Origin of the sequence: Aurantimicrobium minutum, assembly GCF_029892845.1 — a bacterium.
Classification (GTDB): Bacteria; Actinomycetota; Actinomycetes; order Actinomycetales; family Microbacteriaceae; genus Aurantimicrobium; species Aurantimicrobium minutum_B.
Map to the genome: position 1 here is coordinate 1 of NZ_JARXVT010000004.1, position 115,343 is coordinate 115,343.

The window sequence follows — 115,343 nt, forward strand, 5'->3', positions numbered from 1 at the left end:
GGTTTCGAGTGAATGTTTGACCCTGAGATCCATAAACTTTCTTCCCTTCAAGTAGAGACTCTTAATTACGAGTCCCACTTTTGGGGTTCAGTTCAGTGAGCAGGGGCTTTCTTGTTGTGGCTTAGTTGTAGCTGCGGAAAGCAACCACGGCGTTGTGTCCACCGAAGCCGAAAGAGTTGCTGATGGCGAGAATGTCACCGGCAGGAAGCTCACGTGGGCTGGTGACAACATCAAGCTTGATCTCAGGGTCCTGATCATCAAGGTTGATGGTGGGGGGAGCAAGACGGTTGTGGAGTGCCAGAACGGTGAACATGGCCTCAATAGCACCGGCACCACCAAGAAGGTGGCCGGTGGAAGCCTTAGTTGCTGATACAGCGATGTTGTCCAGGTGGTCTCCGAACACGCGGCGCAGAGCGTTATATTCAGCTATGTCACCCACGGGTGTTGAGGTGGCGTGAGCATTGATGTGGACAACGTCCTCAATGGTTGCGCCTGCCTGCTCGAGAGCTTGAAGCATGGCACGTGCTGCTGCAGAACCCTCTGGGTCTGGTGCAGTGATGTGATACGCGTCAGAGGTGACAGCGCCACCGGCAACCTCTGCATAAATCTTTGCGCCACGAGCGAGAGCGTGCTCTTCGGTTTCAAGAACCAGAGCAGCAGCACCTTCACCCAGGACGAAACCGTCACGGTTCACGTCATAGGGGCGAGAAGCGGCCTGTGGGTCATCATTGCGCTTAGACAGTGCCTGCATGGCAGCAAACGACGCAATAGGAAGTGGGTGGATTGCGGCTTCAGAACCACCCGCGATGATGACATCTGCCAGACCAGCCTGAAGGTGCTCATATGCGTTCGCGATAGCTTCGGTGCTGGAAGCACAAGCAGAAACGACGGTGCGCACACCTGCACGTGCGTGGAGGTCCATACCAATAGCTGCTCCGGGGCCGTTAGGCATGAGCATGGGAACGGTCATGGGGAGAACACGACGTGGACCCTTTTCGCGCAGGGTGTCCCACGCGTCGAGGAGAGTCCAGACTCCACCAATACCGGTGGACCAGTCAACGGCGAGGCGACCGGGGTCAACCTCGGGGCTGCCTGCATCTGCCCATGCTTCGCGGCCTGCGATGAGTGCGAACTGAGAAGAAGGGTCGAGACGCTTGGTCTCCACACGCTCAAGAACGTCGACTGCGGGAACCGCTGCCTGAGCAGCAAACTTGATGGGGATTTCCCACTTCTCAACCCACTCTTGTTCGAGTGCGCGAGCACCAGACTTACCAGCGAGGAGTGCAGCCCAGGTCTCGGGGGCATTTCCTGCGAGAGGAGACGTGGTACCGATACCGGTGACGACAATCTTCTTGCTCATGAGTTGAGTCTTTCTGGTGGGGATGTGAGGGAAAGCTGGGGGATTGTAAACAAGGGCCGGAACTGGTGTTACCGGCCCTCGCTTACGAAATCCTTAGGATGCAGAAACGATGAAGTTAACTGCGTCGCCAACGGTCTTGAGGTTCTTTACTTCCTCGTCGGGGATCTTTACGTCGAACTTCTCTTCAGCGTTCACGACGATGGTCATCATCGAGATCGAGTCAATGTCGAGGTCGTCGGTGAAAGACTTGTCCAGCTGTACCGTGTCGGTTGCAATGCCGGTTTCGTCGTTTACGAGCTCAGCCAGACCTGCAAGTACTTCTTCGGTGGACAGTGCCATTGTTATCTCCTTGTTGGGGGTTCGTTTGACTGGTTTAGTTTACCGGCCAAGTGAGGCTTTTCTAGGGAAGGACGACGACCTGAGCGCCATAGACGAGACCGGCACCAAAGCCGATTTCGAGGGCGAGGCCACCGCTGAGCTCGGGGTGTTCTTCGAGCAGTCTGTGGGTTGCGAGAGGGATTGAGGCAGCGGAGGTGTTCCCGGTGGTCTCAATGTCCTTCGCAATGACAACGGATTCGGGCAGTTTGAGCTGCTTTGCGAATTCGTCAATGATGCGCATGTTTGCCTGGTGGGGGATGAAGGCTGCGAGCTGATCGCTGGTGATGCCTGCTTCTTCAAGAGCCTTCTGAGCGACCTTAGCCATCTCCCAGACAGCCCAACGGAAAACAGTCTGGCCTTCTTGACGCAGAGTTGGCCAGGCTACGTCGCCGTGGCCATCGCGGTATTCAGCCAAAGTGTGGTTCATGCCGACGGCATCCCACTTCGAGCCGTCTGATCCCCAGACGCTCTTAGAGATGCCAGGGAAGTCACTGGGACCAACAACGGCAGCACCAGCGCCGTCACCGAGGAGGAAGCTAATGGTTCGGTCAGTCGGCTCGATGATCTCGCTGAGCTTTTCTGCGCCAATGACGAGTACATACTTGGCCAGACCTGAGCGGACAAACGAATCTGCCTGAGCAATTCCGTAGGTGTAACCAGCACACGCAGCAGAGATGTCATAGGCGGCCGCAGGGTTAGCGCCGACGCGGTCGGCTACCAGTGCTGCCATGGACGGGGTCTGCACCGTGTTGCTGATGGTGGAGATGAGGACGACATCAATCTCTTCAGGCTTGATGCCTGCCTTCGCAATCGCTTCCTTGGCCGCTTCTGTTGCTAGGTCAGCAGCAGTGATGCCCTTGGAGGCGCGCTTGCGTGTGATCACACCGGTGCGCTGGCGAATCCATTCATCGCTGGATTCGATCGGACCTGCGATGTCATCGTTGGTAACGGTGAGGTCACCACGAGCAGCACCCATGGCGTAAATGCGAGCGTACTTGGCGCCTTCAGACTGCTTGAGATTCACGTGAGTCATGATGAGTTCTTTCTCGTCCGGCCGCTTAGGCGACAGAGTCAATCAGTTCGCGGGCAGCTACAAGGTCTTCGGGAGTCTTCACAGCGACGGTAGGAACGCCCTTGAGGCCACGCTTAGCCAGGCCCACAAGTGCGCCGGCGGGAGCTAACTCGATAATGCCAGTGACCCCAGCAGTGGCGAAGCCCTCCATGCACTTATCCCAGCGCACAGGTGACGACACCTGACCAACCAGAAGATCGCGGAATTCCTGACCCTTGGTCACAATGGAGCCGTCTTTGTTGGTCCAGAGTGCCTTGACTGCATCAGCAGTGTTTACGGTCTCTGCAGCTTCGCGCAGAGTCTCCACAGCATCCAGCATGTAGCTGGTGTGGAATGCACCTGCAACCTGGAGAGGAATGACGCGAGTACCTGCAGGAGGCTCTTCAGCGAGCTTGGCTAGTGCGGGAAGTTCTCCGGCAACGACGAGCTGTCCGCCACCGTTGTAGTTGGCGGGGAAAAGGCCAAGCTCGGAGAGCTTGGCAAGAATCTCTGATTCTTCACCACCGATAACAGCGCTCATACCGGTAGGGATAATCGCTGCAGCATCTGCCATGGCGCGACCGCGGATACCCACCAGGCGCACGGCGTCTGTGGCGTCCAAGACACCAGCACCAGCAGCTGCGGTGAATTCTCCAACCGAGTGGCCGGCAATGCCAGCAGTCTTGGAAAGGTGATCTGTTTCTGCCAATGCATCCAGAGTGAGGATGCCAGCTGCCACGATGAGAGGCTGTGCAATCGAGGTGTCACGAATCGTGTCAGCGTCGCTGACAGTTCCGTGCTTGACCAGGTCAACACCTGCAGCGTCAGAAAGTGTTTCGAGAAGAGCTTTGGCTCCCGAATCAGCTATCCATGGTTCGAGGAATCCGGGGGTCTGTGAGCCCTGTCCAGGGCAGACAACAACAATCACGTGTTTAGTCTTCCAATCAATGGCGGTGAGCGCTGTGCACTCATCGACACACTATCGCGAGAATCGTTGTGGAGTCTCTACATTTTCCGCATGTTACCGGCGGAAAATCCCTATTCTGCAGTGGTGGGACGAAGTGGTTTGCGCGGCTTCTTGATGGGTTCCTTGATGGAACCCAAAATCAATGCACACTGCAAGATCATGGCTTCACGTGGACCAGTGGCATCCCAGCCAATGACATCAGTCACGCGCTTGAGGCGGTAACGCACCGTGTTGGGGTGAACAAACAGGTCCCGAGCCGTAGCTTCCAGGCTGCGGCCGTTGTCCAAATAACTCTGCAGAGTAGTAAGGAGCTCTGAAGACTGATCACTGAGTGGAACGTAAATGCGCTCAATCAGTGTGGCGCGAGCTAATGGGTCACCCGCAAGAGCTCGTTCAGGGAGCAAGTCGTCAGCGGCAATGGGCCTTGTAGCACCGCGCCACGCGCTGGCAACAGAGTAGCCAGCCAGTGCAGCACGAGCACTGGAGACAGCATCAACGAGGGAGGGAACCTCAGGTCCCACGACCAAGTGTCCTTCGCCGAAGTCTTCTTCGATCTTCTTGGTGATGTCCATGAAGCTCATGGTGGAGTTCTCCACCTCTTCTTCGAGAGGCTCAGCACGACCGATAACAACAACCAGACGGTTTCCCTGTACACCAATCAAAATGTCGGCGTGCAAATGACGTGCAGTTCGGCGCAGGCGGTCCACTTCTAACTGGCGTGGTGCGCGGCCAACAACGACACAGACCTCGCCACGGCCTTGCCAGCCCAAAGCAGCAATACGGCTGGGGAGCTCGTCATCGTATTCGCCAGAGAGGATGCTGTCGACTACGAGTGCCTCGAGACGTGCATCCCAGAGGCCGCGGGCCTCTGCTGCACGTGCATAGACATCAGCTGCTGCGAAAGCAATCTCACGCGAGTAAAGCAGGATCGCTTCGCGGAGCTCTTCACCGTGACCCTTGATGCGTTCTTCTACAACTTCTACCGTGCAGCGAATGAGCTGCAAGGTTTGCTGCAGGGTGACGGAGCGCAGAAGTTCACGAGGGGCTCCACCAAACACATCCGAGGCAATCCACGGAGTTGTTTTGGGGTCGTCAAACCAGGCAATGAACGAGGTAATTCCCGCCTGGGCTACTAGTCCCACAGCAGAGCGACGCCCAGGGGGCATATCGCGATACCAGGGAAGCGTGTCCTCTAGGCGTTTAACGGTCAGCGTGGAGAGCTCACCAGAAATGGTGCGCAACCAGGCAAGCGTTTCCGCTTTAGTTCGTTCAGCGGCCATCCGCGGTGGTTAGCTTTCGCCGCCGGCAGATCCGGTTGTTCCTGCAGTGACGTCGTAGAGGCGGTACTTCTCGATTGCCTGGCGAATCAGTCCACGATCAACCTTGCCCTGCTTAGCCAGCTGCTCGAGTGTGCGCACCACGACGGAAGGACCGTCGATGGTGAAGAAGCGACGAGCTGCTGCACGGGTGTCACTGAAACCAAAACCGTCAGCGCCCAAGGTGGCATAGTCACCAGGAACGTAGGGGCGAATCAGGTCAGGAACCATGTGGTTGTAGTCGGTCACAGCAACGAATGGACCTTCAGCACCAGAGAGCTTCTCGGTGACATAAGGAACCTGTGCAGGTGCCTCGGGGTTCATCATGTTGAAGTGGTCAGCTGCAATACCGTCGCGGCGCAGTTCACCCCATGAAGTGACAGACCAGACATCGGCAGAAACGCCCCAGTCTTCAGCGAGAAGTTTCTGTGCTTCCAAAGCCCAGGGAACAGCAACACCAGAAGCCAAGATCTGAGACTTGACGCCAGGCATGTCGTTTTCCTGGAGCTTGTAAATTCCGCGTAGAACGCCATCGACATCGAGGTTCTCAGGTTCAGCGGGCTGCTGAATGGGCTCGTTGTAGACGGTGATGTAGTACATCACGTTGGGGTCAGGGTGAGTTCCGCCATACATACGCTGCAGACCATCACGCATGATGTGTCCGATTTCGTAGGTGTAGGCAGGGTCATAGGTCACGACCGCAGGGTTAGTTGCAGCGAGGATAGGCGAGTGGCCGTCCGCGTGCTGGAGACCTTCACCGGTCAGTGTGGTGCGACCAGCTGTTGCACCAATGACGAATCCACGGACCATCTGGTCACCGGCGAGCCACAGGGCGTCACCGGTGCGCTGGAATCCGAACATCGAGTAGAAGACATAAATCGGGATAAGGATTTCACCCTGGGTGGAATAGGAGCTACCCACTGCGGTAAATGCTGCGAGTGCACCCGCCTCATTGATACCCACGTGCAGGATGGTTCCGGTGGGGTCTTCTTTGTAAGCAAGGAGAAGATCGCGGTCCACGGACATGTAGTGCTGTCCGTTGGGGTTGTAGATCTTCGCGTTGGGGAAGAAGGTGTCCATACCGAAGGTACGAGCCTCGTCAGGAATGATCGGCACAATACGTGGACCGAATTCCTTGTCTCGAATCATGTCCTTCAGCAGACGTACGAAGCCCATGGTGGTGGCGACTTCTTGAACACCAGAACCCTTGGCAGCGATGTCGTAAGTCTTCTTTTCGGGAAGAGCAAGCTCGGTGTACTTCGAGCGACGCTGAGGGACATATCCGCCTAGTTCACGGCGACGTTCGTGCATGTACTGCAGGCGAGGATCGTTTTCCTCAGGCTTGTAGTACGGAGGCATGTAGGGGTTTTCTTCCAGAACCGCATCAGTGATGGGGATCTTGAGGAAGTCACGCATGAGCTTGAGGTCATCAAGCTTCATCTTCTTCATCTGGTGGGTCGCGTTGCGGCCCTCGAAGTGCTTACCCAGTCCGTAACCCTTGATGGTGTGAGCCAGGATGACAGTGGGCTGACCCTTGTGCTCGGAAGCTGCCTTGAACGCGGCGAAGACCTTGTTGTAGTCGTGGCCACCGCGCTTGAGCTTCCAGACATCGTCATCGCTCATGTGCTCAACGAGCTTGAGCGCACGTGGGTCACGTGCGAAGAAGTTCTCACGCACAAAGGCGCCGTCTTCGGTCTTGTAGGTCTGGAAGTCACCATCGGGGGTGACGTTCATGAGGGTTCGGAGTGCACCGTCGTGGTCGTTCTCCAGCAGTGAATCCCATTCACGACCCCAGATGACCTTGATGACATTCCAGCCAGCTCCGCGGAAGAAGCTCTCGAGTTCCTGGATGATCTTTCCGTTACCGCGAACAGGACCGTCAAGGCGCTGCAGGTTGCAGTTGATCACGAAGTTGAGGTTGTCAAGGCCTTCGTTGGCAGCTACCTGGAGCTGTCCACGCGATTCGACCTCATCCATTTCGCCGTCTCCGAGGAATGCCCAGACCTGCTGGTCGGATGCATCCTTGATGCCACGGTTGGTGAGGTAACGGTTGAGCTGTGCCTGGTAGATCGCGTTGATGGGGCCGAGACCCATGGACACGGTGGGGAACTGCCAGAAGTCAGGCATCAAACGTGGGTGTGGGTAAGAAGAGAGTCCGCCACCGGCGTGAGACTTTTCCTGGCGGAAGCCATCGAGCTGGCTTTCGTTCAGGCGTCCCTCAAGGAATGCACGTGCGTAGACACCAGGAGAGGCGTGACCCTGCACGAAGATCTGATCGCCGCCACCAGGGTGGTCCTGGCCGCGGAAGAAGTGGTTGAAACCCACTTCGTAGAGAGAAGAAGAAGAAGCGTAAGACGAAATGTGTCCACCCACGCCAATGCCGGGGCGCTGTGCGCGGTGCACGAGCATCGCAGCGTTCCAGCGGATCCATGCACGGTAGCGACGTTCAGTCTCTTCGTCGCCAGGGAACGCGGGCTCGTTCTCTGGAGCAATGGTGTTGAGGTAGTCGGTTGTGGGAACCATGGGCACGCCCAGGTGAAGTTCCTTGGAGCGACGAAGGAGGGAGAGCATGATGTCTCGACCGCGTTCGTGACCCTGTGACGCAACGACGCCATCAAGTGATTCGTTCCATTCCGCTGACTCTTGCGGATCGGCGTCGTAGTTACTGACCGAGTAGGGATCCTGGTCGTTAACCGTCACAACAACCTCTTTCTTACAAGCAGATCGTGCTTGTACATGCTGGGGGAGGGAAGATCCAGCTGGGTTACAGCGTGGACACTAGGTAACACTCTACAGACGAGAAGATGCCCAACAGTAATTAGATATGGATATGTAAACCATCAACGCATCTAGGATTGTTCTGTCGTCATCCCACAAAACAAGGAGAAGCTCAAATGAGCCTAACTATTGGTGCTCCAGCCCCGGAATTCACTTTGAAGAACCAGTTCGGTGAAGAAGTATCTTTGTCGCAGTTCCGTGGGGTGAAACCAGTTGTCCTCGTGTTCTACCCACTCGCATTTACTGGCATCTGCACGGGTGAGCTCTGTGAACTGCGTGACAACATCTCTGTCTTCAAGACCAACGGTGTTGAACTACTTGCTATCTCGGTTGATTCCAGCCCCACTCTTCGTGTTTTTGCAGAAAAAGAAAACTATGATTTCTCCCTTCTCTCTGACATGTGGCCTCATGGTGAAGTTGCGATGAAGTACGGCGTATTCCTTGAAGACAAGGGCTTCGCGAACCGTGGCACCTTCGTGATCGACAAGGACGGAAACCTCGCAGGGCAGTTTGTCACCGCCCCTGGACAGGCTCGTGATTTCGCTTCGTACAAAGAGCTCGTAGAAAACCTGTAATATATTTCGAGCACGGGCCTTTAGCTCAGTTGGTAGAGCGCCACGTTTACACCGTGGATGTCATCGGTTCGAGCCCGGTAGGGCCCACTCGTGTGAAAGAGCGTCGCAGAAATGCGGCGCTCTTTCTTTTTTGTCTGGGCGACACCCGCCCTGAACTTTTGGGTTAACGTTTGGTGTTCAAGTAGTGTGCTCTGAGGGGATTTCCCCTACATCGTGCAAAGGAGGCGTGAACAATGACTGACAACTCAGAATCAACATTCCAGCCTCACTCTGATGAAGAGCTGGCACGTCTGTTGGAAGAACAGATGCGCGCAATGCGTTCTGCTCAGCCCATCACAGCCCCACAGCCTGTTGCTGCTTTCACTTCCGAACCCGTAGCACCTGCTGCGGGAGAAGAATTGGGCATCGACGATCTTTTCGGTGCGCTTCTCGAAGACACCACCGACATCCCTGTTGTTCAGGAGATTGTCGTCGAAGAAATCTTTGTTCCTTCAGTGGATGAGAGCACTCTCGAGCACACTCAGCCCATCACCTATGTCCACGAGGATGTTGTTGAGGCAGCAGTCGTGGAAGACCACATCATTGTTGAAGAAACAGTTGTTGAGGCAGTTATCGAAGATGCGCACGTCATTGCCGAGCGGGTTCTCTCTGAAATCAGCATCGATGGTGAAATTGTTGCCACCACGATTTCTGAAACCGCTGGATCTGATCCAATTCCCCAGATGTTTGGCGAAGCAGTGGTCAGCGAACCTGTTGCTGCTCCCGTGTTTGCCGCTTCGATGAGTTACACCCCTGAACCCGCCATCTTCGATGAGGTGCGTGTTGAAGATGAGGTCGTAGAAGACGTCATTGTTGAAGAAGTTGTCGTTGAAGAGTTTGAAGCTCCCCAGCTTCGTTCAACAAACCCCATCAATCACATCAACTCGTTCGCACCTCGCCCGAGCTTTGATGAGCTCGTTTTCGGAGTTAAGTCAGACGACTAGGCTCGAATCGTGACTAATCTTCGCGATGTTGTTGAGTATGCCCACTCTCTGTGGCCTCTTTCTGGAGCAGAAAGCTGGGATGCCCCAGGTCTCGTTTCAGGCTCTCTAGATAGCCCCGTTCAGCGCATCCTGCTCGCTGTGGATGCTGTTTCTTCGACGGTTGAACAAGCCGTTGAGGTCAAGGCAGATCTGTTGATCACTCATCACCCTTTACTCATGCGGGGTGTGACGAGTGTCAACGAAGAGCTGTATAAAGGCAGCCTCATTGCTCAGCTCATTCGAGGAAACGTGGCTCTCCTTGCTGCTCACACCAACGCTGATGTTGTGGAGAACGGCGTATCTGATGTCATTGCTCAATCATTAGGGCTCGTGAACACGTCACCTATCGAACCTGGTGCGCTTGCGGGAACGGGAATTGGCCGCGTGGGGAACCTTCCAGAAATGACCACTCTGGGAACTCTTGCTCGTGTTCTTGCTGATCTGCTTCCCAACACTGCTGGGGGAGTCAAAGTCTCAGGTGACTTCAATGCAGCTATTTCTCGCGTCGCACTCTGTGGAGGCGCAGGTGATTCATTGTTGGCTACTGAAGCTGTGCGGGGTTCTGATGTCTACATCACCTCTGATTTGCGTCACCATCCAGCTCAGGAAGCTCGAGAACAGGCACTGGTTTCTGGTGGTCCAGCTCTCATCGATGTCTCACACTGGGCATCTGAGTGGCTCTGGCTTGACACTGCTGCCTCTCAGCTGAAGAAGCAATTCCCTGATATCGATGTCGAGGTTTCGGATCTGCGAACAGATCCTTGGGACTTCCTCGTCGTACAGTAGAGATACAAGTTCCACCCATAATTCAACGAGAGAAGTGACGTGAAAGCACGCCCAGAGGATCAGCTCGCTCTGCTCACCCTGCAAGAACGTGATAACCACATCACTCAGTTGACCCACGCGCGGAAGAACATTGCCGAACAGACAGAGCTAGCGGAAGTGACGGCATCACTTCGTGAATTCTCTCAATCACTCATTGCAGCTCAGGGTGTTCTCGAAGACGCCAAGATTGAGCTTTCCCGCATCGAAGATGACGTGCGAGTAGTTGATGAGCGCATTGCTAAAGACAAGGAACGCGAATCTGGCGCCGCTTCGGCTAAGGATCTCCAGGCTCTCGAAGCAGAGCTGACGTCCCTTGCCACTCGCAAGAGCAACCTCGAAGACATTGAACTCGTGGTCATGCAAAGCATCGAAGATGCAGAAGTTGCTGTGGCAGACGTTGTTGTTGAGCGTGACGCTGTGGAAGCGCGTCGCGCCGCACTTGCGGCTGCCATCTCTTCACGCGAATCAGAAATTGATGCAGAATTAGCCACGGAGCAGGCAGCCCGCACCGAGCTTTCTGCCAGCCTTCCAGCGGACCTTGTCGAACTGTATGAGCGTCAGCGAGCACGCTATGGCATCGGTGCCGCTTTGCTGACTCGTCGAGTCACTGGCGGTAGCGGCGTAGAGCTCACCTCGACAGACCTCGATGCAGTTCGCGCTGCAGCACCAGATGACGTCGTCATCTGCCCAGACAGCTCCTGCATCTTGGTGCGCACGAACGAATCTGGGCTCTAATGCCACGTCAGCTCATCATTGAAGCCGATGGTGGCTCTCGAGGTAACCCCGGCATTGCTGCCGGCGGTGCAGTGGTTATTGATGGTGAATCGCAGCAAGTTCTTTCTTCTGTCGGAGTGTATGTGGGTATCGCCACGAACAACGTTGCCGAATACAACGGCCTCCTAGCTGGTCTGATCAAGGCCTACGAGATCGACCCTGGTGCACTTGTGCACGTCCGCATGGATTCCAAGCTTGTTGTTGAACAGATGTCAGGTCGTTGGAAGATCAAGCACCCTGATATGGCAGTACTTGCCGCCAAGGCAAAAAACGTTATTGGCAACCGTGCAGTGACCTATGAATGGGTGCCTCGTCTACAGAACGCGCTTGCTGATGCCGCTGCGAATAAGTCCATGGACCTCCGCGAATCCTTCGACGCGTAGGCACTTTCTCACTCCCGCTCTAGACTTAATCTGAATGGGTCGGCAAGACGGTCGCGTTAGTGGGGTTTACTCCGCTACCGAGGAACGTCCGGGCTCCACAGAGTAGGGCGGTGGGTAATTCCCACCCGGGGTAACCCGCGAGAACAGTGCAACAGAAAGTAAACCGCCTCCGGTTCGCCGGCGGTAAGGATGAAACGGTGGTGTAAGAGACCACCAGCAGTCTGGGTGACCAGATTGGCTAGGTAAACCTCGCCCGGAGCAAGGTCAGACAGAGAACGTTGAGGCTACTCGCTGAGTTCTCGGGTAGACCGCTAGAGAATTGCGGCAACGTAATTCCGAGATAGATGGCCGTCACGCGCAAGCGGACAGAACCCGGCGTAATAGCCGGCCCATTCACTTACTCCAGATCGAACGCTAAACGCGCGGCACCCATGATGCCAGCCTTGTTAAACAGCTTTGCGGGAACGATGGGGGTTCGAAGCGTGAGCAGGGGCAAGAACTTCTCGTGGCTCTTGGAGACCCCGCCGCCGACAATGAAGAGTTCGGGGGAGAAGAGCATCTCAACGTGGCTGTAATAGCGCTGCAGGCGCTCAGCCCACTCTGGGTAGCTCAGACCTTCACGCTCGCGCACAACGCCCGAGGCGCGCTTCTCAGCGTCGAATCCGTCAATTTCGAGGTGGCCCAGTTCGGCATTCGGAATAAGGACACCGTCATAGATCATGGCAGCACCAATACCCGTCCCGAGAGTGGTCATAATGACCAGTCCCTTCTGGTCACGTGCTGCGCCATAGATAACTTCGGCATACCCAGCTGCGTCAGCGTCGTTCACAAAGTGGATATTGCGACCAAGCTCCTTCTCAAAAAACTTCTCTGCTTCGAAGCCAATCCACCGCTGGGAGATGTTGGCTGCGAGCATCGTCACTCCGTGACGAATGGAGCTGGGAAAGCAAATTCCCACAGGAACGTTTTCGGGAGCATCGAGCTGTTCGATAACCTCTCGAACTACACGAGCGATGTCTTCGGGCTCTCCGCCTTCAGGTGTTGCCACACGCACGCGGTCTCCGATCATTTCTCCGGAGAGAACATCCACCAGGCCACCCTTGATTCCGGTGCCACCAATGTCGATACCAATTGCTGTTGCGCGCATGAAAAACCTTTGAAAGTCGTTGAGTTAAGAGAGTGTCAGGATGTCGGCACCGGTTTCGGTAACAACGAGGGTGTGTTCAAACTGGGCTGTCCAGGACTTGTCTTTGGTGGTGACGGTCCAGTCATCTGACCACATGTCCCATTCGTGAGTGCCGAGGGTCAGCATGGGCTCAATCGTGAACACCATGCCCACCTCCATTACGTCGTTGTAAAGGGGGGCTGAGTCGTAATGAGGAATGATGAGCCCCGAATGGAAGCTTGTGCCCACACCGTGGCCCGTGAAGTCCCGCACAACGCCATAACCGAAGCGTTTGGCATAGGACTCGATCGTGCGGCCAATCACGTTGACCTCACGTCCCGGGGCTACTGCCTTGATGCCACGACGAAGTGCCTCTTCAGTGCGTTCAACGAGGTCACGTACTTCTGGGGTTCCTTCACCCACAATGAAGGTGCGGTTAGTGTCACCGTGCACACCATCGAGATAACTTGTGATGTCGACGTTGACCAGGTCACCCTCTTGTAGCACAGTGTCATCAGGAATGCCGTGGCAGATCACTTCATTCAGGCTTGTGCACAGAGACTTGGGGTAGCCGCGATATCCCAGAGTTGAGGGATAAGCGCCATGGTCCAGAACGTATTCATGGCCAATCCGGTCAATCTCGTCCGTCGTCATTCCTGGCTTAAGGAGAGTGCCAATCAGATCAAGCGCCTGGGAGGAAATTCTTCCAGCACGACGAATCTTCTCAATCGTCTCCGCGTCGTAGATATCTCCACCCTCATGTGCTGGAGGAGAGGCTTTGCCAACGTACGGAGGGCGAACAATCTCACCTGGAACCGAACGCTGTGGGCTCAAAACTCCGGGAATCAAAACCCCTGCGGCATCTCTAGGCATAAGGTTAAGTTTATGTCTGACAAGCCAAGTGAAATGTTCTGGTACAACCTGCACACCAAGGCAGTTGAAAAGGGATTCCTTTCGCCCTCATCTGAGCGCGTGGGCCCTTTCGAAACTGCACACGAAGCAGAGCACGCCATGGAAAAGTTGCGTGAAAACAGCGACCGTTGGGAAGCTGAAGAGCGTGCGGAGCGCGAAGGTAACTAGTTAGTTATCTTCGTAGCTGTGCTCAGGGCCTGGGTAGGCTCCTGATTCCACATCTGCTTTGAATGCCTGTGCGGCATCGCTCAAAATTGCACCCAGGTTGGCGTACTGCTTGACGAACTTGGGCACACGACCGGTGTTCATGCCGGCAAAGTCTGTCCAGACCAAGAGCTGGCCGTCTGTTTCTGCACCCGCACCCACGCTGATGGTGGGGATGCTCAATTCTGCTGTGACACGGGCAGCCAGTTCAGCTGGAATCATTTCGAGCACCACTGCAAAAGCTCCTGCGGTCTCAACAGCCTTGGCATCTGCCAGAACGGCGTCTGCAGCTTCGCCGCGGCCCTGAATCATGTGACCACCTAGACCGTGCTCGCTCTGAGGAGTGAAGCCTACGTGTCCCATCACGGGAATTCCTGATTCCACAATGCGTCGGATCTGGTCAGCGCTACGAACACCACCTTCAAGCTTGACGGCGTGAGCGTGTGTTTCTTTCATGAAGCGCATCGCCGTGCGCAGAGCGTGTTCAGGCCCCTCTTCATAGGAACCGAAGGGCATATCTGCAATTACGAATGCTCGCTTGGCAGATAGTGCTACAGCACGTGTCAGCGGAATGAGCTCATCCACCGTGACCGGAAGAGTTGAGTCGTAGCCCAGAACAGTATTTCCTGCAGAGTCGCCCACGAGAAGAAAGTCAATGCCGGCCTCGTCGAAAATCTGAGCAGTTAAGGTGTCGTAACTGGTCAAGCCCGTGATCTTGATGCCGTTTGCTTTTGCCTGGGCAAAGTGACGCGTGCGGACACGCTTGGTGACAGCATCTGAGGTGGGATCTGGGTGAACGCTCATGGAACCAGTCTAGTTACGCGTAAATGTGACCGGCAGTCGACGGTCACGCCCGAAAGCCATCTCAGAGATCTTGGGACCAATGGCACCTTGACGTCGTTTCCATTCAGCACGGTCGACGAGTGAAATGACACGGCCCACCATCTCAGAGCCGAAACCACGAGAAATAATCTCATCACGCCCTACACGCTCGGTAATGTAGGCATCCAGGATGGCATCCAGAACGTCATATTCGGGCAAGGTATCTTGATCGACCTGCCCTGGGCGAAGTTCTGCCGAGGGCGGTTTCGTGATGGAATTCTCTGGAATCGGGGGAGTGAGCCCCTTTTTTCGAGCATGCTGGTTGCGCCAACGAGCCAATTCCCACACCAATGTCTTGGGTACGTCCCGAATGGGGGCGAAGCCACCCACGCTGTCACCATAAATGGTGCTGTATCCCACCGCAATCTCGGTCTTGTTGCCGGTGGTGAGCACGAGGTGACCCTCAGCGTTGCTCAGCCCCATCAAAATGATGCCGCGAATTCGAGCCTGCAGGTTCTCCGCAGCAACGCCATCCAAATGAAGTTGAGTTTCCACTGGTTCAACCAGGGGAGCAATAGCTTCCGTGCGCATGTCTATTCCTAGACGTTCCGCCAAGTCATCTGCGTCAGAACGTGAGTGATCACTGGAATAGTTACTGGGCATCGAGACGCCAAAGACGCGATCGGGGCCGATTGCATCAACAGCAAGGGCTGCGCACACTGCGGAGTCAATACCGCCGGATAAGCCGAGAATCACGGAACGGAAGCCGTTCTTTTCGACGTAATCGCGCATTCCAAGAACCAATGCGTCCCAGATTTGCTCATTAATCTCGAGCTGAGGTGCGATGTCGTTGACAATCTTGGAACGGGTAGCCCGCTCGGGGTGTCCCTTGCCGGCTTCCACCACAACCACTCCAGGGCCCACCTGAGCGCCATGTGTTGTCGAATCCTTTACGTCGATATCCAGCATGAGGGTTTGTTCCACGAACTGGTGTGCACGGGCTAGGACTTTGCCGGAGGCGTTGGTCGCAAAGGTGCCACCGTCAAAGACCAAATCATCCTGACCGCCCACGAGGTTCACATAGACCGCTGGAGCATTGACCTGCTCTGCGCGTCGTTGGACGAGAGGCAGTCGCACTTCATCCTTTTCACGTTCAAAAGGTGAACCATTGAGAATCAACAGAAGGCTTGGCTTTACCTGCGCAATTGCTGCCACGGGTCCACCTTCGCGCCAAATATCTTCACAAATAGCAAGGGCAACATCTGCCCCTGCCACGTGAACGACGAGCGCATCCGTTCCAGAACGGAATATGCGGTATTCGTCGAAGACGGAGTAATTGGGAAGGTGATGTTTGTTATAAATCCCGATGATGCGGCCATCTTGTAATACCGCGGCTGAGTTATATGCAATTGCCGAAGGCGAATGTGTATTGGCGTGATGATCGTCTAGTGGTCCGTGCGGGAACCCCACAATTACGGGAATGGACCCGGCTCCAGCTGCCGAAATCTGAGTAGCAATCTCTTCTAAGTGAGTTCGTGTTTCGCGCAAGAAATCTGGACGATTAGCGAGGTCTTCGATGGGATACCCCGTCAAAGACATCTCAGCAAAAGCAACAAGATCGGCTCCCTGGCCGTAAGCCTCAACCGCTGTGTTAACAATCTGTAAAAAATTGCGAGAAAAATCCCCTAAACGCGGGTTTGTCTGGGCAAGCGCCAAGCGAAGTATGGGCATAACAAGTAGCCTAGTAGCGATAGGAAAGGGTTCTCATGGACAAGCAACAGGACTTCGTGCTGCGCACGATTGAAGAGCGCGGCGTAAAGTTTGTTCGCCTCTGGTTCACCGACGTTGTGGGAACTCTGAAATCAGTTGCTGTAGCACCTGCAGAGGTCGAAGGTGCCTTCGCTGAAGGTGTTGGTATCGATGGTTCTGCCATTGAGGGTCTGACCCGTGCCTATGAGGCAGATGTCCTCGCACACCCAGACCCCAGCACTTTCCAGATTCTTCCGTGGCGTGGTGAAGTAGACCCCACGGCTCGCATGTTCTGCGACATCAATACTCCTGACGGCCAGCCTGCTGTTTCTGACCCTCGCAACGTTCTCAAGCGCACGTTGGCTAAGGCTGCAGAACGTGGCTTCACTTTCTACACTCACCCTGAGATTGAGTTCTATCTCCTCAAGGACAGCGACTGGGCAAACGGTGGTGCACAACCCGTAGACACAGCTGGATACTTCGACAACGTTCCTGGCGGCACTGCACACGACTTCCGTCGTCGCTCCGTGCGCATGCTCGAAGACATCGGAATCTCTGTCGAATTCAGCCACCACGAAGCTGGCCCTGGTCAGAACGAGATTGACTTGCGCTATGCAGATGCGTTGACCACTGCGGACAACATCATGACCTTCCGCACGGTGATCAAGGAAGTAGCGATGGAGCAGGGCGTTTACGCCACCTTCATGCCGAAGCCTTTCGCGCAGCACCCCGGTTCGGGTATGCACACCCACATGTCCCTCTTTGAGGGTGACAACAACGCCTTCTATGAAGCCGGTGCAAAGCACCAACTCTCCAAGGTTGGTCGCCAGTTCATTGCTGGTCTGTTGCACTTCGCACCCGAGATCACGGCGATTACGAACCAGTACGTCAACTCTTATAAGCGTCTCTGGGGCGGTGGAGAGGCTCCTGCTTTTGCTAACTGGGGCCACAACAACCGTTCAGCACTCGTTCGCGTACCCGTCTACAAGTCTGGCAAGGGCCAAAGCGCTCGTATTGAATACCGTGCAATTGATTCTGCAGCGAACCCTTACCTTGCATACTCAGTCCTGCTTGCAGCCGGCCTGAAGGGTATTGAGGAAGGCATGGAACTTCCTGCAGAAGCTGAAGAGAACGCCTGGGAGCTCACTGACACTGAGCGCAAGGCTCTCGGTTACAAGCCATTGCCCTCCAGTCTTAACAATGCAATTCTGCTGATGGAAGAATCAGAATTGGTTGCCGAGACGCTCGGGTCAAAGGTCTTTGATTACGTCCTGCGTAACAAGCGCCAAGAGTGGGCTGACTACCGTAACCAGGTCACCAACTTCGAGTTGCGCTCTAACCTCGAGACGCTCTAACAGCTCCATTACTCGTGGCACTGTCGCGCACTCAGCTCGCTAAGGCCGGTTTTGCCGACCTCAGCGAAGCACTGATGCAGCTCGAAAGCGTCTGTGAACTCACGGGAAGCAATGCAGAACTCATTTTGAGTTCTATTCACAACAGTGCGGACCCTGACCGGGCGATTGCGTGGTTATTGCGTCTGAGCCAGTCGGCAGCTTCTATGAAGTCTGTGAAGAAACTCCTGTCAGAACAGGAATCTACAACCCGACTGCTGAGTATCTTGGGCGGCTCCAAAGGACTTGCTGAGTTCATTGAACGCCATCCCCACACACTTGCATTTTTCCAAGATGAACCTGGTCTGCCGGGGGACCAGGAGAAGATGCGGGCCTCGTTACTCAAAAGCGTGGGAGCTGTCAAAGGTTTCGCACAAACCGGCGGAGACACAGCCCGCGATGCATTACGTATTCATTACCGCGAGCTCTTACTCAAGATCGCTATTTGGGATCTAGGTCACGACAACCCATTGCACCAGATCGAGTGGGTGACGGGTTCTCTCTCCGATATTGCCGGTGGAGCACTCGAAGCGGGTCTCGCAATTGCGCGCACCGAGGTTGCAGAGAATTTCTCGCCCGAAGAGGTTGCACTCGTTGATCTAGCCATCATTGGTATGGGTAAGTGCGGAGCACGCGAGCTCAACTATCTCAGCGATGTGGATGTCATTTATGTGGGGGCTTCGCTCGACGAAGAGAAACTGCCTACAGACAAGGCACTCACCATTGCTACTCGTCTTGCCCAGCACACAGCACGCGCCATCTTTGAAGTATCCAAAGAACCTGGACTATGGGAAGTAGATGCCAACCTCCGCCCAGAAGGTAAAGATGGCGCACTTGTGCGCACTCTGGAATCCCACCTGGCTTACTACGACCGCTGGGCCAAAGACTGGGAGTTCCAAGCACTTCTCAAAGCTAGGCCGCTTGCAGGTAGCGCTGAGCTCGGCGAGAGATATGTCTCCTCAGTTGCACCCAAGATCTGGTCCAGTGCCAGCCGTTCCAACTTTGTTGAACAGGTTCAACGCATGCGAGAGCGCGTCACCGAAAACATTCCCGGTGATGACGTCGAGTTTCAGATCAAACTGGGGCCTGGCGGTTTGCGCGATATCGAATTCACTGTGCAGCTGTTGCAGCTTGTTCATGGTCTTGTTGATGACACTGTTCACACCAAGGGAACTCTTGAGTCATTAGCTCGCTTGTCGGAGGCCGGCTACGTTGGTCGGGATGAAGCACAGTCCTTTGCTGAGAATTATCGCTTCCTTCGTTTGCTTGAACATCGCATGCAGTTACGTGATCTCTCTCGCACACACCTGATGCCTCGTGACGAAGCGGGACAACGAGTTCTTGCTCGAGCCACTGGCTTATGGAATACAGCTGATGAAGTTGTTTCACACTGGCAACAGACCAAGCTCGATGTTCGTGAACTCCACGAGCGTCTGTTTTACAGACCCTTGCTTGCGGCAGTGGCAAAGCTTCCAGAAGAAACTCACCAACTCACCAGTGATCAGGCAGAGGCTCGTCTTGCGGCTATTGGTTTCCGTGACCCGCAGGGTTCCCTCAAGCACATTGCCGCACTGACCAACGGCGTCTCCCGCCGGGCAGCTATTCAGCGTGCGTTGCTTCCTGTCATGTTGCAGTGGCTTTCTGAAGGCGCGAACCCTGACCATGGGTTGCTGACGTTCCGTCTACTCAGCGAACAGCTGGGGGAGTCTCACTGGTTCTTACGCATGCTGAGAGACTCTGCGGGTGCTGCTCAACGACTTACCAAAGTGCTCAGTGGTTCGCGCTATGTATCCGACTTGATGGAACTCATCCCTGAGTCTGCTGCCTGGTTCGACGGGGATGAAGAGCTTGCTCCCACGCCTCAGGATGTCCTCGAAGCAGAAGTTCTCGCAATTCTGGCCCGCCATCACGGTGACGATGACACCGCGCGCAAGGCTGTTCGTTCCATGCGCCGACGTGAAGTGCTCCGTTTGGCTATTGGTGGCATTTTGAATGTGCTGACGATTGACCAGATCAGCCAGGGCCTCAGCGACGTCACAACCGCTTCCTTGAACGGATATCTCGGCATTGCTCTGCGAGAAGCGGAGCGCAATCCTGAATTCGCCGTGATTGCCATGGGGCGTTATGGCGGCCAAGAACTGGGATTCGACAGCGATGCTGATGTGATTTATGTCTACAGGCCCACAGCGGAGTGTGAAGGCGAGCAGGCCCAGAAGCGTGCGGAACGAATTGTCTTGCGCATCAAAGAGCTTGTCGAAGACCCACGACTTCCATTCGAAATCGACACTGATCTTCGTCCAGAAGGTAAGAACGGTGCCATTGCCCGTTCACTGGAGTCCTACGCCGCTTATTACGCGCGCTGGTCCCTGATGTGGGAAGCGCAGGCTTTGTTGCGTGCACGTGCCGTGTTAGGCCCTGAGAAGCTTCAAGAAGACATGATGAAGCTCATAGATAGTGTTCGATACCCTGATGGCATCAGCGTTGATGATGTGAGAGAAATCCGACGCATCAAGGCACGAGTTGAGGCTGAACGCCTGCCACAGGGTGCTGACCCATCTCGCCACGTGAAGTTGGGGCGAGGGTCACTCAGCGATGTCGAGTGGACTGTGCAGTTACTCCAACTTCAATTTGCTCATTCTCATCCAGCGTTGAAGACAACTTCCTCCGTGGGGGCACTGCGCGCAGCGGTTGACGCTGGACTCATCGAAGAAGTTGATGCGCAGAAACTGATTGAGGCATGGATATTTTCTTCTCGCGTGCGCTCAGGAATCACGATCTGGGCAGATAAAGCGACGGACGTTCTTCCACAGGACACTCGAGACCTTGAAGGTATTGCGCGTTTGTTGAACTACCCACCAGGTTCTGCAACTCGTCTAGAAGAGGACTACCTCTCCATCACTCGTCGATGCCGCCAAGTGGTTGAACGCGTATTCTTCGATTTCTAATTCACGTCTGAGTTAACGAAGAAAGCCACTGCCTTGCGGCAGTGGCTTTCTTTGAGTTTCCTCTATGACGATTAGACGCCGTAGTAGAGCTCGAACTCGAAGGGGTGGGGACGCAGCGAGAGAGGCTTGATTTCGTTGTCGCGCTTGTACGAAACCCAGGTCTCAATGAGGTCCTTGGTGAACACGTTGCCCTGCAGGAGGAATTCGTGGTCTGCTTCGAGAGCCTGGAGTGCGTGCTCCAGAGACTCAGGAACCTGAGGAATGTTCTTTGCTTCCTCGGGTGGCAGTTCGTAGAGGTCCTTGTCTACGGGCTCGTGTGGCTCGATACGATTCTTGATTCCGTCGAGACCAGCCATCATCTGTGCAGCGAATGCGAGGTAAGGGTTACCCGATGCATCAGGTGCACGGAACTCGATGCGCTTTGCCTTGGGGTTGTTACCAGTCAAGGGGATGCGGATCGCAGCGGAACGGTTACCAGCTGAGTAAACGAGGTTTACGGGAGCTTCGTAACCTGGAACCAGGCGGTGGTAGGAGTTCACGGTTGGGTTGGTGAATGCGAGCACAGCACCTGCGTGCTTGAGCAGACCACCGATGTACCAACGTGCGAGGTCAGAGAGACCACCGTAGCCGTTTTCGTCGTAGAACAGTGGCTTGCCATCGTTCCAGAGCGACTGGTGGGTGTGCATACCTGAACCGTTGTCACCGAAGAGAGGCTTAGGCATGAATGTGGCAGTCTTGCCCCACTCGTTTGCAGTGTTCTTGACGATGTACTTGAACTTCAGAATGTCATCTGCAGCCTTGACCATGGTGTCGAAGCGGTAGTTGATTTCACCCTGACCTGCGGTACCCACCTCGTGGTGGCTGCGCTCGAGGATGAGACCAGCGTTGATGAGCTTGAGGCAGATGTCGTCACGGAGATCAGCGTGCTGGTCCACGGGGGAGACGGGGAAGTAACCGCCCTTGTAGGGGGTGGTGTTGCCGAGGTTTCCGCCTTCAATCTTCTTGCCGGAGTTCCAGGGAGCCTCGGAAGAGTCAATCTTGTAGAAGGAAGTCTGCTGGTTTACTTCGTAACGTACGTCATCGAAGATGAAGAATTCTGCTTCGGGCGCGAAGAACGCAGTGTCAGCGATTCCAGTTGATGCAAGGTACTTTTCAGCCTTCTTTGCAACCTGACGGGGGTCACGGTGGTAGATCTCACCGGTACGTGGGTTGTAGATGTCGAAAAGCATGACGAGAGTGCGCTCGGTGCGGAACTCATCGACGTAGCAGGTGGTGGGGTCTGGGATGAGCTGCATGTCCGACTCGTGGATCGAGGCGAAGCCACGGATCGACGAACCATCGAACATCTGACCTACAGTGAAGAATTCTTCGTCAACTGTGGAGGCAGGGATGTTGAAGTGCTGCTGAACACCGGGGAGGTCGGTGAAGCGGATGTCAAGGAACTTTACGTCAGTGTCCTTGATGAACTTCAGAACCTCAGAGGAATCTTTGAACATGCTTAGATAGCTCCAAATTAGATGGAATAAAGCGGTTACGTGAGTGCAACCTTGATACCAATGTACGAGTCTGGCGTTGCGTAGCTGTATCGCAATTGTTTCCACCATGTTACAGGCTTCGAGGCGCGTAAACTCGGGGGTATGGCTTCCAACAACTCCGGCGCATCAAAACGACCAGATCTTCCCATTAGTCGCTACCCCGGGGAGCGTTTGGGTTTGCCAGAAAAAGGACCACGTTCGGTTGCTCGAGTGGGTCGTCGCATCATCGCTTTGGCGCTTGATTGGACTATGTCAGGGGTCCTCGTGTCGCTGCTGATGGGTGCTAACTATTTTGAATTAGTCGAACGTGCAACAGCTGCCTCAGAAAATCTGAGGAAGGGTTCCACCAGTGAGGCCCTTGCACAGATGCAATCTGCAAGCGATGCCCTCGTCGCACACCAAACGTATGTTGGCCTGATGTTTGTGGCACTACAGATTCTTGCGATCTGGTCTATCGGGGGAAGCATCGGGCATCGACTCATGGGTCTCTACCTCGTGAATTTCACTGGAGGGAGCCTCACCTGGTGGCGACCGATAGTGCGAAGCTTCATGCTCGTGCTGGTTATTCCAGCGTTGGTCTGGGATTCAGACCAACGTGGTTTCCACGACAAGATCGCTGGAACGCTGCTACTCAAGTCCAGATAGAGAAATCCGGCCCACTCGAGGAGTGGACCGGATAATCAGTTCTGTTAGCGTGCGCGCGAAGGGCGAACCTTGTAGGGGTCGATGCCCTTCGGGATTGGAATGTTTGTTCCAAGAGAAGCTAAACGGTTTGAGACAACACGTACTTCACTCTTGGTCAGAGCGTGCTTGATCTTGGTGAGCTGCCAGCCGAGCTTGTAAAGCTTGACGGACTGTTCGTCGGGGCCCACAGTAATCACGGTGATGGGAACGTTAGGAAGAATCTTGGCGGTCTTGCGCTTCTCGTCATCAACGAGACGCTGGGTACGGGCAATGGGGCCTTCGGCAATAAGTGCAACACCACCACGACCAACGGCGCGGTAAACGGCATCCTTGGTTTTCGCGTTGATGGCGACGGGCATTTCTTCTGCAATCCAGCTTCTCTTGAGTGCGGACTTGATCACAGCACCAACAGCACCAGGTTGACCCTCAATCTGAGAGTAGGCAGCACGCTCTGCGCGACGACCGAGCACGATGAGTCCAACAAGTAGACCCAACATCACGCCCACGATGATCCAAATCACCAGGGTGAAAACATTGCCGTCACTGAGCAGGAGACCTGCTGCAACACCAGCTCCGGAAGGGAGCAGGACGGAGAGCAAGAGCAGTCCAACAACGCTCTTGTCGTAGCGACGGGTCATCTGGAAGACCTGCCACATCTGAGCTAGACGTGAAGATCCCTTGGGTTTTTTCGTACGTGCCATGAAGAAAACAATACCTATCGTGGAGTGGTTTAGATGACCACCACGGGGGAGATCACCTCAAGAAGTGACTAAACGGCCTGGGAGAAGCCGAGCTCAGCATCAGCTAGGTGGCTGAGGCTTTCAGGGATTTCCCGTCCCTTGGCTCGCATGGACTGCGCGTAGAGGCGTCCTGCGCGGTAGGAAGAACGCACTAGCGGCCCAGAGAGGACCCCGAGATAACCAATTGCTTCTGCCTCATCCTTGAGCTCAACAAACTCTTCAGGGTGAACCCAGCGGTCCACAGGCATGTGACGTGCACTGGGACGCAGATACTGCGTGATGGTAATGATGTCGGTGCCAGCATCGTAGAGATCCTGCAACGCCTGGCTCACTTCTTCACGAGTCTCACCCATACCGAGAATGAGGTTTGATTTGGTGATCATTCCTGCATTGCGTCCCTGTGTCAGGACATCAAGTGAACGTTCATAGGTAAAGGCGGGGCGAACGCGCTTGAAGATGCGAGGCACTGTTTCCACGTTGTGGGCAAAGACCTCAGGAGCTGCATCAAAGACCTGCTTCAGGTGGTCTGGGTTTCCGGAGAAGTCAGGCACAAGAATTTCCACGCCAGTGTTGGCGTTTTGCTGGTGAATCTGTCGGATGGTCTCGGCATAGAGCCAGGCACCCTCGTCTTCAAGGTCGTCGCGAGCGACACCAGTGACAGTTGCGTAGCGTAGATTCATCTGGGCCACGGATTCGCCCACACGACGAGGCTCGTCGCGGTCAAAAGCATCAGGCTTACCGGTATCAATCTGGCAGAAGTCGCATCGACGGGTGCACTGTGAACCACCGATGAGGAAGGTTGCTTCACGGTCTTCCCAACATTCGTAAATGTTGGGGCAGCCAGCCTCTTGGCACACGGTGTGGAGGTCTTCGCTCTTCACCAATTTCTGGAGCGCCTGATATTCAGGCCCCATCTTTGCTTTGGTGCGAATCCATTCAGGCTTTTTCTCGATAGGAGTTTCGCTGTTACGAACTTCCAAGCGCAGAAGCTTGCGGCCATCAGCTGACATGAGCATCCTCAAAGTAGTGAGTGAAAAGACGAGTAACAACAGGGACAACGTCACTGGGGGTGATGTTTGTTCCCGAAACTTGAGAAAGTGTTGTGGCACCAGCATCACGGATTCCACACGCAACGATGTTCTCATATGCCTGGAGCGAGTTATTGCAGTTGATAGCGAAACCATGCATGGAAACGCCTTCGCTGATTCGAATGCCGATTGCTGCGACTTTGTCGTATCCCAGGCCACGGTTTACCCAGACGCCAGAGCGTCCGTCTACTCGTTCACCTGTCACGCCGAATTCAGCTGCTGCCTCTATCAGAAGGCCTTCAATGGTGCGGACATAGGCCACGACATCCATGGGTTCTTGAAGCTTGGTAATGGGATACCCCACGAGTTGCCCAGGTCCGTGCCAGGTGATCTTTCCGCCGCGGTCAACGTCAATGACTTCAGTTCCGTCCACAGGACGCTCGGAGTCTTCCGTTCTTTTGCCGGCTGTATAGACAGACTGGTGCTCGAGCAATAGAAGAGTGTTGGGGCGTTCTCCGGAAACCACTTGTTTGTGGATTTCACGCTGTTTTTCCCACGCTTCACGGTAGGGGACTGCGTCATCTCCGAGACCGAGAATGACCACATCCAACATGCTTCAAGTCTACCTGCCGTGTCGCTCTTGTTCTCCACAGGAGTATTTCCTCAGAGGCCTACACCTCAGGCAACTTGTGGGAACGGATGAGCTCTTGGTGCTGGCATATTCACACTTATGTCTACGCGGAATCACTCTCACATAATCGGCTATTTAGTTGAGCCTGACTCACACAACCATGGTGAATTCACAGGTACCGCCGAGATTAATGGACAGCCTATTCAGCATCTCCTCACTCCCTATGCTCAACCTGGTTTTCCCATAGATGTTGGCAGAAATGAGAATGGTGATCTTGTTTGGGTTTCTGAACGCGGCACTGGAAGACAAGTTATCCCCGCTTTGAGTGCTAATCCGTCTCTAGTCATGACCTTTGACCCGCCACGAAGTGAGCAAATAGAAGACAAGGAATTGCCAGAGATTGCTCGTAACCCTGTCCAGGTATTAGTTGGAGTTCTTTCACGACGTCGTATGCCTGTCATCGCTTCTGCTGTCTCGGGAGTTGTCCTCGTAGTTGTAGGTCTTGGACTGACGTCGACTCCAACGAATTCAACTGAAGCCATGTCGGATATTGCACCTTCACTGTTTTCGTCGCAACAACCAGATCCAGCTCACGTGATGGAACCCACTCAAGCCGCAATCGAATTTGTTCTTGCCGGACAGGTTCCTGGGTTCTCGCTACCTAGTGGTGTTTCTCGTGAATCTCTCACCGCAACAGTGGTGAGCACTAGTGGAGAAATTGTGTTGGTCGATGTTCACGCCGATCAAGCAGAAGGCTTAACGACATTCGCCACGCTGCTCCTGCAAAAATCAGGAACTGCGTGGCGAATTCGTGAGGTGTTTGATCCTCGTTAGAACTTAGATGCCGAGGTCAGCGTCAAATGCGCCTTCTTCGAGACGTTCCTTCATTGCTCCGAGGAAACGTGCAGCGTCAGCACCATCGATGATGCGGTGGTCATAGGACAGAGCAAGGTAGACCATCGAACGAACGGCGATAACTTCCTGTCCTTCAGCTTCAATCACGACGGGACGCTTGGTGACAACACCGGTACCGAGGATGGCGAGCTGGGGGAGGAAAACAACAGGGGTGTCGAAGAGCGCTCCACGAGAACCAGTGTTGGTCAAAGTGAAGGTTCCACCAGCAAGCTCGTCTGGCTGCAGCTTGTTGTCGCGGGTGCGAGCAGCTACGTCAGCGATAGCGATGGAGTACTGAGCAATGTTCAGCTCTCCTGCGTTCTTGACAACTGGGGTGAGCAGACCGCGCTCGGTGTCAACTGCAATCGACACGTTTTCGTAGCCGGGGTAAACAATGTTGTCACCGTCAACAGTTGCATTGATGATGGGGAATGCCTTGAGTGCCTCAGTTGCTGCAAGAGCAAAGAATGGCATGAAGCTGAGTTTTCCACCAGTTGCGGCAACGAACTGTCCCTGAACACGCTTGCGCAGTTCAGCGATGCGAGTGACGTCTACTTCTACAACGCTGGTGAGCTGAGCAGTGCTCTGCATCGAGATAACAGCACGCTCGGCAACAACCTTGCGCAGGCGCGTCATCGGAACAGTAGTTCCACGCAGAGGAGAAACGGTCAGTGGGGTGCGGGCCTTTGCAGGAGCTGCAGAAGAGCCTCCACGAGCTGAGAGAACGTCTTCCTTGCGGATGCGTCCACCGATACCAGTACCGACAACAGCGTTGAGATCTACACCGTTCTCGTTAGCAAACTTGCGAACGATAGGAGTGACGTAACCTGCACCACCTGAGTGAGCAGGAGCCGCAGCTGGTGCTGCAGGAGCTGCTACAGGCTGAGGTGCAACGACGGGAGGTGCTACGACTGGAGGAGCAACAACAGGTGCTGCAACCACGGGAGGTGCCACCACTGGGGCGGCAACAACAGGTGCTGCAACCACGGGAGCTGCAACGGGCTCTGGTGCGGCAACTGGTTCGGGAGCAGCAGGTGCTGCTGGAGCTTCGGCTGCAGGTGCTGCAGGAGCTGCTCCAGCGCCGGAACCATCACCAATGTGTGCAAGGACGGTGCCGACGGCAACGGTCTCATCCTCTTGGACCAGAATTGCTTCCACAATGCCCGAGATGGGCGAAGGGATCTCGGTGTCAACCTTGTCAGTTGATACTTCGAGTAAAGGCTCATCTACCTCTACGCGGTCACCGACGTTCTTGAGCCACCGGGTAACGGTGCCTTCGGTGACGCTTTCACCCAATGCGGGGAGGCTGACTGACTCGCTCATGGACTAAATCTCCTTGTTAGCTGCTGCGTTGTTTAGCTTACTAATGCTTGACCGGTCTCTACAGCGTGTGTAGAGGCTTGCCAGCGAGGTACAGGAATGCTTCACCCAGGGACTCGTTCTGAGTTGGGTGGGCGTGAAGCAATGGTGCGATGTCCTCTGGGTGTGCTTCCCAGTTGACGACGAGCTGAGCTTCACCGATGAGCTCACCCACGCGAGCACCAATCATGTGAACACCAACGACGGGGCCGTCGATAACGCGAACAACCTTGACGGAACCAGCGGTTCCGAGGATTTCGCTCTTACCGTTACCAGCGAGGTTGTAATCGTAGGCAGCAATCTTGTCTGCGCCATACTGCTCTGCAGCCTTTGCTTCGGTGAGGCCAACAGATGCGATTTCAGGCTCGCAGTATGTGACCTTGGGGATGTTGGTGTCGCTGATCACAACTGGGTTGAGGCCGGCAATTTCTTCGGCAACGAAGATGCCCTGCTGGTAACCGCGGTGAGCAAGCTGAAGGCCAGGAACGATGTCACCAACTGCATATACGCCAGGAATGTTGGTAGCAAGACGTTCGTTGGTGATGACGTAACCACGATCCATGGTGATGCCGACCTCTTCGAAGCCACACCCTGCAGTTGCAGCGCCACGTCCGACAGCAACGAGCATGAGGTCTGCTTCGACGGTCTCGCCGCTTTCGAGAGTGATGACAACACCAGAATCGCTCTGGGTCACGCCCTGGAAGCGAACACCAAGCTTGTAGTCAATTCCACGCTTGCGGTAAGCACGCTCAAGAGCCTTGGAGATGCTTTCTTCTTCGTTAGGAACGAGGTGGGGAAGACCCTCAATGATGACAACTTCAGCACCGAAGCTCTTCCAGACTGAAGCGAACTCCACACCGATAACGCCGCCACCAAGAATGGCGACCTTGTTGGGAACGTAGTTCATCTGAAGTGCGTGCTCGCTGGTGATGACACGGCCGCCGATTTCGAGACCGGGAAGTGAGCGAGAGTAAGAACCAGTAGCAAGAACAACGTTCTTGCCCACGATGGTGTCCGCGCCCACAGCAATAGTGTTGGGCGAAACGAGACGGCCTTCGCCTTCGATGACGGTGACGCCACGTGCCTTGATGAGGCCGCCGAGACCCTTGAACTTCTTGGCGATAATGTCTTCGCGGAATGCGTTGACACGATCCATGTCCACGCCGTTGAAAGTGGCGTTAATGCCGCATTCGTGAGCTTCACGAGCGTTGTCAGCAACCTCGGCTGCGTGCAACATCGCCTTGGTGGGGATACAACCCACGTGGAGGCAGGTGCCACCAAGCTTGTTCTTTTCGATGAGTGCGACGTTCATGCCAAGTTCGCTTGCGCGGATGGCAGCAGAGTAGCCACCACTTCCGCCGCCAAGTACGACGAGGTCAAAGTTGAGTTCAGCCACGTTTCTGCTCCTTTTGAGAGGGTGTTTGCGCCAGTTAGACGCAAAAATCTGCGTTACTTTCGGTGAAGTTAACCTTTATGAGACTACTACGCCGTGGCGTATGACTCTGCGAGGTTGATCAGTGTTCTCACTGCTACGCCGGTAGGGCCTGCGCTGGTAAAGCCATAAGCCCCTCCAGCGTTGTTCGCCGTGTTGGCGATATCCAAGTGAACCCAGGGAATCTGGGGAGCATCTGGCTTATCGGAGGTCTTTCCTACGAAATCTTTGAGGAAAGTAGCTCCCACAAGCATTCCACCAGCTGTGTTGCCAGGCTTGACGTTCGCAATATCTGCGACATCTGAGTTCAGATATGCACGCAATTCCTCGGGCAACGGCATGTGCCAGAAGTTTTCTCCGGTTGAATTTCCGAGTTCCACGAGGTGGGAAATAGTTTCGGCGTCACCCATCACTCCTGTGTAGCGAGTGCCCAGAGCGGTTGTTGCAGCGCCGGTGAGAGTAGCGATGTCAAAGATGACATCGGGGTATTCCTTACTTGCGGCAACTAGGCCATCGGCGAGAACCAAACGACCCTCGGCATCAGTGTTGAGCACTTCTACTGTTTTTCCACCGTGAATGGTGAGGACGTCATTTGGACGGGTAGCTGTGCTGGACGGCATATTTTCTGCAAGACATAGCCATGCAGTGATGTTGACATTGAGTTTGAGCTTGGCGGCAGCAGTGATGATGGCCAGGGTTGATGCCGCACCAGTCATGTCATATTTCATGCCGATCATGCCTGCACCGGACTTGAGAGAAAGCCCACCGGTGTCGAAGGTGATGCCCTTGCCGACGATGGCTATGTGTTTCTTTGCCTTGCGGGGGGAATACACAAGCTTGACGAGTCGAGGAGGGCGCGATGAACCTTGTCCGACTCCCACGATTCCGCCAAAACCGTCCTTGATGAGAGCCTTTTCGTCCCAGACGGTCGACTTGATTGGTAATCCCTTGATGGCGGCAAGTGTGTGGTCAACAAAGGTCGCTGGGTAAAGATCGTTAGGGGGAGTGTTCACTAGGTTCTTGACCAGGGTGAGTGCCGCTGCACTGACAGCTGGTTTTGAAAGGTCTACTGTCAGTTTCTTATCGGCAACAATTTCAATCGATGTCACCGCAGACTTTTTCTCCGGTGTCGATTTGTATTCGGTGTATGAATAAGAGCCAATTGCTGCGCCTTCAGCGAGCGCTTCGAGAGAAGCTGCTTCGACAGCACCAAAATCGAAGGCGACAGTTTCATTTCCCGCCAACTTCCTCACGGCAACCGCTGCTGCGTAACGGAAGCTGTTTGGGGTTAGAGGGCCAGAACCAAGTCCAACAATGGCAAGAACGGTGGCGGGGTGTGCTGGATCTATAGCCGTGGTGAAAGAATCTTGTGCCCCGGTGACGTCCAATGACGCTGCGAGTTTTTGCAGTTTGGTTGTGTCCCGAGAAGCAACAAGGCGAACCCCCTTCTTCTCTGCCACAGCACCGATCACAATCAGTGCGTGTGACGAAGGACGGGAGACCATAGATAGCGAAGGAATACTCACGACTTCACCCTAGGTTCCTGCGCACTATGCAGGCTTCTCCCACGCGTACAACGCAACAGAATTACGAACGTAGACTGAAGCTATGCCTGAACGCGAGAGCTTGCTCCACTTCGTGATGGACCCTGTTGAAGTTCCGCGAGGATTGCCGCTGGTCGCCGGTTTGACCGGGTTCGCAGACTCAGGTTCAGCGGTCACTGGATTCACCGACTACATCGTGGACACGATGGATTCGCAGATCATTGCCATCTTTGATGCAGACTCTCTGCTGGATTACCGTGCTCGTCGCCCCATCATCTATTTCGATCAGGATCACTTAACTGGTTTCGAACCTCCGATGTTGGCTTTCCATCTGGTCCGTGACGAAATGTCACGTCCTTTCATCTTGTTGACAGGGTATGAACCAGATTTCAAGTGGGAAGCGTTCAGTCGAGAAGTTCTTAACTTCGTTGAACGATTCGATATCGCCACAACAACTTGGGTTCATTCCATTCCAATGCCAGTGCCTCACACGCGTCCTATCGGCACCACGGTCAGTGGTAATCGCTCAGACCTCATCGAACAGTTCTCGGTCTGGCGTCCTCACACCCAGGTTCCAGCCAATGCCATGCACTTGGTCGAATATCGTCTTCAAGAAATCGAACACGAAATTGCGGGCTTTGTTCTCCTCGTTCCTCATTACTTGGCAGATACTGAATTCCCTCAGGCATCTCTGGTTGCGCTGGAAAGCATCAGCTCCGCAACTGGTCTCATCTTCCCAACGGATCGTTTGAGAGAAGAGGGCCGTGAATTCGTCGCCAAGATCGACGAACAGGTCGAGACCAATGAAGAGTTGAACAAGCTCGTCCACACCCTTGAACAGCGATACGACTCGTATATGAAAGACAACGCTCTTCGTTCGCCTCTGACTGACCTTGAAGGTGAACTTCCGACAGCAGATGAAATCGCTGCAGAACTTGAAGAATTTCTTGCGTACCGTCGTGGTACGGAAGAGTCTGGCGACATGCGATAATAGAAACCGGACCCAGTCTGTTCCCTTCCCGGGACTTGACAAGGGTCCTAGTTATGCCCCCGAACAGGAGAAATCTGCTCATGGCAACAGAGAAGGCACCATCTAAGCCCAAAGGTCGCATTGCGTCGTTCTTTGGTGGAAAATCTAAGCCCTCTGCCGCCGAGCCTGCTCCGGAAAGTACTCCCTCTGTGAAGGCTCCTGCCGCCAAGACTCCTGCCCCAAAGACAACCAAGACGACTGAAAAGCCAGCGGCGAAAGCCCCAGCAAAAGCAGTTGCTAAGACTCCAGCCAAGGCAGAAAAGCCTGTTGTAAAGGCTCCTGCAAAGACAACGGCGGCGAAGGCTCCTGCTAAGGCCCCTGCCAAGGCAACTGCGCCCAAGGCCGCTCCCAAAGCTGCTGCGAAAGCCGAGCCAAAAGTTGCAACCAAAGCACCTGCTAAGGCACCTGCTAAGGCTGAAGCAAAGCCAGCTGTCAAAGCTCCTGTGAAAACAGTAGCGAAGGCACCTGCAAAGACAGCTGCCAAGGCTCCTGTAAAAGCTGTTGAAGCTGAAAAGCCAGCAGCTAAAGCGAAGAAGCCCACTAAAGCTGAGCTTGAGAAAATGGCTAACGCTCTTCTTACCGAAGAAGCAGCCCCAGCTGAGATCGCATCCAAGCGTGGCCGTGGTCGCGCGAAGGCAGTAGATCCTGATGCTGACGACGAAGAAGTCGATGTTGAAGAGCTCGTTGCTGATGTCGTTATTGAAGCCGTAGTCGTTGAGGTGTCAGATGAGGACGCACTCGACGAAGACGAAGACAAGCCTGCTCGTCCCGCTGTGACGGAAGAACCTCTTCCTACTGGCGCGATTGTTCTCTCCATGGCTGATGAAGATGATGACGTTCCTGTCTACTCAACTGCCATCACCGGTGCTACAGCAGACCCCGTCAAGGACTACCTCAAGCAGATCGGTAAAGTTCCACTTCTCAACGCTGTTGAAGAAGTTGAGCTCGCATTGCGCATCGAGGCTGGTCTTTTCGCTGAAGACAAGCTTGCAACCAAGAAGAGCATTCCTAAGCAGCTCGAACGTGAACTTCGTTGGGTAGCTCGCGATGGTCAGCGCGCAAAGAGCCACCTACTGGGTGCCAACCTTCGTCTGGTTGTGTCACTTGCGAAGCGCTATACCGGTCGTGGCATGCAGTTCCTGGATCTCATTCAGGAAGGTAACCTCGGCCTGATTCGTGCAGTTGAGAAATTCGACTACACCAAGGGCTTTAAGTTCTCGACATACGCAACGTGGTGGATCCGTCAGGCCATTACCCGCGCCATGGCTGACCAGGCTCGTACCATCCGTATTCCTGTTCACATGGTTGAAGTCATTAACAAGCTTGCACGTGTTCAGCGTCAGATGCTTCAAGACCTTGGTCGCGAACCAACTCCTGAAGAGCTCTCTCGTGAACTAGACATGACTCCTGAAAAGGTTGTCGAAGTTCAGAAGTATGGCCGTGAGCCGATCTCTCTCCACACACCCTTGGGTGAAGATGGCGACAGCGAATTTGGTGACCTCATCGAGGACACTGAGGCAGTTGTTCCTGCAGATGCAGTTGGTTTCACCATGTTGCAGAAGCAGTTGGAGTCTTTGTTGGATTCACTATCCGAGCGTGAAGCTGGCGTAATCCGCATGCGCTTTGGCTTGGGCGATGGAATCCCCAAGACACTCGATCAGATTGGTGACACGTTCGGTGTCACTCGTGAGCGTATTCGTCAGATTGAGTCGAAGACGATGGCGAAACTTCGACACCCTTCGCGTTCTCAGTCACTACGTGACTACCTCGAGTAAATCGAGAGACATGAAAGAAGCCCCGACGCATTCGCGCCGGGGCTTCTTCGTTAAGTCAGGTGTTAGATCGAGCGATCGTTAGCTGCGTGCAGCTTTGCCGTCTCATCATGCCATTCAGCTCCCAGGCCAGTGAGCTTTTCACGGTGCTTGGAGGCGTGGTGTGCACAGAAGAGAAGGACACCGCCTGCGGGCATGGTGGCACGAACATATGCCTGAGCACCGCAGCTGTCGCAGCGGTCAAGGCTGGTGAGCTCGGAGGCTACGTCGGTTGATGCTGTTTCAGTCATTGCTGTTGTCATCTCTCGCTCCTCTTCGTAATGAAGTCCTAAGCACATATAACCATGAAGAGCTGGTAAATGATGCCGGTTTAGCGGGCATTTCGCTGACCGCGTATCAGTATCCTGACGCGTGCCTCCGTGGAATCAGGGGTTCGACAAACTACTGTCAAAGAGCGCCACGAAGTAGTTGAGGAGTCGCGTGAGTTCTTCAGAGTATTCCGCTCGCCATCTTTCCGTTTTGGAAGGACTGGAAGCTGTCCGTAAGCGTCCCGGTATGTATATCGGTACGACCGACTCTCGTGGTCTCATGCACTGTCTCTGGGAAATCATTGACAACTCTGTCGATGAGGCGTTGGGCGGTCACGGCAACTGCATTGAGATTCAACTTCACAAGGACAACAGTGTTGAAGTCCGCGACAAGGCTCGTGGTATTCCTGTCGATGTTGAGCCCAAGACTGGTCTGACCGGCGTTGAGGTTGTCTTCACCAAGTTGCATGCTGGTGGAAAGTTTGGTTCAGGTTCTTACGCTGCATCAGGTGGACTTCACGGTGTTGGCGCTTCGGTAGTGAATGCACTTTCTGAACGTCTCGATGTCGAAGTTGACCGTGACGGCAACATCTGGGCGATGTCTTTCCGCCGCGGAGAGCCAGGCATCTTCGATGATAGTAAGGGAATAGCTCCCAACAACCCCTTCACTCCCTTTGAAGACGGCAGCTCTTTGAGCGTCAAGGGCAAAGTTGCCAAGGGTGTCACGGGTACTCGCGTCCGCTACTGGGCAGATCAGCAAATCTTCACTCCTGGTGCTTCTTTCCAGACCGAAGACCTCAACGATCGTGCTCGTCAGACTGCTTTCCTCGTTCCAGGTTTAGAGATGAAGATTTCAGATGAACGAGGATCTGAAGTTCTTGAGTCGAGCTTTAAGTTCAGTGGAGGTATCAGTGAATTTGCTGAATATCTCGCTCCTGATTCTGCTGTGACTGATATCTGGCGTTTGACGGGTGAAGGTCACTTCACAGAAACGGTGCCTGTACTTGGTTCAGATGGGAACATGGCTCTTTCTGAAGTTGAACGAAGCTGTGGTGTTGATATTGCGCTGCGGTGGGGAACTGGTTACGAAACGGAAATGCAAAGTTTCGTCAACATCATTTCCACCCCAAAGGGTGGAACTCACCAGCAAGGTTTTGAACAGGCACTCCTCAAAGTCATCCGAGCTCAGGTCGAAGCAAACTCTCGCAAGCTCAAAGCTGGCAATGACAAAGTCGAGAAAGACGATGTTCTAGCCGGTCTCACAGCAGTCGTGACTGTTCGAGTTCCAGAACCACAGTTTGAAGGCCAAACGAAGGAAGTTCTCGGAACTCCAGCGGTGAAGGCGATTGTTGCCTCAGTCGTTCAGAAGCAGCTTGCAGCACGCCTCACCTCAACCAAACGTGATGACAAGACGCAGTCCTCTCTGTTGTTAGAGAAAATTGTTTCTGAGATGAAGAGCCGTATTTCGGCCCGCACCCACAAAGAAACTCAGCGACGTAAGAATGCACTCGAAACGTCAAGCCTTCCTGCCAAGCTCGTAGATTGCCGCAGCAACGACGTTGAACAGTCTGAATTGTTCATTGTGGAGGGTGACTCAGCACTGGGCACGGCAAAGCTTGCTCGAAACAGTGAATACCAAGCTCTTCTTCCTATTCGAGGCAAGATACTTAATGTTCAAAAAGCTTCTGTTTCAGACATGCTCAACAACACGGAATGTGCATCAATCATCCAGGTGATTGGTGCTGGTTCAGGTCGTAGCTTCGATCTTGACGCCGCACGTTATGGCAAAGTCATCTTGATGTCTGATGCTGATGTGGATGGTGCACACATTCGCACGCTCCTGTTGACTCTGTTCTTCAGATACATGCGCCCACTCATTGAGGCCGGTCGCGTCTTTGCAGCCGTGCCACCACTGCACCGTGTTGTCGTTCTCAATCCAGGCACTAAGCCCAATGAAACGATTTACACGTATTCAGAAACTGAGCTGCAGTCTGTTTTGGCTGCATTAGCAAAGTCTGGCAAGCGCTATCAGGAGCCTATTCAGCGATACAAGGGTCTCGGTGAGATGGATGCTGATCAGCTAGCCACCACCACGATGGATCGCTCAGCTCGTACACTTCGCCGCGTTCGTGTTGAAGACGCTGCCATGGCAGACACCGTCTTTGAACTTCTTATGGGCAACGACGTGGGACCACGTCGTGACTTCATCATTGAAGGCTCTGCAGGTATGACGCGCGACAGAATTGACGTTTAGTTTTAGCTCACTGCATTACCCACGAATGCGACGTCGCCGTCCAGGAGTGTTCCTGAGGCATCACGCTTAGCCAGTTCTGTGGGGAGTTCTCGTGGCATGCCATCAAGTGCGCTGGCGCGAGGTGTGCCTTGACCTGCCCAAGCGAGAGCTAAGGCATCTTCGCCCTTGAGGAGAGTCTGTGCGCGCACGCCACCGGTGCCACGACCCTTAGCGGGGAATTCTGTCAGCAGTGACATCTTTGCGCGGCCGGCATCTGTTCCCAACAGAGTATTCATGCTGGTGGAGATAGTGACGACCTGTGCTTCAGCTTCGGGGCAGGCAGTGAAGTAGATGACTCGAGAGTTGTCTGAGACACGAATACCGGCCATGCCGCCGGCTGCAGCCCCCTGTGGGCGCACAGCGTCTGCACTGAAGTGAAGCAGCTGTGCATCTGAGGTGACGAAAATGAGTTCATCTGCATCTGTTGCAGGTGCAATTCCAACTACTTGGTCAGAATCCTTCATCGAGATGATGGCGTTTCCAGACTTCACGGGGAATGCATCTGCCTGAATGCGCTTCACAACGCCTTCAGTGGTTCCTAGCGCGTAGGTTGTGTCGCCACCGAGGGTAACTAGACCAATGACCTTTTCTCCGGATTCCAGCTCAATGTAGTCAGAGCTGTTCACGGCGGCTGCGAGAGAAACGCTGGACGCTGGAACTCCAGGAAGTGACACAGGAGAAAAGTGAACTAAACGTCCTTGGCTAGTAACCGCACCTATTAATCCACGACGTGTTGTTGTGACATCAGAGACCACTCCATCGTGAGCAGTGCGGTGGGTTCCCTGAGCTATCGGATCTTCCGCATTTTCTAGATCAACACGGGCCAAACGACCACTTGCTGAAAGGAGAACGCGACAAGGGGTGTCTTCGAGCTGCAGAGCCTCGGGCTGAGCAGACGCAGCACGAGCGGCTGTTGTGGCGGGTGCGACTGTTGACGTGGAGAGTACTGTTCGTCGAGGAGTACCCAGATTCTTAGATACTTCGGAGAGTTCTTTCACTACGACATCGATTAGCTTCTTATCGCTGGCGAGGATGGTTTCGAGCTCCCCAATTTCCTTACGAAGGGCATCTGCTTCGGCTTCGAGTTCAACTCGTGAGAACTTGGTCAGGCGGCGCAAACGAAGTTCTAGAATGTAGTCAGCTTGAGGGACGGAGAGTTCAAAGACGTCCATCAAGCGTGCGCGAGCTTGTTCGGTGTCATCGCTCTGTCGAATAAGTTGAATGACCTCATCGATATCCATGATGGCGACAAGCAGACCATCAACAAGGTGAAGTCGTTCTTGGCGCTTGGCCAAGCGGTGCTGAGAGCGGCGTTGAACAACCAGCTTGCGGTGTTCGACATAGACCGTGAGCATTTCTCGAAGACCCATGGTCTGTGGGCCGCCGTTGACGAGTGCCACATTGTTGATGCTGAAGGAATCTTCGAGGGGGGTGTAACGATACAACTGCTCAAGAACTGCTTCGGGATCGAACCCCGTTTTTATTTCAATCACGAGTTTCAAACCGTGATGGCGATCAGTCAGGTCAATAACGTTGGAGATGCCGTTGAGTTTCTTACTGGTAACGCCATCCTTGATTTTGTCGATGACTTTTTCAGGGCCAACAAGGTAAGGAAGCTCAGTGACAGTGATTCCCATCTTGCGTGGGGAAATGCTGCCGATGGTCACGCGGGCACGGGTCTTGAAGCTGCCACGACCCGTTTCGTATGCCTCACGGATACCGTCCAAGCCCATGATGACACCACCCGAAGGAAGATCGGGCCCGGGAACGAAAGCCATCAGGTCGTCCAGCGTTGCCTGGGGGTTACGGAGCAGGTGGATAGAAGCCTCAATGACCTCAATGAGGTTGTGAGGAGCCATATTGGTGGCCATACCGACGGCAATACCGCTGGCACCGTTGACAAGAAGGTTGGGATACGCAGAAGGTAGGACGTCTGGCTGTTGGAACTGGTTGTCGTAGTTCGGAACGAAGTCGACGACATCCTCATCCAGGTTTGCTGTCATTGCGAGTGCGGAAGCTGCCAGACGTGCTTCGGTGTAACGAGCAGCAGCGGGACCGTCGTCGAGAGAACCAAAGTTTCCGTGGCCATCGATGAGGGGGAGGCGGAGTGAGAAATCTTGGGCCAATCGCACAAGTGCGTCATAGATTGAAGCATCACCATGTGGGTGGAGCTTTCCCATCACTTCACCGACGACACGGGCAGACTTCACATGGCCCTTATCGGGACGTAAACCCATCTCACTCATCATGAAGAGAATGCGACGCTGAACAGGCTTCAAACCATCACGCGCATCAGGCAGTGCGCGTGAGTAGATCACGGAATAGGCATACTCCAGAAAGGAGTCCCGCATCTCTGTCGAGACATCGATGTCTTCGATGCGTTCGACAGCATCGTGAGCGGGGGAGGAGGGGGCCATATCTCTGATCTTTCGTTACGCATAAGACGTTGAACGCATACCAAGCAAACCGCTCAAATATGGCAGACTGACGTCGATGTCCATCATGTTACCGAGCCTGAATTCCGCGCAGTTGAGCCTTGCCGACGTGTTGCCAAGTTGCTTGGCAAGCCTCGGAATCGAGGATCAACCCAACGTGCTTGAGTTTCCTCAGGTGTCTTCTGCTGTTGTGGTCTTAGTTGATGGTTTAGGGTCACACAATCTCAATTCTGCAGCGGCTCACGCTCGCTTTTTGACTCAAAATTCTGCTCGGCCTGAATCTCTGACCACGGTCTTTCCCAGCACGACAGCAGCAGCGCTGGCTTCCCTCACAACGGGAACTAGACCGGGTGAACACGGAATGACGGGATACAGGGTCCGTGATCCGGACTCTGGTCATGTTGTGAATTTATTGACAGGGTTGGGTTCACTGTCAGATCCCTCAGAGTGGATGAGGGAAACCCCGCTCTATTCGAGCGCAACACAACATGGCGTTTCTGCCTCTGTCGTTGCCCACCCGCGGTTCGCTGAGACACCACTGACACAGGTTATTCATGAAGGTGCTGTTCAGGTCGGAGCCAAGAGTCTTGATGATCGGGTCCAGGCTGTTCTCAGCGTCTTAGCTCAGCCAGGTCAACATCTGGTTTTTTTGTATGTGTCAGAGCTCGATGAACTCGCTCACAATAAAGGCGTCTCAAGCCCTGAATGGGCAGCATCACTTGAATCTCTGGATGGAGCGCTCAAGGAACTCAACGAACAGCTCCCAGCAGGTGTGGGCATGTTCGTCACTGCTGATCATGGAGTTCTTGATGTTCCGTCATCTAAGCACTACCTCTATGGAACCGATTCTGAACATATGGAATTCATTGCCGCTGTGGGGGGAGAGCCCCGTTGCCTCCAGCTGTATTTTGATGAAGCTACGACACTTGAGCAGCGTTCAAATGCAATAACGGCCTGGCGCAGAGACTGGTCAGAGCTCGCGTGGGTTCTTACACAAGAAGAAGTTGTAGCGGCGGGGCTATACGGAACTGTTCACTCTTCGAACACTGCACGTTTAGGTGATGTGTTCATTCTTGCTAAGAAAGACGTGGCTTTTTATGACGAACGTGATCACTCGATGAAAGGCCGGAACATGATTGGCCAGCATGGTGGAACTTCTGCCATAGAAATGGCTATTCCTGCCATCAGACTTGGGGCTTACGCCTAGAAATTTAGCTTTGGTTAGGCTGGGTCGTCATCGGAACGAGTTCCAAAGACGATGTCGTCCCACGACGGCATTGATGGACGACCGTTCTTCCCAATTTGCTTGGAATCATTTTTCGATTCGGGCACGGTGGGTATTTCTTCAGAAACGCTCATATCGAAGGGTTCTGTGAAGTTGATAGTTGCATCAAATTCAACGGTTTCACCACTGATCACAGTGTCATCGCCCACGACATCAACAGAATCTGTGGCCGCGCTGACTTCATCCTTGAGCCACGCAGGAGTTGACTCTCGATCGTTACGACGCTTACGCAAGGCCTCTAATAAGTCTGCGGTAGGGCTATGTTCGCGGGTTTCTTCGGCTGCGGGGGTGACAGAAGATTCTGGAACTGCAGCGACGGGCTGTGGATGTGCAACCTGCACTGGTTCAACAATGACAGTGTCTGCAGAATCTGTGGCTACAGCACGAAGCTTGGGGATGAGGCCAGTACTAAGTTCTCCCTTTTGAGAAAGAGTAGAGGCATCACTGTTGGCTGGGGTGAGTGTGCGTTTGCGTGGTTCGAAAGACCACCGCGCATCGTGCTCAATACCGTTGGCAGTGAACTCTAGTTTCACAACCCACGAGCCCGTTTCTTCTTTCCAGGTAGCCCATCTCTCAGCAGAGGCGCTGAGGCTGTGGAGTCGTTGAGTTATCACCGTTCCGAAGGCCGTGCTGAGATTGCCAGTTTCCGTCTCCACTGTCGTCTGGGTAGGAACGGACAAAGCAGAGGTGATGATGAACTCACGCTCAGCGAGCACAGGAGTTTCGAAACGCTGAATCAGGTCGAGGCTTGCCCCGGTGAGGGCAGAAATTTCGTCATTGGATAATCCAGCACGAAGGTGGGATTGGATGTCTTTAGGGGAGACACGTGGTCCATCTTCTGCAGTGCGGCTGTGACGCAAACGGCGCAATGAAGTCTCGTCGACGGGGACGCGGAATTCATTTCCTTCATCGTCTGCAACAACAAGGGTCGCGCCATCGACATCGGTGACTTTGAGTTCGCGCATAACAGTGTGCTCCTTGGCCAAATTCTGCTGACTAGAGAATTCCACGGATTAGCAGTGTTACCCCGTAACGCATGCGCGTGCCGAGCTAATTCGCTCTCTCGCGCAACACGCCCAGTCAGGTTTTTGTGTTTCTGAGTTCTATGAGGCAAACTGTCGGCGCCGGAGCATTTCAACGCCGGCGACGTGACGAATTGGATCTTCAAGATGGCAACTGACTACGACGCACCTCGCAAAACAGACAACGACGACACTGAGTCGATCGAAGCGCTCAAGGAGCGTGTCCCCGACAAGCTCTCCGGAGCGGTCGATTCCGAAGATGCAGATAACCCCGGTGGCTTCGAGCTCGCTGGTGCAGATCTCTCTGATATGGAACTCGACGTTGTCGTGCTTCCTCCCCAAGATGACGAATTCACTTGTGTGAGTTGTTTCCTGGTCAAGCACCGTTCACAGGTGGATCACGAAGAGAAGCTTGGTCCTGTCTGCAAGGAATGCGCTTTCTAACTCTTAACAAAATATGGCCGGCACATTTGCCGGCCATATTTTTCTTTAAGCGGTTACTTCTGGTTTCTTCCAGCTCTCAATGCAGAAACAAGTTCTTCAGGTTTGCGCGTAGAGAAAAGCCAGTAGGGGGTTGGGTCATTAGGGTCCGTGATGTCAACGCGGACTACGGGGTTTACCCAGCCACGTAGGAAGATCCAGGCACGCGCATCGAGTTCGGGACCTCGAGCAGCTACTGCATAGTTTCCGGAATAAGCACTCACCGAACCTATGAATGCACGGTCAATGTGGGCTTTGCCTACACGAAGTTCTTTTTCGGTGAGAGTGATCGTCGGTGAAGTAGTGAACATGGGGATCACGATGAGGGCATAAACAACCAGTGACAGAATCACGCCCAGGAAGAAATTGATGGGCGCCATCACCAGGATTGTGGTGGGAATCATGAATCCCGCAATCAAATACATCCACCACGAGGGGCGTAAAACTTCACGAAACGTCGTCATACCTCTATTCGACCACTGTTTTTGGACTAACCTCGACACGTGGCCGAAACAGTTGAAGTTCTTATCACTGCTCAGAATGTTCCCAGTTACTCTCACCCCGGTGACGCGGGAGCAGATCTCTCCTCTTCTGAAGCACTTACTTTGGCGCCAGGAGAGCGTGCGACTGTGGGGACAGGAGTCTCCATCGCCCTCCCAGATGGCTTCGTTGCATTCGTCGTTCCTCGCTCAGGCCTTGCTGCAAAGCATGGAATTACAATCGTGAATTCTCCCGGCACAGTAGATGCCGGTTATCGAGGCGAGCTCAAAGTCACCCTTCTCAACACGGATTCCTCACAGCCTTTTGACATCGCCGTGGGCGACCGTATTGCTCAGATGATTGTGATGCCCGTTACTCAGGCTCGTTTCATCCCAGTAGAGAAACTTCCACTAAGTGAACGTGGCGAATCAGGTTTTGGTTCAACCGGACTCTCCGCACGAAAAGGAAACTAATTCATGTCAGGTCCCATCTCAGAAGCAAAAAGTGCTCCAGCAGATCGCGAAACAACTGGTCCTTTTGACGAATCAGAAGTAAGCGGAGTTCGCCCCTACGTTGATTTAGGTGCTCTCAAGCTTGTTCCTCGTGAGGGTCTCAACCTCCGCCTGGAAGTAGAAGAAGGCTCAGGCCGTGTCGTTGCCGTAGCAATGGAATATCAAGGATCAACGCTTCAGGTGCAGGCTTTTGCGTCAACACGTTCTCAAGGTTTGTGGCACGAGGTTCGCTCTCAACTCACCGAGCAGATTTCTACACAGGGTGGATCTGTCGAGGACACTCTTTCTGAAATAGGTCCTGAACTTCTGTGTAAGGTTCCGACACTTGTTGAGGGAAAGCAGGTTTTCCAGGAAGTTCGATTCATCGGTGTTGATGGTCCTCGTTGGTTCCTTCGTGGCGTTATTGCAGGTCCTGCTGCAACAAACCCAGAAATGGGTGCACGAATGATGGAACTGTTCAGAGACATTGTTGTTGTGCGTGGACAACAGCCCATGCCCCCTCGCGAATTGATGCCCTTGAAGGTCCCCGAGCAAGCCGCTGGTATTGCTCCAACCCAGCGATAGTCATGTCGGATAATAATGGCATTGCGGGACTTGCCTCCCAGCTTGGCGGCAGCTCCAACGGAAAGCACCCGTTATGGAATGCCATGGGTGGTGCTTTAGGGATCGTCGAGACCGTTCTGCCAGGTCTGTTGTTTGTAGCTGTATTTACGCTCACCTTGGATCCTTGGCTCGCAATCTGGATTTCGGTTGCCATTTCGGTCATGTTCACGCTGTATCGGCTGATTCGGAGACAAGCTGCCACGCAAGCCTTGGTTGGCTTGCTGGGAGTCGTTATTTCTGCCGTCTTGGCACTGATGTCTAACAAGCCTGAAGACAACTTTGTTGTGGGTATGGTGACCAACGGCGTGTATGGATTCGTTTTCCTCGTTTCCATCCTGGTTGGCTGGCCCCTAATCGGTGTGGTGATTGGGCTAGTGCGAAGCGAGGGTACTTCCTGGCGCCAGAATCGACACCACAAACGTGTCTATATGGGCGTGACAGCACTCTGGGTTGGAATGTTTACCCTTCGTCTTGCTATTGAGTTCCCCTTGTACCTTGCTGGAAACATCGCTGGTCTTGCGACGGCCAAGTTGGTGCTGGGGCTGCCTTTGTATGTTCCAGTGCTGGCTTTAACGTGGTTGATTGTTCGCTCTCTCTATCGAGAAAAATCCTCAAATTCGCAAAAATAACTGTCAAAAAGTTCAAGTAAGATATATCTTGATATCAAGAGACTTTTTGTTTTCTTGATACGCAACACTTTTTGACCTGCGTAGTACGCCCAATGGAGGAGCAGCACGTGTCGGCAGTAAACAGCTTTGGAGCTAAGAGCACACTCGAGGTATCGGGAAAGTCTTACGAGATTTTCCGCCTTGACTCAGTTCAGGGACACGACAAGTTGCCCTACAGCCTCAAGGTTCTCCTTGAGAACCTTCTTCGCACTGAGGATGGCGCAAACGTCACCGCTGAGCAGATCAAGGCCTTGGGTAGCTGGGTTCCTTCTGCTGAGCCCGACACTGAAATCCAGTTCACTCCTGCTCGTGTCATCATGCAGGACTTCACCGGTGTTCCCTGTGTAGTTGACCTTGCCACCATGCGTGAAGCAGTAACCGAACTCGGTGGTGACCCCACCAAGATCAACCCTCTCGCACCTGCAGAGCTCGTTATTGACCACTCTGTCATTGCAGACCTCTACGGTTCAGCTGATGCTCTCGAGCAGAACGTTGAAATCGAGTACGAGCGTAACGGCGAGCGTTACCAGTTCCTCCGCTGGGGCCAGACCGCATTCGACGACTTCAAGGTTGTTCCTCCAGGAACCGGTATCGTCCACCAGGTCAACATTGAATACTTGGCTCGCGTCACCATGGCTCGCGAGGTTGCTGGTGTTCTTCAGGCATACCCTGACACCTGCGTAGGTACCGACTCTCACACCACCATGGTCAACGGCCTCGGTGTTCTTGGTTGGGGCGTTGGCGGTATTGAGGCCGAGGCTGCAATGCTCGGTCAGCCCGTCTCCATGCTTATTCCTAAGGTTGTTGGTTTCAAGCTTTCTGGCTCAATCCCCACCGGCGTAACGGCTACTGACGTCGTTCTGACCATCACCCAAATGCTGCGTAAGCAGGGTGTTGTCGGCAAGTTCGTCGAGTTCTACGGTCCTGGTGTTTCTTCTGTTCCTCTGGCTAACCGTGCCACCATCGGAAACATGAGCCCAGAGTTCGGTTCAACTGCTGCAATGTTCCCTGTTGACAACGTGACTTTGGACTACCTGCGTCTGACCGGACGCTCGGCTGAGCAGGTTGCTCTCGTTGAGGCATACTCCAAGGCTCAGGGCCTGTGGTTTGACCCCAGCAACGAGCCCAACTTCTCTGAATACATGGAACTTGACCTCTCGACCGTTGTACCTTCCATCTCTGGTCCAAAGCGCCCTCAGGACCGTATTGAGCTTTCGAAGGCACAGAGTCAGTTCGCTGAAGACGTCAAGAACTACACCCACGGCGACTCGGTCAAGGTCAGTGTTGATGGGGGAGAAGAGTTCGAGCTCAAGAATGGTGCTGTCACCATTGCAGCCATCACTTCTTGCACCAACACCTCCAACCCTTCGGTCATGCTTGCAGCAGGTCTTCTTGCTCGTAACGCTGTGAAGAAGGGTCTCAAGTCCAAGCCTTGGGTAAAGACCACCCTGTCTCCTGGATCCAAGGTTGTTACCGACTACTACGAGAAGGCTGGCGTTACTCCTTACCTCGACGAGCTCGGTTTCTACCCCGTTGGTTACGGCTGCATGACCTGCATCGGTAACTCTGGTCCGCTCAAGGACGAGATTTCAGCTGCCATCAACCACAACGACCTCGCTGTGACTGCAGTTCTCTCGGGTAACCGTAACTTCGAAGGCCGTATTAGCCCCGACGTGAAGATGAACTATTTGGCAAGCCCACCCCTCGTCATCGCTTACGCACTGGCTGGTTCGATGGACTTTGATTTCGAAAAGGATGCTCTCGGAACTGGTTCCGACGGTAACCCTGTCTTCCTCAAGGACATCTGGCCTGACACTGCTGAGGTTGAGAAGGTCATTGGCGAGTCCATCGACACTGCCATGTTTGACCACGAGTACTCCTCCGTATTCAACGGTGATGAGCGCTGGCGCAACCTGCCCACTCCAACTGGTGCAACATTCGACTGGGATACCAAGTCCACCTACGTGCGCAAACCTCCATACTTCGACGGCATGAAGAAGGAAACCACTCCAGTTACCGATATTGCTGGTGCTCGCGTGCTGGCAACTCTGGGTGACTCAGTGACCACTGACCACATCTCACCTGCTGGAAACATCAAGGCTGGCACCCCTGCGGCTGTCTACCTTGACCAGCACGGAGTTGCTCGCGGTGACTACAACTCCTACGGATCTCGTCGTGGAAACCACGAAGTAATGATTCGCGGAACCTTCGCGAACATTCGTCTGAAGAACCAACTCTTGGATGGTGTTGAGGGTGGTTACACTCGCGACTTCACTCAGGCAGATGGCCCTCAGTCCTTCATCTATGACGCAAGCGCAAACTACCAGGCTGCTGGAACCCCACTCGTCATCTTCGGTGGCAAGGAATACGGATCCGGTTCATCACGTGACTGGGCAGCTAAGGGAACCGCTCTGCTGGGCGTGAAGGCCGTTATTACCGAGAGCTTCGAGCGTATTCACCGCTCTAACCTCATTGGTATGGGTGTTCTTCCTCTGCAGTTCCCTGCAGGTCAGAGCTGGGAGACCCTGGGTCTTGACGGCACTGAGGTTGTTTCGATCTCTGGTGTTGAAGAACTCAACAAGGGTGTTACTCCCAAGACCGTTCGTGTGACTGCTACTCCTTCGGAGAACTCTCCTGCAGGAAAGCAGACCATCGAGTTTGACGCAGTAGTACGCATCGACACCCCTGGTGAAGCTGACTACTACCGCAACGGTGGAATCCTCCAGTACGTGCTGCGTTCGCTTGTCGCTTAGTCGACGAATTCACAGCACAAACTGGTTCGTTTCCTCATAGACTCGACCCATGGCAATTCTTGAGACTGTTCACGGTCCACGCGACCTCGACAAGCTCACCAACGACCAACTGATTGAGCTCTCCGGAGAAATCCGTGAGTTCTTGGTGCGCGAGATTGCCCGCTCTGGCGGGCACCTCGGCCCCAATCTCGGTGTGGTCGAGATGACGATTGCCATCCACCGCGTCTTTGATTCACCGAAAGACTCAATTGTCTTTGACACGGGACACCAGTCCTATGTTCACAAGCTTTTGACTGGTCGACAGGATTTCTCCAAGCTGCGTGAAAAAGGTGGCCTTGCTGGCTATCCTCAACGCTCTGAATCTATTCACGACATTGTGGAGAGTTCTCACGCTTCCAGCTCGCTTTCTTGGGCCGATGGTATTTCCCGTGCCTATTCAATGTCTGGTCAGAAAGACCGTCATGTTGTAGCAGTGGTGGGTGATGGTGCTCTCACTGGCGGTATGACCTGGGAAGCTCTTAACAACATCAGTCATGACAATGCTCGTAATTTGATCATCATTGTCAATGACAATGGACGCAGCTACGCTCCAACCATTGGTGGCATGGCTCGATTCTTGGATAGCGTGCGTACTCGTAAGGGTTATCGCAACCTGCACTTCAGTAGCTCACGCTTTTTCGCCAAAATGGGTCCCTATGCCCGTGCCTTCTACCGAGGCATCCGCGGCGGTGTTCACGGCTTCTTGAGCCGCTTCACCAACAATCAAGACCTCTACGCCAACCTAGACATTAAATACCTTGGCCCTGTCAATGGCCATGATGTCAAAGCGATGGAGGCAGTTCTTCGTCAAGCGAAGAGCTACGGCGCCCCCGTCATCGTTCATGCCATTACTGAAAAGGGTAAGGGCTATGAACCCGCGCGCCAGGACATTGATGACCAGTTCCACGCTGTCGGCAAGATTGATCCAGCCACGGGTAAGGCTTTAAGTAGTTCTTCTTCGCTGGGGTGGACAGATGTCTTCGGTGATGAGCTCGTTGCTCAGGCTGAGCACAATGAGAAAATTGTGGCCATGACGGCGGCGATGTTGCGGCCTACCGGGCTTCACAAGATGCTCGAACGCTACCCCGAGCGCATCATTGACGTTGGTATTGCGGAACAGCACGCTGTGACTTCAGCTGCTGGTTTAGCTTTTGGTGGGATGCACCCCGTTGTTGCGATTTATGCGACGTTTGTGAATCGTGCTTTCGACCAGGTTTTGATGGACGTAGCACTACATAAAGCAGGTGTGACTTTCGTCCTAGATCGCTCTGGCGTGACAGGGCCTGATGGCCCCAGTCACCACGGTGTGTGGGACCTCGCATTGTTGCAGATGGTCCCTCATATTCGTCTTGCGGCCCCGCGCGACGCTACGCGTCTGCGTGAGGAGCTTGCAGAAGCTTTGGCGGTGCAAGATGCACCTACAGTTATTCGTTTCCCTAAGGGCTCTGTAGCGTCTGATATCGATGCAGTACGTCGCTGTGCAGACGGTGTTGATGTCCTTCTTGAAGCCGCTCACAAGGATGTTTTGATTGTGGCTATCGGTGCTTTCGCACAACTCGGTCTCGAGGTTGCTGCACGCCTAGCTCAACAGGGCATCGGCGCAACGGTTGTTGACCCCCGTTGGGTTGTTCCTGTTCCCACCAGCATCATCGACATGGCACGTGACCACCGTCTCGTCATCACCCTGGAAGACGGAATTCGTGTCGGTGGCATTGGCACACGTATCCGTCAAGATCTTCGCAGCGCAGGTGTAGACACTGCTGTGGATGAACTTGGTCTCCCCGACGAATTCATCGATCACGCAACACGTGAGGAAATCCTCGCTGAAGCAGGTCTCACTGCACAAGACATTGCTCGAGATGTCGTCGCGCAAGTTCTCGGCAGCAAGATTCCCGTGGCTAGGCCACTACCTGAAGAGTCAAATGTTTCTGACTCACTCCGAGCTGAATAGATCTACTTCGTCGTTCCCGCAATAACGGGAGTGTGGAATGTTCCGCCAAAGACTCGTTGGCTTGCACCAATGCGGTCAAGGAACGGTGTTGCTCCGCCCATTTGGAAAGGCCAACCCGCACCCATAATCATGCACAAGTCAATATCTTCAGCTGCAGAGACGACATTTTCTTCAAGCATGCGATGAATTTCATCAGCTAAACCATCTTCGATTCGGAGTCGAATCTGCTCAGCTGTCATAGGTGAAGTGCCACCCTTGACAATAGCTTCAGCTCCACGGTCGTATCCGGTAATCTTTCCCGTCCTACCTCGAACGATAATTGATCCGTGTTCTGCCAACTTGTGCAGGTTATCGCTGCGGAAAAAACGATCAGGGAATGCTGCATGGTGAGTATCTAGTACGTGTGCACCCACTTTGAGACCGACGAGGTCAAGAAGTTCAAACGGCGCCATGGGCATGCCGAACGAAGCGACAGACTCATCGACAGTCTTGAAAGGTGTCCCCGTATCAACGGCGTGCATTGCTTCGCCCAGCAGGCGCGCAAGCAGGCGGTTCACCACAAATCCTGGGGAGTCGGAGGTGATCACGGCTGTCTTTCCTAACTTTTTAGCCGTGTCCATCGCCGTCGCGAGAGCCGTGTCGTTGGCCTGCGGAGCGTTGACAACCTCTACCAGTGGCATGACAGCTACAGGATTGAAGAAATGGAAACCCACGAGGCGTTCAGGGTGTGACAGCTTGGCCCCGATGTCTTTGACCGACAGGCTCGATGTGTTGGTAGCAAGAATTGCGTCTTCTGCCACGTACTGTTCGATATTGGCAAAAACTTCCTGCTTCACGCTGAGTTCTTCGAAAACGGCTTCAATAACCCAATCGGCATCTGAAAATGCTGCAGGGTTCGTTGTGCCACTAACGAGGGCTTGGAGGCGCTGGTTCTCGTCTGAGGAGATGCGTCCCTTGTCATGCATGGATTGAATCTCTGCGTGGATGTAGGCAAGTGCTTCGTCGAGCTTCTCTTGGTTGATGTCTGTGAGGACAACTGGAACCTTGAGCTTGCGCACAAAAAGCAAAGCAAACTGTCGTGCCATCAACCCGGCGCCAATGACTCCCACCTTGCCGACAGGACGGGCGAGCTTGGGGTCCGGAGCGCCAGCTGGCTTCTTTGCTCGCTTTTGAACGAGGTCAAAGGCATACATGGAAGCCTGGAATTGATCTCCCACAATGAGTGAAGCAATTGCTTCATCCTCGCGAGCAAAGGCTGCTTCTTTGTCGACTTTCCTTGCTTGTTCGAGCAATTCAAGAGCAACATAGGGAGACTTCGCTACGGTTCCAAGCTTGTCCTCGACACTCTTTTTGGCAATGTTTACTGCCAAATTCCACTTCGCCAAGCGCTCAATCTTGCCAGGCTGGTTGGGGCGGTGTGGCTGGTGCCCGCCAAGAACAGAATCTGCCCAAGTGAGAGATTCTTCGAGGAAACGAGCTGAACCAAACAGGGCATCGGCAATTCCGAGGTCAAACGCAGCTGAAGCATTGAGCATGCGGTTGTTCTTGAGGGGGTTCTCAATGATGACTTTGAGTGCGTTCTCAATGCCGATCAGATTGGGTAGTAAGTAGGCGCCACCCCACCCGGGAATAAGCCCCAGGAATACTTCAGGTAATGCAATAGCGCTGACGTTGGCATCAACGGTGCGATAGTCAGCATTTAATGCGACTTCAAGACCGCCACCCAGGGCAAGTCCATTGATGAAGACGAAGGAGGGAACACCGAGTTCTCCAAGTCGTCCTAGAGATCGGTGACCAAGCTGAGCAAGCTTTACTGCCATCTCTTTACTAGGAACTTCCCCAACACGGCTGAGGTCAGCGCCAGCAGCAAGAATAAATTCTTTACCGGTCAGAGCCACGCCGTGGATTTCTCCTTGTGCAGCGCGGTCCCTGAGTGCAACTAACGTCTGATCCAGTTCCAGAAGACTCTTCGGTCCCAGGGTGTTAGGGCGGCGATAGTCCAACCCGTTGTCCAGGGTGATGAGAGCAAGAATCTTGCCACTGGGCAGAGAGACATCCCGCACAAAGCTGTGGGTGACGACTTCTTCATCACTCAAAGCAAGAAGATCAGAGAAATCGATGGCGTCGTAATTCGTCATTACTTTGCTCCCTTGTAGTGAGGGTTCTCCCAGATGACAGTGCCACCTTGTCCCAGACCAATGCACATAGTGGTCAATCCGTACCGAACCTCAGGATGACGTTCAAACTGATGAGCGAGCTGAATCATGAGTCGAACACCACTGCTGGCAAGGGGGTGTCCGAGGGCAATTGCTCCGCCGTATTCATTGACGCGGGGGTCATCGTCCGCGATGCCAAAGTAATCAAGGAAGGCCAGAACCTGAACAGCAAATGCCTCATTGACTTCAAACAGTCCGATGTCCGAAATGTCGAGACCAGCTTTACGTAAAGCCTTTTCTGTAGCAGGAACGGGACCGATGCCCATCACTTCTGGTTCAACACCGGCAAAGGCGAAGGAAACCATGGTCATCTTGATTCCTAGGCCAAATTCTTCTGCAGCTTGCTCGCTCGCGAGCATGCACACCGTTGCACCGTCGTTGAGACCGCTGGCATTTCCTGCGGTTACGCGGCCATGAGGTCGGAATGGTGTTTTGAGAGCAGCAAGGCCTTCAAGAGTCGTTTCTGGTCGAGGCGCTTCGTCAACTGAGGCTAAAGTCCAGCCTTCTGCGGTTTTGGCAGAAACAGGAATGAGATCCGGTTGAATGTGACCTGCAGCATAAGCAGCAGCTACTTTCCCCTGAGAACGCAGGGCATAAGCATCTGCTCGATCTTTGGTGAGATGGGGGAAACGGTCGTGGAGACGCTCTGCAGTTGCACCCATGTTGAGCGCGTCGGCACTCACTAATTTTTCTGCAAGGAAACGAGGATTGGGGTCAGCGTTGAAGCCCATAGGGTGGCGACCCATGTGTTCAACACCACCGGCAATGACAATGTTGTAGGCGCCCATGGCAATTCCACCTGCTGTCGTGGTGACAGCAGTCATGGCGCCAGCGCACATACGATCAATTGCGTAACCAGGGACGTGGCGGGGGAGCCCGGCAAGAATTCCTGCAGTTCGACCGAGGGTGAGTCCCTGATCTCCTTGTTGAGTGGTAGCTGCGATGGCAACTTCATCGATTTCATCAGCAGGAACTGCTGGGTTGCGCTCGAGGAGCCCCATCATTGCTTTGACGATGAGATCGTCAGCTCGGGTCTGCCAGTACATTCCCTTTTCGCCAGCACGGCCAAAGGGTGTTCGTACACCATCGACAAATACGACACGATTTCCCGCTGTCATGATTTCCTCTCGAAGCGTCATTGCTATCTTGATGCTAGTTCGTGGGATTCAGCTGTGAAAGACGGCTGATGTTCTCTACGAAACCTGTGGTGTTTCTTCGGGTACTTTTTGGTCTGCTTCAACAAAAGCATTGGAAATCAGCGCGCACGTCTCTGTGATCTGCCAAATACGTGCACCTTGCTTCTTGAGAGCAGCAGTAATACTGACAACGGTGATGGGGCTTGGTGGAGACCAAGCTAGTTCGCGAAGAATGCTGGGAGTTAACAGGTTTTCAACCGGCATTGATAGTTCTTCAGCACGCGCTGAGAGAGCCTCGCGAGCGGTCTGCAGTCGTTCTAATGCTTCAGGTTTGCGATCTACCCACGCACGCGGGGGAGGCAAAGTATCACTCGGGATGCGCATCACAGGAAGTGACTCATCCTTCAGGCCATGGAGAACAGCGTCCCACCACGTATCCAAGAGACTCTTGCTCGCTCTTCCATTGAATTCTTTGAGCCCTATGAGTTCTGATTTGTTTGTCAAAGTTGATCGACTTGCGGCAACGATGGCGCTGTCGGGAATAAGTCGACCGGGGGATACATCACGACGCTGAGCTACGTCATCGCGGGCGTTCCACAGAGATCTTGCAACTGCAAGCTGTCGAGGAGTTCTCAGAGTGTGGAGCCCAGAAATTCGACGCCAAGGCTCCGCGCTAATGATCTTTTCTGGTTTGTCGAGTGTTGCTTGAAACTCTTCCTGAGCCCAGGTGAGTTTGTTCGATTCGATAAGTAACTTCTCAATCTCATCCCTCACATCCACCAGGAGTTCAACATCGAGAGCGGCATACGTCAACCACGGTTCAGGCAATGGACGTGTTGACCAGTCAGCTGCACTGTGTTCCTTGGCCAGATGTATTCCCAACAGGGCTTCGACAACAGGCCCGAGGCCTACTCTTTCCATTCCAAGGAGGCGGGCAGAAAGCTCAGTATCAAAAATGCGAGTGGGGGTAATTCCTACTTCACGCAAACAAGCTAAGTCCTGGCTTGCCGCATGAAGAACCCACTCTTGGTCTGCATTCTGCAGGAAGAGTTCAGACATGTCTCCAATAGCTGGAGGGTCAAAGAGAAAGGTGCCTGCTTCGCGACGGTGTACCTGAATCAAATAGGCACGTTGTGAGTAGGTAAAGCCAGAGGCTCTCTCTGCATCTATGGCGAGAGGACCAGTACCTGCTGAGATGACATCACACGCTGCAAGGAACTCTTGTGCGTTATCTATAACGCGAACGCTAACCACGCTCCCTGCGACGAGCAGTAAGGCTGACAGCATCAGCTGTCGGCGGGAGTCCCGCCAGCATGCAGAGAAGTTCGCCCCAGGCTTCTGCTTGTTCTCCCATTTCAGGGGAGGCAGGAGACCACGAAGCACGAAGTTCTATCTGAGCTCCTTCGCCGGAGTCGGCCAGTTCGCCAAAACCTGTTGACAGTATTCGTGTTGCTGTTCCGGAAGCATTGAAATAATCAGCTTCTCGAATGGTCAGAGCATCGGTAAGCCAAGACCATGCGACGTTTGCTAAGAAGGGGTCGAGGCCTATCTCTGCTTCCAACGGGGCTTGGGCAAAAGCCACAACTCGGAAAGGGCCACCCCAAGACTCTGGCTCTGCGGGATCATAAAGAAGAATGAATCGACCGGTCCCGTGCTGGGATTCGTGCTCGTGTTCCGCGATCAAGACATCTGCAGCAAGGGCAAAGCTGTAGGGAGCTACACCGCCGGGAGAGTCAATCTGACGCACAGTCAGTTCTTCACGAAAGGTCACAGCACTGATGCTCTCAACGGCAAGTTTGAATGCCTCGGGCATGTTCTCGGTGACTGTCACATCTTGACCCTAAAGTCGCGGCATTACTGGTGCTCTACGGCTCGCCGCCAATATTGGAAAGTCATCTCGGTGTTCTGCTCTGACAGGGTCGCTTGAAGCTCAAAATCTCCACAATCCGATAGGAATTCAGGCAACTCTCTTGATGGATGAGTCCCAACGCGTGTCAATGCGATGTGGTCAAAACCCCATTGTTGACCTACGAGTTGGGCGGTAGTAACTCCCCCTTCACACAGGATGTGTTGATCCTCATGCATGAGAGAGTGAACAATCGCTTGGACGCTCGGATATGTCGTGACGCGTGCAGGATCTGGGCACGAATCCCAAGGTAGCTCACCTGAACGAGACAGCACAGCAAGGCGACCACGAGGCGGGAGAAACCAGCCTTCATGGCGCACAGATTCGGCACCAACGATTACGACGTCTGCATCAGAGCGCAGAACTTTCAATATTCTGCGATCTTCGACAGATGTCAGGGTGTGCGACGTTGAATCAGCGCCTCGGGTTTCATCGGAAGAACTCAAGACCATGTTGAGTCGAACACTGCGACCGTGAGGCCATGCATAGTGTTGTGAGAGCTGCTCATCAGTGAGCGAGGAACTCTCCATCTTTATGCTTCGGTCTTCTCGCGGATCTGTCGTTTCATGCGCCACAACATCCCTGTCATCCCACGAACACGTAAGGGAGAGATTAAGGTGTTGAGGCCCAGAGTGCTGGGAAAGTCATCTGGAATACCCAACGCCTCGTCAACAGAAAGCCCAGTCAGGCCTTGAGCGAGGATGCTGGCAAAACCACGCGTGGTGGGTGCTTGCTCTGGTGCCGTTGCGAAAACAGCAACGGTGTTGTTTTCCACCTCGACAAAAATGTACACAGGTGACTGACACTCCTCGACCTTTTCTAAAAGCTCAGGGTGATCTGCATACTTTGCGGGAAGATCAGGGAGTTCTTCTGCGAACTCAATGAGAAGTTGAATCTTGTCCTTGTCACCTAGGTCAAGGAAGTCTTCTCGAGTTTCAGCGAGTACAGATGGCAGGTCAGTCATGATGAAACAATCTTCTCAGGTATTCGAGGGAAGAAAGAATGGGAGCCAACCGAAGTTGACTCCCATATGTACTAAGCGACCAGTGCGCCGGGTTCAGTGCCCTTGACAATAGGAACGCGAACCGCGGAACCCCATTCAGTCCAAGAGCCGTCGTAGTTACGAACACCGGTGAATCCGAGGAGATAGTTCAATACAAACCAGGTGTGGCTAGAACGTTCTCCAATACGGCAGTAAGCGATGATGTCGTCACCAGGCTTGAGGCCAGCACCATCAAGATAAAGGGCTTCAAGTTCAGCACGGTTTTTGAAGGTGCTGTCTTCATTCGCTGCACGAGCCCAGGGAACACTTGCAGCTCCTGGAATGTGACCGCCACGAAGTGCGCCTTCTTCGGGGTAGGCAGGCATGTGTGTGCGTTCTCCGGAATACTCTTCGGGGCTGCGCACATCAATCATGGGCTTACCAATGTGGGCAAGAGTGTCACTCAGATAAGCGCGGATAGGAGCATCATTACGTTCGATCACTGGGTAGACAGAAGGAATGAGCTCTGGCTGCTCTTTTGTGAGTTCACGTCCTTCGGCAATCCACTTGTCGCGGCCGCCATCAAGGAGACGAACATCTTCGTGACCAAATAGCTTGAAAACCCAGAGTGCATAGGCAGCCCACCAGTTGCTCTTGTCGCCGTAGATCACCACGGTGCTCTCACGCGAGATGCCCTTAGCACTCAACAGTGCGGCGAAGGCCTCACCTTGGACATAATCACGAAGCACAGGGTCGTTAAGGTCGGTGTGCCAGTCAATCTTGACGGCTCCTGGAATGTGGCCAATTTCGTAGAGAAGAACATCTTCATCAGATTCAACAATGACCAGGTTGGGAGTTGAGAGGTGTGCAGCGAGCCATTCGGTGCTCACAATTGCTTCAGGGTGTGCGTATTCGGCGAATTTAGGACTGTTATCGATAGGTACGCTCATTGCTCCATGTTTCTTTCTCAAGGCACGCTACACAAAACAGGCAGGAATAAATGCCAATAGGCTTGAGGTGCACTTTCGAGACTACGTACTGAAACTCCAAGTGCCAACCCCACAGGCCCTATTCACACCATATGTTGAGGAATATTTCACGCGATGACTTCCACCATTTCTCTGGTCGAACGTCATCCGACCCTTGACGCTAGTTCGATTGTGAGCAGTCTGGTCCCGCCTCCACAGTTTGTTGAGGCTCGATTCGACAACTACATCCCCAATTCAGATTTCCCTTCACAAGAAGAAGTTCGACACATCTTGGAAGAGTTTGCGTCAAAGAACACATCTGTCATTAAGCAGGGAAAGCTTTTTGGTCGGTCAAAAAAGGTTGAGGACGTCCCACCTGGGGTTTATCTCGACGGTGGCTTTGGTGTTGGAAAGACGCACCTTCTTGCTGCAGCTTGGAATGTTGCTTCAGGAAAGAAGTACTTTGGCACCTTTCTGCAATACACCTCTTTAGTTGGTGCATTGGGCTATGTGAAAGCAGTTGAAGCACTCAAAGGCGCAAGCTTGATTTGCATCGATGAGTTTGAACTCGACGATCCAGGCGACACCATGATGATGACGCGTATGCTCGGCGAACTCGTCGTCGGTGGAACACGTATTGCAGCTACGAGCAATACTCCACCTGCTGCACTGGGAGAAGGACGCTTTGCCGCCGCTGATTTCTTGCGAGAAATTCAGGCCTTGGCATCTAACTTCAGAACTTTGCGTATTGATGGCACGGACTATCGCCAACGGACTGCAGAGGGTATTTCACGAGTTTTCAGCTCAAGTGATCTGACCACGTCGGTTGAGAGTAAAGCCAGCGAGGGCTTCACCGTCTCTGTGGACTCATTTGATGGACTACTAGCTCACCTGGCGACAGTTCACCCGTCTGTCTACGTTCGTTTGCTTGAAGGCATTGACATTATTGCTTTGACCGATGTCCACGTGATTATGAACCAGACTGACGCTCTGCGACTTGTTGCCTTTATCGACCGCGTCTATGACGCACAGATTCCCATCATTGCCAGTGGCTCTCCGATTTCAGAAGTTTTCGGGGGAGACATGATCAACGGTGGATATCGCAAGAAGTATCTTCGTTGCGTATCCAGACTGATTGCTCTTACGAACTCCTAAAGCGAAACCAGCTGGAAACAAAACACTTCATTTTGTAACCTCAGCGTCACCTCAATGAACTCGTGCGGTAATCGCAACCGAGCACACTCATGAATACAGACGGTTCTTTATCCGTCACCATTCGTGAAAGAGGTTGAAATGGATCAAGGCAACACCGCCTTCGTACTCATCAGCGCAGCGCTCGTGCTCCTGATGACTCCCGCCCTGGCATTCTTCTATGGCGGTCTCGTCAAGGCAAAGAGTGTCGTCAGCATGATGATGCTGAGCTTTGGCTCACTCGCACTGATTGGTGTGTTGTGGGTTATCTATGGTTACGCAATTGCTTTCGCTAACGAAGGTTCCGCAACTTTCTATGGCATTGATGGTGTTATCGGTATTGATACCGCATACATCGGTCTTGAAGGACTTCTCGAGACTCCTGAAGGAGCTGCCTTCCCACCACTTGCATTTGCTGCCTTCCAAGCAACCTTCGCCATCATCACTGTCGCACTGATCAGTGGATCTATCGCTGACCGTGCGAAGTTCGGTGCTTGGTTGGTCTTCGCTGGTATCTGGGCAACTGTTGTGTACTTCCCCGTAGCTTCATGGGTATTCAACTTCACCATCGTGGACGGCAAGATCGTGGACGGCGGATGGATTGCCTACAACCTCGGAGCAATTGACTTCGCCGGTGGTACTGCTGTGCACATAAACGCTGGTGCAGCTGCTCTTGCTCTAGCACTCGTTGTCGGTAAGCGCATCGGTTTCGCCAAGGGTGTAGCTAAGCCTCACAACGTGCCCCTGGTTCTCCTTGGTGCTGGTCTGCTCTGGTTCGGTTGGTTCGGCTTCAACGCTGGATCTGAACTCGCTGCTGACGGTATCGCTTCGCTTGCTTTCATCAACACCATTGCTGCTCCTGCAGCTGCTGTTCTTGGATGGCTCCTCATCGAGCGCATCAAGGAAGGTAAGGCGACGTCGGTTGGTGCTGCTTCCGGTGCTGTTGCTGGTCTGGTAGCGATTACCCCTGCTTGTGCGAACCTGACTCCAATGTGGGCCATTGTCCTAGGTCTGGTCGCCGGTGCTGTCTGTGCACTTGCTATCGAACTGAAGTTCACCTTCGGTTTCGATGACTCGCTCGACGTCGTGGGTATCCACCTCGTTGGTGGTCTGATCGGAACCTTGTTCCTCGGTTTCTTCGCTACCGACGTCGGACTTCTCTTCTCCGGCTCGTTCGATCAGCTGGGCAAGCAGGCTATCGCAGCCTTCACCGTCCTGATCTTCTCCTTCGTTCTCAGCTACATCATCGGAACGATCATTGAGAAGACCATGGGCTTCCGTATCAAGAACGAAGATGAGCTCGCTGGCATCGACACCATCGTTCACGGTGAAGAAGGTTACGCACTTCAGGACGCATAATCCGCGTTCATAACTGATTACTCACGCGCTGGGCCCTGCAGAAAACTGCAGGGCTTGGCTGCGTTAACGTGATGGAAACATGAACGCTTCACGAATGAAACGCGTGTGGCAAAGAATCTCTTGTGGAGGTTCTCATGGACACAGGTAATACCGCTTTTCTGATCATCTGCACTGCTCTCGTCCTGATGATGACGCCAGCTTTGGCCTTTTTTTACGGCGGATTGGTCCGTGCCAAGAGTGTCATCAGCATGATGATGCTCAGCTTCGGTTCGATGGCTATTGTCGGTGTGCTGTGGATTATCTACGGCTATGCAATCGCTTTTCCCGCTTTAGATAGCTCTACCTTCTATGGTTTGCCGGGGGTGATTGGGATCGACTTTGCTCACATCGGGCTTGAAAATCTCATTCAGGTTCCTGAAGGTGCCAGCGTCCCTCCTTTGGTATTTGCTGCGTTCCAAGCAACTTTTGCCATCATCACCGTCGCTTTGATTTCAGGCGCGATTGCCGACCGCGCCAAGTTTGGGGCCTGGATGGTTTTTGCAGGAGTGTGGGCGACGTTGGTCTATTTCCCGGTGGCTTCCTGGATATTCAACTTCACTGAAGTTGACGGTCACATCGTCAACGGCGGTTGGCTTGTCTACAACGTTGGCGCACTCGACTTTGCGGGAGGGACTGCAGTAGAGATCAACTCAGGTGCGGCAGCCCTTGCCCTCGCTCTGGTTCTCGGTAAGCGCATTGGTTTTGCTAAAGGAATTCATAAGCCTCACAACGTCCCCTTTGTTTTGCTAGGCGCTGGTTTGTTGTGGTTTGGATGGTTTGGTTTCAACGCGGGCTCAGCTATCGCAGCAAACGGTATCGCTGCTATTGCCCTCATCAACACCATGGCTGCCCCCGCAGCAGGCATCATTGGCTGGCTCATCATCGAACGTGTGAAAGATGGCAAGGCAACTTCAGTTGGTGCTGCATCTGGTGCTGTTGCCGGTTTGGTTGCCATCACGCCATCGTGTGCATACCTGACCCCAACATGGGCTCTCGTCTTAGGTTTTGTAACGGGTGTGTTGTGTGCTTTGGCTATAGAGCTCAAGTTCACTTTCGGTTTTGATGACTCCCTTGACGTTGTCGGAATTCACCTCGTAGGTGGTCTCATAGGAACCTTGTTCCTTGGACTATTTGCTACCGAGGTTGGCCTCATTTACTCTGGCTCATTTGATCAACTTGGCAAACAAGCAATCGCAGCGTTCAGTGTTTTGATTTATTCCTTCTCACTTTCATTTGCTATTGGTTGGGTTATTGATAAGACCATGGGCTTCCGAGTGCGCAACGAAGATGAACTTGCCGGTATTGACCTGGTTATGCATGGAGAAGAAAGCTACGACTACTAAACCTGCGTGTCAGGTTTTGCTTTCAGGCAAACTTCTCGATAAAGTTCCAAAGTACTCATTAGAGTGCAACGCGGATGTGGCGCAGTGGTAGCGCATAACCTTGCCAAGGTTAGGGTCGCGAGTTCGAATCTCGTCATCCGCTCGAGTGTGGTCATTCCTAAGACTTACTCATTGTTAGCGTGGGAAACCACCTACGGTGGATTGGCCGAGAGGATAGGCAGCGGCCTGCAAAGCCGTCCACACCGGTTCGAATCCGGTATCCACCTCCAAAACTAGGTAGAATTACTTAGCTTTTGAGCGATTGGCGCAGCGGTAGCGCGCTTCCCTGACACGGAAGAGGTCGCTGGTTCGATCCCAGTATCGCTCACTGAAAACCCTCGGATTTCCGGGGGTTTTTCATTTGGCTAGGCTGGTAGTTGAGAAAGTTCTAAGAGGAGTTCACTTCGTGTCTGATGTATCCGGTTCACTAACCGTTCAAGCCTCCAGCGATGGCTTTGCGCTCTACACAGACCGCAGCATCGTTGCCATGCGAGTCAACGGTGAACTGCGTGACCTTGCACATGTTCTCTCCGTGGGAGACGTTGTAGAACCCGTCACCATTGATTCTGCTGATGGTCTCAACATTCTTCGCCACTCGGCTGCCCACGTACTTGCCCAGGCGGTTCAGAATGTTAACCCTGAAGCCAAGCTCGGTATTGGCCCGCCAGTAACCGACGGTTTCTATTACGACTTTGATGTCGAAGAAGCTTTCACCCCAGAAGACATGAAAGCGCTGGAAAAGGCCATGTCTCGTATTGTGCGCGCTGGTCAACGCTTCATGCGCCGTGTAGTCACCGAAGATGAAGCACGCGCAGAACTCGCTTCTGAGCCCTACAAGCTCGAACTCATTGGCCTCAAGGGCGGAAACACTGGCGACGACAACGAAAGCGTTGAGGTCGGCGGCAACGAGCTGACCATTTACGACAACGTTGATCCCGCAACGGGGGAGACCGTGTGGAAGGACCTCTGCCGTGGTCCACACATCCCGAACACTCGCATGATCGGTGAAGGCTTTGCTCTTACTCGCCTTGCTGCGGCTTACTGGCGCGGTTCTGAGAACAATCCTCAGTTACAGCGCATTTATGGAACAGCTTGGCCTTCCAAAGCAGATCTCCGCGCATATCAAGAGCGTCTAGAAGAAGCTGCCAAGCGTGACCACCGTCGCCTTGGTAGTGAGCTGGACTTGTTTAGCTTCCCAGATGAAATTGGGTCGGGTCTACCTGTATTCCACCCCAAGGGTGGTGTGATTCGCCGCACTATGGAGGATTACTCACGTCGTCGTCACGAAGAGGGTGGATACGAGTTTGTGTATTCACCACACATCACGAAGTCGAACCTGTTTGAAACCAGTGGTCACCTTGACTGGTATTCCGATGGCATGTTCCCTCCCATGAAGTTGGACGAGATTCGCAATGAGGCAGGAGACGTCACCCGTCAGGGCGTGGACTACTACCTCAAGCCAATGAACTGCCCTTTCCACATTTTGATCTTCAAGTCGCGTTCAAAGAGCTACCGCGAACTCCCTTTGCGTTTGTTCGAATTTGGTTCTGTCTATCGTTACGAGAAATCTGGTGTTGTTCACGGTTTGACTCGTGTTCGCGGCATGACTCAAGACGACGCGCACATTTTCACCACGCGCGAGAACATGAAAGAAGAGCTCACCAAGGTTCTGAACTTTGTTCTCTCATTGTTGCGTGATTATGGCCTCGATGACTTTTATCTTGAGCTTTCTACCAAGGACCCCAAGAAGTATGTTGGCGACGACGCCATCTGGGATGAAGCGACTGAAACTCTCCGTCAGGTTGCAGAAGATTCAGGTTTGACGTTGGTTCCAGATCCAGGTGGTGCTGCGTTCTACGGCCCCAAGATCTCTGTTCAGGCACGTGACGCCATTGGCCGCACTTGGCAGATGTCAACCATTCAGCTTGATTTCAACTTGCCTGAGCGTTTCGACCTTGAATACACAGGTTCTGATGGAAACCGTCACCGCCCGGTGATGATTCACCGTGCACTCTTTGGTTCCATCGAGCGCTTCTTCGGTGTGCTGACCGAGCACTACGCCGGCGCTTTCCCACTCTGGCTAGCTCCAGTGCAGGCAATTGGTATAGCTGTAGCTGAAGAGTATGAAGCGTATCTTTCTGGAGTACTTGACCAGCTGAAGGCAGAAGGGCTTCGGGTACAGCTCGACGCCAGTGATGACCGCATGCAGAAGAAGATTCGCAATGCAGCCGCGCAGAAGGTTCCTGTTCAGATCATTGCCGGTGAAGAAGACCGTAACAACGGTGCTGTGAGTTTCCGCTTCCGAGATGGAACTCAGCGCAACGGTATTCCGGTCAGTGAGGCAATCGCACTTCTTGTTGGTGCAGCCAAGGACCACCGTCAGGTGCTGACCGCTGAGGACCTATGAGTCACTACGGAGAGAATGAATTCGAGGGTGTAGACCTTCGATCTGCTTCTTCTTTTGCTGGTGTTCCTGACGAATTCCAGCGCCTGTGGACCCCACATCGCCTTGCGTACATAGAAAATGGCCAGCAACCAGCCGAGGCAGACTGCCCGTTTTGTTTGGCTCCTCAAATGTCCGATGAAGAAGGCTTGATTGTTCATCGAGGCACCCATGCATTTGTCTTGTTGAACCTGTATCCCTACAACAGCGGACATTTACTTGTCTGTCCCTACAGACACGTTGCGATGTATGACGAAGCAACTGTTGAAGAAGTGGCAGAAATAGCTAGTCTTACTCAGGAAGCAATGCGAGTGCTGAAGAAGGTCTCTCGCAATGATGGCTACAACATCGGTATGAACCAAGGTCGTGTTGCAGGTGCCGGAATCGCAGATCATCTTCATCAGCATGTAGTGCCTAGATGGGCTACGGACTCAAATTTCTTCCCCATCATCGCCAAGAGCAAAGCAGTAACAGCTCTTCTCAGTGATGTGCGCAATGCCATCGCGCAAGCATGGCCTGAAGGCAACTAAACTTTTTCCTCTCACCCTCCACATAAAGAAGTTGTAGAAAATGACTGAAAAGAACAACGCACCCCTCACTGGCAGCAACCGCGTCAAGCGCGGACTTGCAGAGCAGCTCAAGGGTGGTGTCATCATGGACGTTGTTAATGCAGAACAGGCACGCATCGCTGAAGACGCTGGTGCAATCGCTGTAATGGCTCTCGAGCGTGTTCCTGCAGACATTCGTGCCCAGGGTGGCGTTGCACGCATGAGCGACCCTGACCTCATCGAGGGCATCCAGGCTGCTGTGAAGATTCCTGTCATGGCAAAGGCTCGTATCGGTCACTTCGTTGAGGCCCAGGTTCTTGCCGAGCTCAACGTTGACTTCATTGACGAGTCCGAAGTTCTCAGCCCTGCTGACTACATCAACCACATCGACAAGTGGGCGTTTGACGTTCCTTTCGTCTGTGGTGCAACCAACCTGGGTGAAGCACTTCGTCGTATCAACGAGGGTGCTGCCATGATTCGCTCCAAGGGTGAAGCTGGAACTGGTGACGTTTCTGAAGCAACCAAGCACATCCGCAAGATCAACTCTGAACTGCGCTGGTTGTCCTCCATGTCAAAGGACGAACTTTATGTTGCTGCTAAGGAGCTTCAGGCTCCCTACGACCTCGTTGTTGAGGTAGCTGCTGCAGGCAAGCTTCCTGTTCCCATGTTCACCGCTGGTGGCGTTGCAACCCCCGCAGATGCCGCAATGATGCTCCAGCTTGGTGCTGACGGTGTCTTCGTTGGCTCCGGTATCTTCAAGTCCGGTGAGCCCGCGGCTCGCGCTAAGGCCATCGTCAAGGCAGCAGCATTCTTCGATGACCCTCAGGTCATCGTGGAAACCTCTCGTGGCCTCGGTGAAGCAATGGTGGGCATCAATGTCTCAGACATTCCTGCACCACACCGCCTCGCTGATCGTGGCTGGTAACTTCCACCACCTCAGAATTGGCGTTCTCGCCTTTCAAGGTGATGTTCGTGAGCACATCCACGTTCTGGAAGAACTGGGTGCGCAGGTAGTCAAAGTTCGTCGTCCTGATGAACTTGCGTCCGTGGATGCCTTAGTCATACCTGGCGGAGAATCCAGCGTATTAGACAAGCTTGTGCGCTTGTTCGGCATGCAACAGCCACTGCGTGAAGCAATTGCCTCTGGACTCCCGGTTTTTGGAACATGTGCAGGGCTGATCATGATGGCAGACCATATTGTGGATGCCATTTCTGAGCAGGAATCCCTTGGTGGACTTCACGTAGATGTTCGTCGCAACGCTTTTGGCACCCAAATTGATTCCTTTGAGGTTGATCTTGAGATGCCAGGTGTTACCGCTGAGCCAGTTCCCGCTACCTTCATTCGTGCGCCTATCGTGGAGCGCGTGGGTGAGGGAGTCCGTGTGATTTCACAACTTGATGATGGGCGCATAGTTGCTGTTGAACAGGGATACCTTCTGGGAATCTCCTTTCACCCCGAAGTGAATGGGGATACTCGAGTGCATGAATACTTCCTTGGGCGCGTAGCCCAATCAGTCTCTGAGAAGAAAGCTAGTATCTAAGGCATGTCTGGACATTCCAAATGGGCAACCACTAAGCACAAGAAGGCGATTATCGACTCTCGCCGTGCGAAGTCTTTTGCCAAACTGATTAAGAACATTGAAGTTGCGGCCAAGCTCGGCGGTGCCGATCTTTCAGGTAACCCCACCTTGGTGGATGCAATCCAGAAGGCGAAGAAGACTAGCGTTCCCAACGACAACATCGACCGCGCCGTCAAGCGCGGTGCGGGTCTGTCCGGTGAAACCGTCGAGTACACCACCATCATGTACGAAGGTTACGGACCCAACGGTGTAGCTCTCTTGATCGAATGTTTGACCGATAACAAGAACCGTGCAGCTGCAGAGGTTCGTACCGCCATGAGCCGCAATGGTGGCAACATGGCTGACCCTGGGTCTGTTGCATATAACTTCAGCCGAAAGGGTGTCATCCGCGTTTCAGCTCAGCCTGGTATCGATGAAGATTCCATTCTTGCTGCTGTTCTTGATGCTGGTGCAGAAGACGTAGAGACCCACAACGGCTCATTTGAAATTACTTCTGAGCCACAGGATCTCGTCAAGGTACGTGAGGCACTTCAGGCTGCAGGTATCGACTATGACTCTGCAGATGCTGAATTTGTGCCCAATCTTGAGGTTGAAGTAGATGCAGACACAGCTCGCAAGGTATTCAAACTGATTGACGCCCTCGAAGACTCTGATGATGTTCAGAACGTTTTCAGCAACTTTGATTTGAGCGAATCAGTTCTCGCTGAGCTCGAGCAGGACTAACTTGCGCATTCTCGGAGTTGATCCGGGTCTCACCCGCTGCGGCGTTGGAATTATTGATGCCAACCCTGATCGTTCTGTCTCTTTGGTGACCGTAACGGTACTGAAGACGGATAAAGACCTCGAACTTCCATTGCGCTTGTTGCAGTTACGTTCAGAACTTGCGTCGCTCATTGAGGAGTTCAAGCCCGAGCGAATCGCGGTGGAGCGAGTATTTGCTCAACATAATCTTCGAACCGTGATGGGAACTGCCCAGGCCAGCGCGGTTGCCTTCGTGGAAGCTGCCGAGCGGGGGATTCCTGTCGACATGCACACACCGAGTGAAGTAAAGGCATCAGTGACGGGCACAGGGCGTGCAAATAAAGTCCAAGTTGCAACAATGGTAGGTCGTTTACTCACTCTTCCTGAAGGCAAGTTGCTCCCTGACGCTACTGATGCACTTGCCCTCGCTATTTGTAATGCGTGGCGCGGGGGAGCCGGAACTGCCCCGAAAGGTACTCTCACTCCTGCTCAGCAGCGTTGGCGTGACGCGGAGCGTCAGGCAAAGAAACGCGGTTAACACCGCTTAAGCTGGGCAGGTGATTGCCTCCCTGCGCGGCACCGTTCTTTCGGTGCGAGAGAACACCTGCATTGTTGATGTTCATGGTGTGGGGTACGCGGTGAACATCACCCCGACTCATAAACACTCTCTTACTGTTGGGAGCGAACATACATTCCTCACGTCACTGATTGTTCGTGAAGATTCAATGACGCTCTTTGGTTTTGAAAACCCAGAAAGTCTTGAGCTTTTTGAGTTGCTCCTTTCCGTTTCAGGTGTTGGACCTCGATCTGCACTGGCGGTTTTGGCTGAGCTTTCCCCTGCAGATATTTTGACTGCGGTAGTCAACGAAGATGACACTGTCTTTAAGAAGGTAACTGGCGTGGGTCCTAAGACCGCGAAATTGATTATCGTTCAGCTTGCGGGAAAGCTCACTGCTCTGTCGCACTCGGAAGCTGTCGTTGCTTCGATTCCCGCGAGTTCTGCCATCACTCTCAGCGTGGTCCAGGCATTGGTCGGTCTTGGGTGGAATGAAAAAGTTGCAAAAGATGCTGTTAATTCTTTAGACACTTCTTCGTCCACTGCCACGACTGCCTCCGTATTGAAAGATGCACTTGCTGCGTTATCGAGGAATAGCTGATGGCAGAGGATGACATCACGTCCGTGGAACCTCTCGATGATGCTGAGTTGGACTTTGAAGGAGCTCTTCGCCCTTCCTCCCTTGATGAGTTCGTTGGTCAGCGCCGAGTAGTTGGTCAGCTTGATCTCCTACTCAAGGCAGCAGAAATGGATGGACGCACACCAGACCACATCCTGTTGGCAGGCCCTCCTGGTTTGGGAAAGACAACATTAGCCATGATTGTCGCTCACGAGACAGGTCGTGCTCTGCGGATGTCTAGTGGCCCAGCAATATCTCATGCCGGCGATCTGGCTGCGCTGCTGTCTTCTCTCGTACCTGGTGAAGTTTTGTTCATCGACGAGATCCACCGGATGGCTCGTTCTGCAGAAGAGATGCTGTATCTGGCGATGGAAGATTTCCGGATCGACATCATGGTGGGCAAGGGTGTTGGTGCCTCAAGTATTCCTCTCGAACTTCCACCCTTTACGTTGGTCGGTGCTACAACTCGAACCGGATTACTTGCCAACCCTCTGCGTGACCGCTTTGGTTTTACTGGTCACCTTGAGTTCTATGGAACCGATGAGCTTTTGCGTGTTCTGATGCGCTCAGCTGCGCTTCTTGGGCTAGACATTCCGCAGCCAGCACTTGCTGAAATTGCTGGTCGAAGCCGGGGGACCCCACGTATTGCTAATCGCCTGCTTCGTCGAGTACGCGACTATATGACTGTTCATCCTGGCGAATCAGCTATAGACGCTGTGAATAACGCTTTAGCGCTGTATGACGTGGACCCTCAAGGCCTTGACCGTCTTGATAGGTCGGTACTAGAAGTGCTGATCAATCGGTTCGCTGGGGGACCGGTTGGAGTCTCTTCACTTGCTGTTTCAATTGGTGAAGATGCGGAAACGATCGAAGCCGTTGTCGAGCCCTTCTTGATTCGTGAAGGCCTCGTGGTTCGAACCCCTCGTGGTCGTGTGGCAACAGCAGCAGGCTGGCAACACTTGGGGCTCACCCCGCCTGCAAATGACCCCACTCTTCTGTGACCTATACTCAATTAGCGGTGATTTTTCACCATTCTCCAGCACTAACTAAGGACTTCTCGTGGATGCAATGACACTCTTCATGATGGCTGTTCTCGCCGTCTTGGTCTTCTTTATGTTCCGTAACGGACAGAAGCGTAAAAAGGCAGCTGCAGAACTGCAAAACCAGGTCGTTGTAGGCGCACACGTCATGACCACTTTCGGTGTTTATGGAACCATCAAGTCCATCGACGAAGTTGAGAACATCGTTGTTCTTGAAACTTCCCCAAAGAACACACTCAAGCTTCACCGTCAGGCAATTGCACGTGTTGTTGAGTCGGCAGCAGTTGCTCCCACTGCAGGAGAGGCTATTGGCGCTGATCTGACTAACTTGGCTCTCAACCCTGAAGCTGAAGCTGGCAAGCTTGAAATCGACCCTCAGTTCGGTGAGCGTAAGCCTAAAAACTCAAAGTAATGGCTAAATCTCAGTCGTCGCGCAAAGCGCTGCGCTCTTTGACGTGGCTTCTTGTCCTCGTTGCGGGCCTTTTTGGAATTAACGCTGCAGGTGTTCTGTGGGGTGGGGGCTCGTGGGCTCCTAAACTCGCTCTCGACCTTGAGGGTGGAACGCAGATTGTTCTCTCACCTCAGCTTGAAAGTGGACAGACCGTCACGGCTGAACAGATGGCTCAAGCTGTTTCCATCATTCGTCAGCGTATTGACGCTGCTGGTGTATCCGAAGCAGAGATCAACACTCAGGGAAACAACAACATTGTTGTCTCCATTCCCGGAACACCTGACGATGCAACTCTGGCTCGAATCGAAGCATCTGCAAAGCTTGAATTCCGTGCGGTTCTCGAAGCCGGTGCCCCAACTTCTACTGCTGTAGGTGCTGATGGAACGGCAACTCCTGTTCCCGTTGGAACTATTGACCCCAACCTCTCAACTGTTCCCGCAGTGTCGCCGTCGAACGGTAGTGACCTCAACTGGGTAACACCTGCGTTGCAAGCTCAGTACGAACAGTTTGATTGTGCATCCGATAGCGCACAGACAACCAACACTGCTCCTGAAGACCAGCCTCTGATCACCTGTGATTTCAGTAATACGGTCAAATACATTTTGGGCCCTGTTGAAGTTTTTGGTTCTGATATTTCAAACGCAGGCGCAAGCCTTGTTACTACTTCGACCGGTGCTACGACTGGCCAGTGGGCAGTTGACCTTGCATTCAACGGCAAGGGAACAAAGGACTTCGGTGACGTCACAACTCGTCTCAATGGTTTGACTGGTTCACAAAACCAGTTCGCCATTGTGTTGGACGGAAAAGTTCTCACTGCTCCTGCCACAAATGCAGCGATCACAAATGGAAGTGCCCAGATTACGGGTGGTTTCACTCAGGAGAGCTCAAAGACTCTTGCAGATCAGCTGAAGTATGGTGCTCTGCCTATCGGTTTCCAGGTTCAGTCATCTGACACTATTTCGGCAACACTTGGTTCTACGCAGTTGATGAGCGGTCTGCTCGCAGGAGCAATCGGCCTCATCCTGGTTGTTCTGTATTCCCTCTTCCAGTACCGCACATTGGGTTTGGTTACCGTTGCTTCACTTATTGTTGCTGCAGTCTTGACTTACCTAGTGGTGACTATCCTTTCGTGGCGTGAAGGTTACCGACTTTCTCTTGCCGGTGTTGCCGGTTTGATTGTGGCCATTGGTATCACTGCGGACTCTTTCATCGTGTACTTTGAACGAATTCGTGATGAGTTGCGAGACGGACGCGGTCTGGAATCTGCTGTTGAATCGGCGTGGAATCGAGCGATTCGTACCATTATCGCCAGTGACGCTGTCAACTTCTTGGCAGCCATTGTTCTCTTCATCCTCGCGGTTGGAAACGTTCGAGGCTTTGCTCTGACCTTGGGTCTCACTACTGTGGTCGACCTCTTTGTTGTCTCCTTGTTTACTCACCCGATTCTTCAGTTGTTGTCGAAGACCAACTTCTTCGCTAGCGGACACAAGCTTTCAGGCTTAGATCCCCAGGCGCTGGGAGCTGCGTATCGAGGTCGTGCACAGTTCGCTCCATCATCTGCTGTTTCTTCAGGGAAGCTGGCAAAGTCTTCCAAGGAAGCTCTTAAGCGTCAGACCATTGCTGAGCGTAAGGCTCAACAGTCCTCCGGTGAGAAAGGTGAGAACTAATGGCTAGTTTTTCTCAGTTCGGTAATGATCTTTACACCGGCGCTCGTTCAATCAACATTGTTGGTCGCCGTAAACTTTGGTATTCCATTTCAGCAGTGTTGATTTTGATCAGCATTGTTGGGCCCATCATGCGCGGCGGTTTCAACTTCGGTATTGAATTCACCGGTGGTAGCGAATTCGTTGTGTCAAACGTGTCTGACACCTCACAAGCCTTGGCTACAGATGCTGTTCAAGCTGTGGATCCCAACATGGTCCCCAAGGTTTCTCGCCTCGGTGATTCAAGCGTTCGTGTTCAGACAGAACAGCTCACGGACACTGAAACCCGCGAAATTCGTAATGGCCTAGCAGGCGCTTACTCAGTTGCTGTTGAGAACGTCACCAGCTCATTCATTGGCGCTAGCTGGGGTCAGGACATCACTTCTCAAGCGATCCGAGGTTTGCTGGTCTTCCTCGTGCTTGCAGCGCTTGTCATGGCTATTTACTTCCGAACCTGGAAGATGTCATTGGTTGCCATCATTGCTTTGCTTCACGACCTCGTCATCACAGCAGGTATTTACGGTATCTCGGGCTTTGAAGTGACTCCTGGTGCAGTAATTGGTTTGCTCACTATTCTTGGTTACTCGCTCTATGACACCGTTGTTGTTTTCGACAAGATTCGTGAGAACACGCGTGGAACTACGCGTGAAGCTGGATACACCTTTGCTCAACAGGTGAACTTGGCTGTGAACCAAACACTGGTGCGTTCTATCAACACTTCGGTCGTTGCAGCCCTTCCAGTGGCGTCAATTCTCTTCATCGGTGCTTTCGTTCTCGGTGCAGGAACATTGCGAGACATTTCTTTGGCTTTGCTCATTGGAATCATTGTGGGAACCTATTCCACGATCTTCCTCGCTACTCCTCTCTACGCTCAGATTCGTTCCAATGAGCCTGAGATTCGAAAGAGCGATAAGAAGGTTCTTGCAGCTCAAGGTAAGTCTGACGCGGCTTCAGAGCCTGTCTCTGCCTAAGTGCAGATAACCCCGTCATAATGGAAACCTCAAGGAGGCGACATGGTTGATACAACGGGTTCAACATCACTGCGTCGTCTTGTGCCACGAATCTTTAGCCGCGCACAACCTGCTGACGGTTTCGACAAGCTTCTCAAGACAGTTCGCCAACATCACCCTCGGGCTGACTTCATACAACTTGAAGAGGCACATGAGGTAGCGCGCAAGGCACATGAAGGACAAAAACGTCGCTCGGGTGAGCCCTACATCACACACCCCATTGCCGTAGCTCAGATCCTGGCCGAGTTGGGTATTGGCCCGAAGACCATCATTGCTGCGCTTCTCCACGACACAGTCGAAGATACTGACTACACGCTTGATGAATGTCGAGCACAGTTCGGCGCTGAAGTTGCCATGTTGGTTGATGGTGTAACCAAGCTCGACAAGGTGAAGTACGGCGACAGTGCTCAAGCCGAAACTGTTCGCAAAATGATTGTGGCAATGTCGAAAGACATTCGTGTTCTGGTTATCAAACTTGCAGACCGTCTTCACAATGCCCGTACCTGGGGCTTTATGCCTGTTGAATCTGCACAGCGCAAGGCTCGAGAAACACTTGAGATTTACACCCCGCTAGCTCATCGTTTGGGTATCCAGACCTTGAAGTGGGAACTAGAAGATCTCTCCTTTGCTGTCTTGCACCCCAAGATTTATCAAGAAATTGAAAACCTCGTCACACAGCGCACCCCTCAGCGCGAATCGTTTGTTCAGTCCGTGATCAAGGACGTAGAAAACGACCTCAAAGCAGCTCGTATCCGCGGTGAAGTTAAAGGTCGCCCCAAGCAGTTTTACTCGATTTATCAAAAGATGGTTCTTCGCGGGCGTGAGTTTGATGAGATCTATGACTTGGTTGGAATTCGCGTCATCGTGAACAGTGTTCGTGACTGCTATGGCATACTCGGCTCTATCCACGCCCGTTGGAACCCTATTCCTGGTCGCTTCAAGGACTACATCGCTACACCTAAGTTCAACCTTTATCAGTCTCTTCACACCACTGTGATGGGCCCTTCAGGTCGTCCTGTTGAAATCCAGATTCGTACACCTGAAATGCATCACCGTGCTGAATTCGGTGTTGCTGCGCACTGGATGTATAAAGACCGAATGAACAGTGGCAAGAGTGACGATACCTTGGCTGTGCAGGACACCGACATGGCGTGGCTTGCTCACATCTCTGACTGGCAGGCAGAAACTGAAGACCCAGGAGAATTCCTCGACTCTCTTCGTTTTGAAATTGGTGCCAAAGAGGTTTATGTCTTCACTCCGAAGGGGCGCGTCATTGGCTTACCTTCTGGGGCAACACCCATCGACTTTGCTTATGCTGTTCACACCGAAATTGGTCACCGCACCATGGGGGCCAAGGTCAATGGTCGCCTTGTTCCGTTGGAGAGCAAGCTTTCCAGTGGTGACGTCATCGAAGTGCTTACTTCGAAGAACCCAGATGCTGGCCCCAGTCAAGACTGGTTGAACTTTGTTCAAAGCACCCGCACACGTAACAAGATCAAGCAATGGTTTACCAAGGAACGCCGTGACGAAGCCATTGAGCAAGGCAAAGACGCCATTGCTCGTGCAATGCGCAAACAAAACCTTCCCCTTCAGAAACTGATGACCCAGGACTCTTTGTCTGAAGTCGCAAGCAACCTTCGCTATGAAGACGTCTCAATGCTCTATGCGGCGGTGGGAGAAGGACATGTCTCCACACAAAGCGTGATTGAGAAGATCCTTGCCAGTATTCATGAAGATGGAGACACGGAGGAGGTTGAGTTTGTTCTGCCTTCTCGGGGACCCTCAAAGCCACTTCTGCACAGTGACTCAGGTGTTCTAGTTCGTGGTGCACCGGATATCTTGGTCAAATTGGCAAAGTGCTGCACCCCAGTACCTGGTGATGCTATCTCCGGCTTCGTCACTCGCGGCCAGGGTGTATCTGTTCACCAGACAAGCTGCCACAACGTGTCGAACATGCTCAACGAACCTGAACGCATGATTGAAGTTGAATGGTCACCTTCATCAAAGAGCGTCTTCTTGGTTCAGATTCAAATTGAAGCTTTGGATCGTTCTGGACTACTTTCTGACGTGACGCGTGTTCTGTCTGAACACCACGTCAATATTTTGTCTGCAACGGTTAGTACCACTCAGGATCGCTTAGCGCTCAGCAGGTTCGTATTTGAGATGAGCGAAGTAACACATCTTGATCGGGTGCTCAACGCAGTTCGCCGTATTGATGCGGTCTATGACGTTTATCGCGTCTCCGAGGGTTAGAACAGAACTTTCTGTAATCGTGCCAGCGCCCTGCGCTTGTGAGGAATAGACACCATACTCTGGATAGTTCTTTCAACAAGTACGTGTGAGAGATTAAACTTCTGCATCAATAAATGTAATGATTCGCCCATCGACACAGTTTCATTGTTGTCAGATTTCAACACGTCAATCAACGTCCTCAGGGGAGTAGTCACTCCATGTTTTCCTGATATCCAGATATCTGTTGTCGTGAGAGTCCGTTCTTCAATCTGAAGCTGAGGATTGTTTGGTTCACGAATGCGCTTTCCTTTCAAGGTTGACGCTGAATGGCGCCGTGGTTCAGGAATCACCTGATGAGCCCACAGTGCGGAAAACATGGTGAGAACCACAGGATGTCTTTCGCGACCCAGCACTAAAGAACTTCTTGAACGCCAGTCATCAATCTCATCCCACAACAGAAGCTTGTCGCTGATCTCGCCATCGAGACGAAGAGCTGCAAGCTCAGCAGAAGAGAAATAGTCCTGAAAAGATGAATGGCCCATCCGCACATAATGCGTGATGGGCCATTCATGAAGTGAACATTCACTTCAAGTGTGGACAACTTACTTCAGGACAGCAAGCCATTCCTTCTGCGTTGCAATTGCTTCTTCGAGTTCTTTTGTCTTCTTGGAGTCCTTGGCTGCTTTGGCAGTGGCAAGTTCAGATTCGAGCTTCTCAATTTTCTCTTCAAGTTGACCAGCAAGACCCTCAGAACGTGCCTGCTTTTCAGGGTTAGAGGCATTCCAGTGGTTGTCTTCTAGCTTGCGAACAGCTTGTTCAACCTTGCGCATGCGTTCTTCGGTGGGCTTGAGCTGTGCGCGTGGAACCTTGCCAGCAGCGTCCCACTTCTTTTGAAGAGCGTTGAGCTTGTTACGAGCGTCTACTCGATCAGTTGATTCAAGAAGAGCTTCAGCCTCTACGAGGATTGCAAGCTTCACTTCCAAGTTTCCTGCGAAGGAAGCGTCCTCAACCTCATCTTGTTCCTTCTTGGCTGCGTAGAGGGCATCTCCAGCTGCTTTGAAGCGGGTCCAGAGGGCGTCATCGATCTTCTTACCTGCACGAGGGGCAAGCTTCCACTGATCAAGCAATCCACGATAGGCAGCAACGCCGTTGGAGCCCTGCGAGAGGAGGGCCTCTGCCTTGGCAATGAGTTCTTCCTTTGCAGACTTTGCACCCTTGTTTTTTGAATCCAAATCGGCAAAAAAAGCGCGACGGTGCTGATCAAGTTTCTGGCGAGCATCGCGGAATCGCTTCCACAGATCGTTCGACTCAGTCTTTGACAGACGTGGGCCGTTCTTCTGAGCAGCCTGCCAGGCAGCAAACAATTCATCTACTTTTGCTGTGGTTGTCTTCCACTGAATCTTTGCTGGGTCGGCCGAAGCAAGAGCCTCAATTTGTTCGACGATCGCAACACGAGCAAGTCGAGATTCTTCAACTGCTGCTGCGTTCTTTTCTTTTTCTGCTTCGTTGAGCTCACTCAGGGAGGCAACAAGCTTCTCGAGGCGCTCAGCTAGAGCGGCATAGTTGCCGATGCCGTTCCGTGCCTCAACTTGCTCAGCAATCTTCTTTGAGCTTTCACTGATTTCTGCTGCAGGTGCACCACGCTTTGCGCGCTGTTCCAGCAGAACCAAGGCGGAATTGGTGTCATTGAACTTGCGTTCAAAGAAAGCTAAGGCCTCTTCAGGAGTGACATCTGCGTACTGACCAATCAGACGCTCACCGTCAGCTTCGACGACATATACATGGCCGGCTTCGTCGACACGTGCCGTTGTCTTTTCAGACATAACAATCCACCTCGTTGGGATAGGGAACAACCAGCCTCAAGCCTAGAGCAAGGCTTCCCTTCCCGGGGACTGTTACTTAACGCTCACGCCAGTGAGTGTGACAGGTACCTTAGGTGCACCATCTGTGCCACCGTTGGCTGTGCCTTGGCTTGTCACCTGGGCCACGAGCTCTGGAAGACCACTAGTGATGCGACCAATAACGGTGTATCCGCCTGCTGAATCACTGGGAATAGTGCTGTCTTCGTATACCAAGAAGAATTGGCTCCCCATAGAGTTGCCGTTTCCGCCTTGACGGGCCATCGCAATAGTTCCTGCAGGATAAACGTTGTCTGCAGGAGCATTCTCTACAGGGCCATAGGAATAACCAGGTCCACCGGTTCCATCTCCTACAGGATCACCACACTGGAGAACAAAGATTCCTTCAATGGTGAGGCGGTGGCAGCTAATTCCTTCATAGAATCCACTGCCAATCAGAGAGATTGTGCTGGCCACAGCTTTGGGGGCAGCTTCGCCGTTGAGTTCAAAAGTAATGGGAACACCCGCAACATCCATTGCTCCGTTCCACACGCGGTATTCGCTGAGTGCAGCATCGGGGGAGCCATCTGTTGAAGCAGAGGGAGTAGAGGTCACTTCGGGGGCAGGTGACGTGATGGAAAGAACTGCTGAAGTAACACCAATTCCAAGAGCAATTGCCGTCACGCCGGAGATTGACCAGACAATCGCTCTATTCCGGGCCTTTTTGGCCTTCTGCGCGCGTTCATGAGCAGCTTTCCTATCTGCATAAGACTTGATTCTGTCTCGGTCTTCTTTGGTTACGCGTTTGTCGCTCATCTTCGCCATAGGAAGCAACGCTAATCTAAAGTCCATGGCACAGGGCGATTCGACACTCGGGGGACACACAGCTCCTCTAGCCGTTCGCATGAGACCTCGGAGTCTGACTGAAGTAGCGGGCCAAGATCAACTCCTCAAGACGGGCTCACCTCTTCAAGTGTTGGCAGCACCAGGATCCCAGAGTGCAGTGTCTGTTATTTTGTGGGGCCCTCCCGGCACGGGTAAAACCTCCTTGGCACACGCCATTGCGACTTCTTCTGATCGTCGTTGTGTAGAACTTTCTGCAGTTACTGCTGGGGTGAAGGACGTCCGTTCTGTTATGGAGGAGGCTCAATCACAGCGTGATTTATACGGCGTACGCACTTTGCTTTTTCTTGATGAGATTCATCGCTTTAGTAAGGCGCAACAAGATGCCCTTTTACCAGGCGTTGAAAACGGCTGGGTCACACTCATAGCAGCCACGACTGAGAATCCTTCGTTTAGTGTCGTAACTCCTTTGCTTTCACGATCACTCCTGTTACGTCTCGAGCCACTCTCTGATGCTGCGTTAGATGCACTTATCCAGCGTGCTCTTGATGAGCCATTTGGCTTGGCAGGAAAATTCAGCGTTGATGAACAAGCTCGAGGTGCAATCATCAATTTCGCCTCCGGTGATGCTCGTAGAGTATTGACTTCCTTAGAGGCTGCTTCTGCGATTGCTCAGCAAACCTCGAAAAAGAAGTCTGGAATCATTGCGGTTACGGCTGATCATGTTTCGGCAGCAGTGGATTCGGCTCTTCTTCGCTACGACCGCAATGGTGATGAGCACTACGACGTCATTAGTGCCTTTATCAAGTCAATTCGTGGTTCTGATCCTGATGCAGCTGTTCATTATCTTGCTCGCATGATTGCAGCGGGGGAGGATCCTCGATTTATCGCGCGACGTCTGATCATTTCTGCGTCTGAAGATATTGGTTTGGCAGACCCACACGCTCTCTCTGTTGCAACAGCTGCTGCGGATGCCGTTGCCTTTGTTGGTATGCCCGAAGGTCGAATTCCTCTTTCCGAAGCCACCCTTTATCTAGCTACTGCCCCTAAATCGAACGCTGCCTACAACGCGATTAATGCAGCGTTAGCTGATGTTCAAGCTGGTAAATCAGGTTCTGTCCCCAAACATCTTCGAGACGCTCATTACGCCGGAGCAAAGAAACTTGGACACGGTAAGGGATACCTGTATCCACACGATTCTGTTCTCGGCGTTGTTGAACAGCAATACCTGCCTGACACACTGGTTTCAACCGAGTACTACAAGCCCACAGACCACGGTTCTGAACGTGATGTCAAAGCGCGTCTGGAGAAACTTCGAGCCATCACAAAGAAGCGTCGATAGCCACACGTCAATAGTGATAAGGTTTTAATGTCTATTTCGACTGTGAAGCGCGGCTGCAACACAGTAACGAAAGAACTGGATGGCCCTGTAGCCGGGCACCATGACAAACCCCTCGATTTTTCGCTCTCTATGAGCGTGTTCATTTTGTTTGTTCAATCGAAAAGGAAATTGTGTCTACTAAGTCACGTACCCGTAGCAAGACCCGTCTGTCGCGTGCCCTCGGCATCGCACTGACCCCCAAGGCAGCAAAGTACCTGGAAAAGCGTCCCTACGCTCCAGGTGAGCACGGCCGCACCAAGCGCAAGGCTGACTCTGACTACGCAGTTCGTCTGCGTGAGAAGCAGCGTCTACGCGCTCAGTACGGTATTCGCGAAGCTCAGCTGCGCAACGTATTCCAGGAAGCTCGTAAGACCCAGGGTCTGACCGGTGAGAACCTGGTTGAGCTTCTCGAGATGCGTCTCGACGCTCTCGTTCTGCGTGCAGGTTTTGCTCGCACCACCGCTCAGGCACGTCAGCTGGTTGTGCACCGTCACATCCTTGTTGACGGTCAGCTGGTTGACCGTCCGTCTTTCCGCGTAAAGCCTGGACAGCTCATCCACGTCAAGCCACGCTCCGAGGTACTTGAGCCACTGCAGGTAGCTGCAGCTGGTGGCCACGCAGAGGTTCTTCCTCCCGTGCCTGCATACCTCGAGGTTGAACTCGACAAGCTTCACGCAACCTTGGTGCGTCGCCCCAAGCGTGCAGAAGTTCCCGTCACCTGTGACGTTCAGCTCGTGGTTGAGTACTACGCAGCTCGCTAAATTCTTAGCTCAGAAAGGGTGTGGATCTTCGGATCTGCACCCTTTCTTGTTTTATAGCTTGTGCTGCGCTCCCATAGACTGGAGTCTCGCATTTGCACCTTTCATCTGGAGAAATCATGAAGCAGCTCTTTTGGCTTACCGTAGGCGTTATCGCCGGCTTCTTTGTCGCGCACAAAGTTAACCAGACCGAAGAGGGCAAGGCGTTCTTCGCCAATCTTGACGCCAAGACTCGTGATTTCACAGACGCACTCGTTGAAGGTTACAAAGAGCGTGAGGCAGAGCTGCGCGCAGCTCGTAAGAACTAACTATGCAGACCGCTGAAATTCGCCAACGTTGGCTTGACTTTTTTGCTGCGCGTGAGCACACCGTAGTTCCTTCTGCATCACTTGTCAGTGATGACCCCACTCTTCTCTTCACCGTTGCAGGAATGGTTCCATTCATTCCTTACCTTTCTGGTGTTGTGCCTCCGCCATATCCACGTGCCACTAGCGTTCAGAAGTGCATTCGTACTCTGGACATTGAAGAAGTAGGAAAGACCACACGTCACGGTACTTTCTTCCAAATGAACGGAAATTTCTCGTTCGGCGACTACTTCAAAGAGCAAGCCATTGAATACGCCTGGGAACTCCTGACTTCTTCTGAATCTGATGGCGGTCTTGGCTTTGCAGAGAAGGATCTCTGGGTCACTGTTTATGAAGACGATGACGAAGCCATTGCCTTCTGGAAGAAGACCGCTGGTCTTCCTGACGAGCGCATCCAGCGCCGCGGCAAGGAAGACAACTATTGGTCAACAGGCCAGCCCGGTCCTGCAGGTCCGTGTTCTGAAATTTACTTCGACCGTGGTCCTGCCTATGGCATTGAAGGTGGTCCTGTCGCAGATGAAGACCGCTACATCGAAATCTGGAACCTTGTTTTCATGCAGTACCTCCGTGGTGAGGGAACTAGCAAAACCGAATTTGAAATCTTGGGTGAACTTCCCAACAAAAACATTGACACTGGAATGGGTCTGGAACGTGTTGCTTTCCTCAAGCAAGGCGTAGAAAACCTCTATGAAATCGACCAGGTTCGCCCAGTGCTCGATCGTGCTGCTGAACTCGCGGGTGTAACTTACGGCGCAAACCACGAGAACGATGTTCGTCTTCGTGTAGTCGCTGACCACGTTCGTTCCGCACTCATGCTCATGGCAGACGGCGTTCAAGCTTCAAACGAAGGTCGCGGATATATCCTGCGTCGTTTGTTGCGTCGCTCTGTTCGTGCCATGCGTTTGCTCGGCGTTGACTCTGTGACTTTCCCAGAGCTGTTTACGGCTTCCCGCGATGCAATGAAGTCTGCTTACCCTGATGTTGAGAACGAATACGCACGTATTTCGCAGATTGCCTATGGTGAAGAAGAAACTTTCCTCAAGACTTTGGCTTCTGGAACCACCATTCTTGATACTGCAGTGACCGAAACTAAGAAGTCAGGTTCTCAAGCACTTGCTGGCGACACAGCATTCTTGCTTCACGACACCTTCGGTTTCCCCATCGACCTCACCCTCGAAATGGCTGAAGAAGCTGGGCTGAGCGTTGATCGTGCTGCTTTCGACACTCTGATGCTGGATCAGCGCACACGTGCCAAGGCTGATGCGAAAGCAAAGAAGTCGATTCTTGCCGACCTCTCTATTTACACCGATCTTCGCTCAAAGGGTGAAACAGTCTTTACCGGTTACACCGACTTAGAGACGGAAACCAGCATTCTTGGTTTGCTCAAAGATGGTCTTCCTGTGCAGAGCGCATCAACCGGAGACATCGTTGAAGTCATCGTGGGAGCAACTTCTCTCTATGCAGAATCAGGTGGTCAAGTCTCCGATGCTGGTTCCATCATTGGTGACGGTTTTGACCTTGAAGTTCTCGATGTTCAGAAGCCTGTCAAGGGTCTCGTTTCCCACACGGTCGAGGTTCGAAGTGGTCAGGTAAACGCTGGCGCTCCTGCAACCACAGTTGTAGACAAGGCATACCGTGCTGCAGCTGCAGCTGCTCACTCGGCTACTCACCTTGTTCACGCAGCATTGCGTGAGGTTCTCGGAGAAACAGCCCACCAGGCAGGTTCTTTGAACAAGGCTGGCTACATGCGCTTTGACTTCTCATGGAACGAAGCACTTTCTGCTGAAACACGGACAGAAATCGAAGAGATTGCCAACAATGCAATCTTGTCCGACTTCGAAGTGGTCACTCGTGAGATGGCTCTTGACGATGCTAAAAAAATGGGCGCAATGGCTCTCTTTGGTGAGAAGTATGGCGAGACCGTCCGCATGGTTGACATCGGGGGCCCTTGGTCACGCGAACTCTGTGCTGGAACTCACGTTGCTCACTCATCTCAAGTAGGACTTATCAACCTGGTTAGCGAAGCATCAGTTGGATCTTCAAACCGTCGAGTTGAAGCTTTAGTTGGAGCAGATGCTTTCAAGTCATTGGCTGCTGAACGTGCCATTGTGCATGAGCTGTCCTCTTCGTTGAAGGCACCTCGTGAACAGGTCACCTCTCGTGTTGCAGACCTCGTTGCCAACCTCAAAGCTGCAGAGCGCAAGATCGCTGAGTTTGAAGCAGCTGCTGTTCGTGAGCAGATTCCTGCACTTGTTGGTAAGGCTGCTCCTGTAGGTAAGGTCACAGCAATCGTGGAGACCGTTACTGGAGTCGCATCTGTCGATGATCTTCGAAACTTGGTTACCGGTGTTCGCGAGAAGGTTCAGTCCACCAACAGCGTTATTGCTTTAGGTGCTGTTGTCGACGGCAAGCCTGCCGTGATTGTTGCCACTACAGAGGCTTCTCGAGGTGAAGGCGCAAAAGCTGGTGCTCTTGCCAAGCTCGCTGCGGGAATCCTTGGCGGTGGCGGCGGCGGTCGTGATGACATGGCTCAAGGTGGCGGAACGAATGTCGCAGAGCTTGGTTCTGCTCTCCAAGCAATCGTCTCGGAGCTTCGCGGCCTCTAATGCGAACTGGCGTTCGAGTCGGCATAGATATCGGTACCGTTCGAATTGGCGTTTCCCGAAGTGATCGTGACGGCTATTTAGCGACGCCGGTAGAAACGGTAGATCGTGGTTCCGAGGCTCCACTTTCGCGACTAGTTGCACTCGTTGACGAACTTGACGCCATCGAGATCATTGTGGGATTACCGTTGTCTCTCAACGGTTCTCACACTGCCTCGACAGACGATGCACTCATGATGGCCCACGAACTCTCGAAACTGACACACGTGTCTATTCGGCTCATAGATGAGCGTCTGACTACTGTTTCTGCGCATTCAGCCATGCGTGCCGTGGGGAAGAAGCAAAAGCAAACTCGTTCGGTTATTGATCAGGTAGCAGCAGTCATGATTTTGCAGCACGCACTGGATTCAGAGCGTTCAACGGGAAAGCTCCCGGGTAAAGACCTCAGCGAGTTTCCAGCTCAGTCATAAGGTGCCTCGGTAGGCTGGCAGAAGTCCATTCCACGAACAGGCAGTGATGTTAGACGACCAATTCACCCCAGGCCCAACCCCTCCTTCGGCATCGACATTTTCCGATGTCCCGTCACATGCTGCCGGCAAACGGAGGAAGTCATCACGTAACAAGCCAGCACTCGTCATTGGTTCGATCATTGGTGTACTTGTTCTTGTAGGCGCAGTACTGGGTGGTCTTTTTTACACCGGGATCCTCGGTGGCTCCCAAAACGATTATTCAGGTGGGGGACATGGTGAAGTCATTTTCACTATTGGTGAAGGTGAAATCGGTGATCAAATTGCCAACAATCTTGTCGAAGCTGGTGTGACTAAAAGTTTTGAATCTTTTTACCAGCTGCTCTTGGAGACCACGCCTGAACCTGTCTTTACTCCTGGTGTCTACAAGCTGAAGTTGGAGATGTCTGCTCAATCAGCTTTAGATGCCCTCCTGGATCCTGCCAACAGAGTCGAACTGACGGTGACAATTCCTGAGGGCACGACAGAGAAGAACGTTCTCAAGATGCTTGCTGAGGGACTCTCTATCCCCCTGGCAGATTTTGAAGCTGCCGTTGCAAATCCCGCTGAATACGGAGTTCCAGAACAAGCCACCACCCTTGAAGGTTTCTTGTTCCCTGCTACCTATACCTTCTCTCCTGGTGTGACTGCTAACGCGGTTATTCAGAGACTTGTCGATGAATCTCTCGCTGCACTTGATTCAGCTGGTGTTCCCACTGATCAGCGCTGGGAAACAATCATTATGGCTTCGGTCATTCAGCGTGAAAGCGGTCCTGACCCCGAGGACTTGTACAAAATCTCTCGTGTGTTCCACAACCGTTTGGAACAAGGCATGACGATGGGTTCCGACGTCACAACCTGTTACGGAGCAGGTTTGATTGGCAAGGATTGTTTGCTGATTACCCAAGCTGCTTTAGATGACACAAGCAACCTCTACAACACCAGAATTCTGACGGGTTTACCCATTGGTCCCATTTCGAATCCTGGTGCTGTGGCTATTGACGCTGCGTTCAATCCCACTGAGGGACCTTGGTTATTCTTTGTCACCGTAAATCTGACCACAGGTGAAACTGTCTTTACCGAGACAGCAGCAGAACATGAGGCTGCCGTAGAGCAGTATTACTCCTGGCTTGAAGCGCACCCTGAAGCAGTCGGATAATGAGATGACCTTAGATCTTCAATCTCTCGCGGTGGTCGGCCACCCGATTGCTCATTCCCTTTCTCCTGCTCTTCATAAAGCGGCCTATTCACAACTGGGCTTGGCGTGGAATTATGAAGCTGTTGATGTTGCTCCTGATGAGTTTGACTCTTTCTTAGCTTCGCGTGATTCATCTCTGCGTGGAATATCCGTGACGATGCCACATAAAGGGTCAGCTCTTTTAGCTGCGAATACCGTTGATCTGCTGTCGGAGCAAACAGGATCAGTGAACACCTTGTTGTGTGAATACGACAATGATGGTGTCCGTTCACTTCGGGGATTCAATACAGACGTTTTTGGAATCGTCAATGCTCTCAGAGACAGTCAACGAGAACATGCTCTACATGTTGCTGTCATCGGGAGCGGAGCAACAGCTTCGTCGGCAGTTGCAGCTGCTGCAGAACTGGGGGCAGAGCATGTCTCCATCATCGCGAGAACACCACAAAAAGCCTTTTATCTTGAAACAGTAGGCCAAGAATGTGGCGTGAATGTCTCAGTTAATTCGATTGAAGAGATTGCTTCAATCTCCGAAGTTGATGTTGCGATTTCAACTCTTCCCGGCGACGTTTCTCAATCACTTTCATCTCTTTCAAGGACAACGCAGGCCACATTGTTGGACGTTGCTTACAGCCCCTGGCCCAGCGCTCGAGCTGGGGAATGGGCAAGTGCTGGGGGAGAAGTAGTGAGTGGTCTTCGAATGCTTGCTCACCAAGCACTCATGCAGGTTCGAATATTCGTCGGGGGATCTCCTTTTGATGTGCTTCCGGACGAAGAAGCTGTTAAAAGTGCAATGTTCGCTTCTGTAGGGCTTGAAACTCTCTAGAGTGCAATTCCTTCCTCCGCGTCTATGACAAACTTGATACATGCTTAGATGGCTTACCGCAGGTGAATCTCACGGACCAGAACTGATTGCTGTTCTCGAGGGATTGCCAGCTGGCGTGCCAGTGTTGGCCGAAGATATTCAGCTCGATCTTCAACGTCGTCGTCTCGGCTATGGTCGCGGTGCACGGATGAAGTTTGAGCAAGACGAACTCAACATTTCAGGTGGTGTTCGACACGGCAAAAGCCTCGGTGGACCGATTGCTCTTCGCGTGGGAAACAGTGAATGGCCAAAATGGGTCGACGTAATGAACCCTGCTCCAGTAGATGCCTCCGTACTTGAATCCGGTCGTGGTGCTGCACTTACCAGGCCACGTCCAGGCCACGCAGACCTCGTCGGCATGCAGAAGTATGACTTTGATGAGTCACGCCCCATCTTGGAACGTGCAAGTGCACGAGAAACAGCAGCCCGTGTTGCCCTCGGCGCTGTCGCACGCTCCTTCTTGAACGAGCTGGGTATTACTCTTGTCAGTCACACGATTGCCATTGGTCCGGTTTCGGTTCCAGATGGAACTCCGCTTCCACATGCTTCAGATGTTGATTCACTCGATGCTGATCCACTCCGTTGCTTTGATAAAGCTACGAGTGACTTGATGTATGCAGAAGTAGAACAAACCCACAAGGATGGCGACACTATTGGTGGGGTTGTTGAGGTGTTGGCATACGGTTTGCCACCCGGGCTTGGCTCTCACGTTCACTGGGACCGCCGCTTAGATTCACAGCTTGCTGCAGCTCTGATGGGTATTCAAGCCATCAAAGGTGTTGAAGTGGGAGATGGATTCGAAACCACCCGACGCCGTGGCTCCGTTGCGCATGACGAACTCTTTGCTTCTGATGAGGGAATTGTTCGTGAAACTGATCGTGCTGGAGGCATCGAAGGCGGAATGAGTACGGGAACCGTTCTTCGTGTTCGTGCCGGAATGAAGCCCATCGCAACTGTGCCTCACGCCTTGCGCACAATCGATACTTCTACCGGAGAAGCAGCCCCTGCTCACCACCAGCGTTCTGATGTGTGTGCTGTTCCAGCTGCTGGCGTTGTTGCTGAAGCGATGGTCGCATTGACACTTGCGAATGCTGTTCTGGAGAAGTTTGGTGGCGACAGCATTGGCGAGACCAAGCGCAATCTAGACAGCTACCTCGCCCACATACCGGACTCTGTCCACACTGTCGGCAAGTAAGCACGTGGCATCGCCTGTCGTCGTCTTTATCGGTGCTCCTGCTTCGGGTAAATCAAAAATCGCCAAGCGGGTTTCGTCACTTCTCGATGTTCCCAGAATTGATACCGACAAAGTAGTGGTTGAGAAGTACGGCCCGATCGTCGACATCTTCGATTCTTCGGGTGAAGCAACTTTCCGCAATTACGAACGTGCTGCCGTTGTTGATGCTCTTGCGCAGAAGGCCATTGTGAGTTTGGGCGGGGGAGCAGTGCTCGATCCTGCGACTCAGGCAGATTTGAAAAATGTACCTGTTGTTCTTCTCACCGTTTCTGAAGAAGCCGTTGAAGCCAGAATTCAAGGCCCCAAACGACCTCTTCTGAGGGGTGGAATTGATTCGTGGAAAGAACTTGTTGCTGCCCGTATGCCGATTTATACAGAACTTGCATGGAATACTTTTGATACATCGGCTGGTGATCTGGACAAGATAGCTAAAGACATCGTTACTTGGATCAATGCCGGCACTCCACGACAAGGCAGCGCATCATGAGTATTTCCCAGATTCACGTCACCGGTGGCGGCGATTACATGGTCAACATTGGTCGAGGAATGTTGGCCAATCCCGAGTCGTTCTTTGCCCCGATTTTTGGCCCTGCCGTCAATAAAGTTCTGATTATTCACCCGCCGACCATGGGTGCAATCGCGAACAAGCTTCGTGAACAACTCATGGGTGAACGTGAAGTTCTTCTCGCAGAGGTTCCTGATGCAGAAAACGCAAAACGCGTGGAAGTTGCAGCTTTCTGCTGGCAAGTATTAGGTCAAGCTGATTTCACTCGTTCGGACGCCATTATTGGTCTCGGCGGTGGAGCTGTAACTGACCTTGCTGGTTTTGTTGCCGCTACGTGGCTTCGCGGAGTGAAGTTGATACAAATTCCCACGACGGTTTTGGGGATGGTTGATGCTTCTGTCGGAGGCAAAACAGCCATCAATACCGCAGAGGGTAAAAACCTAGTTGGTTGTTTCTATGCTCCACATGCGGTTGTGTGTGACCTAGATGTTCTGGAAAAGCTTCCCCGTAATGAACTTCTTGCAGGTTTTGCTGAGGTTGTGAAGTGTGGCTTCATAGCTGAACCTGAAATTCTCGACATCCTTGAAGCTGATGTAGATGTCGCCACTGACCCCACTTCTCCTCAATTTCAACGTCTCATTGAACTTTCTGTCGGCATCAAGGCTCGAGTCGTTTCAGAAGACTTCACCGAGCAGGGGCAGCGCGAAATCCTCAATTACGGACACACTTTGGGCCATGCTATCGAGCACGCTGAGCGATACACCTGGCGTCATGGCGCAGCAATCAGCATCGGTATGGTCTTTGCTGCTGAGCTCTCTCGCATGACGCAGAATCTTCCTGATGAGGTTGTCGATCGTCATCGACGTATCCTTGAATCTCTCACTCTGCCAACTACGTATGGTGCAGAGGCCTGGGAGTATTTGTTGGGCACGATGAAACGTGACAAAAAGGCTCGTGGTTCCATGTTGCGCTTTGTTGTTTTGCGCGATGTGGGACAGCCCACCATCTTGAACGTTCCAGACACGTCGGTACTGTTCACTGCCTACCAAGAACTGACAGCCTAAGTTTCGTTAGGCTTAGTTATATGGCACGCATTCTTGTTCTCAATGGCCCAAATCTGGGTCGTCTCGGTTCTCGTGAACCAGATGTTTACGGCAACCAAGATCTTGCTGCCCTCAAAGTTCTGCTCGAAGCAGATGCCCCCTCTCACGATATTGATTTGCGTCAGACGGATTCAGAGCCTGAACTGATGTCTTGGTTATTCGAAGCTGTCGATTCGAAGACCCCTGTGATTTTGAACCCTGCCGCATTCACTCACTATTCCTACGCTCTTCGCGACGCAGCTGCCATGGTGACCAAAGCTGGTGTTCCCCTCATTGAGGTACACATTTCTAATCCACACTCTCGTGAAGAATTCCGCCACAACAGCGTAATTTCAGCTGTAGCAACAGGTGTTATTGCGGGATTCGGCTTTGATTCTTACCGTTTAGCTCTGTCTCAACTCACACGCTAGCGCTGCGATGTGCTCGTAATACTGGGCACACACGTAGACTTGTCTGTTGGGTCACCACCCACAGTTTTGCCTTTGGGCATTTTGATTCATAAAAAAGGAACACACATGGCTTCTACCGCTGATATCAAGAACGGCATTGTCCTTAACATCGATGGTGCTCTCTGGACAATCATTGAATTCCAGCACGTCAAGCCAGGTAAGGGTGGAGCTTTCGTTCGCACCAAGATGAAGAACCTGATGACTGGCAAGGTTGTCGACAAGACTTACAACGCTGGTACCAAGATCGACATCACGAACGTTGACCGCCGTGACTTCCAGTACCTCTACAACGATGGCAACGAATACGTCTTCATGGACAAAGGCAACTACGAGCAGCTTTCTGTCTCCGAAGTAGTTGTGGGCGATGCAAAGAACTTCATGTTGGAGAACCAGGACGTTCAGATTGCACTCCACGAAGGAACACCACTTTACGTTGAGCTTCCTGCTTCTGTCGTTCTTGAGATTACCTACACTGAGCCTGGCCTCCAGGGTGATCGTTCAACCGGTGGAAACAAGCCCGCCACTGTTGAAACAGGCTTTGAAATTCAGGTTCCTTTGTTCCTGGAAATCGGCACCAAGGTAAAGGTCGACACTCGTGACGGTTCTTACCAGGGTCGCGTAAACGACTAATTCATGAGCGCTCGTACTAAAGCGCGCAAGCGCGCTCTCGATGTGCTTTTTTCAGCAGATGTGAGAGATATCTCAATTTCTGATGCGTTAGAAGCGGAAGCAGAAAGAGCGGCCAGTGAGCCGGAGCGTTCTGCTTCGTGGCTCTATGCCCGTGAAATTCTTGATGGTGTTATCGACCACAGCGTGGAAATCGATGAAACCATCGAAACATATGCTCGTGGTTGGTCTCTAGAGCGTATGCCTGCCGTAGATCGTGCAATTGTGCGCATTGCTGTGTGGGAAATCCTGTACAACCCAGAGGTTCCGAGCGCTGTTGCCGTGGATGAAGCTGTTGAAGCCGCAAAGACCCTGTCAACCGATGAATCCTCTGGATACGTCAACGGCCTGTTGGCTACTATCGCTTCGACTGCAAACTGATACACTAAGTACAACACCGACATCCTTTAATTTCCGTCCAGAGAGGCGGGGAAGGAGGTCAGAATGACTGCACGAGCTATCATGCAGGCGACTGACATGCAACGCGCATTGACGCGGATTGCTCACGAGATCCTTGAATCTAATCGAGGCGCTCAGTCCCTCATCCTTCTTGGCATTCCCACACGCGGCGTCACGCTCGCACATCGTCTCGCCGAAATCCTCGAATCAATCGTTCCTGGTTCTTCAGTACCTGTCGGCTCCCTTGACGTCACGATGTACCGCGATGATCTGTATCAGCAGCCCACACGCTCCACCGCGCCTACAGATGTGCCTGTCAGCATCGATGACATGACCGTTGTCCTAGTCGATGATGTCCTCTACAGCGGCCGAACAGTTCGAGCTGCACTGGATGCCCTGACAGACCTGGGCCGCCCAAAGGCTGTCCGTCTTGCTGTTTTAGCAGATCGTGGCCACCGCGAACTCCCTATCAGGGCAGATTTTGTTGGCAAAAATCTTCCTTCCGCACACGGCGAGCGCATCAATGTGCGCTTGGTCGAACATGACGGTGAAGATGGCGTTGAAATTGACGAGGTGATGAGCGTATGAAGCATCTTTTAAGTACTCGTGACGTTACCCGTGAAGAGGCTATCCAGCTTCTCGATATTGCCGAAGATATGTCCGCAGTCAATGATCGTGAGGTCAAGAAGCTGCCTGCACTTCGTGGCAAGACTGTTGTGAACCTCTTCTTCGAAGACTCCACTCGCACTCGCATCTCTTTTGAAGCAGCTGAAAAGCGTCTCTCTGCAGATGTGATCAACTTTGCTGCCAAAGGATCTAGTGTTTCTAAGGGCGAAAGTCTTAAGGACACAACGCAAACTCTCGCTGCTATGGGTGTCGATGCTGTTGTCATCCGACACGGCGCATCTGGTGCACCTCAGGTGCTCGCTCAAAGCGGTTGGATTGATGTTCCTGTGATCAATGCAGGCGATGGAACACACGAGCACCCCACTCAGGCTTTTCTGGATGCTTTCACTATGCGTAAGCGCCTACATGGTGCTGGTTCACGTGGAAAGGGCCTCGACGGTGTCAAAGTCAATATTGTCGGAGACATTCTGCACTCACGTGTCGCGCGCTCAAACGTGTGGCTCCTACAAACGCTAGGTGCTGAAGTTCAATTAGTAGCTCCACCCACTTTGCTTCCCCATGCGGTCAACACGTGGCCTGTCTCTGTGAGCTTTGACCTGGATGATGCACTTGCTCAGAGCAAACCAGATGTCGTCATGATGCTGCGCATTCAACAAGAACGCATGCATGACGCTTTCTTCCCTAATGAGCGGGAATACTCCAACATGTGGGGTCTTACACAGGAACGCTTCTACTCACTGCCAGCTAAAACAATGGTGATGCACCCCGGCCCCATGAATCGTGGCTTAGAAATTAGCTCAGCTGCAGCAGATTCCCCACAATCAACAGTCCTGGAACAAGTAGCCAACGGTGTCTCTGTCCGCATGGCAGCGCTCTATATGGTTCTTACCGGCGAACGAGAGGTAACTCATGACTAATCCAGATTTGCTCATCAAAGGAGCCACGCTTCCGGATGGTTCTCGAGCTGACATCCTCATCGAAGGAACGCAGATAACTGCGGTTGGCAAGGGATTGAGTTCTGCCTCTGCAACAACTATTGATGCAGATGGCCTTGTGGTTCTGCCAGGACTTGTCGATCTGCACACACACCTGCGGGAACCTGGATATGAACAATCAGAAACTGTTCTCACTGGTACGCAGGCAGCAGCACTCGGTGGCTTCACTTCTGTGTTCGCCATGGCAAACACCCTTCCTGTTGCGGATACCGCAGGTGTGGTTGAACAAGTGCTTCGACTTGGTGACGAAGCTGGCTACGCCACTGTTCGTCCTATTGGAGCCGTAACCAAGGGACTTGAAGGAATCCAGCTTGCAGAGCTGGGTGCGATGGCCAATTCACGCGCGGCAGTGCGTGTTTTCTCCGATGACGGCAAGTGTGTCTTTGATCCACTGATCATGCGCAGAGCTCTTGAATACGTGAAAACCTTCGGTGGCGTTATCGCCCAGCATGCTCAAGAGCCTCGACTCACCGTTGATGCTCAGATGAACGAGGGCGAAGTTTCAGCTCGTCTCGGTCTTGCTGGCTGGCCTGCAGTTGCCGAGGAATCCATCATCGCTCGCGATGTGCTCTTGGCCGAGCACACTGGCTCTCGTCTCCACATTTGTCACCTCTCTACTGCTGGATCAGTAGATGTTATTCGCTGGGCAAAAAAGCGTGGCATCAACGTCACGGCTGAAGTTACCCCACACCACCTTCTTCTTACTGATGACCGTGTTGAAAGCTATGACGCCCGTTTCAAGGTGAACCCTCCACTGCGACGTGCTGAAGATGTGATGGCGCTTCGAGAAGCACTCGCAGACGGAACCATCGATATCGTCGCAACTGATCACGCACCACACCCCATCGAGTCCAAAGACTGTGAATGGGGAGCTGCTGCGTTCGGCATGGTGGGACTTGAGTCAGCTCTAGCTGTAGTTCAAACCACCATGGTTGAGACCGGTTTGATTGGATGGGCAGATGTTGCGCGAGTCCTTTCTGAAACTCCTGCTCGAATTGGTGGACTTGCAACTCACGGTCAGAAGATCCAGCCAGGTATCCAAGCTGAACTTGTCTTGGTTGATCCTGCTACCCGCCGTAACTTCGGAGTGGAAGACCTGGCAAGCTTGTCTCACAACTCTCCCTACCTTGGGATTGAGCTTGCTGGTCAGGTTGTCGCCACAATCCACCAGGGATATCTCACAACCGATGACCGAACTCTGGTTGCTGCTGATGTTGTATCTGCACAAGCTGAGGTGGTGGCCCGTGGATAAAGTTCTCGCCACAGTCGTGGTAATTGCGCTCATTGCACTTGCTATCTCAGGAATGGCCATTGCTTGGCGCAAGCGTGTAGCTCGAGACAGCCGATTCCAGATCGTTGCTTCTGGTGCTCCTGTTGTTTCTCACAGTTCAGCACCAGCAGAGTTCTCCGGCCTGTATGTCGCAACTACTCTGGCAACTGACCCGCTACAGCGCGTAACTCTTCCGGGTCTTTCCTTCCGTGCTGATGCACATGTTCTCGTGAGCACGGACGGACTTTCAATTGCTCCACGTGGAGAAAAGTCGACCTTTATCCCTGCCGCGCAGATAGTTCAGATTCATCGCACTCAGGTAGCTATCGACAAAGCAGTTGAAAAAGACGGACTAACCGCAATCTCCTGGACAGCTTGGGACACCCTTGCTCAGGAAGATGTTGCGTTCACGTCCTTCTTCCGCTTCTCCATCCCTGAAGTGCGTCTTGCCTGCGAGAACGCGCTCACCATTAGTTTCCCCAACGCCAAAGCCACATCGAAAGAGGTTGCCTCGTGAGTCTCACGACCCCCAATGCCGTATTAGTTCTCGAAGACGGTTCACGTTACGAAGGTCGCGCCTATGGTGCAGAAGGAACCACCTTCGGTGAGATTGTTTTCGCTACCGGTATGTCTGGTTACCAAGAGACACTGACAGACCCTTCCTATGCAGGGCAAATTGTGTTGATGACCGCTCCACACATAGGCAACACCGGAATGAACGATAAGGACATGGAGTCTCGTCGCATTTGGGTTGCAGGCTACGCAGTGCGTGACGCGTCACGCATCGTCTCTAACTTCCGTGCAGAACGAAGCCTCGATAACGATTTAGACCATGAAGGCATCGTTGGTATCCAGGGCATTGATACCCGTGCCGTCACGCGCCACATCCGCTCAAAGGGTTCCATGCGCGCAGGTATTTTCTCAGGCTCAGCAGCAGCAGAATCTGCAGAAGCGCAGCTGACTAAGGTGCTTGAAGCTGATCAAATGGCAGGAAAGAATCTTTCCGCTCAGGTTTCAACTCAAGAAGAATACGTCGTGCCCGCAGTGGGGGAGAAGATTGGCTCAGTTGCCATTCTCGACCTCGGTGTGAAGACCTCGACAGTCAACTACATCGCTGAACGTGGCTTTGATGCCCATGTACTCCCACAAACGGTAACGGCTGAACAAATCCTGGCTATGAAGCCCTCAGCCTTGTTCTTCTCGAATGGTCCTGGAGATCCTGCGGCAAGTGACAAGCATGTTGAGCTCCTCAGTACTGTCCTTAAAGCAGGGATACCCTTCTTTGGCATCTGCTTCGGAAACCAACTTCTTGGTCGCGCACTCGGCTTCAAGACCTACAAGTTGCCTTTCGGACACCGAGGAATCAACCAGCCGGTGCTCGACAAAGCCACTGGTCGCGTAGAGATCACCAGTCAGAACCATGGTTTCGCAGTAGACGCACCGATTGAGGGTGTTCTCGAGTCGCCTTCAGGTTTTGGCCGTGTAGAAGTCAGCCACTACAGCCTCAATGATCAGGTTGTGGAGGGTTTACGCTGCCTCGACATCAATGCTTTCTCTGTCCAGTACCACCCAGAAGCTGCATCGGGGCCTCACGATAGCAACTATCTCTTCGACCGATTCCGCGACATGGTCCTCGCATCCGCTACTACCTCTGGAGCATCGAACTAATGCCACGTCGTCCAGACATCAAATCAGTCCTCGTCATTGGATCCGGTCCGATCGTTATCGGCCAGGCCTGTGAATTTGACTACTCAGGAACTCAGGCCTGCCGCGTTCTTCGCGAAGAAGGCATCCGTGTGATCTTGGTTAACTCCAACCCGGCCACCATCATGACCGATCCTGACTTCGCAGATGCAACCTATGTGGAGCCCATCACTCCTGAGGTCATCGAAGCCATCATCATCAAGGAAAAGCCTGACGCTATTCTGCCCACCCTTGGTGGACAGACGGCGCTCAACGCTGCCATCTCCCTCCATGAGAATGGTGCTCTTGAGCGTCACGGCGTTGAGCTCATTGGTGCCAAGGTTGAAGCAATTCGCAAGGGCGAAGATCGTCAGATCTTCAAAGATCTCGTGCTTGCTTCTGGCGCTGATGTTGCTAAGTCATTCATTGCTCACACACTCGAAGAGTGCATTGAAGCAGCAAAAGAACTTGGCTACCCACTCGTTGTTCGCCCCTCATTCACTATGGGCGGTCTTGGCTCCGGTTTTGCTTACAACGAAGAAGATCTCATCCGCATTGCTGGTGACGGTATTCACTCCAGCCCAACCAGTGAAGTGCTCCTTGAAGAGAGCATCCTGGGTTGGAAGGAATATGAGCTCGAGCTCATGCGAGACACGGCCGACAACACTGTTGTCGTCTGCTCCATTGAGAACGTAGATCCCGTAGGCGTTCACACCGGTGACTCCATCACCGTGGCACCCGCATTGACGCTGACTGACCGCGAATACCAGAACCTCCGTGACATTGGTATCGAAATCATTCGCCTTGTTGGTGTCGATACTGGTGGTTGCAACATTCAGTTCGCCATCGATCCTAAGGATGGCCGTGTCATCGTGATCGAGATGAACCCACGTGTTTCTCGCTCCTCTGCGCTTGCTTCCAAGGCAACAGGATTCCCGATTGCCAAGATTGCAGCCAAACTAGCCATCGGTTACCGCTTAGATGAAATTCCTAACGACATCACCAAGGTGACTCCTGCGTCCTTCGAGCCGACACTTGACTATGTCGTGGTGAAGGTTCCTCGATTCGCATTTGAAAAGTTCCCCGCTGCTGATGCAACTCTGACGACCACCATGAAGTCGGTCGGTGAGGCCATGGCTATTGGTCGCAACTATGCAACAGCTCTCCAGAAGGCGCTGCGTTCACTAGAAAAGCGTGGCAGCTCCTTCCACTGGGGTGAGGAATCACGTTCAGTCGCAGAACTGCTCACCATCTCTCAGGTTCCTACTGACGGTCGAATCGTGACCGTCCAGCAGGCACTGCGCAAGGGTGCATCTCTTGAGCAGGTCTTCGAGGCAACCAAGATTGATCCCTGGTTCATCGACCAAATCGTTCTCATCAATGAGGTGGCTTCAGAAGTTCAGGCTGCACCGGCTCTGGATGCGTCTGTCATTCGTTATGCGAAGGACTTTGGATTCTCTGATGCTCAAATTGCTGAACTTCGTGGACTGACTGAGCAGGAAGTGCGAGACCAGCGTCATGCGCTCGACATCCGTCCCGTGTTCAAGACTGTTGATACCTGTGCTGGTGAATTCCCAGCTTTGACCCCGTATCACTACTCGAGTTATGACCTGGAAACTGAAGTCATGCCGAGTGAGCGCAAAAAGGTTGTCATTCTGGGCTCTGGTCCAAACCGTATCGGTCAGGGCGTGGAGTTTGACTACTCCTGTGTTCATGCATCCTTCGCACTTTCAGATGCTGGTTATGAAACCATCATGATCAACTGCAACCCTGAAACAGTCTCAACGGACTATGACACCAGTGACCGTCTCTACTTCGAGCCCCTCACATTGGAAGACGTTCTTGAGGTCATTCACGCTGAAAGCAAGTCGGGTGAACTTGTAGGCGTCGTAGTTCAGCTCGGTGGACAGACAGCACTGGGTCTCGCAAAGGGCCTCAAGGCAGCCGGAGTAACTATTTTGGGTACAACACCCGAAGCAATCGACCTCGCAGAAGAACGTGGTGAATTCAGCCGTATCCTCGACGCAGCTAACCTGCTCGCTCCACGCAACGGCACTGCCACCGATGTTGAAGGTGCTGTGAAGGTCGCTGAAGAGATTGGTTACCCTGTCCTTGTCCGTCCGTCTTATGTTCTGGGCGGTCGCGGTATGGAAATTGTCTTCGACACAGCAACGCTGCGCGACTACTTTGTTCGTATCGATGGCCAGGCCATCGTTGGGCCAGATTCTCCACTTCTTGTGGATCGTTTCCTCGATGACGCGATTGAAATCGACGTAGATGCCCTCTTTGACGGAGAGCAACTCTATGTCGGTGGCGTGATGGAACACATCGAAGAGGCGGGTGTTCACTCCGGTGACTCGGCTTGTACTCTTCCCCCCATTTCTTTGGGCAAGAAGGATGTCGACCGGGTTCGCGAAGCAACTCTCGCTATTGCGCAGGGAATTGGTGTGAGAGGTCTTCTCAATGTCCAGTTCGCTATCGGTGCTGGCGTTCTCTACGTTCTTGAAGCGAACCCTCGTGCATCTCGTACTGTGCCTTTCGTTTCCAAGGCGTTGGGCATTCCTCTGGCCAAGGCAGCTAGCCGAATCATGGTGGGGGAGAGCATTCGAGATCTCATCTCTGAAGGTCTCCTTCCTATCCAGGACGGCTCTGTTGTCCCCATGGATGCACCCATCGCAGTGAAGGAAGCTGTTCTTCCCTTCAAGCGTTTCCGCACTCCTGCAGGTAAGGTTGTGGACTCGCTGCTCGGCCCTGAGATGCGTTCCACCGGAGAAGTTATGGGTATGGACGTGAACTTCCCCATAGCTTTCGCTAAGGCACAAGCCGGTGCGTATGGCGGATTGCCTTCCTCAGGAACCGTGTTCATCTCTGTTGCAGACCGCGACAAGCGCAACATTATTCTGCCTGCCTTGCGCTTCTCTCAGCTGGGCTTCAAGATTGTGGCTACTGAGGGCACAGCAGAGATTCTTCAGCGCAACGGTATCCCAGCAACCATCATCGGTAAGGTCAGCGCCAAGTTAGGCGATGACACCATCGTTGAGCTCATCAACCGCAACGAAGTAGACATTGTGATCAACACTCCCAGTGGATCAGCTGCTCGTGCAGATGGTTACGAAATCCGCGCATCAGCTATTGCCGCAGACAAGCCTTTGTTCACCAATATGGCTCAGGTCAGTGCAGCTGTTGCTTCTATCGACACAATCCGCGAAGGTTTTGATGTGTGCAGTTTGCAGGAATACGCCATCAAGCGTCGTGAGGCTCTGGCTCGAGCATGAGTGAACTAGGTTTCGGAGACCGACTCCAGACTGCCTTTGGGCAGTTTGGTCACCTCTGTGTCGGTATTGATCCCCATCCCTTTCTCTTGAATGAGTGGGAATTCGATGACACCTCCGTCAGCCTTCGTGAGTTTTCCCTCCGCGTAATCGATGCCTGCGTTGGCCAGGTAGGGATTATCAAGCCACAGGTTGCTTTCTATGAACGCCATGGTGCCAAGGGGATGGACGCTCTCGAATACGTCATTCGCCGTGCTCGTGATGCTGGATTGATTGTCATTTCCGACTGCAAACGTGGAGATATCGGCAGCACCATGGAGGCCTATGCTCAGGCTTGGCTCACTCCCGGTTGGAATCTCGAATCAGATGCCATCACAGTGAGTCCTTACCTGGGCTCTGGAGCCCTCTCTCAAACTGTTGACTATGCCTTGTCTCACAACAAGGGTGTCTTTATTCTCGCTGCGACCAGTAATCCTGAAGCAGCGGTACTTCAGACAGCTCAAGTGACTCAAGGTATTCATCAAGGGAAGACCGTTGCCTCAGCAATGCTGAGCGATGTTGCACGATGGGCAACTGAAGCTACACCAGCCAACTCGGTGGGAGCTGTATTGGGTGCGACACTAGACCTTCCTGCTTTGGGTATTCAACCTGATGACTATCCCGCGCTTCCTGTACTTGCCCCAGGTTTTGGTTTCCAAGGTGCTCGCGTTGAGGATGCTCGTCGTTTGTTTGGAAACCTGTCGACCAATCTGATCGTGTCTGAAACCAGGAGTGTCCTCTCTGCAGGCCGTGAAGGTGTTGTGGAAGCAGTCACTCGTCGTGCTGGAGAGGTTGCTTCCGCTCTTGCCTAACATCATGCCCGAGGTCGACCGCCGCGCAGCTGCGCAGGCGGGAGTCGTCGCGCGTCGCAAACGCGCTGCCATCAAAGCAGATGTTTTTGAAGGCCGCCGTTCTGCTCTTGATGTGTTCGTTGTGGCATCAATAGATCCCTCTTCCTCCGAAGCTACTCTGAGAGTGACTGACTTCCTGAAGTCCCTGCGCGGTGTGGGAGCGAACAAGATTCCACGCATTCTGGAGGATCTTGACATTTCTCCTCGAAAGCGTCTGGGGGGTTTGGGCAAACACCAACGTGTGGGATTGCGTAAATGGATTGTGGCTTATCAGTCAAAGCGCAGTGAATCTTGGTCGCCCAAGGCTGTCGTGCTCGTTGGACCTTCAGGGGTCGGCAAAGGAACTGTTGTTAACCACATAGTTCGCAACCACCCTCAGGTACACCTATCTATTTCTGCTACGACTCGCGATCCACGACCTGGTGAAGTCGATGGGGTCAATTATTACTTCATAGATCACGGTGAATTTGACGCCATGATTTATTCGGAAGCACTCCTTGAGTGGGCTGAAGTTCATGGACAGAACAAATATGGAACACCACGTGGTCCAATCGAAAGTGCCCTTTCTCAGGGGCGAAGTGTCCTGTTCGAGATTGATTTACAGGGTGCACGTCAAATTCGCGAAACAATGCCTGAGGCCAGACTTGTTTTCCTTCTTCCTCCAGATTGGGACGAACTAGTTCGTCGTTTACGTGAGCGTGGAACAGAGTCAGAAGAAGAGATCAAACGCCGGCTTGAAACTGCATTTGGTGAATTGGCTGCCAAAGATGAATTCGACGTTCGGGTAATTAACCGAGACGTCACCGAAGCTGCCCAACAGGTCGTAGACTTAATGGGACTTATCAAGGAGTAATAATGGCTACAAAGCTTGAAGGCATCATCAACCCACCTATCGACGACCTGCTCTCGAAGGTTGAATCTAAGTACGCATTGGTTATCTTTGCATCCAAGCGTGCTCGCCAGATCAACGACTACTACTCCGACCTTCACGAAGGAAGCCTCTTCGACAACGTTGGACCCCTCGTTGACTCCAACATCGACGACAAGCCTCTCTCCGTTGCTATGCACGAAATCAACGAAGACAAGCTAATCGCTCGTCCACTGTCGGCCTAATATCCGAATCGACACCTGAAGTGTCGCGCACACCATTACGCATTGTCGTCGGGATAACCGGCGGCATTGCTGCGTATAAGGCAGTATCTGTCGTGCGTGAATTCGTCAAAGACGGACACCACGTCGATGTCATTGCCACAGAAGCGGCTCTGCAATTTGTTGGGCGCCCAACCCTTGAAGCCATCAGTCGCAACCCTGTTCACGTCGGTCTCTATGACGATGTTGCCCAGGTGCGTCACGTTGCACTGGGTCAACAGGCTGATGTCATTGTTATTGCACCGGCAACAGCAAATACTCTTGCTCAAATTTCTTCTGGCCTAGCTCCTGACTTATTAGGGAATACTGTCCTTGCTCGTCGGGGCCCTCTAGTCGTTGCACCTGCAATGCACACAGAGATGTGGGATAACCCAGCAACTCAGTCAAATATCGCAACACTCATCTCGCGTGGTGTCATTGTTGTTGGCCCAGGTGTTGGTCAACTCACCGGCTCAGACTCAGGTGTTGGTCGTATGAGTGAACCCGAGGACATTGTCGAGGCAACTTATGCTTCAGTATCTTCTGACGTCTATCGAGACTTGGTCGGAAAAAGAATACTCATTACTGGTGGAGGTACCCGAGAGCCACTGGATCCTGTTCGATTTATCGGTAATCGCTCTTCAGGGAAGCAAGCAGTGGCTCTTGCACAACGAGCTCTTGCACGTGGTGCTGAGGTCACCTTGGTCGCATCACATCTAGAGGTTGAACCTCCAACAGGAGTACAAGTTCTATCTGTCTCTACCGCCGCGCAGATGCAGGAAGCAGTTCTTTCGTCAGCGCACGATTTCGACATTGTCATTATGGCTGCTGCTGTCTCTGACTATAGGGTAGACGCTGTTTCCAGCACCAAGATTAAGAAGTCAGAAAGTGAAGGAAGGCTTCACATTTCTCTCGTTGAAAACACTGACATTCTCCGAGAACTCGTTCAGACCAAGTCATCAGGACAGATCATTGTCGGTTTCGCGGCTGAAACTGCTTCTGGAAGTGAGCTTCTTGAGCTTGCTCAAGAGAAGCTCAAGCGAAAGGGCTGTGACTACCTCGTGGTCAACCAAGTCGGTTGGGATCAGGGTTTCGCAACAGAAAGTAATGCCGTCACAGTCATTGCGTCTGGTGGCGATATTCTGAATACAGCAAACGGGACGAAACTGTCTGTAGCGGACACTATTCTCGATTGCATCACATCATCGCCATTCCAGAACGCGTAACTCGCGTGGCACACTCCAACGTCTATGTACGAGAGGACTAATCGCCATGAGCGCTTTACGACTATTCACTTCTGAATCGGTTACCGAAGGTCACCCCGACAAAATTTGTGATCAGATTTCTGACAGCATCCTGGATAACCTTCTTGAACAAGATAAAGGCAGCCGAGTTGCTGTCGAAACGCTTGTTACAACCGGTCTTGTTCATGTTGCGGGTGAAGTCACCACAAAGGGATATGCAGAAATCCCTGACATCGTTCGAAATGTCGTCAAGGACATCGGCTACACCTCTTCAGATATTGGTTTCGATGGAGACAGCTGCGGAGTTTCTGTCTCCATTGGACAGCAATCGCCTGACATCGCCAACCTTGTTTTCGGTCAAGAAGAGCAGGGGGCAGGCGACCAGGGCATCATGTTTGGTTATGCAACTACTGAGACTGCTCAGTTGATGCCCTTGCCGATTTACCTCTCACACCGCATCGCTGAACGTTTAACTCAGGCTCGTAAAAGCGGTCAGCTCTCGTATCTTCGCCCAGACGGTAAAACTCAGGTCACCGTAGGTTATGACGGAATTGTTCCTCGTTCGATTGAAACCGTTGTCGTATCTACTCAGCACGCTCCGCAAGCTGATGCCTCACTTGAAACATTGCGTGCCGATGTCATTGAACACATCATTCGTCCCGTGTTGGCTGACACTGGTTTCGACTCTTCCGAAACGAACTTCATGGTCAACCCCATGGGCAAGTTTGAAATTGGTGGACCAAAGGGCGATGCTGGCCTGACTGGTCGCAAGATTATTGTTGACACCTATGGAGGGGCTAGCCGTCATGGCGGTGGAGCATTCTCCGGTAAAGATCCTTCGAAAGTTGACCGTTCTGCTGCATACGCAATGCGTCATGTGGCTAAGAACGCTGTTGCTGCCGGTTTCGCTGAAAAGCTAGAAGTTCAGATTGCCTATGCAATTGGTGTTGCACAACCTGTTGGTCTCTACGTGGAGACCTTTGGCACCGGCAAGGTTGATGACGAAATCATCATCAACGCAATTCGTGAGACCTTTGACCTCAGTCCTGCTGGAATTATTCGTGAGCTTGATTTGCTTCGTCCGATTTACCGTCAGACTGCTGCATATGGTCACTTTGGCCGTGAACTTCCTGATTTCACCTGGGAAAAGCTCGACAAAGTAGATGACCTTCGCCGTTTGGCTGGTTTGTAATACGTGAACTCCCAACCTGGGTTTGCGAGTGTGTTACTGGACACACCGTTACCTCAGCTTGACCACGTCTTCGAATACCGGATTCCGGAATCCCTTCAAGGTCAAATTCTTGTGGGTTCTAAGGTTTCAGTTCCTTTACGTGGCGGAGCTCGATTCTCGGATGCGTACGTCACTGCAATAAGTGCCAAACAAGAATTTGTGGGAGAACTTCAATACATCGAGAAGGTCATCTCCAAGGTTTCGTTATTGCAACCTGAGACACTTGAATTGGCTCGTAAAGTAGCAGATCGTCAAGCAGGCTCGGCCATGGACGTGATTAGGCTCGCAATCCCAGCTAGATATGTTCGTTCCGAGAAAGCTTTTCTTGCTCAAGACCAAAAAGCACCTACATTTGTGGGCGGAATACACACTCGTCCTCAAGAATTTGCTGAAATCGAACTCTCACCAGGTTCTCGAACCGCAATCAAAGTACCGCCACGGTTAAGTCTCAACACTGGTTCGACTTCATCGAATTGGGTCGAGTTACTTATTTCCTTAGCAACTGAACAACTTTCACAAGGGTTTAGTACTGTTATTGCCGTTCCTGACTTTAGGGACATCGACAGTGTTGAACAGCAGATCAACGCCTCTGGGCTGAGTGAGAATTACGTCCGGGTTGATGCGAGACTTTCCGGTCAAGAACGGTTTACTAATTACCTTCGTTCAATCGGAGAAGAACCACTGATTGTTCTAGGGAATAGATCTGCCGCCCTCGCTCCTGCGCATAATCTTGGCCTTCTCGCCCTCTGGGACGACGGTGATCATAATTTCGAAGAACCGCTTGCACCCTATGCTCACGCGAGGGATGTTGCATTAGTGAGGCAGTCATTGACCAGCTGCTCGCTTGTTTTCGCTTCTCATACTCGATCTCTCGAGACACAGCGTTTGGTTGAACTAGGTTTCTTCGTCGAAGCATCTGTGCAGGCAGTGCAGCAACCGAAGATTGTGTTGACAGATGCACATCTCGAAGAAGGAACATCACCTTCACGTATTCCCAGTGCTGCGTGGCTTGGGGCCAAGAAAGCTCTAGATTCCGGGCCAGTTTTAGTTCAAGTAGCGAGCCCTGGATTCTCTCCAGCACTAGTCTGCAGTGAATGTAAGGAACGTGCTCACTGTTCTTCATGTCATGGACCGCTGCAGTTAGTTCATAGAAATTCTTCACCCAGTTGTCGTTGGTGCGGAAATATGAACACTTCATGGCTGTGTAAGGGTTGCGGTAGCAAACAGCTTCGTCCGGTTGCAGCCGGCACTGAACGAACTTCGGACGAAATTGGAAGAGCTTTCCCAGGAGTGAAGGTGATTGTTGCCGACGGAAATCACATCATCACTTCGGTACCCTCATCTCCGGCCGTCATTGTTGCCACACCAGGCGCGGAACCTGTTGCAGAAGGTGGTTATTCCGCAATTCTGCTCCTTGATGGCGAACGCTTACGCGGCAGAGAAGCTTTTCGGGTTGATGAAGATGTTCTTCGCAATTGGAGTAACACCATTGCACTAGCTAGACCAGAAGCAACGGTGTTCATCAACGGTGCAGGAAAAGCTCTCGGTAAAACTCTTGCAGATTCTGCTCAAGTTCGCTGGGCTGCACATGAACTTTCTGATCGTATGGAATTGCACTTGCCACCAGCTGTTCGAGTGGTGTCGATTTCTGGTCCAACGGAGACTGTAAGAAACACGTGCGATGAACTCCCTGCACTTGCTGGCCATCGAATTCTTGGGCCCGTTGGTCAAAACGATGGTTCTGGTCGTGCACTCGTGTTTTTTGAGTACAAAGATGGTGAGAAACTCGCAACTCACCTTCGTTCGGCCGTGATCACCTCTGCAACTCGTTCCAAGAAGCCGCCTGTCTCATCTGAGCGACCTTCTCGAGTGCTTAGACTGAGAGTGCGTTTTGACGATACTGATATCGATTCGCTCTAAATATTTTCTGTTGTGAGGTTGGTGTTGTGAAAATCATTTTCGCGGGCACCCCAGAGGCTGCAGTCCCCACACTCACATCTTTGATAAACAGCAGCTTCGATGTCGTGGCTGTGTTGACCAGACCTGATGCTCATCAAGGTCGCAAAAGAATCCTGACACCTTCGCCGGTAGCTCAGGTGGCGCTTGATCATCACATACCAGTCATTTATGCCAACCGTATTGATGATGAAATTCAAGCGACAATCGATTTTTTCAACGCTGATTTGGGCGTAGTTGTCGCGTATGGAGCTCTCCTCCCAGAACTCACTCTGGGTTCACTCAAGCATGGCTGGATCAACCTACATTTTTCTTCTTTGCCCTCTTGGCGAGGAGCAGCACCCGTCCAGTGGCAGCTTCTTTCTGGTGAAGTAATGGCAGGTTCTGCTGTGTTCAAACTCGTTAAAGAACTCGATGCAGGAGATGTGTTTGATACTCGCGAGTGGCCCATTCTTCCTGACGAGACAAGCGGCGAACTTCTTGAACGCCTGTCTCACCTCGGTTCTCGACAGGTTCTTGATGTCATTGACTCAATCAACTCAGGTAGGGCAATCGCCACAACTCAATCAGGGGAATCCTCCTACGCTCGAAAGCTCAACCTCGAAGATGGACACCTCAATCTGAACAATGATTCTGATGTCGTCTACAACCAATACAGGGGAGTTACTCCAGAGCCTGGAGCATTCGTAGTCGTCGGAGAAGAAAGGCTCAAAATTCTCGAAGCTTTCAAGGGTGGAGATCAGATTGTGCCGCCAACACAGATTGTTTCCATTGAGAAAAAACTATTCTTAGGGTGCTCCTCAGGTTCACTCGAGCTCATTACCGTTCAACCCTTTGGGAAAAAAGCCATGTCCGCCATGGATTGGTTCCGTGGCCTTCGCCAGGAAGTAGTACACGTTTCGTGACAATCGAGAAGAAGCCTCATTCAAAAGGACCCAGACGGTCGCGGCCAATCACACCTTCACGTCTCGTGGCTTTTGAAGTACTCATGGCCGTGGATGAATATGATGCCTACGCAAACCTCGCACTTCCGGCAAAGATCAAAGAATTTGGTCTGAGTTCGAATGACGCCGGTTTAGCAACCGAGCTCACCTACGGCACTCTTCGCATGCAGGGTTTCTATGACCGCGTCATTGCCAATGCTTCCGCTCGAGATATCGACACTATCGATTTAGTCGTTCTCAACATTCTTCGGATGGGTGTTCATCAACTGTTGAACATGCGCGTAGCTCAACATGCTGCTGTTGATGAGAGTGTCAATCTCGCAGAACACATGGCTTCCCTTGGTGCTGTCGGTTTTGTTAACGCAGTTCTACGTCGAACTAGTCGACATGATTTAGAAGACTGGCAAGACTTCATCACCAAAGACATCGCAAACGCCGACGAGCGATTAGCGGCGCTTTACTCACACCCCGTATGGATTGTTCGATCTCTCAAGCAAAGTCTTGAAGCAGAGGGCAGAGGTGAGGAATTAGAAGCCCTTCTTGCCAGCGATAATGTCAATCCACGCGTTACTCTCGTCGAATTACCTGGATTCGTCGAAACCAACGACGAAGTAGAGGGTGAACCAACTAAGTATTCACCTATGGGAATGTCGCTGAACACCGGGGGAGACCCTACTCGATTTGCCAGAGTTCGAGAGGGTTTCGTCAGAGTTCAGGATGAAGGTTCCCAGCTAGCCGCACTTGTCCTTTCACGGCATCATGACGTTACTTCAGGCGAGCAATGGCTTGATATGTGTGCTGGTCCCGGTGGAAAGGCGGCACTCCTTGCTGCTGAAGCGACTGTTGATGGAGCTGTTCTGACCGCAAATGAAGTGATACCTGGTCGTGCAGATCTGGTTCGGAACGCACTCGCAATACTTCCTGATGTTCATGTTGTCACCGGAGACGGTGTCGACATTGGTCCCGATCAGCCCAATGCGTATGACCGTATCCTTCTAGATGCGCCGTGTACTGGACTGGGTGCTCTTCGCCGCCGTCCAGAAGCGAGATGGCGTAAATCGCCTAAGGATGTGGGTGATCTCACTGGACTCCAAGCTCAATTGCTCGGCAGTGCTATCCAGGCGTTAAAGCCCGGCGGAGTTCTGGCATATGTGACTTGTTCACCCCACCTCGCCGAAACCAGAGGAATTGTTGAAGGTGCTCTTCGGAAGAACTCACACGTAACAGAACTCAATGCACGAGAAGTACTTGCCAACGTGGCTATGCAGCCTATGGACATTGCCGGAGATGCACTATCCGTCCAGTTATGGCCTCATCGTCATGGCACCGATGCAATGTTCATTTCACTTCTGACAAAGTCAGAATAGGCTGACAGCATGGCAATACGGATCAACCCCAGCATCCTTTCAGCTGATTTCGTCAACATGGAACGAGATCTAGGCGCAATTGCTAGTGCTGACCTTGCACACGTAGATGTTATGGACAATCATTTTGTCCCTAACCTCACCTTTGGTCCCCAAATGGTGGGTCGCATTCAGGATGTATCACCTATTCCACTCGATGTTCATCTCATGATTGAGAATCCGGAACGTTGGGCGCCGGGATATGCCGAACTTGGAGCTTATTCTGTAACTTTTCACGCTGAGTCGACAGATAATCCTGTTGCCGTCGCTCGACGATTACGAGAAATTGGTGCTCGAGCCGGACTTGCAGTGAAACCAGGCACCGCTATCGAGCCCTACCTAGAACTGATGTCTGAATTTGATCAAATACTGGTCATGACAGTTGAACCCGGGTTTGGCGGTCAATCCTTTATTTCTGACGTCATGCCCAAGATTGGTCTTCTCGCTGAAGCCAGACGAAAGTCTGGTCTAGACGTGTGGTTGCAGGTTGACGGAGGAATCACCCTCGACACCATCGGTATTGCCGCGGAGGCAGGAGCAGACACATTCGTTGCAGGATCGAGTGTCTATAACTCTGGCAATCCAGAGCAGGCAATCGCTGGACTTCGTTCTGCAGCCCACACTGCGCACAAGCACTAGTAGAAGCAAGGTAGCCTTAAGGGGTGAAATCCTTTGATTCTCTCTTCTCTGAGCTCTCAGCTAAAGCTGTTGAGCGTCCTTCAGGCTCGCGAACCGTTGCAGAGCTGGATGCTGGCGTTCACGCTATTGGCAAGAAAATAGTCGAAGAAGCAGCCGAAGTATGGATGGCCGCTGAATATGAATCGCAGGAAGCGACTTCAGAAGAAATCTCTCAGCTTCTTTACCATGTTCAGGTTTTGATGATTGCGAAAGGTATCTCGCTCGACGAGGTCAACCATCATCTCTAACCGTTCTTACTCCCTTCCACTTCACAAAGGTTTAAACACATGTTGCGCGTAGCAATTCCAAATAAAGGTTCTCTGGCTGAGATTTCTGCTGAAATGCTCTACGAAGCCGGCTATACCGGACGAAAAGATCCTCGGGACCTTCACTACTCAGACACCCGAAACGGTGTTGAGTTTTTCTACCTGCGCCCACGTGACATCGCTACGTATGTAGGTTCTGGTGCACTTGACGTTGGAATTACTGGTCGAGACTTACTTCTGGATTCACACTCTGAAGCTCGTGAAATTGCTGAACTGTCGTTTGGTGACTCTACTTTTCGATTCGCAGGTCCTGCAGGTTCTTTCTCAGATCTTTCTGATTTAGCTGGCAAGAGAGTAGCAACGAGCTATCCAGGTCTTGTGGGCACATTCCTTGCACAAGCTGGTGTTCAATCCCACCTTGTTCAACTTGATGGTGCTGTCGAATCTGCCGTGCGTTTGGGTGTGGCGGACGCTGTTGCAGACGTAGTTTCTACCGGTTCTACTTTGCGTAAAGCTGGTTTGGATATTTTCGGCCCAGTAATTTTGCAATCTACTGCTGTGCTGATTAGCCGTGACGAATCAATTGACGGAATCAGTACTTTGATGCGCCGTCTCCAGGGCGTTCTCGTAGCGAAGCAGTTTGTCTTGATGGACTACGACGTTCCTAAGAACCTCCTTGATGCAGCATGTGACATAGCTCCCGGAATCGAATCTCCAACTGTTAGCCCATTGCACGACCCTGAATGGGTAGCTGTTCGAGTAATGGTTCCTCGCGCAGACCGCAATGACGTGATGGACAAGCTGTATGACTTGGGCGCACGCGCAATTCTAGTTTCAGCTATCCACGCAGCACGCCTGTAGCTATGTCCGTTGCCGTTCGAATCATTCCCTGCCTAGACGTAGCTGATGGTCGTGTTGTCAAGGGGGTAAATTTCCTCAACCTCACGGACCAAGGCGATCCTGTTGAACTTGCTCAGTACTACTACGAACAAGGTGCAGACGAAATCACTTTTCTGGATGTCAAAGCAACTGTCGAAAACCGTTCGACAATGTTTGAGGTGGTTGCTCGCACTGCAGATGCTGTCTTCATTCCGTTGACCGTTGGTGGTGGAGTGCGCACTGTCGAAGATGTGGCTCAGTTACTAGCCCATGGTGCAGACAAAGTGGGAGTCAACAGCGCCGCCATCAAGAGACCAGATCTAATTGATGAAATTTCTTCTCGATATGGGGCTCAAGTTCTCGTACTTTCTTTGGATATCACTCGTTCATCGCATACAGATTCCGGTTTTGTAGTCACAACGCACGGCGGTCGCGAATTGACCGAAATAGATGCTCTGGACTGGGCCCGAGAAGCAATCAACCGCGGTGCTGGTGAGCTTCTGGTCAATTCCATCGACGCAGATGGCACCAAAGACGGCTTTGACTTGGAACTGATCTCTGCTGTGCGGGAAATAAGTTCTGTGCCGGTTATAGCTAGTGGAGGAGCTGGTTCTGCGAAGGATTTCTCGGCTACAATTTCAGCTGGAGCCGACGCGGCTTTAGCGGCGAGCATTTTTCATTCGAAAGCTGTCACTATTAGTGAAGTAAAAGAATCTCTTCGAAAAGATGGGTTTGAGGTGCGCTAGATGATTGCTTTTGACATCACCTCGCTCAAATTTGACGCCACTGGTCTCATTCCCGCCATCATTCAGGACTCCTCAAATCAAGAAGTTCTGATGTTGGGGTATATGAATGCTGAGGCAGTTCGTCGCACCCTTGAGGAAGGTCGCGTGACGTTTTGGTCTCGATCGCGCCAAGAGTATTGGCGTAAAGGTGACACCAGTGGACATGCACAGTTCGTCAGAAGCGTTCACCACGACTGCGATGCTGATACTTTGCTCATTGGTGTGGAACAAATTGGGGCAGCCTGCCACACAGGTTCCCGCACATGTTTTGAAGATTATGACGTGGAAGCACTCACCACAGTCGACTCTTCGGTCCTGAGACAGGTTGATTGATGGCTTCACTCGACACTTCTTTCAAAGATTTCTCTCAGCTCGTTGGTGAGGGACATAAGGTCATTCCGATCACACGGTCGCTCTTTGCGGATGCTGAAACCCCGATCAGTATTTATCGCAAGCTTGCCTCCGGAGTTCCTGGTTCCTTTCTTCTTGAATCAGCAGAGCAGGGTGGAATTTGGTCACGTTTCTCCTTTGTCGGTGTCTCGAGTTACGGTGTCCTCACCGATCATGATGGTGTGCCAACCTGGCAAGATTTTGGCCTCAGTGCCGACGAAGCATTTGGTGGACAGATTCCTCCCACAGGACTGTCGGCATTAGATGCCTTATACCGACGCTGGAAGACTCCACACATTGAAGGAATGCCTCCGCTGACAGGCGCCCTTGTTGGCTTCATCGGCTGGGAGGCAATTCGTGAACTCGAGAATCTCCCCGATGCGCCCACAGCTGATTTCTCAATTCCACGTCAAGCCCTCAGTTTTTCTCGTGAAGTGATTGTTCTCGATCACAAATTCGGGACAGTCACGTTGATTTCGAATGTTCTTGTTCATGAAAGTGATACATCTACTCAAGATTTATTTGAGAAAGCACAGAATCGTCTTGATGATTTGCAGCGCAATTTATCCATTCCTGGTCCTGTTGGTTTGGCACATATTGATCTAGATATCGAAGCTAAACCCAAACTGAGAACTCCCAAGCAGGACTTTCTCAACTCTGTTGTCACGTCGAAGAAGCACATCGTCGCAGGTGATGTATTTCAAGTAGTGATTTCACAGCGGTTTGATGCTCACAATGAAGCCTCACCTGAAGATGTGTACCGCGTGCTGCGCAGTTTGAATCCCAGCCCGTACATGTACTTGCTTGCGCTTGAAACAGTTGATGGAAATCCTTATGCCATCGTTGGGTCCAGCCCTGAGGCCTTAGTTAAGGTCTCCTCGGGTCGTGTTTTCACCCATCCCATCGCAGGTTCCAGACCACGTGGTGCACATCCCGAAGAAGATTTAGAGCTTGAAACAGATCTTCTTGCAGATGAGAAAGAACGCTCCGAACATCTAATGTTGGTCGACCTTGCTCGCAATGACTTGCTTCGGGTGTGTGATGCCGGTTCAGTCGAGGTCACCGAATTTATGCGGGTCGAACGCTTTTCTCACATCATGCACATTGTGAGTTCTGTGGAAGGAAATCTTTCACCAGAGCGTGGACCAGTAGACGTGTTCCGCGCCACGTTCCCCGCCGGAACCTTGAGCGGTGCACCAAAACCTCGTGCACTCGAAATCATTGACTCTTTAGAGCCCGCTCAACGAGGTGTGTACGGGGGAGTCGTGGGGTATTTCGACTTTGCCGGTGATGCTGATCTCGCAATCGCTATCAGAACCGTCGTCCTCAAAGATAAGAAAGCGTATGTGCAAGCTGGAGCAGGTCTTGTGATGGACTCCGTTCCAGAAACTGAGTATCTCGAAACTCAAAACAAAGCTGCTGCACCATTACGTGCTGTTGCGATTGCGAATGCATTGAAGAAGGTCTGATCGTGAACTACCGAAAGTTCAAGACGTATTCGCTTCTTTCGTCATTCGTGCTCTCAGCATTGATACTCATTGGCTGGTCTCAAACGTGGTTCCTCCTCGAAGTAACGTTCCCCACAGAAAACACTGATGGTCTCGAAGTCTCTGGTCAGATAGCAGCACCTGGTTTGAGCGCATTCGGTCTTGCTGGCTTTGCTGTGACAGCCGCTCTTGCTCTTTCCTCAATTCTGATTCGCCGAATTCTCGGGGTTCTGTTGATCATTCTTGGATCAGCAGTTGTTTCGGTCAGTATCTCTGCTTGGTCTGATCCTGTAATTTCTTCTGCGTCGTTGCTGACCTCTTTGAGTGCGATTTCAGATGTAGACACGTTAAGAACTTTCGTGATTTCTTCTCGTGCGACTGCGTGGCCGGGAATGACAGCTGTTGCCGGAATGCTTCTGGTCCCACTTGGAATTGTCATCGTCTTTACTGCCGGAAAGTGGGGTACCGGTAGTCGAAAGTTCGACCGAGTCTCCAAAACGTTTGAAGAAGGCGCACAAAAAGCACCAACTCAATCAGTAACTCCTGAAAATTCAGATGTTTCTTCATCGAATATTGATGCGTGGGACTCGTTGAGCCACGGAACAGACCCGACTATCAACTAGAATTTAGCTAGAAGTTTTTCGCACTGAGGAGTGACATGAGCAACGACATCGTTGATCCAGGAGAGGGCCACTCGCCCGCAGCATGGACTGCCGTTATTACCATGCTGGCATTCTTTGCCATCGGTACAACTGCATTCGTACTAGCTATTGAATGGCTTGTCTGGGCTTCTGTAGTCGGAATTTTTGTTGGTTGGGGACTTGGCTTCCTGCTAGCAAAGCTTGGTTACGGTGTGAACGGTCCTAAGTTCACCCCCAAGCCTCACCACTACTAAATGCTCTCCGACCTGACAGCTGGCGCTCTCGCGGATGCAGCTGCACGTCGTGAGTTTGTAACCTATGCAGAAGTAGAAGCTGCAGCCTTAGCTCAGCTTCCAGCACTTGATGCAATGCAATTTCTTGCACCGGCTGAGCACATTAAAGTCATTGCTGAAGTGAAACGAGCAAGTCCTTCTCGTGGAGATTTAGCAGCAATTGTTGATCCTGCTGCATTGGCAAGAACATATGCCAATAATGGCGCCTCCACGATTAGCGTGTTGACCGAAGGTCGTAAGTTCAAAGGGACTTTAGACGATTTACGTGCAGTTCGGGCAGAAGTTTCAGTACCAGTACTGCGCAAAGACTTCATTGCTGAGAAATATCAAATTCTAGAAGCACGTGCTGCAGGAGCAGACCTTGTTTTATTGATTGTCGCTGCACTTGAACAAAAGGAACTCATTGAGCTCAATGACTTTGCTTTGTCGTTGGGGCTTACTGTTCTTGTTGAAACCCATTCGCGTGAAGAACTTCATCGTGCCCTCGAAATTAATGCCTCACTCATTGGTGTGAACGCTCGTAACCTGAGCACATTTGAGCTAGATCGTGAACTCTTCGCTTCGCTGGTTGAAGAAATTCCTTCAGGGGTCATCAAGGTGGCAGAATCAGCTGTAAGAAATGCAACAGATGTTCAGCACTATAGAGACGCAGGTGCTGACGTTGTTCTCGTAGGTGAAGCACTTGTCACCTCAGATCCCGCAGCAACCCTCCAATCCTTCCTGGCGGTATAAATGGCACTTCGAGATGAACTTGGCCCCTACTTCGGCGAATACGGCGGAAGATTTGTTCCTGAATCGCTGATTGCTGCATTGGATGAGCTTTCCGCAGCATATGAACTCGCAAAGCTTGACCCTGGATTCCAGCAGGAACTGACTGAACTTCACCGAACCTATACCGGTCGCCCCTCCATCATTACTGAAGTTCCTCGCTTCGCAGAACACGCTGGTGGTGCGCGTATCTTCCTCAAGCGAGAAGATCTCAATCACACCGGTAGTCACAAGATCAATAACGTGCTGGGACAAGCTTTGCTTGCAAAGCGTCTTGGAAAGACCCGCATCATTGCAGAAACTGGAGCCGGTCAGCACGGTGTTGCAAGTGCCACTGCTGCCGCTCTGTTTGGGCTCGAGTGTGTTGTCTACATGGGAGAAGTTGACACTGTTCGTCAAGCTCTCAATGTTGCACGCATGCGTCTCCTCGGGGCAACCGTCATTCCCGTTACCACTGGGTCTCGTACACTCAAGGACGCCATCAACGAAGCACTGCGCGACTGGGTGGCAAATGTTGACACTACTCACTACTTGTTGGGCACGGTTGCAGGCCCTCACCCGTTCCCCGTTATGGTTCGTGACTTTCATAAGATTATTGGTGAAGAAGCCCGTGCTCAGATACTTGAGATTACAGGTCAGCTTCCAACTGCCGTTGCTGCATGTGTTGGTGGTGGCTCCAACGCGATTGGTATTTTCCATGCCTTCCTTGATGACCCATCGGTTGGCCTTTATGGTTTCGAAGCTGCTGGTCGCGGTGTAGACACAGCAGAACACGCCGCGACGATCACAAAGGGTCGACCCGGTGTTCTTCACGGTGCTCGTTCCTACATGCTTCAAGATGAAGACGGACAGACAATTGAGTCTCACTCCATCTCCGCTGGACTTGATTACCCCGGCGTTGGTCCTGAACATTCGTGGTTGAACGATATTGGTCGTGCTCACTACCGGCCCATCACTGATGCCGAAGCAATGGATGCACTTCGTCTTCTTTCTCGCACAGAAGGCATCATTCCTGCCATTGAAACAGCACACGGTCTAGCCGGAGCTCTGCAGCTAGGGAAAGAGCTAGGGCCAGAGGCCATCATTTTGGTCAATAACTCTGGACGCGGTGACAAGGATATGGAAACTGCTGCGAAATACTTCGGCATTCTCGATGGGGTAGCAGAATGAGCTCCAAGGTTGAAGCGGCAATTTCCGCCAAAGGTAAAGTCCTCATCGGATACTTACCTGTTGGATTCCCTTCACTTGAGGGAAGCATCGAAGCCGCTGTAGCGCTCGTTGAAAGTGGCGTAGACATTCTTGAGCTCGGGGTTCCCTACACGGACCCAGTGATGGATGGATTGGTCATCCAGGAAGCAACTCAGGTTGCACTTGCCAACGGATTCAAGCTTCCTCATGCGATTGAAGCGGTCAAGCAAATCACTGCACGGGTTGATATCCCAGTTTTACTCATGACCTATTTCAATCCTGTTATTCAATATGGCGTTGATAAATTTGCGTCAGATTTGTCTGAAGCCGGGGGAGCAGGTCTCATTACACCAGACCTCATTCCCGATGAGGCTTCTGAGTGGCTAGCCGCAGCAGAGAAATACGATCTAGATCGTGTCTTTCTGGCTGCCCCTTCATCGACTGATGAACGACTCGCACAAGCAGTGCAGAACAGTCGAGGCTTTGTTTATGCGGTTTCCACCATGGGTATTACCGGTGCTCGTCAAGATGTTGACGTGGCAGCTAAGTCGCTTGTTGCTCGTTTACGTAACGTGGGAGCAACTCACATTGGTGTCGGCGTGGGTATCTCAAATGGGACACAGGTTCGAGAAGTATTGAATTATGGTGACGGAGCCATTGTTGGTTCCGCACTTGTCAAGGCGCTCAACGATGGTGGACTAACAGCACTTCGTTCAGTTGCGGCTGAACTCGCCTCAGGTAAGTAATCTAACTTTCTACAATGTGACCTAAGCTGACACTGTGCATTTGATAACGAGTATTCCCAGTCCTTCGATTCAATTCTTCGAGGTAGGTCCACTCCGCATTCACATTTATGCCCTCTGCATCCTGCTCGGGATTGCGTTGGCAACGTGGATCACAGATACTCGCCTTTCTCGGCGTGGGGCTGAACGTGGAGTCGTGCTCGACATCATTTTGTGGGCTGTTCCACTAGGCATTATTGGTGCACGTTTCTATCACGTGTTTACACACCCAGCTGATTATTTTTATGACGGCGCTGACCTCATGAGAGTGTTTTACATCTGGGAGGGTGGCAACGCCATCTTCGGATCACTTCTGGGTGGTGCTGTAGGTGCCTGGATCGGATGTAAGCAGACCGGCATTCGCTTCTGGTCCTTTGCAGACGCTCTCGCCCCCGCAATGTTAATTGCACAGGCAACGGGACGTTTAGGAAATTACTTCAACCATGAACTTTTCGGCCAGCCCACCACGCTTCCTTGGGGCTTGGAGATTGAATCAACGAATGCAGCCTTCCCTGCTGGGTTGCCAGAAGGAACACTTTTTCACCCCATGTTCCTTTACGAAATCCTCTGGAATTTGCTGGGCGCATTTGTCATCATCGTTCTCGAACGCAAGCTGTACTTGCGTTGGGGTAAGTCATTTGGTGTTTACCTGATTTGGTACGGCTTGGGTCGTTCTGTTTTTGAAACGTATCGTTTAGATCCAAGCGAGACATTTATGTCAATCAGGACAAACGTGTGGGGCGCCTTCGCAGCTATTGCGATTGGCATCGCCATTATTCTGATTCAAAACCGTCGCCACCCGGGTAAAGAGCTCAGTGTCTACTCTGAGGGCGGACCTACTGTAAAGTTGGATAAGTAAGTTATTACACACGGATCCGGGCAAAGATGCCCCCGTCAAGGCAATAACTGCTGAACTTCACCCCGCCACAAGCGGCCCAGAGGTACACGAAAGCGACAAGCTTCAATGTTTCACTTTTCCAGATGACTAAAGGGCCAATGTCGTCCCTCCCGATAAACGGTTTCGAGAGGAGGGTTCCATGTCGTTAGCGACTCCCCATCAGCGCTTTTCTTTGGCACCCGCTGCCCAAGGTCTGTATGACCCCACGCTTGAAAAAGATGCCTGTGGCCTGGCCATGGTTGCTACTTTGCGAGGCATTCCTGGACACGACATCATTGATGTCGCACTGAGTTCTCTCCGCAACCTTGAGCACCGTGGTGCAGTTGGATCGGATGCTGGTACTGGTGATGGTGCCGGTATTCTCACTCAAATTCCTGATGCGTTCTTGCGTGAAGTTGTAGATTTCATCTTGCCTGAATCCGGCTCATATGCAGTCGGAAATGCCTTTCTTCCTTTGAAAGATGCAGAGCGTTCTGCTATTCAAGCTCGTTTTGCAGAGATTGCTCATTCTGAGGGACTCTCAGTTCTCGGTTGGCGTGTAGTTCCCACAGCTCCAGATAATTTGGGAAAGCTTGCACGCGAAGCAATGCCAGCTATTGAGCAGGTTTTTGTTGCGTCACTTTCGGGTGGTTTATCCGGCATTGAGTTAGACCGCTTGGTTTATCGACTCCGTAAGCGAGTAGAACGTGAATGTGAAATCTATTTCGCATCTCTTTCTTCACGAACTCTGGTTTACAAGGGCATGGTCACCACCTTGCAGTTGGAGCCTTTCTACCCTGATCTCAGTGATGACCGCTTTGCGTCCACATTGGCGCTGGTTCACTCACGTTATTCCACGAACACTTTCCCTTCGTGGCCTCTAGCTCACCCATTCCGCTTCATTTGCCACAACGGTGAGATCAACACTGTTCAGGGAAACCGTAACTGGATGCGAGCACGCCAATCGCAACTCGAATCCGAAATTCTGGGCGACATGAAGGATTTGCTCCCTATCTGCACTCCTGGAGCTTCAGATAGTGCATCTTTCGACGAAGTTGTTGAGCTCCTTACCCTCGCTGGTCGTCCACTTCCTCACGCCATCATGATGATGGTTCCTGAGGCTTGGGAAAACCAGCCAGATATGGAACCCACTCGTCGTGCTTTTTATGAGTACCACTCCTCGTTGATGGAACCATGGGATGGTCCTGCGGCCATTTGTTTCACAGATGGTTCACTCGTCGGTGCAACTCTTGACCGCAATGGGCTTCGTCCAGGTCGTTTCTTGGTTACAGACGACGGACTCATCGTCGTTGGTTCTGAGATCGGTGTCTATGACATTGACCCCGCCAAGGTTGTTCAGAAGGGTCGCCTCCAACCAGGAAAGATGCTTCTTGTTGACACAGTTGCGGGACGAATCATCTCCGATGACGAAATCAAGAGTGAGCTTGCTGCTTCAGGTCCATGGCAGGAATGGATTGACCAGTCACGAATTGACCTTGAAGAACTTCCCGAACGTGAGCACATTGCGCACACTCGCAGCTCAGTGATTCGTCGTCAACGCACGTTTGGTTATACCGAAGAAGAACTTCGAATCATGCTTGCTCCAATGGCTAAGACGGGTGCAGAACCCCTTGGTGCAATGGGTACCGATACGCCTATTGCTGTGCTTTCTTCTCGTCCACGCCTTTTGTTTGACTACTTTGTCCAACAGTTCGCACAGGTTACAAACCCACCTTTGGACTCGATCCGTGAAGAGGTTGTCACCAGCCTCAAACTCGGTCTCGGCCCCGAGCGCAACCTTCTTGCTGCAGGCCCAGAACACACTGAACAGGTTGTTCTTGATTTTCCCGTCATTGACAATGACCAGTTAGCTAAGGTCCTTCACATCCGCGGTAAGAGCGGAGCACGTGAAGGTATCAAGCTCAAAGGTCTGTATAAGGTCAACAAGGGTCCTCGCGCCATGGAGAAGCGACTTGCGCAACTCTGCGAAGAGGTCGATGAGGCAATTGCCCAGGGTATTAAGTTCATTGTTCTCTCTGATCGTGACTCCAACTCGGACATGGCTCCGATTCCGTCTTTGATGATGGTCTCCACAGTTCACCACCACCTCATTCGGACAGAAAACCGCACCAAGGTTGGCATCGTTGTCGAAGCCGGTGACGTCCGTGAAGTTCATCACGTTGCAGTTCTTCTGGGTTATGGTGCTTCAGCAGTGAACCCATACCTAGCCATGGAAACCTGCGAACAGTTGGTTCGTGATGAATTCATTACTGGTGTTTCAACCGAGAAAGCCACAAAGAACGTCATCAAGGCACTCGGTAAGGGTGTCCTCAAGGTGATGTCGAAGATGGGTATTTCTACCGTTTCTTCCTACACCGGAGCGCAAACATTTGAGGCTGTTGGTCTTTCCCAAGAATTTGTAGACCAATACTTCACTGGCACAAACAGCAAGCTCGGGGGAGTTGGCATCAATGTCATCGCTGCTGAAAACCTTGCCCGTCATGCGTCTGCATATCCCTCTGATGGAGCCCCGCTGACCACTGAACGTCTCACTACAGGTGGCGAATTCCAGTGGCGACGTGATGGTGCACCGCACTTGTTCAACCCAGAAACTGTTTTCAAACTGCAGCATTCCACTCGCGAGCGTCGCTTTGATACTTTCCGGGAGTACACCAAGTTAGTAGATGATCAGACTCGTGAGCTCATGACTTTGCGCGGTCTTTTCACTTTGGAGACAGGCAAACGCAATCCTGTTCCTC

General features: G+C 52.5%; 105 protein-coding genes, 4 tRNA genes and 1 other RNA gene (1 of these 110 running past the window's edge). 80 read left to right on the forward strand and 30 right to left on the reverse strand.

Going from position 1 to position 115,343, the window contains the following annotated elements; translation table 11 throughout:
- Positions 1-121: 121 nt before the first annotated feature.
- The 6 genes from M2118_RS06040 to aceE all read right to left on the reverse strand — a co-directional run bounded on the left by M2118_RS06040 (position 122) and on the right by aceE (position 7,772).
- Positions 122-1,360 (reverse strand): beta-ketoacyl-[acyl-carrier-protein] synthase family protein, encoded by a 1,239-nt coding sequence (locus tag M2118_RS06040; protein ID WP_280795036.1) that lies wholly within the window; start codon positions 1,358-1,360, stop codon positions 122-124.
- A gap of 93 nt (positions 1,361-1,453) precedes the next feature.
- Positions 1,454-1,699 carry an acyl carrier protein gene (locus M2118_RS06045; RefSeq protein WP_110233182.1) on the reverse strand — a complete coding sequence of 82 codons (246 nt, stop codon included), beginning with the start codon at positions 1,697-1,699 and terminating at the stop codon, positions 1,454-1,456.
- Positions 1,700-1,760: 61 nt separating this feature from the next.
- The gene (locus M2118_RS06050) at positions 1,761-2,771 is read right to left on the reverse strand and encodes a beta-ketoacyl-ACP synthase III (RefSeq protein ID WP_280795037.1); all 1,011 of its coding nucleotides are present in this window, start codon (positions 2,769-2,771) and stop codon (positions 1,761-1,763) included.
- A gap of 25 nt (positions 2,772-2,796) precedes the next feature.
- Positions 2,797-3,717 carry an ACP S-malonyltransferase gene (locus M2118_RS06055; protein ID WP_280795038.1) on the reverse strand — a complete coding sequence of 307 codons (921 nt, stop codon included), beginning with the start codon at positions 3,715-3,717 and terminating at the stop codon, positions 2,797-2,799.
- A gap of 110 nt (positions 3,718-3,827) precedes the next feature.
- On the reverse strand, positions 3,828-5,036 hold the full coding sequence (locus tag M2118_RS06060) for a PucR family transcriptional regulator (RefSeq protein ID WP_280795039.1): 1,209 nt from the start codon (positions 5,034-5,036) through the stop codon (positions 3,828-3,830).
- A gap of 9 nt (positions 5,037-5,045) precedes the next feature.
- Positions 5,046-7,772 (reverse strand): pyruvate dehydrogenase (acetyl-transferring), homodimeric type, encoded by a 2,727-nt coding sequence (gene aceE, locus M2118_RS06065; protein WP_280795040.1) that lies wholly within the window; start codon positions 7,770-7,772, stop codon positions 5,046-5,048.
- Positions 7,773-7,966: 194 nt separating this feature from the next.
- Here aceE and M2118_RS06070 point away from each other — a divergent pair, with 194 nt between their 5' ends.
- The 7 genes from M2118_RS06070 to rnpB all read left to right on the forward strand — a co-directional run bounded on the left by M2118_RS06070 (position 7,967) and on the right by rnpB (position 11,825).
- Positions 7,967-8,425 (forward strand): peroxiredoxin, encoded by a 459-nt coding sequence (locus M2118_RS06070; RefSeq protein WP_280795041.1) that lies wholly within the window; start codon positions 7,967-7,969, stop codon positions 8,423-8,425.
- Positions 8,426-8,439: 14 nt separating this feature from the next.
- Positions 8,440-8,512 (forward strand) — tRNA-Val (locus M2118_RS06075).
- 146 nt (positions 8,513-8,658) lie between these two features.
- Positions 8,659-9,408 (forward strand): hypothetical protein, encoded by a 750-nt coding sequence (locus M2118_RS06080; protein ID WP_280795042.1) that lies wholly within the window; start codon positions 8,659-8,661, stop codon positions 9,406-9,408.
- 6 nt (positions 9,409-9,414) lie between these two features.
- Positions 9,415-10,233, forward strand: coding sequence for a Nif3-like dinuclear metal center hexameric protein (locus M2118_RS06085; RefSeq protein WP_432418388.1), 819 nt, complete (start codon positions 9,415-9,417; stop codon positions 10,231-10,233).
- A 39-nt stretch (positions 10,234-10,272) separates the two neighbouring features.
- Complete coding sequence (locus M2118_RS06090; protein ID WP_280795044.1) at positions 10,273-11,007, forward strand: zinc ribbon domain-containing protein; 735 nt, start codon at positions 10,273-10,275, stop codon at positions 11,005-11,007.
- Positions 11,007-11,429 (forward strand): reverse transcriptase-like protein, encoded by a 423-nt coding sequence (locus M2118_RS06095; protein ID WP_280795045.1) that lies wholly within the window; start codon positions 11,007-11,009, stop codon positions 11,427-11,429. The genes M2118_RS06090 and M2118_RS06095 overlap by 1 nt, the downstream gene beginning before the upstream one ends.
- Positions 11,430-11,464: 35 nt before the next feature.
- An RNA gene (rnpB, locus tag M2118_RS06100) (RNase P RNA component class A) lies at positions 11,465-11,825 on the forward strand.
- A 1-nt stretch (position 11,826) separates the two neighbouring features.
- Here rnpB and ppgK read toward each other — a convergent pair.
- Both ppgK and map read right to left on the reverse strand, forming a co-directional pair.
- A complete protein-coding gene (gene ppgK / locus M2118_RS06105; protein WP_280795046.1) occupies positions 11,827-12,576 on the reverse strand; it encodes a polyphosphate--glucose phosphotransferase in 750 nt (249 codons plus the stop codon).
- A 24-nt stretch (positions 12,577-12,600) separates the two neighbouring features.
- The gene (map, locus tag M2118_RS06110; RefSeq protein ID WP_280795047.1) at positions 12,601-13,467 is read right to left on the reverse strand and encodes a type I methionyl aminopeptidase; all 867 of its coding nucleotides are present in this window, start codon (positions 13,465-13,467) and stop codon (positions 12,601-12,603) included.
- A 12-nt stretch (positions 13,468-13,479) separates the two neighbouring features.
- Here map and M2118_RS06115 point away from each other — a divergent pair, with 12 nt between their 5' ends.
- Positions 13,480-13,674, forward strand: coding sequence for an SPOR domain-containing protein (locus M2118_RS06115; protein ID WP_280795048.1), 195 nt, complete (start codon positions 13,480-13,482; stop codon positions 13,672-13,674).
- On the opposite strand, the gene panB is transcribed toward M2118_RS06115, so the two are convergent.
- Together panB and M2118_RS06125 are read right to left on the reverse strand one after the other, a co-directional pair.
- Complete coding sequence (panB, locus tag M2118_RS06120) at positions 13,675-14,514, reverse strand: 3-methyl-2-oxobutanoate hydroxymethyltransferase (RefSeq protein ID WP_280795049.1); 840 nt, start codon at positions 14,512-14,514, stop codon at positions 13,675-13,677. It lies immediately after the preceding gene.
- Between the two features lie 9 nt (positions 14,515-14,523).
- Positions 14,524-16,263 (reverse strand): NAD+ synthase, encoded by a 1,740-nt coding sequence (locus tag M2118_RS06125; RefSeq protein WP_280795050.1) that lies wholly within the window; start codon positions 16,261-16,263, stop codon positions 14,524-14,526.
- Positions 16,264-16,298: 35 nt separating this feature from the next.
- On the opposite strand from M2118_RS06125, the gene M2118_RS06130 reads away from it, so the two are divergent.
- Both M2118_RS06130 and M2118_RS06135 read left to right on the forward strand, forming a co-directional pair.
- Positions 16,299-17,636, forward strand: a complete 1,338-nt coding sequence (locus M2118_RS06130; RefSeq protein WP_280795051.1) for a glutamine synthetase family protein — start codon at positions 16,299-16,301, stop codon at positions 17,634-17,636.
- A 14-nt stretch (positions 17,637-17,650) separates the two neighbouring features.
- On the forward strand, positions 17,651-20,617 hold the full coding sequence (locus M2118_RS06135) for a bifunctional [glutamine synthetase] adenylyltransferase/[glutamine synthetase]-adenylyl-L-tyrosine phosphorylase (RefSeq protein ID WP_280795053.1): 2,967 nt from the start codon (positions 17,651-17,653) through the stop codon (positions 20,615-20,617).
- 71 nt (positions 20,618-20,688) lie between these two features.
- Here M2118_RS06135 and glnA read toward each other — a convergent pair whose 3' ends face one another.
- Positions 20,689-22,113 (reverse strand): type I glutamate--ammonia ligase, encoded by a 1,425-nt coding sequence (gene glnA, locus M2118_RS06140; protein ID WP_280795054.1) that lies wholly within the window; start codon positions 22,111-22,113, stop codon positions 20,689-20,691.
- A gap of 141 nt (positions 22,114-22,254) precedes the next feature.
- On the opposite strand from glnA, the gene M2118_RS06145 reads away from it, so the two are divergent.
- Positions 22,255-22,797 carry an RDD family protein gene (locus M2118_RS06145; RefSeq protein ID WP_280795055.1) on the forward strand — a complete coding sequence of 181 codons (543 nt, stop codon included), beginning with the start codon at positions 22,255-22,257 and terminating at the stop codon, positions 22,795-22,797.
- 44 nt (positions 22,798-22,841) lie between these two features.
- Here the strand turns inward: M2118_RS06145 and M2118_RS06150 are convergent, their stop codons facing one another.
- The 3 genes from M2118_RS06150 to lipB form a co-directional block, all read right to left on the reverse strand.
- Positions 22,842-23,537: a DUF4191 domain-containing protein gene (locus M2118_RS06150; RefSeq protein WP_280795056.1), complete on the reverse strand. Its 696-nt coding sequence runs from the start codon at positions 23,535-23,537 to the stop codon at positions 22,842-22,844.
- Between the two features lie 68 nt (positions 23,538-23,605).
- Positions 23,606-24,586, reverse strand: a complete 981-nt coding sequence (gene lipA, locus M2118_RS06155) for a lipoyl synthase (RefSeq protein ID WP_420807779.1) — start codon at positions 24,584-24,586, stop codon at positions 23,606-23,608.
- Complete coding sequence (lipB, locus tag M2118_RS06160) at positions 24,576-25,217, reverse strand: lipoyl(octanoyl) transferase LipB (protein ID WP_280795057.1); 642 nt, start codon at positions 25,215-25,217, stop codon at positions 24,576-24,578. Before lipB ends, lipA begins: the two co-directional genes overlap by 11 nt.
- 363 nt (positions 25,218-25,580) lie before the next feature.
- Between lipB and M2118_RS06165 the strand changes: the two genes are divergently transcribed.
- A complete protein-coding gene (locus M2118_RS06165; RefSeq protein WP_280795058.1) occupies positions 25,581-26,069 on the forward strand; it encodes a hypothetical protein in 489 nt (162 codons plus the stop codon).
- Positions 26,070-26,072: 3 nt separating this feature from the next.
- On the opposite strand, the gene M2118_RS06170 is transcribed toward M2118_RS06165, so the two are convergent.
- From M2118_RS06170 to M2118_RS06180, 3 genes are all read right to left on the reverse strand, one after another.
- Positions 26,073-27,452 carry a 2-oxo acid dehydrogenase subunit E2 gene (locus M2118_RS06170; protein WP_280795059.1) on the reverse strand — a complete coding sequence of 460 codons (1,380 nt, stop codon included), beginning with the start codon at positions 27,450-27,452 and terminating at the stop codon, positions 26,073-26,075.
- A 58-nt stretch (positions 27,453-27,510) separates the two neighbouring features.
- Positions 27,511-28,884 (reverse strand): dihydrolipoyl dehydrogenase, encoded by a 1,374-nt coding sequence (gene lpdA / locus M2118_RS06175; RefSeq protein WP_280795060.1) that lies wholly within the window; start codon positions 28,882-28,884, stop codon positions 27,511-27,513.
- An 86-nt stretch (positions 28,885-28,970) separates the two neighbouring features.
- Entirely contained in the window at positions 28,971-30,446 is a 1,476-nt protein-coding gene (locus M2118_RS06180; protein WP_280795061.1) for a leucyl aminopeptidase, read from the reverse strand.
- Between the two features lie 82 nt (positions 30,447-30,528).
- Here M2118_RS06180 and M2118_RS06185 point away from each other — a divergent pair, with 82 nt between their 5' ends.
- Together M2118_RS06185 and M2118_RS06190 are read left to right on the forward strand one after the other, a co-directional pair.
- A complete protein-coding gene (locus M2118_RS06185; RefSeq protein WP_280795062.1) occupies positions 30,529-31,455 on the forward strand; it encodes a proteasome assembly chaperone family protein in 927 nt (308 codons plus the stop codon).
- Positions 31,456-31,643: 188 nt separating this feature from the next.
- Complete coding sequence (locus M2118_RS06190) at positions 31,644-33,269, forward strand: RNA polymerase sigma factor (RefSeq protein WP_432418389.1); 1,626 nt, start codon at positions 31,644-31,646, stop codon at positions 33,267-33,269.
- Between the two features lie 62 nt (positions 33,270-33,331).
- On the opposite strand, the gene M2118_RS06195 is transcribed toward M2118_RS06190, so the two are convergent.
- A complete protein-coding gene (locus M2118_RS06195) occupies positions 33,332-33,568 on the reverse strand; it encodes a DUF7455 domain-containing protein (RefSeq protein ID WP_280795064.1) in 237 nt (78 codons plus the stop codon).
- Between the two features lie 178 nt (positions 33,569-33,746).
- On the opposite strand from M2118_RS06195, the gene M2118_RS06200 reads away from it, so the two are divergent.
- Positions 33,747-35,828 carry a DNA gyrase/topoisomerase IV subunit B gene (locus tag M2118_RS06200; protein ID WP_280795065.1) on the forward strand — a complete coding sequence of 694 codons (2,082 nt, stop codon included), beginning with the start codon at positions 33,747-33,749 and terminating at the stop codon, positions 35,826-35,828.
- 2 nt (positions 35,829-35,830) lie between these two features.
- Here the strand turns inward: M2118_RS06200 and M2118_RS06205 are convergent, their stop codons facing one another.
- A complete protein-coding gene (locus M2118_RS06205) occupies positions 35,831-38,284 on the reverse strand; it encodes a DNA gyrase/topoisomerase IV subunit A (protein WP_280795066.1) in 2,454 nt (817 codons plus the stop codon).
- Between the two features lie 85 nt (positions 38,285-38,369).
- Here M2118_RS06205 and M2118_RS06210 point away from each other — a divergent pair, with 85 nt between their 5' ends.
- Complete coding sequence (locus M2118_RS06210) at positions 38,370-39,509, forward strand: alkaline phosphatase family protein (protein WP_280795217.1); 1,140 nt, start codon at positions 38,370-38,372, stop codon at positions 39,507-39,509.
- Between the two features lie 14 nt (positions 39,510-39,523).
- On the opposite strand, the gene sepH is transcribed toward M2118_RS06210, so the two are convergent.
- Entirely contained in the window at positions 39,524-40,552 is a 1,029-nt protein-coding gene (gene sepH / locus M2118_RS06215) for a septation protein SepH (RefSeq protein WP_280795067.1), read from the reverse strand.
- Between the two features lie 204 nt (positions 40,553-40,756).
- On the opposite strand from sepH, the gene M2118_RS06220 reads away from it, so the two are divergent.
- Positions 40,757-41,053: a DUF4193 domain-containing protein gene (locus tag M2118_RS06220; protein WP_280795218.1), complete on the forward strand. Its 297-nt coding sequence runs from the start codon at positions 40,757-40,759 to the stop codon at positions 41,051-41,053.
- Between the two features lie 53 nt (positions 41,054-41,106).
- Here M2118_RS06220 and M2118_RS06225 read toward each other — a convergent pair whose 3' ends face one another.
- On the reverse strand, positions 41,107-41,553 hold the full coding sequence (locus M2118_RS06225; protein WP_280795068.1) for a DUF3093 domain-containing protein: 447 nt from the start codon (positions 41,551-41,553) through the stop codon (positions 41,107-41,109).
- 39 nt (positions 41,554-41,592) lie between these two features.
- On the opposite strand from M2118_RS06225, the gene dut reads away from it, so the two are divergent.
- The 5 genes from dut to dxs all read left to right on the forward strand — a co-directional run bounded on the left by dut (position 41,593) and on the right by dxs (position 48,095).
- Entirely contained in the window at positions 41,593-42,042 is a 450-nt protein-coding gene (gene dut, locus M2118_RS06230; protein ID WP_280795069.1) for a dUTP diphosphatase, read from the forward strand.
- Positions 42,043-42,045: 3 nt separating this feature from the next.
- Complete coding sequence (locus tag M2118_RS06235) at positions 42,046-42,645, forward strand: DUF3710 domain-containing protein (protein ID WP_280795070.1); 600 nt, start codon at positions 42,046-42,048, stop codon at positions 42,643-42,645.
- 2 nt (positions 42,646-42,647) lie between these two features.
- Positions 42,648-43,313, forward strand: coding sequence for a DUF3159 domain-containing protein (locus M2118_RS06240; protein ID WP_280795071.1), 666 nt, complete (start codon positions 42,648-42,650; stop codon positions 43,311-43,313).
- Positions 43,314-43,405: 92 nt separating this feature from the next.
- On the forward strand, positions 43,406-46,105 hold the full coding sequence (gene acnA, locus M2118_RS06245; protein ID WP_280795072.1) for an aconitate hydratase AcnA: 2,700 nt from the start codon (positions 43,406-43,408) through the stop codon (positions 46,103-46,105).
- A 49-nt stretch (positions 46,106-46,154) separates the two neighbouring features.
- The gene (gene dxs / locus M2118_RS06250) at positions 46,155-48,095 is read left to right on the forward strand and encodes a 1-deoxy-D-xylulose-5-phosphate synthase (RefSeq protein ID WP_280795073.1); all 1,941 of its coding nucleotides are present in this window, start codon (positions 46,155-46,157) and stop codon (positions 48,093-48,095) included.
- Positions 48,096-48,097: 2 nt separating this feature from the next.
- Here the strand turns inward: dxs and M2118_RS06255 are convergent, their stop codons facing one another.
- The 6 genes from M2118_RS06255 to M2118_RS06280 all read right to left on the reverse strand — a co-directional run bounded on the left by M2118_RS06255 (position 48,098) and on the right by M2118_RS06280 (position 55,285).
- Positions 48,098-50,233, reverse strand: coding sequence for a 3-hydroxyacyl-CoA dehydrogenase NAD-binding domain-containing protein (locus M2118_RS06255; RefSeq protein ID WP_280795074.1), 2,136 nt, complete (start codon positions 50,231-50,233; stop codon positions 48,098-48,100).
- Complete coding sequence (locus M2118_RS06260; RefSeq protein WP_280795075.1) at positions 50,233-51,429, reverse strand: thiolase family protein; 1,197 nt, start codon at positions 51,427-51,429, stop codon at positions 50,233-50,235. Before M2118_RS06260 ends, M2118_RS06255 begins: the two co-directional genes overlap by 1 nt.
- A 75-nt stretch (positions 51,430-51,504) precedes the next feature.
- A complete protein-coding gene (locus M2118_RS06265; protein WP_280795076.1) occupies positions 51,505-52,701 on the reverse strand; it encodes a ribonuclease D in 1,197 nt (398 codons plus the stop codon).
- The gene (locus M2118_RS06270; protein ID WP_280795219.1) at positions 52,694-53,260 is read right to left on the reverse strand and encodes a DUF3000 domain-containing protein; all 567 of its coding nucleotides are present in this window, start codon (positions 53,258-53,260) and stop codon (positions 52,694-52,696) included. Before M2118_RS06270 ends, M2118_RS06265 begins: the two co-directional genes overlap by 8 nt.
- A gap of 625 nt (positions 53,261-53,885) precedes the next feature.
- Positions 53,886-54,317 (reverse strand): SufE family protein, encoded by a 432-nt coding sequence (locus tag M2118_RS06275; protein WP_280795077.1) that lies wholly within the window; start codon positions 54,315-54,317, stop codon positions 53,886-53,888.
- A 71-nt stretch (positions 54,318-54,388) separates the two neighbouring features.
- Positions 54,389-55,285, reverse strand: coding sequence for a sulfurtransferase (locus M2118_RS06280; RefSeq protein WP_280795078.1), 897 nt, complete (start codon positions 55,283-55,285; stop codon positions 54,389-54,391).
- A gap of 153 nt (positions 55,286-55,438) precedes the next feature.
- Between M2118_RS06280 and zapE the strand changes: the two genes are divergently transcribed.
- The 18 genes from zapE to M2118_RS06370 all read left to right on the forward strand — a co-directional run bounded on the left by zapE (position 55,439) and on the right by M2118_RS06370 (position 72,218).
- Positions 55,439-56,458: a cell division protein ZapE gene (gene zapE / locus M2118_RS06285; RefSeq protein WP_280795079.1), complete on the forward strand. Its 1,020-nt coding sequence runs from the start codon at positions 55,439-55,441 to the stop codon at positions 56,456-56,458.
- Between the two features lie 138 nt (positions 56,459-56,596).
- On the forward strand, positions 56,597-57,853 hold the full coding sequence (locus M2118_RS06290; protein ID WP_280795080.1) for an ammonium transporter: 1,257 nt from the start codon (positions 56,597-56,599) through the stop codon (positions 57,851-57,853).
- Between the two features lie 134 nt (positions 57,854-57,987).
- Positions 57,988-59,235, forward strand: a complete 1,248-nt coding sequence (locus tag M2118_RS06295) for an ammonium transporter (protein WP_280795081.1) — start codon at positions 57,988-57,990, stop codon at positions 59,233-59,235.
- Positions 59,236-59,305: 70 nt separating this feature from the next.
- Positions 59,306-59,377 (forward strand) — tRNA-Gly (locus tag M2118_RS06300).
- A 53-nt stretch (positions 59,378-59,430) separates the two neighbouring features.
- A tRNA-Cys gene (locus M2118_RS06305) sits at positions 59,431-59,504 on the forward strand.
- A gap of 26 nt (positions 59,505-59,530) precedes the next feature.
- A tRNA-Val gene (locus M2118_RS06310) sits at positions 59,531-59,602 on the forward strand.
- 159 nt (positions 59,603-59,761) lie between these two features.
- A complete protein-coding gene (gene thrS, locus M2118_RS06315; RefSeq protein ID WP_280795221.1) occupies positions 59,762-61,681 on the forward strand; it encodes a threonine--tRNA ligase in 1,920 nt (639 codons plus the stop codon).
- Positions 61,678-62,247: an HIT family protein gene (locus M2118_RS06320; RefSeq protein WP_280795082.1), complete on the forward strand. Its 570-nt coding sequence runs from the start codon at positions 61,678-61,680 to the stop codon at positions 62,245-62,247. The genes thrS and M2118_RS06320 overlap by 4 nt, the downstream gene beginning before the upstream one ends.
- A gap of 40 nt (positions 62,248-62,287) precedes the next feature.
- A complete protein-coding gene (gene pdxS, locus M2118_RS06325) occupies positions 62,288-63,190 on the forward strand; it encodes a pyridoxal 5'-phosphate synthase lyase subunit PdxS (RefSeq protein WP_280795083.1) in 903 nt (300 codons plus the stop codon).
- Positions 63,141-63,806, forward strand: a complete 666-nt coding sequence (gene pdxT / locus M2118_RS06330) for a pyridoxal 5'-phosphate synthase glutaminase subunit PdxT (RefSeq protein WP_280795084.1) — start codon at positions 63,141-63,143, stop codon at positions 63,804-63,806. Before pdxS ends, pdxT begins: the two co-directional genes overlap by 50 nt.
- 3 nt (positions 63,807-63,809) lie before the next feature.
- Positions 63,810-64,568, forward strand: a complete 759-nt coding sequence (locus M2118_RS06335) for a YebC/PmpR family DNA-binding transcriptional regulator (RefSeq protein ID WP_280795085.1) — start codon at positions 63,810-63,812, stop codon at positions 64,566-64,568.
- Position 64,569: 1 nt separating this feature from the next.
- A complete protein-coding gene (gene ruvC / locus M2118_RS06340; protein ID WP_280795086.1) occupies positions 64,570-65,124 on the forward strand; it encodes a crossover junction endodeoxyribonuclease RuvC in 555 nt (184 codons plus the stop codon).
- Positions 65,125-65,143: 19 nt separating this feature from the next.
- Complete coding sequence (gene ruvA, locus M2118_RS06345) at positions 65,144-65,743, forward strand: Holliday junction branch migration protein RuvA (protein WP_280795087.1); 600 nt, start codon at positions 65,144-65,146, stop codon at positions 65,741-65,743.
- Positions 65,743-66,762 (forward strand): Holliday junction branch migration DNA helicase RuvB, encoded by a 1,020-nt coding sequence (gene ruvB, locus M2118_RS06350; RefSeq protein WP_280795088.1) that lies wholly within the window; start codon positions 65,743-65,745, stop codon positions 66,760-66,762. Before ruvA ends, ruvB begins: the two co-directional genes overlap by 1 nt.
- A gap of 67 nt (positions 66,763-66,829) precedes the next feature.
- Complete coding sequence (gene yajC / locus M2118_RS06355) at positions 66,830-67,213, forward strand: preprotein translocase subunit YajC (protein ID WP_280795222.1); 384 nt, start codon at positions 66,830-66,832, stop codon at positions 67,211-67,213.
- Positions 67,213-68,919 carry a protein translocase subunit SecD gene (gene secD, locus M2118_RS06360; protein WP_280795089.1) on the forward strand — a complete coding sequence of 569 codons (1,707 nt, stop codon included), beginning with the start codon at positions 67,213-67,215 and terminating at the stop codon, positions 68,917-68,919. Before yajC ends, secD begins: the two co-directional genes overlap by 1 nt.
- A complete protein-coding gene (gene secF, locus M2118_RS06365; protein WP_280795090.1) occupies positions 68,919-69,926 on the forward strand; it encodes a protein translocase subunit SecF in 1,008 nt (335 codons plus the stop codon). The genes secD and secF overlap by 1 nt, the downstream gene beginning before the upstream one ends.
- A 42-nt stretch (positions 69,927-69,968) precedes the next feature.
- The gene (locus tag M2118_RS06370) at positions 69,969-72,218 is read left to right on the forward strand and encodes a RelA/SpoT family protein (protein ID WP_280795091.1); all 2,250 of its coding nucleotides are present in this window, start codon (positions 69,969-69,971) and stop codon (positions 72,216-72,218) included.
- Here the strand turns inward: M2118_RS06370 and M2118_RS06375 are convergent.
- From M2118_RS06375 to M2118_RS06385, 3 genes are all read right to left on the reverse strand, one after another.
- A complete protein-coding gene (locus M2118_RS06375) occupies positions 72,215-72,739 on the reverse strand; it encodes a hypothetical protein (protein ID WP_280795092.1) in 525 nt (174 codons plus the stop codon). The two genes, M2118_RS06370 and M2118_RS06375, sit on opposite strands and share 4 nt — an antisense overlap.
- 60 nt (positions 72,740-72,799) lie before the next feature.
- Positions 72,800-74,020, reverse strand: a complete 1,221-nt coding sequence (locus M2118_RS06380) for a DUF349 domain-containing protein (RefSeq protein WP_280795093.1) — start codon at positions 74,018-74,020, stop codon at positions 72,800-72,802.
- A gap of 72 nt (positions 74,021-74,092) precedes the next feature.
- Positions 74,093-74,887: a peptidylprolyl isomerase gene (locus tag M2118_RS06385; RefSeq protein ID WP_280795094.1), complete on the reverse strand. Its 795-nt coding sequence runs from the start codon at positions 74,885-74,887 to the stop codon at positions 74,093-74,095.
- Between M2118_RS06385 and M2118_RS06390 the strand changes: the two genes are divergently transcribed.
- The 40 genes from M2118_RS06390 to gltB form a co-directional block, all read left to right on the forward strand.
- Positions 74,886-76,220, forward strand: a complete 1,335-nt coding sequence (locus M2118_RS06390; RefSeq protein WP_280795095.1) for a replication-associated recombination protein A — start codon at positions 74,886-74,888, stop codon at positions 76,218-76,220. The two genes, M2118_RS06385 and M2118_RS06390, sit on opposite strands and share 2 nt — an antisense overlap.
- Before the next feature lie 170 nt (positions 76,221-76,390).
- Positions 76,391-77,020, forward strand: a complete 630-nt coding sequence (gene rpsD / locus M2118_RS06395) for a 30S ribosomal protein S4 (protein ID WP_096381021.1) — start codon at positions 76,391-76,393, stop codon at positions 77,018-77,020.
- Positions 77,021-77,136: 116 nt separating this feature from the next.
- On the forward strand, positions 77,137-77,325 hold the full coding sequence (locus M2118_RS06400) for a hypothetical protein (RefSeq protein WP_280795096.1): 189 nt from the start codon (positions 77,137-77,139) through the stop codon (positions 77,323-77,325).
- Between the two features lie 2 nt (positions 77,326-77,327).
- The gene (gene alaS / locus M2118_RS06405; protein ID WP_280795097.1) at positions 77,328-79,988 is read left to right on the forward strand and encodes an alanine--tRNA ligase; all 2,661 of its coding nucleotides are present in this window, start codon (positions 77,328-77,330) and stop codon (positions 79,986-79,988) included.
- Positions 79,988-80,455, forward strand: coding sequence for a Holliday junction resolvase RuvX (ruvX, locus tag M2118_RS06410; protein ID WP_280795098.1), 468 nt, complete (start codon positions 79,988-79,990; stop codon positions 80,453-80,455). Before alaS ends, ruvX begins: the two co-directional genes overlap by 1 nt.
- Before the next feature lie 46 nt (positions 80,456-80,501).
- On the forward strand, positions 80,502-81,650 hold the full coding sequence (gene mltG, locus M2118_RS06415) for an endolytic transglycosylase MltG (protein WP_280795223.1): 1,149 nt from the start codon (positions 80,502-80,504) through the stop codon (positions 81,648-81,650).
- A 4-nt stretch (positions 81,651-81,654) separates the two neighbouring features.
- Positions 81,655-82,512 carry a shikimate dehydrogenase family protein gene (locus M2118_RS06420; protein ID WP_280795099.1) on the forward strand — a complete coding sequence of 286 codons (858 nt, stop codon included), beginning with the start codon at positions 81,655-81,657 and terminating at the stop codon, positions 82,510-82,512.
- Positions 82,513-82,552: 40 nt separating this feature from the next.
- Positions 82,553-83,746 carry a chorismate synthase gene (gene aroC, locus M2118_RS06425; protein ID WP_280795100.1) on the forward strand — a complete coding sequence of 398 codons (1,194 nt, stop codon included), beginning with the start codon at positions 82,553-82,555 and terminating at the stop codon, positions 83,744-83,746.
- Between the two features lie 4 nt (positions 83,747-83,750).
- Complete coding sequence (locus tag M2118_RS06430; protein ID WP_280795101.1) at positions 83,751-84,272, forward strand: shikimate kinase; 522 nt, start codon at positions 83,751-83,753, stop codon at positions 84,270-84,272.
- A complete protein-coding gene (aroB, locus tag M2118_RS06435; RefSeq protein ID WP_280795102.1) occupies positions 84,269-85,354 on the forward strand; it encodes a 3-dehydroquinate synthase in 1,086 nt (361 codons plus the stop codon). Before M2118_RS06430 ends, aroB begins: the two co-directional genes overlap by 4 nt.
- 20 nt (positions 85,355-85,374) lie before the next feature.
- Entirely contained in the window at positions 85,375-85,803 is a 429-nt protein-coding gene (locus tag M2118_RS06440) for a type II 3-dehydroquinate dehydratase (RefSeq protein ID WP_280795103.1), read from the forward strand.
- A 105-nt stretch (positions 85,804-85,908) separates the two neighbouring features.
- Positions 85,909-86,472: an elongation factor P gene (gene efp / locus M2118_RS06445; protein ID WP_110233253.1), complete on the forward strand. Its 564-nt coding sequence runs from the start codon at positions 85,909-85,911 to the stop codon at positions 86,470-86,472.
- A 3-nt stretch (positions 86,473-86,475) separates the two neighbouring features.
- On the forward strand, positions 86,476-86,889 hold the full coding sequence (gene nusB / locus M2118_RS06450) for a transcription antitermination factor NusB (RefSeq protein ID WP_280795104.1): 414 nt from the start codon (positions 86,476-86,478) through the stop codon (positions 86,887-86,889).
- Positions 86,890-86,952: 63 nt separating this feature from the next.
- Positions 86,953-87,495 (forward strand): bifunctional pyr operon transcriptional regulator/uracil phosphoribosyltransferase PyrR, encoded by a 543-nt coding sequence (pyrR, locus tag M2118_RS06455; RefSeq protein ID WP_280795105.1) that lies wholly within the window; start codon positions 86,953-86,955, stop codon positions 87,493-87,495.
- The gene (locus M2118_RS06460) at positions 87,492-88,451 is read left to right on the forward strand and encodes an aspartate carbamoyltransferase catalytic subunit (protein WP_280795106.1); all 960 of its coding nucleotides are present in this window, start codon (positions 87,492-87,494) and stop codon (positions 88,449-88,451) included. The genes pyrR and M2118_RS06460 overlap by 4 nt, the downstream gene beginning before the upstream one ends.
- Complete coding sequence (locus M2118_RS06465; protein ID WP_280795107.1) at positions 88,444-89,781, forward strand: dihydroorotase; 1,338 nt, start codon at positions 88,444-88,446, stop codon at positions 89,779-89,781. Before M2118_RS06460 ends, M2118_RS06465 begins: the two co-directional genes overlap by 8 nt.
- Positions 89,774-90,316: a hypothetical protein gene (locus M2118_RS06470; RefSeq protein WP_280795108.1), complete on the forward strand. Its 543-nt coding sequence runs from the start codon at positions 89,774-89,776 to the stop codon at positions 90,314-90,316. Before M2118_RS06465 ends, M2118_RS06470 begins: the two co-directional genes overlap by 8 nt.
- Positions 90,313-91,467, forward strand: coding sequence for a glutamine-hydrolyzing carbamoyl-phosphate synthase small subunit (gene carA, locus M2118_RS06475; protein ID WP_280795109.1), 1,155 nt, complete (start codon positions 90,313-90,315; stop codon positions 91,465-91,467). The genes M2118_RS06470 and carA overlap by 4 nt, the downstream gene beginning before the upstream one ends.
- Positions 91,467-94,757: a carbamoyl-phosphate synthase large subunit gene (carB, locus tag M2118_RS06480; protein ID WP_280795110.1), complete on the forward strand. Its 3,291-nt coding sequence runs from the start codon at positions 91,467-91,469 to the stop codon at positions 94,755-94,757. The genes carA and carB overlap by 1 nt, the downstream gene beginning before the upstream one ends.
- Positions 94,754-95,605, forward strand: coding sequence for an orotidine-5'-phosphate decarboxylase (gene pyrF, locus M2118_RS06485; protein ID WP_280795111.1), 852 nt, complete (start codon positions 94,754-94,756; stop codon positions 95,603-95,605). The genes carB and pyrF overlap by 4 nt, the downstream gene beginning before the upstream one ends.
- A gap of 4 nt (positions 95,606-95,609) precedes the next feature.
- Positions 95,610-96,497: a guanylate kinase gene (gene gmk / locus M2118_RS06490; RefSeq protein WP_280795112.1), complete on the forward strand. Its 888-nt coding sequence runs from the start codon at positions 95,610-95,612 to the stop codon at positions 96,495-96,497.
- Between the two features lie 2 nt (positions 96,498-96,499).
- The gene (rpoZ, locus tag M2118_RS06495; protein WP_277495022.1) at positions 96,500-96,757 is read left to right on the forward strand and encodes a DNA-directed RNA polymerase subunit omega; all 258 of its coding nucleotides are present in this window, start codon (positions 96,500-96,502) and stop codon (positions 96,755-96,757) included.
- 20 nt (positions 96,758-96,777) lie between these two features.
- Positions 96,778-97,998, forward strand: coding sequence for a bifunctional phosphopantothenoylcysteine decarboxylase/phosphopantothenate--cysteine ligase CoaBC (gene coaBC / locus M2118_RS06500; RefSeq protein ID WP_280795113.1), 1,221 nt, complete (start codon positions 96,778-96,780; stop codon positions 97,996-97,998).
- 46 nt (positions 97,999-98,044) lie between these two features.
- A complete protein-coding gene (gene metK, locus M2118_RS06505; protein WP_280795114.1) occupies positions 98,045-99,208 on the forward strand; it encodes a methionine adenosyltransferase in 1,164 nt (387 codons plus the stop codon).
- A 30-nt stretch (positions 99,209-99,238) separates the two neighbouring features.
- A complete protein-coding gene (locus M2118_RS06510; RefSeq protein WP_280795115.1) occupies positions 99,239-101,167 on the forward strand; it encodes a primosomal protein N' in 1,929 nt (642 codons plus the stop codon).
- 26 nt (positions 101,168-101,193) lie between these two features.
- Positions 101,194-102,108, forward strand: a complete 915-nt coding sequence (fmt, locus tag M2118_RS06515; protein WP_280795116.1) for a methionyl-tRNA formyltransferase — start codon at positions 101,194-101,196, stop codon at positions 102,106-102,108.
- 65 nt (positions 102,109-102,173) lie between these two features.
- Complete coding sequence (locus M2118_RS06520) at positions 102,174-103,514, forward strand: RsmB/NOP family class I SAM-dependent RNA methyltransferase (RefSeq protein WP_280795117.1); 1,341 nt, start codon at positions 102,174-102,176, stop codon at positions 103,512-103,514.
- A gap of 9 nt (positions 103,515-103,523) precedes the next feature.
- Positions 103,524-104,189: a ribulose-phosphate 3-epimerase gene (rpe, locus tag M2118_RS06525; protein ID WP_280795118.1), complete on the forward strand. Its 666-nt coding sequence runs from the start codon at positions 103,524-103,526 to the stop codon at positions 104,187-104,189.
- A 23-nt stretch (positions 104,190-104,212) separates the two neighbouring features.
- A complete protein-coding gene (locus tag M2118_RS06530; RefSeq protein WP_280795119.1) occupies positions 104,213-104,476 on the forward strand; it encodes a phosphoribosyl-ATP diphosphatase in 264 nt (87 codons plus the stop codon).
- A 39-nt stretch (positions 104,477-104,515) separates the two neighbouring features.
- The gene (hisG, locus tag M2118_RS06535; protein WP_280795120.1) at positions 104,516-105,355 is read left to right on the forward strand and encodes an ATP phosphoribosyltransferase; all 840 of its coding nucleotides are present in this window, start codon (positions 104,516-104,518) and stop codon (positions 105,353-105,355) included.
- Positions 105,356-105,357: 2 nt separating this feature from the next.
- Positions 105,358-106,119, forward strand: a complete 762-nt coding sequence (hisF, locus tag M2118_RS06540; protein ID WP_280795121.1) for an imidazole glycerol phosphate synthase subunit HisF — start codon at positions 105,358-105,360, stop codon at positions 106,117-106,119.
- On the forward strand, positions 106,120-106,491 hold the full coding sequence (gene hisI / locus M2118_RS06545) for a phosphoribosyl-AMP cyclohydrolase (protein WP_280795122.1): 372 nt from the start codon (positions 106,120-106,122) through the stop codon (positions 106,489-106,491).
- The gene (locus M2118_RS06550; RefSeq protein WP_280795123.1) at positions 106,491-108,017 is read left to right on the forward strand and encodes an anthranilate synthase component I; all 1,527 of its coding nucleotides are present in this window, start codon (positions 106,491-106,493) and stop codon (positions 108,015-108,017) included. Before hisI ends, M2118_RS06550 begins: the two co-directional genes overlap by 1 nt.
- Before the next feature lie 2 nt (positions 108,018-108,019).
- Positions 108,020-108,658, forward strand: coding sequence for a Trp biosynthesis-associated membrane protein (locus M2118_RS06555; RefSeq protein ID WP_280795124.1), 639 nt, complete (start codon positions 108,020-108,022; stop codon positions 108,656-108,658).
- A 35-nt stretch (positions 108,659-108,693) separates the two neighbouring features.
- Positions 108,694-108,930, forward strand: coding sequence for a DUF6704 family protein (locus M2118_RS06560; protein ID WP_280795125.1), 237 nt, complete (start codon positions 108,694-108,696; stop codon positions 108,928-108,930).
- A complete protein-coding gene (trpC, locus tag M2118_RS06565; RefSeq protein ID WP_280795126.1) occupies positions 108,931-109,701 on the forward strand; it encodes an indole-3-glycerol phosphate synthase TrpC in 771 nt (256 codons plus the stop codon).
- Positions 109,702-110,907, forward strand: a complete 1,206-nt coding sequence (trpB, locus tag M2118_RS06570) for a tryptophan synthase subunit beta (RefSeq protein WP_280795127.1) — start codon at positions 109,702-109,704, stop codon at positions 110,905-110,907. It begins immediately after the preceding gene.
- Positions 110,904-111,671, forward strand: a complete 768-nt coding sequence (gene trpA / locus M2118_RS06575; RefSeq protein WP_280795128.1) for a tryptophan synthase subunit alpha — start codon at positions 110,904-110,906, stop codon at positions 111,669-111,671. The genes trpB and trpA overlap by 4 nt, the downstream gene beginning before the upstream one ends.
- A gap of 40 nt (positions 111,672-111,711) precedes the next feature.
- Complete coding sequence (gene lgt / locus M2118_RS06580; protein ID WP_432418390.1) at positions 111,712-112,566, forward strand: prolipoprotein diacylglyceryl transferase; 855 nt, start codon at positions 111,712-111,714, stop codon at positions 112,564-112,566.
- A 178-nt stretch (positions 112,567-112,744) separates the two neighbouring features.
- Positions 112,745-115,343, forward strand: the 5' portion of a protein-coding gene (gene gltB, locus M2118_RS06585) for a glutamate synthase large subunit (RefSeq protein WP_280795130.1). It continues 1,964 nt past the right edge of the window; 2,599 of the gene's 4,563 nt are visible here — the first part of the coding sequence; its start codon is at positions 112,745-112,747; the stop codon falls past the right edge of the window.

Bases quoted from the DNA above. Each gene is read 5' to 3' on its own strand.
- ruvX (WP_280795098.1), top strand. From the start codon at position 79,988: ATGCGAACTGGCGTTCGAGTCGGCATAGATATCGGTACCGTTCGAATT.
- M2118_RS06060 (WP_280795039.1), bottom strand. From the start codon at position 5,036: ATGGCCGCTGAACGAACTAAAGCGGAAACGCTTGCCTGGTTGCGCACC.
- rpe (WP_280795118.1), top strand. From the start codon at position 103,524: ATGGCAATACGGATCAACCCCAGCATCCTTTCAGCTGATTTCGTCAAC.
- zapE (WP_280795079.1), top strand. From the start codon at position 55,439: ATGACTTCCACCATTTCTCTGGTCGAACGTCATCCGACCCTTGACGCT.
- M2118_RS06150 (WP_280795056.1), bottom strand. From the start codon at position 23,537: ATGGCACGTACGAAAAAACCCAAGGGATCTTCACGTCTAGCTCAGATG.
- carB (WP_280795110.1), top strand. From the start codon at position 91,467: ATGCCACGTCGTCCAGACATCAAATCAGTCCTCGTCATTGGATCCGGT.
- M2118_RS06050 (WP_280795037.1), bottom strand. From the start codon at position 2,771: ATGACTCACGTGAATCTCAAGCAGTCTGAAGGCGCCAAGTACGCTCGC.
- efp (WP_110233253.1), top strand. From the start codon at position 85,909: ATGGCTTCTACCGCTGATATCAAGAACGGCATTGTCCTTAACATCGAT.
- glnA (WP_280795054.1), bottom strand. From the start codon at position 22,113: ATGTTCAAAGATTCCTCTGAGGTTCTGAAGTTCATCAAGGACACTGAC.
- M2118_RS06275 (WP_280795077.1), bottom strand. From the start codon at position 54,317: ATGACTGACCTGCCATCTGTACTCGCTGAAACTCGAGAAGACTTCCTT.
- thrS (WP_280795221.1), top strand. From the start codon at position 59,762: ATGCGAGTCAACGGTGAACTGCGTGACCTTGCACATGTTCTCTCCGTG.
- panB (WP_280795049.1), bottom strand. From the start codon at position 14,514: ATGAGCGTTCACCCAGATCCCACCTCAGATGCTGTCACCAAGCGTGTC.
- M2118_RS06145 (WP_280795055.1), top strand. From the start codon at position 22,255: ATGGCTTCCAACAACTCCGGCGCATCAAAACGACCAGATCTTCCCATT.
- M2118_RS06195 (WP_280795064.1), bottom strand. From the start codon at position 33,568: ATGACAACAGCAATGACTGAAACAGCATCAACCGACGTAGCCTCCGAG.
- pyrF (WP_280795111.1), top strand. From the start codon at position 94,754: ATGAGTGAACTAGGTTTCGGAGACCGACTCCAGACTGCCTTTGGGCAG.
- M2118_RS06115 (WP_280795048.1), top strand. From the start codon at position 13,480: ATGTCTGACAAGCCAAGTGAAATGTTCTGGTACAACCTGCACACCAAG.
- lipA (WP_420807779.1), bottom strand. From the start codon at position 24,586: ATGTCAGCTGATGGCCGCAAGCTTCTGCGCTTGGAAGTTCGTAACAGC.
- M2118_RS06375 (WP_280795092.1), bottom strand. From the start codon at position 72,739: ATGGGCCATTCATCTTTTCAGGACTATTTCTCTTCTGCTGAGCTTGCA.
- M2118_RS06240 (WP_280795071.1), top strand. From the start codon at position 42,648: ATGTCGGATAATAATGGCATTGCGGGACTTGCCTCCCAGCTTGGCGGC.
- M2118_RS06210 (WP_280795217.1), top strand. From the start codon at position 38,370: ATGTTACCGAGCCTGAATTCCGCGCAGTTGAGCCTTGCCGACGTGTTG.
- aroC (WP_280795100.1), top strand. From the start codon at position 82,553: ATGCTTAGATGGCTTACCGCAGGTGAATCTCACGGACCAGAACTGATT.
- yajC (WP_280795222.1), top strand. From the start codon at position 66,830: ATGACACTCTTCATGATGGCTGTTCTCGCCGTCTTGGTCTTCTTTATG.
- rpoZ (WP_277495022.1), top strand. From the start codon at position 96,500: ATGGCTACAAAGCTTGAAGGCATCATCAACCCACCTATCGACGACCTG.
- M2118_RS06095 (WP_280795045.1), top strand. From the start codon at position 11,007: ATGCCACGTCAGCTCATCATTGAAGCCGATGGTGGCTCTCGAGGTAAC.
- secD (WP_280795089.1), top strand. From the start codon at position 67,213: ATGGCTAAATCTCAGTCGTCGCGCAAAGCGCTGCGCTCTTTGACGTGG.
- M2118_RS06290 (WP_280795080.1), top strand. From the start codon at position 56,597: ATGGATCAAGGCAACACCGCCTTCGTACTCATCAGCGCAGCGCTCGTG.
- M2118_RS06400 (WP_280795096.1), top strand. From the start codon at position 77,137: ATGAAGCAGCTCTTTTGGCTTACCGTAGGCGTTATCGCCGGCTTCTTT.
- M2118_RS06165 (WP_280795058.1), top strand. From the start codon at position 25,581: ATGACCTTTGACCCGCCACGAAGTGAGCAAATAGAAGACAAGGAATTG.
- pyrR (WP_280795105.1), top strand. From the start codon at position 86,953: ATGACTGCACGAGCTATCATGCAGGCGACTGACATGCAACGCGCATTG.
- M2118_RS06460 (WP_280795106.1), top strand. From the start codon at position 87,492: ATGAAGCATCTTTTAAGTACTCGTGACGTTACCCGTGAAGAGGCTATC.
- M2118_RS06260 (WP_280795075.1), bottom strand. From the start codon at position 51,429: ATGACAGCGGGAAATCGTGTCGTATTTGTCGATGGTGTACGAACACCC.
- M2118_RS06270 (WP_280795219.1), bottom strand. From the start codon at position 53,260: ATGCCCGAGGCATTCAAACTTGCCGTTGAGAGCATCAGTGCTGTGACC.
- lipB (WP_280795057.1), bottom strand. From the start codon at position 25,217: ATGTTGGATGTGGTCATTCTCGGTCTCGGAGATGACGCAGTCCCCTAC.
- M2118_RS06235 (WP_280795070.1), top strand. From the start codon at position 42,046: ATGTCAGGTCCCATCTCAGAAGCAAAAAGTGCTCCAGCAGATCGCGAA.
- trpB (WP_280795127.1), top strand. From the start codon at position 109,702: ATGGCACTTCGAGATGAACTTGGCCCCTACTTCGGCGAATACGGCGGA.
- M2118_RS06220 (WP_280795218.1), top strand. From the start codon at position 40,757: ATGGCAACTGACTACGACGCACCTCGCAAAACAGACAACGACGACACT.
- dxs (WP_280795073.1), top strand. From the start codon at position 46,155: ATGGCAATTCTTGAGACTGTTCACGGTCCACGCGACCTCGACAAGCTC.
- aroB (WP_280795102.1), top strand. From the start codon at position 84,269: ATGAGTATTTCCCAGATTCACGTCACCGGTGGCGGCGATTACATGGTC.
- M2118_RS06045 (WP_110233182.1), bottom strand. From the start codon at position 1,699: ATGGCACTGTCCACCGAAGAAGTACTTGCAGGTCTGGCTGAGCTCGTA.
- ruvB (WP_280795088.1), top strand. From the start codon at position 65,743: ATGGCAGAGGATGACATCACGTCCGTGGAACCTCTCGATGATGCTGAG.
- M2118_RS06465 (WP_280795107.1), top strand. From the start codon at position 88,444: ATGACTAATCCAGATTTGCTCATCAAAGGAGCCACGCTTCCGGATGGT.
- M2118_RS06205 (WP_280795066.1), bottom strand. From the start codon at position 38,284: ATGGCCCCCTCCTCCCCCGCTCACGATGCTGTCGAACGCATCGAAGAC.
- M2118_RS06080 (WP_280795042.1), top strand. From the start codon at position 8,659: ATGACTGACAACTCAGAATCAACATTCCAGCCTCACTCTGATGAAGAG.
- alaS (WP_280795097.1), top strand. From the start codon at position 77,328: ATGCAGACCGCTGAAATTCGCCAACGTTGGCTTGACTTTTTTGCTGCG.
- acnA (WP_280795072.1), top strand. From the start codon at position 43,406: ATGGAGGAGCAGCACGTGTCGGCAGTAAACAGCTTTGGAGCTAAGAGC.
- pdxS (WP_280795083.1), top strand. From the start codon at position 62,288: ATGACTGAAAAGAACAACGCACCCCTCACTGGCAGCAACCGCGTCAAG.
- M2118_RS06335 (WP_280795085.1), top strand. From the start codon at position 63,810: ATGTCTGGACATTCCAAATGGGCAACCACTAAGCACAAGAAGGCGATT.
- M2118_RS06295 (WP_280795081.1), top strand. From the start codon at position 57,988: ATGGACACAGGTAATACCGCTTTTCTGATCATCTGCACTGCTCTCGTC.
- M2118_RS06130 (WP_280795051.1), top strand. From the start codon at position 16,299: ATGGACAAGCAACAGGACTTCGTGCTGCGCACGATTGAAGAGCGCGGC.
- M2118_RS06550 (WP_280795123.1), top strand. From the start codon at position 106,491: ATGGCTTCACTCGACACTTCTTTCAAAGATTTCTCTCAGCTCGTTGGT.
- sepH (WP_280795067.1), bottom strand. From the start codon at position 40,552: ATGCGCGAACTCAAAGTCACCGATGTCGATGGCGCGACCCTTGTTGTT.
- nusB (WP_280795104.1), top strand. From the start codon at position 86,476: ATGAGCGCTCGTACTAAAGCGCGCAAGCGCGCTCTCGATGTGCTTTTT.
- M2118_RS06370 (WP_280795091.1), top strand. From the start codon at position 69,969: ATGGTTGATACAACGGGTTCAACATCACTGCGTCGTCTTGTGCCACGA.
- M2118_RS06560 (WP_280795125.1), top strand. From the start codon at position 108,694: ATGAGCAACGACATCGTTGATCCAGGAGAGGGCCACTCGCCCGCAGCA.
- M2118_RS06070 (WP_280795041.1), top strand. From the start codon at position 7,967: ATGAGCCTAACTATTGGTGCTCCAGCCCCGGAATTCACTTTGAAGAAC.
- gmk (WP_280795112.1), top strand. From the start codon at position 95,610: ATGCCCGAGGTCGACCGCCGCGCAGCTGCGCAGGCGGGAGTCGTCGCG.
- pdxT (WP_280795084.1), top strand. From the start codon at position 63,141: ATGTCTCAGACATTCCTGCACCACACCGCCTCGCTGATCGTGGCTGGT.
- hisG (WP_280795120.1), top strand. From the start codon at position 104,516: ATGTTGCGCGTAGCAATTCCAAATAAAGGTTCTCTGGCTGAGATTTCT.
- M2118_RS06385 (WP_280795094.1), bottom strand. From the start codon at position 74,887: ATGGACTTTAGATTAGCGTTGCTTCCTATGGCGAAGATGAGCGACAAA.
- mltG (WP_280795223.1), top strand. From the start codon at position 80,502: ATGTTAGACGACCAATTCACCCCAGGCCCAACCCCTCCTTCGGCATCG.
- ppgK (WP_280795046.1), bottom strand. From the start codon at position 12,576: ATGCGCGCAACAGCAATTGGTATCGACATTGGTGGCACCGGAATCAAG.
- M2118_RS06280 (WP_280795078.1), bottom strand. From the start codon at position 55,285: ATGAGCGTACCTATCGATAACAGTCCTAAATTCGCCGAATACGCACAC.
- M2118_RS06420 (WP_280795099.1), top strand. From the start codon at position 81,655: ATGACCTTAGATCTTCAATCTCTCGCGGTGGTCGGCCACCCGATTGCT.
- M2118_RS06440 (WP_280795103.1), top strand. From the start codon at position 85,375: ATGGCACGCATTCTTGTTCTCAATGGCCCAAATCTGGGTCGTCTCGGT.
- secF (WP_280795090.1), top strand. From the start codon at position 68,919: ATGGCTAGTTTTTCTCAGTTCGGTAATGATCTTTACACCGGCGCTCGT.
- M2118_RS06225 (WP_280795068.1), bottom strand. From the start codon at position 41,553: ATGACGACGTTTCGTGAAGTTTTACGCCCCTCGTGGTGGATGTATTTG.
- M2118_RS06255 (WP_280795074.1), bottom strand. From the start codon at position 50,233: ATGACGAATTACGACGCCATCGATTTCTCTGATCTTCTTGCTTTGAGT.
- M2118_RS06170 (WP_280795059.1), bottom strand. From the start codon at position 27,452: ATGAGCGAGTCAGTCAGCCTCCCCGCATTGGGTGAAAGCGTCACCGAA.
- M2118_RS06320 (WP_280795082.1), top strand. From the start codon at position 61,678: ATGAGTCACTACGGAGAGAATGAATTCGAGGGTGTAGACCTTCGATCT.
- M2118_RS06380 (WP_280795093.1), bottom strand. From the start codon at position 74,020: ATGTCTGAAAAGACAACGGCACGTGTCGACGAAGCCGGCCATGTATAT.
- M2118_RS06390 (WP_280795095.1), top strand. From the start codon at position 74,886: ATGGCACAGGGCGATTCGACACTCGGGGGACACACAGCTCCTCTAGCC.
- metK (WP_280795114.1), top strand. From the start codon at position 98,045: ATGAGCGCTTTACGACTATTCACTTCTGAATCGGTTACCGAAGGTCAC.
- trpC (WP_280795126.1), top strand. From the start codon at position 108,931: ATGCTCTCCGACCTGACAGCTGGCGCTCTCGCGGATGCAGCTGCACGT.
- map (WP_280795047.1), bottom strand. From the start codon at position 13,467: ATGCCTAGAGATGCCGCAGGGGTTTTGATTCCCGGAGTTTTGAGCCCA.
- trpA (WP_280795128.1), top strand. From the start codon at position 110,904: ATGAGCTCCAAGGTTGAAGCGGCAATTTCCGCCAAAGGTAAAGTCCTC.
- M2118_RS06185 (WP_280795062.1), top strand. From the start codon at position 30,529: ATGCCTGAACGCGAGAGCTTGCTCCACTTCGTGATGGACCCTGTTGAA.
- M2118_RS06125 (WP_280795050.1), bottom strand. From the start codon at position 16,263: ATGCCCATACTTCGCTTGGCGCTTGCCCAGACAAACCCGCGTTTAGGG.
- hisI (WP_280795122.1), top strand. From the start codon at position 106,120: ATGATTGCTTTTGACATCACCTCGCTCAAATTTGACGCCACTGGTCTC.
- hisF (WP_280795121.1), top strand. From the start codon at position 105,358: ATGTCCGTTGCCGTTCGAATCATTCCCTGCCTAGACGTAGCTGATGGT.
- M2118_RS06040 (WP_280795036.1), bottom strand. From the start codon at position 1,360: ATGAGCAAGAAGATTGTCGTCACCGGTATCGGTACCACGTCTCCTCTC.